Genomic DNA, 109970 nt, shown 5'->3' on the forward strand with positions numbered 1-109970 from the left:
GAGTTCCTCGGCCCGCTCGGTGAGTTCGGGGATGTCGGACTCCTGCAGTTCGCGCTTCCGGTCGTCGATGGCCTCCTCGCAGGCCTCGATGGCGTCCTTCTTCTCGGCGATCTCGGCCTCCAGTTCCTCCATCCGCGCCGAGACCTCCTCGCGCTCGGCCTCGATCTCCTCGAGGTCGGCCTCCAGCGAGGCGATCCGCTCCTCGCGCTCGCCCTTCGCGGCCTCCTTGCGCTCGATGGCGCTCTCGACCTCGCGGACCTTGTCCGCGGCGTCGGTCTGCCGGTCGCGCGCGTCGTCGAGGCGGCCCTCCACGTCGCGCAGGTCCTCGCGCACATCGCTCTTCTCGTCCTCGAGCTGGTGGATGCGTTCGGCGACCCGCTCCAGTCGGCCCTTGCCCGACTTGGAGAAGGAGTAGCGCGATCCGGACGAGGAGCCACCGGTCATCGCGCCGGACTTCTCGACGAGGTCACCGTCGAGCGTCACGAGCCGGACGTTGCCCATCAGGTCACGCGCGGTCTGCATGTCCTCGACGACGACGGTGTCCCCGAGTACGTAGCTGAACACGTCGGCGTACTGCGGGTCGAAGTCGACGAGTTCGTACGCGAAGTCCACCACGCCCTCGTGGCTCGGGAGTGAGGGTAGCGACCGCGAGTGCATCTTCGTGATGGGGAGGAAGGTCGCCCGCCCCGCGTTGCGCGACTTGAGGTACTCGATACCACGCTGGCCGACGCCGTCGTCGTCGACGACCACGTGCGCGAGGCGGCCACCGGCGGCCGTCTCACAGGCCGTCGCGTACTGCGCGTCGACGCCGCCGAGTTGGCCGACGGTGCCGTGGACACCCTCGAGTCCCGCGTTCAGGACGCTCGTCACCGCTCGTCCGTAGGACTGGTCGCCGTCCTCGCCCGCGCGAGCCTCGAGTTCGGCGTACTCCTGCTGTTTCGCGCTGATCTCGTCGTCGAGTTCGTCCAGCCGTTCCTGCAGCTCGCGTTTCTCGGCTTTCAGGTCCTCGACTACCTCTGTGATGGTCTCACGGTTCTTCCGGACCTTCTCCAACTCGGCTTCGAGGTCCGCGATCTCGGCCTCGATGTCCGGGATGTCCGCCTTCGCCGCCTCGATCGCCTCCTCCTTCTCGCGCCGGTCGTTGGTCCGGCGGCGTGCCTCGTCGAGCAGTCGGTCCTGCTCGCGCTGGAGGTCGTTTCGCTCGTCTTTCAGGTCGGCGAGCTCCTCGCGGCGCGCCTCGAGTGCGTCGCGGACCTCCTCGTACTCGGTGTCGACCGACTCGATCTCGGCCTCCACGTCGTCGAGCTCCGACTGCTTCGTCTGCAGGTCCGCCTTCAGGTCGGCCTTCCGGACCTTCGCGTCGCGTATCTCGGCCTCCTTCTCCTCGACGGTCTCCTGCTTGCGGTCGACCTGGACGAACGCCTGCCGGCGCTTGGACTCGGCCTCCGAGATGCGTTCCTCGGCAGCCTCGATCTTGTCCTCGAACCGGCCGATCTCGCCCTTGACCTCCTCTATCTCGCGTTTGATGGCGAGCTGTTCGTCCTCGCCCTTGCGTTCGATCTCGGCGTTGAGGTCCTCGAGGTCCTCCTCCAGTCGCGTCACCTTCCCCTGACGCTCATCGAGTTCGCGCTGGAGGTCCTCGAGCTCCGCCTCGTGTTCCTCGATGCCCTCGCGGGCCTCGGCGAGGTCCGCACGCTTGTCCTCGAGTTCGGCGGCCTTCAGGTAGCCCTCGTACTCCGCTTTCGTGTCCCGGAGCTCCTGGTACTGCAGGGCCGTCTCGCGCTCGTCTTCGAGCTGTTCGAGGCGCGTCTGCTTCTCCTCGATGCGGAGGTCGGCCTCGTCGATGCGCTCCTGAACGGTCTCGAGTTCCTCGAAGGCGTCCTCCTTCTTCGCGTCGAAGGCCGCGACGCCCGCGATCTCGTCGATGATCTCGCGGCGTCGGAGCGGCGTCTTCGTGATGATCTCGGTCACGTCGCCCTGCATCACGACGTTGTACCCCTCCGGGGTGACGCCGGCCTGCGAGAGCAGGTCACGGATGTCCGAGAGGTTGACCGAGCGCCCGTTGACGTAGTAGTACGAGTAGTAGGTGTCCTCGTCGGTCTGCTTGACCCGGCGCTTGATAGAGATCTCGTCCACGTCGCCGACCTTGTCGGTACCGGCGGCGCTCACCACCTGCGAGCGCTCGAGGGTCCGGTCGGCGTTGTCGAGGACGACCTCGACCTCGGCCTCCCGTTCGCCGCTGAACCCGGACTCGTCGTCGTCGTGGCCGGGGTTGTAGATGAGGTCGGTGAGTTTCTCCGCCCGGATGCCCGAGGTGCGGGCCAGACCGAGCGCGAACAGGACGGCGTCGATGATGTTGGACTTGCCGGAGCCGTTCGGGCCGCTGATGGTGGTGAAGTCGTCGTAGAACGGGATACGCGTCTTGCGGCCGAAGCTCTTGAAGTCGTCTAGTACGAGCTCTTTGATGTGCATGGGGCGCTCGTGGTGCGGCCCCTACGCGACGATGATGTCGTCGGTGGAGTCCGCCTCGTCGTTCTCCTCGCTCTCCTCCGTCTTGGCTCCGTCGGCCGCTTCGACGGCCTCGTCGACGGCGCGCTGGTTCTCGGGGGCGTCGGGCGACGGCGCGCTGCCGTTCCCGTTCGTCTGGGTCTCGGGAGTCTTCGTCGGGCGGCCCTCGATGATGTCCATGTTCAGGTCCGGGTCGACCTCCTCCTCGAGGACGTGGAGTCGCTCTTTCGTCTCCATCAGTTCGTCCGTGAGTCCGTCGACCGTCGCCTGGAGTTGCCGCACCTTGGCCTCGAGTTCTTCCACTCGGTTCCCACTCATACGGCGACAGGCGGCCTCGCCCCCCTTAAACCTGCGTCAGACATTGACACCGTGCGTGATAGGTGTCGGACGTGATTCTCGCCCCGTTCCTCTCCAGGAGCCGAGAGGTTCGCGGGGTGGCCCCGCGTCGACCGGTCCGTTACGTTTTAGCGCCAGCGTCCGAATCCTCGTGTAATGACCGCACAGACCGCCGAGGTCCGTGACCTCGCCACCGTCATCGGGCTGGAGGTCCACGTCCAGCTCGAGACGGACACGAAGATCTTCTGTGGCTGTACGACCGCGGCCGACGAGGACGAGGCGCCCAACACCCGCACCTGTCCCGTCTGTCTCGGCCTGCCGGGTGCGCTCCCCGTCCTGAACGAGGGGGCCGTCGAGGCCGCCGTCAAGGTCGGCAAGGCCATCGACGCCGACATCCCCGAGGAGACCACCTTCCACCGGAAGAACTACTACTACCCCGACCTGCCGAAGAACTTCCAGATCACGCAGTACGACGCGCCGCTCTGTGCCGACGGCGAACTGGAGTTCTCCGTCGCGGGCGAGCGCCACACCGTCCGCATCGAGCGCGCCCACCTCGAGGAGGACCCCGGCAGCCTCCAGCACGTCGGCGGCGGCATCGACACCGCGGACTACACGCTCGTCAACTACAACCGCGCGGGGACGCCGCTGATGGAGATCGTCACGGCGCCGGACTTCCGCTCGCCCGGCGAGGTCCGCTCTTTCCTCGCGAAACTGGAGGAGGTCCTCGAGTACCTCGGGGTGTTCGACGCCTCGCGCGACGGTTCGCTGCGCGTGGACGCGAACCTCTCCATCGTCCCGGCCGACGAGGTGGCCGACGACGGCTCCATCGCTATCGAGACGCTGGAGGAAGCCAACCGCACGGAGGTCAAGAACATCTCCAGTCACAAGGGGGCGGAGAAGGCGCTCGCCTACGAGCAGACCCGCCAGAAGAACGCCATCAAGCGCGGCCGCGTGGTCGAACAGGAGACGCGCCACTGGGACGAGTCCAAGGGCGTCACACTCTCGATGCGCTCGAAGGAAGAGGAGAAGGACTACCGCTACTTCCGCGAGGCCGACCTGCCGCCGCTGCGCGTCTCACACTGGAAGGAGGAGATCCCCATCCCCGAACTCCCCGATGCCCGGCGCGAGCGGTTCCGCGAGGAGTACGGCCTCAGCGAGGAGGCCGCCTCGAAACTCACCTCCACGAAGCAGGTGGCCGACTTCTTCGAGGACGTGGCCGACCGGTTCGACGCCGACGTGGCCGCCTCGTGGGTCGCCGACCGCCTCCTCGGTGAGCTCAACTACCGCGACATGGCCATCACGGACGTCGCCGACCGACTGGACGAGTTCACCCGCCTCGTCGAGATGGTCGAGGGCGACGAGATAACCACGAAGAACGCCGAGGAGGTCGTGCTGCGGGCGATGCTCGACGAGGGTGAGGACCCGGAGACGGTCGTCGAGCGCGAGGGGCTCGGCAAGACCGACGCGGGCGAGGTGGAGGCTGCGGTCCGCGAGGCCATCGAAGAGAACCCCGACGCGGTGGAGGACTACCACGCCGGCGAGGGTGGGGCCATCAACTTCCTCGTCGGGCAGGTGATGCAGAAGACCGGTGGGAGTGCCGACCCCGGTGACGTGAACGGGATGTTGCGGGCGGCACTGGACAGCTGAAGTTCACGCTCGACTGGTCGAACGAGTGGAAGCGCTCGTCCGACGCCGCCCGACAGTCGACGGACGGCCGGTCTCTTTCACGCAGGACACTCACGAACAATGTGACAACCGCTAATACGGTACCGGTGGGTCCAGTGCCGTGTTCGGACGCGTCCAGCGACCGACACGTGGAGGACCACCATGCACGACACGACACGCCGTGACCTGTTACGGACCGCTGGAACAGTGACGAGCGGACTCACGCTCGGGAGCCTCGCCGTGAGTGGGACGGCCCTCGCCGACCACGGCCGGACGGGAGGTCAGATGCTCGTCCTGAGCGAACCGGTTCGTGGCGTCCCGTTCGCGGCCGAACCGATGGCTGACGGGGACTTCGAGTTTCCCGCGAGTTGCTTCGCGTCCGAGTCGGCGCTGAAACAGTTCGAGGAGGTGGTCGTGACGTACGAGGGTGGCCAACAGACCCTCGCGGCCATCCGACGAAACAAGCGACACTTCGCCGTGGACGGCGAGACTGCCTACGCGTTCACCGCTTCACGAACCTGTCGGGACTCCGCGAGTCCGACCGGCGCGACCATCTGGCAAGCAGCGTTCAGACCGGTCTGAGTCCCGATCCGGCGCCGAGAGAGTACTGGAGGGTGCCGCTGACGGCCGGGCTCAGAAGTACCGCTCGGCCATCCGGTCCGCGATGCGGAGCGCGTTGGCCTGTCCGGTGTTCGTCGGGTTGGGACCGCCGCCGACCTGCGCGGCGCGGTGGTGACGGCCATCGTCCGCCGGACCGACCCGTCGCTCACGGCGTCGGCGGTCGTCGAGGCCTGCGAGGCGACGCTCGAGGAGTACGAGGTTCCACAGCGTGTCGGGGTCGTCGACGAACTCCCGACGACGGCGACCGGGAAGGTCGACCGCGTGACGCTACGCGAGCGGTTCGGGACCGACTGAGTCGGCCCGTTCACCCGCTCGCAGTCTGTCCTTAACTATTAATACTCCGTGGCCACTACGAACTGCAATGTCAGAGCTACTGCCGTCGGACGCGGACGTCACCGCCGAGCAGGACGGTGAACTCCAGACGCTCTGGCTCGACTCCGACGAGGCTGGCGACCTGCTCTCGTCGCTGGCCTCGGACACCGCCCGGAGCGTGCTGACCACGCTCCACGACGAACCCGCCACCGCGAGCGAGGTGGCCGAGCGCGTCGACACCTCGCTCCAGAACGCCCGGCACCACCTCTGCAACCTCCAGGACAGCGGCCTCGTCCGGGTGGCCGACACGCGCTACTCCTCGAAGGGCCGCGAGATGAACGTGTACGCGCCCGCTCGCGACCCGATGATCGTCTTCGTCGGCAACGAACGCTCGGAGTCTGGGCTGCTCGACTCGCTGAGACGCCTCCTCCCCGTCGCGGCCGTGCTCGCGCTCGCGAGTCTGCTCGTCCAGACGCTCCTCGCCACAGGATCGGACGGCCCCACGACCGGGATGGTCCGCGTCGGGCAGGACGTCGGCGCGACCGTCGGGAGCACCGGACTCGCCCCGGGACTCGTCTTCCTCGCGGGCGGCCTGTTCGTCCTCGCCGTGACGCTCGGGGTACGGTACACCACCACATAGGCGGGTGAAACCTTTTGCCGACCCGTCTAGAAACAGTATCGGAATGGTTCGTCGGCTGACACTCGTCGTGGCGGTAGCCTGTCTGCTGGCGCTCTCGCCAGTGGTGCCGTTCGTCGCCTCGTGGGTGGAGGCCGACGCCACCAGCACGCCCACCGGGCCGTCGTTCGAGGAGCGTCTCGGCGGCATCGTCGACGAGGACCCCCGACCCACCGCGCCCGTCGAGGAGGAGGTGCTCGTGCTCGTCCGACTGGAGCGTGGTGCGCGTCTCCCGGGCGAGTACGCGGTCGACGTCCGCGAGCGCTACACGCGCGAGGGCGCTCGCCACCTCCGGGGGTACGTGCCGCTGACCGCGGTGCACGACCTCTCGGTCGACCCGCGCATCGAGGCGGTCCGCATCGAGGGGTCGCGACTCGAGACGGGGCGCCACGTCGCCTCGGGGGTGCAGGCCATCGGCGCCGACACCCTCCACCGGGCCGGACTCACGGGCGAGAACGTCACCGTCGGCATCGTCGACGCCGACTTCCGGATGAGCGACCCCGAGATCGCCGGGCAGGTCGCCGCCTACCGCTCGTTCGGTGGCTCCGGCGGGAACTGGGAGCACGGCACGGCCGTCGCGAGCGTCGTCGCGGACACCGCCCCGGACGCGAAACTCTACCTCGCCTCGGTCGGCGACACCACCTCACCCGAGGCGTACCGCGAGGCCACGGACTGGCTCCGGGCATCCGGCGTCGATGTCGTGCTCGACGCGGGGTCGTACCTCGGGCAACCGAGCGACGGGACCGGCGAGGTCGCGGCCATCGCCGAGGAGACGGCCCGAGAGACCGTGTTCGTCGCCGCCGCGGGCAACTACGGCCGGAGCCACTGGCACGGCCGCGGCAGCACCGACGCCGAGGGCCACGTCCAGTTCGTGCCCGGCGTCCACACGAACGACCTCGCCGGCGGGGCGACGGTGGCCGGCCCCGTCCGCGTCACGGCCCGTTGGGAGGACGTGGGTGGCGAGGGCTACGACCTGTTGCTCTACCGGCGGACCGCCGGGCCGGACCCGGTCGTCGCTCGCGGCTCCGAGGTGGTCGGTCGACCGGTCGAGCACATCGCCACCACGGTCCGCGAGGGCCGGTACTACGTCGTCGTGCGGGCCCCGGACGGGCCGTCGGGGCGACTCGATGTCTACGCCAGCCGCCCGCTCTCCCAGCACTCCACGTCGGGGAGTCTGACCGCGCCCGCGACGGCCCGCGGCGTCCTCGCGGTGGGCGCCGTCGACAGGGAGGGGGAGGTGGCGGCGTTCTCCTCACGCGGGCCGGTCGGTGACCGACTGGGCGTCGACCTCGTGGCACCTGATACCGTCGCGGCCCCGGGCACGGACGCTGGACAGGGTACCTCCTACGCCGCGCCGTACGTCGCCGGGACGGCTGCCCTCCTCATCGAGGGCCACCCCTCGTTCACGCCGGCGCAGGTCCGCTCCGTGTTGCGCTACTCCGCCGTGGACACGGGTCTCGAGGGGCCGGACGCGGAGACCGGGTACGGCCGCCTCGACGCGGGTGCGGCCGCCGAGTTCGCGGTCGAGTTCGAGCGCTACGCGGCGCTCAACACGACGATGGCAGACACGTCCGTCGACACCGGGGACTGACCGGGCCGGTCAGTCAGCGTCGGAGTCGGCGTGGTCTGGGTCGTCCGCCTCCTCGGCGTCGAACCGGCGGAAGGGGTTGCGCTCGCCCTCGACCGCCGCGGCGGGGTCGACCCGCAACAGGAGACCGAGCAACGCCATCCCGACCAGTTCGAGCGAGATGGAGACGACGCCGAGCAAGACGCGGCCGGTGCCCGGCGTCCCCTCGGTGGACGCGGTGACGGCGGCGACGAGCGGGTCGACGTAGTGCGACTGCAGGGTCCCGAGGAGACCCTCGTGGTTGTGGGTGTCCGGGGTCGTGGGCGTGTCCCCACCGAGTGCGAGGCCGTGGTCGAGGACCGTGTGCCAGCCGACCCAGCTCAGCACGTAGACGCCGAGCACCAGCAGACCGAGCCGGTAGCCAGTGCGGTAGTCGACGTACCCACGGGCGACGGCGACGATGCCGGCGACGATGGCGAGCCCCGAGACGAGGAACAGGAGCGGTCGGGGGTCGGCGGTGACGAAGTTGGTGAGGTAGGGGCCGAGCAGGCCGGCGTTCGCGATACGCAGTAGCTCGGTGGCGCCGACGACGAGGTGGACGACGGCGGCAGCCCCGACGACCTGGAGCGCGACGAACCGGAGCTTCCGCACACGGGCCTCCTCCATGGAGACGCGTCGGGACTCCGCGGGCTTGAACGGCGTGGTTCGGCCGTCGAAACCCGCGGTCCGAGTCGCCCCGACTCAGCGACCGGTATCGTACTTGTAGGTCGCCGTGTCGGCGTCGATACCGAAGTCCTCGGCCGTCTCCTCGATCTCGGGTTCCGCGTCGGCCTCGGCCGCGGATTTGAACCGCTCGCGGAGCGCCTCGGGCATCCGGAACCGGTCGACGTCGACGGCCATCGCGATGGCGTCGGGGTCGAACGACTCGCGTTTCGCCTCGAGGCGCTCGACCAGCAGGTCGGGCAGGTCCTCGCGCTCGACGCCGTAGAAGCCGAACTGCGCGAGGTACTCGGTCTCGCTGGTGAGCGAGTAGACGCGGTCGAACCCCTCCATCTCGGCGGTGTCGACGAGTCGCTCGACGACGTGGGCGCCGACGCCCTGTCCGCGCCAGCCGTCGAGGACGCCGATGCTGGTGAGTTCGACACACTCGGGCTCCGCGGGCGTCGGGTGGAACCGCAGGCGGCCGAAGCCGGCGCGGGTGTCCGACTCGTCGTCGACCGCGACGACGTAGTCCCGCGAGCGGAAGGCGACGTCGTCGAGTCCCATCGCCTCGATGTGGTCGAGGAGCCACGCCTCGTCACGGTTTCGTGCGTCGCGGACGTACATAGCGGGGTGTTGGTGGCCGGCGTTGAAAAAGGGTGCGTCGGACGGACCGCGGGTCTCCAGTCACTCGTCTTCCTCGGCCCCGAACGTACTTGTCGGCCGGTCCACAGCACGGCGTATGGCGACCCTCCCAGCCGCCGAACGGTCCCCCTCCCTCCGACGCCTCGCCCGCTTCCGGCGACGGGTCGACGACTGGCGTATCCGCGAGCACCTGCGCCGGACGGAGTGGGCGCTCCGACGGGCAGACGTCGACGGTCTGACTGCCGACCAGCGAGCGGGCCGCGAGCGCAACCTTGACCGATTGCGCGAGTACCGAGCGCGTGGGCAGTTCCCCCGGAATCGTCACCACGAGAGACGGACGCCGGTGTTCGTGGACGACAGCGGGACCCACTGCGCGGTGGGCCACCTGCTGCGCGAGGACGAGCGGTCGGACCTCGTGCGTCCGGTGCGCGAGCGGAACAACACGCTCCGCGTCGAGGACCTGCCGGCCGACGACCCGGTGGTCGCGTGGGGCGCGGCGAACGGCTTCACCCGCGCGGAACTCGCCCGCATCCAGCCGGCCTACCCCGAGGCGGTCCAGTTCGCCACCGATTGCGGGCCGGTTCCGTGCTGGCTCGCGGGGGTGCTCGCCTCCGTCGTGGGGCTGGCAGCCGCCGGCGCCGTCGAGTGGGTGGGCTACCGACTCTGCGGCGAGTGGTTCCCCGACAACGCGCTCAAGCGTCGGGGGGCGCTGGCGTACCTGAGCGTGCTCGCGCTCCTGCTCGCCCCGCTCGTCGCACTGCTGACCTACGCCCTGTTCCCATGAGCGAGCGCGCCGACCGACGGTACCTCGCGTTCGCGCTCGGCCTGACGGCACTCGTCGGCCTGCTCGCGGGCGTCCTCTCGCAGGTGACGGTCTACTCGTTCCCGCTGTTTGGGCACGACTACCTCGACCTGACTCGCTCGGGCCTCGCGGCCGCGCTGGCGCTGCGGGCCGTGGACGCCGTGCTCGTGCTCGCGCCGCTGGCGTACCTCCTCGTCCCGGCACTGGTCGTCCTCGGAGCGCCCGACGGGGACGACCGACGCCACCTCGTCGCGGCCGCCTCGGCGCTGCTGGCCATCCCCGTGCTGGGGGTCGGCTTCCAGGTGGTCGCGGGCACCCGTCTCCGCGACACGTCCATCACCGTCGGCGTCGCGGTCGTCCTGCTCGTCGGCCTCCTCGGCCTCCGACGGCTCCGGGAGCGGGTCGACGGCACGCTGCCCGCGGGTGCGGCCCCACTCGGTATCCTCGTCGCCGTGCTCCTGCTGGTGAGCGCGTTCACGGGTGGGTTCGCCGGGGCGCGTGTCGCGGACGACCTCTCGTCGGCATACGCCGTCTCCCCGCCACAGGCCGCCTTCGAGTTCGAGTACGAGGCCGCTGACGGCGGGCAGGGCGTGCTCACCGTGAGGCACGGGGGCGGCCTCGAGATCGATGCCGGGCACCTCTCCCTCAGGCCTGAACCGAACGGCTCGTTCGTCGCCGTCGCGGGCGCGAACCAGACCGCGGCCGGCCGCTGGCGAGGGAGCACCACGGCCGGCGCGGACGGGCCGGTCGTCGCGCCGGGTGACGCGGTGGCCGTCGGGCTCGCTGCCGAGTGCGAGACCGTCCGTGTCGTCTGGGACGACGGTGACGTGGCCACGACCCTCGGCATCTCCGAGTGCCCCGACGCGGCCTGACCGCGGTGGGGTTGACGTGTGAACAAGATACTTCGTGGTGCCCCGAGGAGTCGTTCACGACATGTCCACCGAGGAGGCCGACCAGTTCGACGTGGTCCACGAACCCAGTCGGGAGTTCGTGGAGTCCACGAACGTCTACGAGTTCATGCAGGAGTACGGCATCGACGACTACGAGTCCCTCATCGAGCGGACGACGACCGAACTCGAGGGCGAATCCGACTCGGGCGTCGACTGGTTCTGGGACGAACTCGTCGACTACCTCGGCATCGAGTTCTACGCGGACTACGACACGGTCCGCGACGACAGCGAGGGGCCACAGTTCACCGACTGGTACCCCGGCGGCGAGGTCAACGTCGCGCACAACGTCGTCGACCGCCACGCTGCGGTCGACTCGCCCACCCGGAACAAGGTCGCCACCATCTGGGAGGGTGAGGACGGCGACGTCCGCGAGGTCACGTTCCACGAACTCCACCGGCAGGCGAACAAGGTGGCCAACGCGCTCGAGGAGCGCGGTATCGAGACGGGCGACCGGGTGGGGCTCTACATGCCGATGGTCCCCGAGGTCGTCTCCATCCTCTACGGCTGTTTCAAGGTCGGCGCCATCGCCGTCCCCATCTTCTCCGGGTTCGGTGTCGACGCCACCGCCACCCGACTGGAGGACCCCGAGTGCGACGTGCTGTTCACCGCCGACGGGTTCTACCGGCGCGGGAGCGAGGTCACCCTGAAGGGTGCTGCAGACGAGGCCATCGCCGAGGCCGACCACGACGTGGGCCATACCATCGTCTACGAGCGGTTCGACGGCACGGACTCGGACGTGGGCGTGCCGATGACCGAGGGGCGCGACGCCTTCTGGGACGACGCCGTCGAGGCGCAATCCGACGAGTACGACACCAAGCACCTGCCGTCCTCGCAGGAGTCGATGCTGCTCTACTCCTCGGGGACGACGGGAAAGCCGAAGGGTATCGTCCACACGCACGCGGGCGTGCAGGTCCAGACGGCGAAGGAGATCCACTTCGGCTTCGACCAACGGGACTCGGACCGCTTCTTCTGGGTCAGCGACATCGGCTGGATGATGGGGCCGTGGACGCTCATCGGGAACCACACGTTCGGCGGGACCATCTTCATGTACGAGGGGGCGCCGGACCACCCCGAGCCGGACCGGTTCTGGGAGATGATCGACCGCCACGGGCTCACCCAGTTCGGCATCTCGCCGACGGCCATCCGCGCGCTCCGCAAGCGGGGCGACGAGTGGCTGGAGGGCCACGACCTCTCCTCGCTGCGACTGCTCGGGTCGACGGGCGAGCCGTGGGACCCCGAGTCGTGGATGTGGTTCTACGAGAACGTCGGCGGGAGCGAGGCGCCCATCATCAACATCAGCGGGGGGACCGAGATATGCGGGTGTTTCCTGATGCCGCTCCCCACCGAGCCGCTCAAACCCTGCACGCTCGGTGGACCGGGGCTGGGGATGGACATCGACATCGTGAACTCGCAGGGGGAGTCCATCGCGGACACGCACGAGCGGGGGTTCCTCGTCGCGCGTGACTCCTGTCCGAGTATGACGAAGTCGCTCTGGGAGGGCGACGAGCGCTACCTGAACACCTACTGGTCGAGCTTCGAGGAGCCGCCGATGTGGGACCACGGCGACTGGGCGCAGAAGGACGAGGACGGCTTCTGGTTCCTCCACGGCCGCGCGGACGACGCGCTGAACGTCGCGGGCCGGAAGGTCGGCCCCGCCGAGGTCGAGGGTGCACTCATCGAACACGAGGCCGTCAACCAGGCCGCCGCCGTGGGTGTGCCCGACGACACGACCGGCACCGCAGTCGTGACCTACGTCATCCTCGAACCGGGCGTCGAGGAGAGCGGCGAGTTGCGCGAGGAACTCCGCGCGCAGGTGGGCGAGGAACTCGGCAAGCCGTTCCGCCCGCGCGAGGTGCTGTTCGTCGACGAGTTCCCGAAGACGCAGTCGGGGAAGATCATCCGCCGTGCCATCCAGGCGACCTACACGGGTGAGGACCTCGGGGACATGAGCAGCATCGAGAACCCCGACGCGCTGGAGGACCTCGAGGACGCGCGATAGGTCCGGTCACCACGCCGGGGTGGCACTTACAGTCCCAGAGCGTCAGACTCCTCGCCGTGTCCCGAGAAGAGCCACTGCGGACCGACGGCGGCGAAGCCGCAGAGACGGCGTTCTCGCTGGTCGGCAACGAGACGCGAGCCGAGATACTGCGCGTGCTCGGTGAAGACCCGTGGGAGCCGGCGTCGTTCTCCGACCTTCGGTCGGCAGTCGACCCGGACATCGACAGCGGTCAGTTCAACTACCACCTCCAGCAGCTCGTCGGCGTGTTCGTGGAGCGGACCGACGAGGGCTACCGGCTTCGGAGCCGTGGCGCGACGCTCTATCGGACACTCCGGGCGGGGACGTTCACTCGGTCGCCCGACGTGGCTGCGTTCGACGCGGGCTTCGACTGTCACTTCTGTGGCGGGCGCCCCGAGGCACGGTACGGCGACGGGACGTTCGACCTCGAGTGTCCCGACTGTGGACACCTCTACACCCACTCGATGGCGCCGCCGAGCACCTTCGAGGATGTACCGACGCCCGAGGACCTGCTCGACCGGGTGGATTCGTACACCCGCCATCAGGTCCTCGCGTACGCCCGCGGCGTGTGCCCCCACTGTGTGACCGGACTCGACGTCTCGCTGGTCGACGCCGAGGACGTCTGGACCGAGAGCGCCGGAGACCTGACGCTGTTCGCCCGGTATCACTGTCCCCACTGCGACAACCGGCACTTCGTGTCGCTGGGGATGGCACTGCTCTCGTATCCGGCGCTGGTCGCGTTCTGCTACGAACGGGGGCTGGACGTGACGAGTGTCCCACACTGGGAACTCGAGTTCGTGGCGACCGACCGGACGGTGACCGTCCACTCGCGCGACCCGTGGGAGGTGTCGCTCGCCGTCGCGCTGGAGGGCGACAGACTGGAACTGGTAGTGGACGACTCACTCGAGGTGGTGGAGACCCACCGCGAGTGACGCAATCCGGTCAGCGCAGGCCCCCCTCGAACGCCTCGATGTGGTCGTTGTCGTGCGTGACGTAGAGGTCGGCGTCCTCACGCTTCGCGCGGGCCTTCAGTTCCCGCATGGACGTGAGCGACTGGCCCAGGTCGTCGTTGAACGAGGCGGTGTGTTCCCGGTCGAGGCCGTCCTGCTGGTGGGCCACGTCGATCCCCAGTATCACCGTCTGGTCGCCCAGTTCGACCTGCACGGACTGGTGGCCGGGGGTGTGACCTGGCGTCGGGACCGTGACGACGCTCCCGTCGCCGAAGACGTCGTACTCGCCCTCGACGACGGTCACGTCGTAGTGGTTCGAGCGGAGCATCGAGAAGTCGCCGTCGAGGTAGAACACCTCCTGGACCGGGGCGGGCCACCAGCAGTAGCGCAGTTCCGACTGCTGGACGACGAACTCGGCGTCCGGGAAGACGTCGAGGTGGCCCGCGTGGTCCGAGTGGAGGTGACTCATCACGACGTAGTCCACGTCACCGGGCGAGTAGCCCGCGTCCGCGAGGTGCGCGCGCGGGTGCATCGAGGCGTCGTACTCGATGGCGGGCAGGAACGCCTCCATGAATCCCGCGCCCGAGCCGTACTCCTCGGGGTCGTCGAGCATGTCGTGGGAGATGCCCGTGTCGACCAGCGCGACCCCCTCGGGGTGGTCGATCAGGTAGAACGGACAGACCGCGTCGTACGCCTCACCGGGGCTCGTCAACTGGACGAGGAAGGAGTTGTCGAGGGACCACGTCGCGGTGTTGAACGCGTGGACGCTGTTGGCTGGCATGTGTCGTGCGCTACCGACTCCCACGACATAAACGTATCCGCGAGCCGGAACGTCGCCGCTCAGAACACGTCGGCCGGGTCGACCCGCTCGCGTTCCGGGCCCCCGTCGCCGACGGCGTAGTCGCCCTCGCCAGCGTCGCCGGGGAGGAGTATCGCCGCGCCTGCGAGTATCGGAGCGACGAGTCCCGCTGTCACCGTGCCGGGGTGGGTGAACGACGCCCGGACGGCCACCTCGTCGCCGGGTTCGAGGTCCCATCGGGCGGCGACGCGGCGGGCCGCGTCGAGCACCTCGGCGTGCGAGTAGGTCCGGTCGGCGTCCAGCAGGCCGCCGTCGGGCTCCACCCGGTCCGGGGGCTCGGTCGGGTTCTCCGACCACACGTCCCGCTCGAAGTAGCCCACGTCGGGGTCCTCGGGTTCCGTACCGTAGCCCACGCGCTTCGTGCTGGGACCGACGGTGTAGTCGTCCAGCTCGGCGGTGGGCGTGACGAGGACGCGCGCGTCGAGTTCGGTGTCGTGCGCCGGGCCGAAGCGGACGACGCCACCGAGCAGGGCAGCACCGTACGCCGAGAGCACGGCCTCGGGCGTCGGGTCGTCGGCGACGGCGACGCGGGCGTCCGTCCGGACCCCGAGCAGGCGGAGGTAGTTGCCCGCCTTCCACGTCGTCGTACAGAAGCGCCGGTAGTCGTACTCGCGGCCGGTGTCGGCCGCACGCAGCGCCGAGTCGTCGCTGCGTCGGTCGCGGACCACGAGATCACCGAGGACGTCCATCTCCATACTCGACGTTCGGCCGGGGCGCTCGAAAACGTGCCGTCTGCGGGCACCGCAGACGGGTACCTCGGGATGTGGGGCACACCGCTCTCCGCCAGTCCGGTCAGGCCGTGTAGACGCCGTGGCGGACGAGGAACTCGTTCACCGACTTGATCTCGACCGGGCTGCCGATGATGCGGGCCGGGTCGCCGTCGAGGACTGTGACGGTGAACTCCGACTCCAGGTCCTCGCGTACGACGTCGAGGGCCTCCGGGTGCAGGAGTATCTGCGTGCTGTCCCGGAAAGTGCTGGCGTCGGCCATTGCCGGCTAGTTCTTCCGGCTATCGTATTAAGATACTGAAATCTTCGCGCGGGGTCGGGTGCCGTGGGGGTCGGTGCTCGCGTTGCCCGTCAGGTGGGCCAATCAGTCCCCGTCCGAGGTGGGTTCGGCCTCGACCTCGGGGTCTGTCTCGCCATCCTCGTCCTCGGGTGGTGCGGGCATCCCGAAGTTCACCAGCAAGATGCCGACGAACGCGAGTCCGGCGATGAGGATGCCCACGTCGTCGAGGCCAGTGTCGAACGCGAACGTCGCCAGCACGAAGTGGACCACGCCCACGAACATCAGCCCGACGAGGATGAGCGTGTAGGCCAACTTCCGTTTCTGCATACGCGTGTCTATGGCTGGGAGCGGAATAGCGGTTCGCCTCGCGGCGACGCGGACACCGACGCCGTGCCGGGGTAGCCGAGTCGCACTGGGATGGACTCTGATGGATGGGCCCGGGACGAGACGGGACCCTTTTGGGTGCCGACGGCGCAGGGTCGGGTAATGGGGCTCGAAGAGGAGATCGAGGCGATCGAAGAAGAGATCGCCAACACCCCCTACAACAAGTCGACCGAGGGACACATCGGCCGGCTGAAGGCCAAGCTCTCCGAGAAGAAGGAGAAGCTAGAGCGCCAGCAGTCCGGCTCGGGCGGCGGTGGTGGCTACGCCGTCGAGAAGACGGGCGACGCCACGGTGGCGTTCGTCGGCTTCCCGTCGGTCGGCAAGTCCACGCTCCTGAACGCCCTGACCAACGCCGAGAGCGAGGTGGGCGAGTACGAGTTCACCACGCTGAACGTCCAGCCGGGGATGCTGAAGTACCGCGGTGCGAACATCCAGCTGCTGGACGTGCCCGGCCTCATCGAGGGGGCCGCGGGCGGGCGCGGCGGTGGGCGCGAGGTGCTCTCGGTCGTCCGGACCGCCGACCTCGTCCTGTTCGTCCTCTCGGTCTTCGAGCCCGACCAGTACTCGAAGCTCCGACAGGAACTCTACTACAACAAGGTCCGACTGGATACGGAGCCCAAGAGCGTCTCAGTCACCAAGCGCCACAAGGGCGGGCTGAAGGTGACGACCAACCGTGACATCGGGCTGGAGGAGGCGACGGTCAAGGAGATCCTGCGCGAGTACGGCTACGTCAACGCCGACGTGACCATCCGCGAGGAGATAACCATCGATCAACTGGTCGACGCGCTGCAGGCCAACCGCGTCTACCTCCCGAGCGCCGTCGCGGTGAACAAGGCCGACCTCATCCAGCCCGACTACAAGGAGACGGTCGACGAACAGCTGCGCGAGCTCGACATCGACCCCGAGGAGGCCGTCTTCATCAGTGCCGAGGAGGAGAAGGGGCTGGAGGCGCTCAAAGAGAAGATCTGGGAGAAACTCGGCCTCATCCGCATCTACATGGACAAGCCGGGCCGCGGCGTCGACTACGAGGAGCCGCTGGTCCTGATGGAGGGTGAACACACCGTCGACGACGCGCTCGACCGACTCGGCGGGAGCTTCGACGAGCGGTTCCGCTTCGCGCGCGTCACCGGCGAGTCCGCGAAACACGACGAGCAACAGGTGGGCCGGGACCACGAACTCGCCGACGAGGACGTCCTCCGCATCGTGGCACGGAAGTAAGCGCGGCCCCAACTCGGGGTGTGGCCCACTCGACGCCCCGCCGCCGACTGCTGGTACTCCTCGCGGTCGCCGTCGTCCCGTGGACGGTCGTCTTCATCGGGAACGAGGTGACCCTGCTGTTCCCGTTCGGAGCCTTCAACTCCAATCCTCCACAACTCACCGACCTCTACACGCTGCTCTCGTACGGATGGCGACTCCCACGCAACCCGGAACTCCTGCCCCTGAGTTACACCTTCTACGCGCTCGCGCTCGCGAGCGTGGGGGCGGGCGTCGTCCGGTCCGGTCTCGAACCGGAGCGACTCACGGCCGGGCTGCTGGTGCTCGCCGGCGTGACACACGTCGGGGTCGCCTACAGCGTCGCGTACAGACTCCAGTGGACGCCCGTGCCCGTGGGGTCGCTGTTGTTGCTCGCGGCCGCGTGGTGGTACTACTGGGAGGACCTCCGGACGCTCGTCGTCTCGCCGGAGCGGCAACTCGACTAGCACTCTATCGGGCCGTTCAGACCCACCCTCGTACGGGACAACTCCCCGACGAGCGTCCACCGATTCAGATGCTGTCGGCGTGCGGCGTGTAGATCTCCAAACTCCGATTAAACGCCGGACTGTGGGACACAGAGCGCCTCTGAGTCGAATAGGGGATATCCCAAACTCCGAATCGCTCCGGGAGGATAGGCGTGATATCGGCAGTGAGGATGCACCGTTAGTCGGTCTCTGGCCAGCAGATTCTGGGCAATCAACGCTCTCTAAGGGCCGTTTACGCCACCTCTGGATTCGACATCCCTCCCGTGGCACGGCCCGATTTACCAGCCTCTGAGTTCCAAACACCCTTGCCGTATGGCGGTTTTCGAGTCGATAGCCCATCCCTCTCCGGTCGACGCTCCAAACACGACCATTCCCCATTGTCCGACTGACGGGCAGTATGGCGCTGGAGACGGCTATTCAGCTGGCCTGTCGCTCCGGTTCGCTGGTGACGCCTTCGCGTCAGAATGACCTTTCCAAACACGGGTTTCGGACACAGTAGTCCCGGATTGAGACGGAGTTTGGAAGAAATTGGCTGAAAGTAACGCCACGGTGAAGCCACCCATCTTTATCGACCGTCCGCGAGTCGTTCGGCCTGTCATGGACGGCACGCTCGACCACGTGATGATGCGCGTGGAGGACCTGGAGGCGTCGCTCGACTGGTACACCGAGTACCTCGACTACGAGGAGAAGGGCCGCTGGGAGGCCGACACGTTCACGAACGTCTTTCTGGGCCCCGAGGACATGCACGAGGACGGTGGCCTGCTCGAACTGACGTACAACCACGACGGGCGCACCTACACGCACGGGGACGCGTGGGGTCACATCGCCGTGCGCGTCGAGGACGTCTACGAGGCCTACGAGGAACTGATGGACGCCGGTGTCGAGGACTACCGCGACCCGGACTCCTGTGGTGGGCAGTACGCGTTCGTGAAGGACCCCGACGGCCACGAGGTCGAGATCGTCGAGCGCGACCACGGGGCGCGCTGGAGTCTCGACCACACGATGATTCGCGTCGAGGACGGTGACGCCACGATTGGCTGGCTCACCCGAAAGCTCGAGTACGACCTGTTCCGTCGTGCCGAACTTGATACGTTCGCGCTCTACTTCATGAAGCCAGAGGACGCCCCGGACGAGGCGATGAGCCTCGAACTCACCGTCAACTACGACGACCGGACCTACGACGTGGGCGACGCGTGGGGCCATGTCGCCGCCCGGGTCGACGATTTAGAGGGCGACTGGGCGACGCTGATGGACCGCGAGGCCGAGGACTACCGCGACCCCGAGTCCTGTGGGTTCAACTACGCGTTCACGAAGCTTCCGGACGGGCAGGAAGTCGAGTTCGTCACCCGGTAAGGCGTCTTCGTTCTCTCTTCTGTCTGGTGTGGCCGCTGCTGGGTCGAGCCATCCGACGAGACCGTCGAAGGTCGGGACGGCATCCCCAACGTGTTCTTCGGCGAGTGCGACGACAGTCGCGTCGGTGAGACTCACCGACTGGTCCTCACATTGCTCGAACATCTCGACCGCTGATTCGAACGTCCCCTGGGTGATGTGGAGCAGCGAGAACAGGTCGGGGGAACGGTCCACGGCAGACGATGTGTCGCCCGGCAGTCAGTGCCTCCTCGAAGCTCCCGGTACACGTCTTGACGAGCGTGACCACCTCGTCATCAACGTAGTCGCTGGTGTACTGCGCTCCGTAGCGACCGTCGCCACCGCACGGAGGGCGTTCCTCGCTGTCTCGTGGCGGGTTGGACGTTCGTTCTGCAGCGCTTCGAACACTCCGGTGTCGACGAAGACGCTCACCCGTCTTCGTCTACCGATTCCTCGACGTACCGTACGTTGTTGATTTCCGCGTCGGTGGTATTGACGCCTCAGTCCGAGGCTCCGCTCAGTAACGCACGCATCTCGAACTCGTCCAGTGTGACGCCCTCGTCTCGGAACAAGTCGGCGAATGCAGCCTTCGACTCGAAGGCGTGCGAGGCGAGTCGGTCCAACAATTCCTGCTGTGTCGTTTTCCGACCAGCTTGCATCTTGATTTCGGCTTGGAGTGTCTCTATCCAGTTCTTTTTTGTCTCGTCTATCTCTACTGAGGTAATCGTAATCGCTGGTAGAACGGTTGCTGGGAATGTCTTCGGCGGTTTGCCGCGGTCTGCCCCGCGCCAACCCTCATGGCTCGTTACCTATCACGAGCGCGTTCTGTCAGTCGTCCGTACGACTCTCGTCTGACGTTTCCGGATGGTGTGTCACATTGTACCAATACGGCCGCTACCCGGTGATTTCCGGTACGTTAGGTGATGGCACTCAACGCGTTCTACCACAAAACATTTATAACGAGCGCAAGTTGTCTGGGGTGTACCCCTACCCATGGTGACAGTACGGAGTACCGTCCCTGCGTCTCCCGGTGGCCCGCGTGGGCCGCACGCAGGGTGCGCGAAACGGACGTCGCCGATGCGGTGCAGCTCAAACAAACTATGACAGGAACAAACGACAAACTTCGCGGCCTGCTCCTGGCCGTGCTGATGGTTACGTCCGTTTTCGCGGGCACCATCGCATTCGCTGGGACTGCAGCAGCTGCGACTAATGCCTCGGGTGGCGTACCCGCAGGCAGCGGCGCATCGTTCGCCGACTCGCCGGCTTCATCGCCGACGACGGTGCTCGAAGGAACCACTAACACCCACACGTTCACGTTTACCGTGGACGAAATCGCGGACGATGGCAACACAGACACGTTTAATGTCGACCTGCCGAACGCCATCGCGCAGAACGCCGACACTGGCTCGCTCAGTGTCTCCGTCGAGGACAAGAACGACGGCACGACCTACTCGATAGAGGGTGGCCCGTCGCTCGTCAGCGGAGACTCTGACGGTGTCAATGATCGGCTGACTTTCGATGTTAGCCCGGATACAGGCGCCGAAACCTACGACGCGGCTGTTCAGATTCAGGTCGATGTTGAGGCGCCCAGTGTCGATGATGACACGACGGTCAGCCTCGACGCGGAAGTTGTTGACTCCGATGGCCCGACGGCCACGGCCGACAACTTCGCGTCGGTGACGGTCCGTGCATCCGCGAGCGAGGATGCTGACGCCAACGTCGACAGCAACGAGAACGACCTGTTCTGGCAGGGTCAGGAACTCGCTATCAACGATCCGACTAACCTCGCTAACGAGCGTCTGGTCCTCCGAACCGTGACTCGTGACGCTGGCGACCCCATCCGTGGTACCATCGTCAGTGAGATCTCGACGAACGACCAGGGTCAGGCGACCATCGACACCAGCAACCTCGAAGGTGAGTACGCCATCTACCAGAATGGCGACCCCATCGTGATGGTTGACGGTGCGAGAGATGCAGCCAGTAACGCTGAACTGAACGAGGAAGACGTGTTCACCGTCACTCCGCAGACGCTGAGCGCGGAGTTCGACGACGACACTGTCGAGCAGGAGCCGACTGAACTCATGCTCGACTCCAACCGCGCGACGTACAACGTCGACATCAGCGCAAACAACATCAGCTACGACGACCTCGAGACCATCTTCGGTGAAGAGGCCGGCGAGTTCGATGGCGATGATGAAGACACGTACACGCTTGCGGTTGACAGCAACAACGCGAACATCGGTGCTGACTTCACCGACATCGACGCCGATGACTACGACTTCGATATCGAAGTCAATGACACCGGTGTCTCGGCCACGGCGCAGATCACGAACAACGAGGCTGGCGACATTGACGCCAATTTCGCTACCTCGGCGTACAGTGAAGCCCGTGGTGACATCGTTGAGTTCACGATCGACCTGACCCAGACGGATGTCGCGACGGTTGACGTCGGTTCGGACGACGTGAACTACCTTGCGACGTTCGAAATCGAGGACGACGACGACGACGGCGAAGTCGTCGTTGAGTGGAACACCTACACGAACGAGTTCAGCTCCGAGGACGACGTCGTCCGGAACGAGCAGTTCACCAACGGTGCTGGTGAGGACCTCGTTCGGGAGGACCGCTCCCCGCTCGACGAGGGTGACTACGACCTGAGCGTCTCGGTCAACGACGACGAGAAGGACGTCGCGACGCTCGCGCTGACGGAGACCACGATCACTGGCTTCGACATCGCGACGGCGCCGTCCGCTGAGTTCAGCGACCTCGACGACGCCGAAGCGGTCTCCGAAGCCCGTGCTGACGGCCTCATCACCACCACCGATGAAGTGGCGCTTGGTGACGTCGTCGTCCACGAACTCGACGGAAACGGCATCTTCGGTGCAGTCGAAGCCAACGGCGACGACTTCGGCGCACTCGAAGCTCTGAGCTCCGATCTTAACCCCGAGGACGATGACATCGGCCCGGGAATCGAGCTTCGGTTCGTTCAGGACAACCCTGGCCCGAACGTTGACGCGATCAACGTGACGCTTCAGGAGTCTCCCCTGACTGCGAGCGACGTTAACGTCGTCACTGACGACGAGAACGGCACGCTCTACGTCAACGTTGACTCCAGCGCGCTGGAGGCCAGCGACTTCTCGGATGAGGGTGGCTTTGAGGACGGCGACGTCCTGAACGTCACGCTTGAGATCTTCGAGGACAGCCAACTGGTTGAGGAGGACACCAAGCTGTTCACCACTGTCGACCTCGCCGACGCAGAGGCTGAGTTCGACTCGAACGCTGAGGACGAAGATGGCGACGAGATCGTCGAAGTCGAGGCCGCCGCGGATCAGGTGGTCTCCGGCACGACGAACCTCGCGCCTGGGACGGAGATGACCGTTCGCGCTCGCGCGACCGGTGACAGCCCGTTCCTCTTCAGCAACGACACGGTCGTCACGCAGAACGGCACGTTCAACAGCACGTTCGACTTCACGAACGTCTCGGCTGGGCAGGACTTCACGCTGAGTGTTGAAAGTCCGAGCTCGGTCAGTGACACGGAGATCGACGGTGTCATCGCGGCGGCCCCGTCGGCCAACGTCACGATCAGCAACCAGTCCGGCGCTGGTGACACGGTCCTCGTGGACTCGGTCACCATGTCGGAAGGTGGCTTCGTCACCATCCACGACAGCACGCTGAGCGACAGCGCGATTGAGTCTGTCCGTGGGACGTCTGAGTACCTCGAGTCCGGCACGACGGAGAACGTCTCCGTCACGCTCGACAGCCCGCTCAACGAGAGTGGCACTGTCATCGCGATGCCGCACCTCGACACCAACGAAAACGAGGAGTACGACTTCGTCTCCTCGGAAGGTGCCGACGACGGTCCGTACACGAACGCTGACGGCAGCATCGTGACGGACTCCGCCGAATACACGGTTGAGGACGCGGAGATCGCGACGGTCTCCATCGAGGCCCAGTCGGGCGACGGTTCGTCCGTCTCGGTCGCCTCGGCGTTCCTGCCGAACGGTGGCTTCGTCACCATCCACGACAGCACGGTCAGCGACGACCCGGTCGGCTCGGTCCTCGGTACGTCCGAGTACCTCGAGCCGGGTACGTCCGAGGACATCACGGTCGCCCTGGACGACCCGCTGACGGAGTCCCAGGCCGCGATCGCGATGCCGCACCGTGACACCAACGGCAACCAGGAGTACGACTTCGTCTCCAGCGAGGGGGCGGACGACGCGCCGTACCTGAACGCCGACGACCAGATCGTCATCGACTCGGCCGACTACACGGTCGAGACGCCGACGCCGACCCCGACGGAGGCGACTCCGACGGCTACGGCCACGGCGACCGCCACGGCTACGGCCACGGCGACCGAGACGATGGAGCCCGGTACTGAGCCGCCGACGACCACGTCGGGTGGCCAGGCTGGCTTCGGTGTCATCGTCGCGCTCATCGCGTTCCTCGCCGCTGCGCTCATCGCGGTCCGCCGCGACTAACGCACGCGAGTAAACCACCCCTCACGGGGTTACGCTGATACCCATTCTTTGACGCGCCACCGACGAAGTGGCGACACTGTGCTCCCCACGTGCCTCGACCGGTACCGACGCGAGCGTGCGCGCCGCGCACACCGGAGAGAAAGCACTTACGGGGTGGCATCGATAAACGAGATATGGAACTGCCCGACCGTCTCGTCTCGCGGTTTCGCCGGCTTCGGGGGACCGAAGTGACGGACGATGCGGGCGATGCGGACGTCGACCTCGAACGCCGTCGTGTCCTCCGTGCCGCCGCGGTCGGTGGCCTCGGCCTCGGCGGGGCGAAGGCCGTCGACAACGTCCTCGTCGGGTACGGCCCGCTCGTGGGCGAGAACCTCCACACGCAGTCGCTCGCGAGCGTCGCGAGCGAAGGCCTGTTTGCCGGCGAGCGGACCGTCGACGTGGACGGTCACCAGCTCTCGATGGTGAAGGGTATCATCACCGTCTCGGCGGACGAGGAACGACGCGAACGGTTCCGGGTAGCCAAGACCACGCCGGCCGAGGCGGCCGACCTCGACACGGAGCTCGGGCTCTCGTCCGGGCCGCTGGAGCGGGTCGTCCGCGACCTGCGCGAACTCCAGAGCGGGGTCGCGCCGTTCGCGTTCGGCGACCTCGCCGAGACGTTCGAGCGGGCGCGCGCGGCCGAGCCACGACCGCTCACGACGGCGCTGTTGCGTGGTGGCTCACACGGCGTGGCGGCCTCGCTCGTCGGCGAGTTCACCGGGGCGGACCCCACAGAGCCCGAAGCGGTGATCCGGGGGCTCGTGGGGGCGTTCCGCGAGAAGACCGACTACGACGTGCCGCGCTATCTCGCCGGCGCGGTCCAGTTCAACCTCGCGATGGACACGGTCGCCCTGCGCGAACCGTTCGCCGACGACGTGGACTGGGCATCGCTCACCGACGGCGAGCCGACCGGCCTGTTCTGCAACGAGTACGCCAAGCGGTCCGTGGAGGCGCTGCACGCCGCCGACTCCCGCGTCCAGACCCCGCCCGTCGCGGGCGCGCTCGTCTACGACACGCGTCACAGGCACGTCTACACGATGGCGGCGAGCGTGGTCCGCGAGGACGGCGAACTCGTGGTCCCCGCGACGTTCCTCGACTACATGCACTCGACGCTGTACGGAGACGGTCGGCTGACCGGCCTGCTCGGCGAGGGGTTGGAAGCGTACGACCGTCGGCACCGCGCGACCGAGGTGGGGTGGCGACATTGATTCAACGCCAGACGCCGACCCACCGTGGGCCGTCACATCTAACTTCGAGAACGACGGAGGAGGACTAACCACATGCCGCAAGGACCGACCGACCTCCTGGCGTGGCTCTCCATCGGCCTGTTCGTGGCCGGCGTCCTCCTCGAGCGTCGCGACCGCCGTGTCGGGCGTGCGCTCACCGCGGCCGGCTGGGTCACCTTCGGGGTGTTCTGGGGCGTTCTCGTGCCGCACTTCCTGCTCGTCGAGAAGAGCGCCATCGAGGGGATCGCCAGCCTCGCGGCCGTCCCCGCCTCCGTCTACACCGGCTACCTGCTCTGGAACGGTCGGGACTCGTTGTTCGTCCTCTCACGGGCCGTCGCGGTGATGGGCGTCATCTACCTCCCGGCGACGACAATCCAGCCGGCCTACGAGTTCCTCATCGAGGAGACGACCCGGCAGGTCGCACTCGGCATCGACCTGCTCGGCTACTCGCCGGAGGTGACGGCGAACGAAGAAGGCGTCCGCAACACGTTCGTGTTCACCACCGGCGGACGGACCTTCGAGACCTACATCATCCTCGCGTGTACGGGGCTGGGGAGCATGGCCATCTTCGCGGGCGTCATCGCGGCCGTGAAGGCACCGATCGACCGCAAGGTCGGGGCGTTCCTCGTCAGCATCCCCGTCATCTGGGTGCTGAACATCGCCCGGAACGTCTGGATCGCCATCGCCTTCGGCAAGCAGTGGCTGCAGGTGGGCGTCGACCCGGTCAGCGCCGTCTTCGGCGTCCCGGCCGGTGACGAGGGCCTCGTCTCGTTCTACCTCGCGGACAAGGTCATCGCGCAGTCGGCGTCGGTGGTGGCGCTGCTCGCCATCACGTTCTTCGTCGTCCGGCGACTCCCCGAGGTGACGACGGTCCTCGAGGACACCGTCTACGTGCTGACGCGGCGCGAACTCGACCTGCAGGCGGAACTCGGGCTGCGGCCGGGCGGGCCGCCGGCCACCGACGGCGGCCGGCCGGCGGAGCGCGACGGTGAGCAGTGATGGGACCCGTCGAGACGAGTCTCTCGGTCTACGACGCACTCGCCGAGCCGCTGGCGTGGCTCGTGGTGGGGACCTTCTTGTTGGGTGCGGCCGCGGAACTCCGCTCGCGTGCGCTCGCCCGTTACATCACCGTCGGGGCGTGGGGGCTGTTCGCCGTCTTCTGGCTCGTCCAGACGCCACACTTCGTCTTCGAGCAGAAGTCGGCTATCGAGGGGGTCGGCGCGCTCGCCGCCATCCCCATCTCGGTGTACGTCGGCCACCTCCTGTACGCCGGGCGTGACTCGCTGCTGGTCCTCTCGCGGGCCGTCGCCGCGATGGGTGTCGTGTTCATGCCGTTCGAGATGGTCGCGCCGCTCCGACAGGCACTCGTCGAGACGGTGACGGTCCACACCGAGGTGCTGATGGCACAGCTCGGTCAGGAGCCGGCAGTCATCTCCGGCCAGCAGGTCTGTCGCGAGTACGCCGCGAGCGGCGCCTGTCTCGAGCACTACCCGGACTACCGCTCGACGTTCTTCTTCGAGACGACGAACCCCTCCACCGGCGACCCGTACACCATCACCTACACCATCCTCATCGCCTGTACCGGCATCGGGAGCATGGCCATCTTCGCCGGGCTCGTCGCGGCCGTGCGCGCACCGCTCCGCCGGAAGGCCCGTGCGCTCGCCGTCTCCCTGCCGGTCATCTACGTCCTCAACCTCGGGCGAAACGTGTTCATCGGCCTCTCGTTCGGACAGATGCGCGCGCAGGTCGCCCCCGAACTGATCGCGAGCACGTTCGACTTCTCGCTCGCACAGGACCCCGCGCTCGTCTCGTACTACGTCGCCGACCGGATCCTCGCCCAGACGGGCTCGGTGCTGGCGCTCGTCGTCGTCACCTACCTCGTGGTCCGTGAGCTACCGGAGGTACTGGCCGTGGTCGAGGACGTGCTGTTCGTGGTCACCGGAAGCGAGTGGGACCTGCGCGCGGCGCTCGACGTCGACAGTGCGGCCGACGCCCCGCCGGTCCGGGCCGACGCCGACAGTAGGGGCGACTAGCCGGCCCTTTCGTCACCCAGCAGTCGCTCGGGCGCGCCCGCGAGTGCCGCCAGCGCCTCGCGCTCGACGTGGTGGAGGTCGCCCGGCAGAACGAGCATGTGGAGCGGGTCGCCGAACTCCCGCTCGGCCAGCGCGGGCAGCCCGTCGGCGACGACGACGGGCTCTGGACTCCCCGCACGGCACACCGCCACGCCGAGTCGGTCACCCAGTTCTTCAGCCAGCAGGCCGGCCGCGGTGCTCGCGGTCATGTAGCGGTCCTCGGCCCGCTTGATGTCGAGGAAGACGAGCGTATGGAGGCCGCGCTCGGCGTTGGCCTCGATGGTCTCCACGACGCTCCCGGGGACGCCCATCGACCCGTAGGGAAACGGGAGCGTGGTCGCCTTCCCGAAGCGGTAGTTCTGGAGGCCGGTCAACGAGGCGGCGGCCGCGGCCGCGGTGGTGCCGTGGACGATTCGCGTCTCGATACCACGCTCGTGTGCACGCAGGCGGAGGTCGACGTGCGTCGTCGAGATCATCGTGTCCCCGGCGGTGCAGAAGACGGCCTCTCCCGTCTCGGCCGCCTCAAGGATGGGTTCGGGGTCCTGCTCGACGCCCTCCCGGTCGCGGACCTCGATGGTCGTGTCGTGGAACTCCTCGACGTCCTCCACCGTGGTCCCGACGAGGCGGCTGGTGTAGAACTCCGCGAACACGCGGTCGGCCTCGGCGATAGCCTCGCGGCCCTCGACAGTGATAGAGCGTTCGTCGTAGAGACCGAGCCCGACGAAGGTGAGCATACCCGGCATCACGGGCGGGCAGGCATAAGCGGCGCGGGACGCGTGCGTGGCCACACCAGAGCGGCACGCTTACCCGAGGCGCCACCCCATCCCCATCGATGACCGTCCCGTGTGTGCGTGTCGCCCGCGAGGCTGGCGAGGAGACCAGACAGGCCCTCGCCGAACTCGACGTCCTCGACGAGTCCCACGACATCACCGTCGAGGACGGGTGGCTCTATGTGCCCGTCGCGGACCCGCCGGCGGTGCCCGAGACGTACGACGTGGTCGAGTTCGACGCGCCCGCCCGGGAGCGACAGACCAGACCCGTCGACCTGCTCGGCTACGAACCCTCCTACGAGCGACTGGGGGACATCGTCATCCTCGACGAGGACGACCCGGACCGCGCACGCGACATCGCCGACGCCGTGATGGCCTCGGACCTCCGGGCGAAGACCGTCGTCAACCGTGCCTCACCCATCGAGGGTGAACTCCGCGTGCGCGAGTGGGACGTCCTCGCCGGCGACGGGACCGAGACGGTCCACCGGGAGTACGGCTGTTCGTTCGCGCTCGACATCGCGACGGTCTACTTCTCGCCCAGACTCGCAACCGAGCGCCACCGCGTCACCGAGCAGGTCCGCGACGGGGAGCGGTTCTTCGACATGTTTGCCGGTGTTGGGCCGTTCGCCGTCCCCGCGGCCAAGCGTGGCGCCGAGGTGGTCGGCGTGGACCTCAACCCGGCCGCTGTCGCGTACCTCCGCGAGAACGCCGAACGCAACGGGGTGGCCGACCGCGTGACCGCCATCGAGGGAGACGTCCGCGACGTCGTCGCGGGCTCGTCGGGCGCGCGAGCGTCCGACGGCGTCGGGGGGACTGTCGAGGAGTACGACGGGTGGGCCGACCGTCTCGTCATGAACCTCCCGCACTCCGCTGGCGAGTTCCTCGACACCGCGGTGGCGCTGGCCGGCGACGAGTGTGTCCTCCATTACTACGACATCCAGCACGACTCGGACCCGTTCGGGCCGGGCGAGGCGGCCATCCGCGAAGCCGCCGGCGAGGCGTACGAGGTCGAGGTCCTGACTCGCCGGGTGGTCCGGTCGTACGCACCACACGAGGAGAACGTGTGTCTGGACGTGCGGCTGACGCGCTGAGTCTGTGACGCGACGTGGGCGGTCCACCGGTGACGGATGAGTCCGGAATCCTTATACTGCAAACCGACGGACCTTGTGGTAGCGCCGGTATAGCTCAGCTGGCAGAGCGATTCCTTCGTAAGGAATAGGCCGAGGGTTCAAATCCCTCTACCGGCTCTTTCTGGGCGAACGCAGTGGGCGTTACCCGAGTAGACCTTCTGAGCGAACACGGCGAGGCCGAGACAACCCGCCGTAGCACAGTCGACACAGCCACCGAGCGTCGGCCTCAGACCACCTCGACGTCCCGCACTTCGAAGCGGGCGCCCCCCTCGCGCCCCTCGTCGACGAGCACCGCCCAGTCGTGGGCGTCGGCGACGTGTTCGACACTCGTCAGGCCGAAGCCGTGGCCGTCGCCGCCCGAGGAGTGGCCGGGGTCGAACACCGCCTCCCGCTCGCTCGGCGGGATGCCCGCGCCGTCGTCCTCGACGTAGAAGCCATCCTCGTCGATGGAGCCGGCCCACACCGTCACGTCGGGGCCGGCGTGGTCGAGCGCGTTGGAGACGAGGTTCATCAGGAGCCGGTCGACAGCGTCCGGGTCCCCCCGGAACTCGAGTGTCCCTTCGACGAGGAGGTCGTCCCGGGGGGTGGCCAGGTCACGCCACACCGAGCGGACGAGCGCCTCGAAGTCGAGTCGCTCCCAGCGCGCCCGCTCCTCGGCGCGAAGTAGTGTCCGCCAGCGCTCCAGCATACCGCCCACGCGAGCGAGGGCGTCCGCGGCGGCCTCGAGGTGCTCATCGTCGTCGTCGGCCTCTCTCGCCAGTGCGATGCGGCCGGCCGCGACGCTCACGGGCGTCCGGATGTCGTGGACGAACACCTCCGAGCACTCGGTGAGGCGGTCGACTCGCCGCTGGAGTCGCTCGGCGCGACGGTGCGTCTGCTCGCACGTCTCCGTCTCGTCACCGGCGTCGGGAGGGGCGGCGCCGGGCAGGTGGGTGGGGGGAGTTGTCATGGGTATCGGAGCCGGGGGAGCCGCGTGTCGAAGATGCCGGACGACACGTATGGTCTGTGTGCTTTCTGTATAAAGCCGACGCCCGATATCACCTTCCGCACTGGGAGCGCGCTACGCTCCGAAATCCACAGTGAAACCGGTACGGGGTTACGGAATACATAAATCTGAGGCTGGCGAACGACGGCCCGTGAGAGACGGGGAACTCGACGCCGTGGACGAGCAGATCCTCGCGCTCCTGCAGCGCGACGGCCGGGCGACGATGACCGAACTGGCCGCGGGACTCGACGTCTCCGCGAGCACGGTCCGGAACCGCATCCGCGCGATGGAGCGAGCCGGGATCATCGAGGGGTACACCGCGGTCGTGGACTACCCCGCCGCCCAGTACCCGCTGCACTACCACTTCACGTGTACGGGGTCGGTACGGGAGCGGTCGCAACAGGCGGAGGCGGTCCTCGACATCCCGGGCGTGCTGGGCGTCAGGGAGCTGATGACTGGCCATCGCAACGTCCTCATTGAGGCGGTGGGCGAGGACCGGGACGACATCACGCGGATCGCCCACGAACTGGACGAACTCGGACTGGAGGTCGTCGAGGAGTCCCTCGTCAGGCGCGTTGCCCACCGCGTCTCCTCGCCGTTCGACGACCGCGTCGGCGGTGGGGACGCCGACGACCGTGGTGAGGAAGCCGCCGACGTGGACGCCGAGGAGTGAGGAGCGGTCGAACCGGCCGTCCTGCCCGGCCGGGGCGCAGCCGACGGAACCTTACTGCGTCCGATCGTCGCCCGTCGGTGACTCCTCCCCGGTGAAGAGGGCGCTGTTGAGGACGGAGTTCGTCGCTCGTCGGATTCGCTCCGAGACCGCCTGCGGGGTGACGCCCAGTTCCTCGGCGAGGTCGGTGGCGGTCACGCGCCGCGGCACCTCGAAGTAGCCCCGTCTGACCGCGGTCCGGAGCGTCTCGCGCTGGGTCTCGGTCAGGTCGAACCCGTCTGGCGTCTCGCTGTCCTCGGAGAGCGTGTACACCCGGTCGACCGACACGGTGATGCCGTGGTCGTCGAGGTACTCGTGGAACGCTCGCAAGCGGTCGTGATCCGGGAATCGGACGATGAACTCCCAGCGGCCGTGTGCCCCGCCGCCGCGCAGGATGGCTCCCTCGGACCTGACGACACCCTCGAAGAGGCTCTCGGGCGGACTCTCCCACTCGACGGCGTAGAGCGTCTCGTCGTCGACGCTGTCGAGACGGGCTAGCTGCCCCACGAGTGGGTCCTCGTTCACCACCCGTTCGAACGCGTCGAGCCGCTCGTCCTCGAGCCGTACCCAGACGTACGGCATCACCTCGGCACCCGTGGGGACGACTCGCTCGAGCCGGATGCGGACGTCGGGCGTGGTCTGCAGGAGGTCGCCGAGGAGGAACTCCTCGGCAGGGAGACTGAACTCGGCGATGACCGTCATGGTCGAGATACGCCCGACGAGTGTATCAACGTGCTGTCGGTTCCCAGTGGGTGACACTCTCCACCCACCTGATGCGATTCCTGCCACCTGGAAAGCGTATCTGGGCCGTCGGTTTCACATAGTTATTTACGGGGGACGCGAGTGTTGATTGGCAACGTGTCTCTCGGTAATCCGACTCGGGGGTGGCCGTTCGGGGCGGCGCTCCGTTCGAACATCCGGCACCTGCGCGAGGCTCGCCGGAACGGGGGGTGTGCAGTGGCCTGTGACCACGGTCGGACCGACGGGTCACGACTCCCGTGGAACACGGGTGGCCTCTACGGTGGATGGGGTGGGCACGCGTTCCACGGCACCGAGCCGGGGAGCGAACGGACCCCCGTGGTGTTCGTCCACGGCAACCAGCGCGACGCCTGCGACTGGGCGCCCCACGCCGAGTTCTTCCTCCAGCGGTCGTACCTCGGCGACGAACTCTGGGCAGTGAGCTTCCGCGACGGCAGCCCGAGTCACCCCGAGATGGCCACGACGCTGGAGGACTTCGTCCACCGGGTGTGCGAGCACGCCGGCGCCGACTCGGTGTCGCTCGTCGCCCACAGCCTCGGCGTGACGGGCGTCCGCTGGTGGATGTCGGAGTACGACCGGTACGAGATGGTCGACAGTTTCGTCGGTCTCGCCGGCGCGAATCACGGCACCGTCCTCACGAAGTGGGCCGACGAGGCCGGGATGCGCGACGGCACCTACAAGATGAGCACCTTCCTCCGCGCGGACTACGACCGCATCGAGGGCCACCCGCTCGCCCGACTCAACGAGGACGAGACGCCCGGTGACGTCGACTATTACACCATCCGCGGGACGGACGACCCGCTGTTCTGGGGCTGTCACGACAGTCCCGTACTCGAGGGCGCCACGAACCTCGTCCTCGAGACGGACCACGACGGCGTCCGGACCGAGCGACGGGCGCTCGAGCACTGCTACGAGTGGGTGGCAGACGAACACCCGTACGACCTGCAGAACCAGGTCGGCCTGCCTGACGCCGACGAGGAGACGGCGGACTGAGTCGCACGCTGTCCCCAGTGATATAAAATCAAGCGCATGCCCCCGGCTTCAGTCGGGGGTCGAGCGACCACCGAACTACCTTGTGCAAGGAGATACCGCGTCCCTCGGGACGCCGAATCCGCCACATCCTTCACGGGACTCACGCACGGCGCACGAACCGAGATGCCCCGGCTTTGCCGGGTGGATTTACCCCCGTCGGACGGACTGGAGCCCCACGCACCAAGCGGGGTGCGATGGCCAGCCCGACCCCGAGCGCGGATGGGGAACCCTCGCCGTTCACGGCGAGGAGGATGTCATTCGTGGCAGTACGCCGACCAGTACCTCCGAGTCTCGAACGCCATCCACAACGGGACGTTCTACGGCGTCCAGCGCTCGAACCTGACCTACGACTTCACGGGGCCGGACGTCCCACCGCGCGTCGTCGAGGGGGCGCGGTACCTGCAGGTGGCCGCGGTCGACTACAGCGGCAATCGCGGGCCCGTGACGCGGTACACCGTCCGCGTCGACGTGAGCGACCCCTATCCCGCCGACCCGGAGGCGATTGGCCCCGCTCAGGGAGGTAACGCCGTGTTCGACTACTGGACGAACGGCTCGAGCGTGACCGTGGCGTGGGACCCGATGGCGGACCGGGGCCACCCGGACTCGGGCGTGGAGACGTACGACTACCTGATTCGAGGAGAGAGTCCCGCCCTTCAGGGCGGGCGTGAATCCGACAACTGCGGAACAACCGCCGACGCCGCTCAGTTCGAGGTCTCTCTTCGCGTTCACTTTCACCCCGGATGGCAGATATATAGGTACAGCCACGCCCTCTGTCGGTTCGATGAAGCGGACCAACGCGTTCGAGGTAGTCCCTCAGTCCACGGAGGACGAGGAGTTGCTTCGCCGGCTGTTGGACGCTTCTGCCGCTCTCTGGAACGAAATCACCTACGAGCGTCGCGAGAACTACGCCGACCCAGACGCAGACGTGTGGGAGATCAGCGAGTATCGCGGTCGCTATGGCGGTGTTCTCGGCGCATCCACGGTTCAGCAAATCGAACGCAAGAACCGCGAAGCGTGGAAGTCGTTCTTTAGCCTCAAGAAGAAGGGCGAAGCCAACGGCAAACCCGGCTACTGGGGCAACGAAGACGATGGACGCGAACTCCGCACATTCATCCGGAACACGTCGTACACCGTCGAGTGGGGCGATTATTCCCGGCTCGAAATCCTCGTCGGCAAAGACCTGAAAGACGAGTACGGACTCGGCCAACTGGAACGTCTCCGACTCGAAGTCCGAGGCGACCTCAACTGGAGAGAGTACGACAAGCAGGGTCGGTTGGAGGTGTTTTACGACGAACACGCACAGACGTTCAGGGCCTTTCAGCCAGTCACCATCGACGATTCTCGACTGGCACACCCACTGGCTTCGGAAGAAGCCGCGCTGGACATCGGTGCGAACACGCTCGTCGCCTGTACGACCACAACCGGTGAGCAATACCTGTACGAAGGTCGCTCGCTGTTCGAGCGATTCCGCGAGACGACGCGAGAAATCGCCCGCCGCCAATCACTCTTGGAGGATGGTCGATACAGCAGTCACCGTATCCGACGCCTGTACGACCGGCGTACTAAGCGACGTGACCACGCCCGAGACGCACTTGCCCGTGACCTCATCGAACGGCTCTACGACGAGAGCGTCTCGACGGTGTACGCCGGGGCGTTGACGGACGTGCTGGACACGCACTGGTCGGTTGAGACGAACGCGAAGACGCACAATTTCTGGGCGTTCAGAGCGTTCGTGAACCGACTGTCGTGTACCGCCGAGGAATACGGTATCTCGGTGGAAGTACGGTCAGAGGCGTGGACGAGTCAGGAGTGTCCAAACTGCGGTTCGACAGAAGACACGACGCGCCACCGCGACACGCTGACGTGTCCGTGTGGATTTGAAGGGCACGCAGACCTCACGGCGTCAGAAACGTTCTTGAGACGGCAGACGACGGTACCACGGTCGATGGCACGGCCTGTATGCCTCAAGTGGGACAACCACGAATGGTTGGAGTCATCACGCTCTCCCCGTCCCAACGAGGAGCATACGAACCCACAAGTTGCCTCCGTGGGTCGGTAAGCGATACTCCCAGCGCGAGGAACCCCCGGCGTTCACGCCGGGGAGGATGTCATGCGTTCGGCCCCCGGACCGCCGAGCGGTCGTTCCGGACCGTCGAGACCTCTCGCCCCGGGTTCTACGATAGCGACCGACGGCAGTACACCCTCGAACTGAACGGCTCCGGACCGGGTGCACACGTCCTCACGCTGCGTCCCCGTGACGCCGCTGGCAACGCCAACGAGACGACCATCGTCGTCTGCATGGAGGCCTCCCGGGCGACGTGCGGGACCCGGCTCGGCGTCCCTCGCGCCCCCGACATCCCGACGCTCGAGGTGAATGGCAGCCTCGACCTGGAGCGCCCCGGCCTCGACCGACTGATCCACCGGAACCTCCAGCGGGTTCGCGACCGCCCGCTCCCGGTTCCGGGGTGGCTCGTCGGCGACCGCATCAACCTCGCGGTGAGCGAAGATGGGGCGACGAACCACTACCTCGTCCGGCTGGACGACGGCGAACTGGTCGAACTCCGGGCGGTCGACGGCCCGGGTGGTGGGAACCCCACCACCCGGGTGGTGACCGACCCAGGGACCGTCAGCGAGGTGGCGTCGGCAGACGCGCCTGCCACGGCACTCGACCGGGCCTACCGGGACGGCGACGTGTCGGTCCACGGTGTCGGCATCCTCAACGCCCTGAAACTCACTGCAGTGAAACTGGCGCTCGACCTGCGGAACCTCGTCGGGCTGCGGATCGGGCCGGCAGTGGCGCTGGGTCTGGTAGCGTTCGCCACCGTCGTCCCGAGGCGACGGCGAGACTGACGTCGGCGCCGGCACTGAGGCCTGTCGGCTGGCTTCGGGTCACGACGACGACGAAGGGCAATTTCTTTGTTCGATGCCGGGCGACCCTGAGGTATGTCCGATCAAGTCGTACTCGCCCTGACGGCCGTCACGGTGCTCGCTCTCCTCCTGTTCACCGTCGCGGCGTTCAAGTACGTCCCGGAAGCCCTGCGCGAGGAAGAGGAGGAGGAATCCGAGCCCGAACAACACCGCCCCGTCGCCTGACGGGTCAGTCGCGGTCGCCCCGGTGGGTGTCCGACTGCGGGGAGTCGACGAGTCCGGAGAGGAGCTTCGACTCGGCCTTCCTGAGGTGTTCGTCGACGGTCGAGGGTGCACACCCGAGCCTCTCCGCGAGCTCGCTCTGGTTCAGTCGGCGCGGTATCTCGTAGTAGCCGCTCTCGACGGCCTGCTCGAACACCTCGCGCTGGCGGGTCGTCAGCAGCGAGAGCATGTCGCGGTTCCCCGGCGAGTAGCGACCGACCTGCCGGATGGTCACGTGGACATCGTGGGGAACGCTCTCGAGCGCCCCGCGAAGCGTGTCGTGGGTGCCGACGAGTGTGACGAGCAGGCCGCCACGCTGCGTGAACCCGATGGGGGTGTCGACGATGAGCGCGAACTGGTCCGAGAGCGACAGCAGCGTCCCCGCGGGCTCGCCGGCGGCGACGTGGACGTAGAGGTGGAACGCGCCGCCGTCGGCGATGGGGAGGACGTCCCAGTCGAGGACGTCCTCGTGGCCGTCGACGCAGTCCCGTGCCGCCGCTGGGTCACCGTGGAGGCGGTAGAGCAACACGCCCGTCCCGTCGGCGAAGGCGTCGACGTGCAACAGCGCCTCCCGCTCGACTGCGGGCACCCCGGCTAACCGCGCGTCGGCAGGGTGGATGCCGCCACCGGTCGGCGTCAGCGTCAGGTCGAAGTAGCGCATCGTGATGCTCGTGAGGGGACCGTTCGGTCGTCGGTACTGACGAGGGTATCGGTGGATGCGTGATTAACACCTTCCATCACGGTGAATCGTGACACCTGGGTGGGGTCCGAGACCCGACGACTGAAGGGACCACGGTCCGTGCCGCGGCGTATGGAGAAGGTTTCCATCGACGACGTTCCGGTCCAGAACAGCCCGCTCGGCGTCCACAGCGTCCGCAAGCCGGTCTCCTCGGTCCTCGGGACCGAGCACTTCGCCATGAACTACTTCGAACTCGAGCCCGAGGAGTCGTTCTCGGGCGGCCTCCACACCCACCACGACCAGGAGGAGGTGTTCTACGTGGAGTCCGGCACCGCACGCTTCGAGGTCGGGCTCGACCACGAGGAGATCGTCGTCGACGAGGGTGAACTCGTCCGGTTCGCCCCCGGCGAGTTCCAGACGGGCTACAACGACGGCGAGGACACGCTCGTCGGGTGGGCGCTCGGTGCCCCCGACAGCAAGCACGACTGGGACGACATCGAGAGCGTGGTCGACTGTCGTGAGTGCGGCGAGGAGACACCGCACGGGCTCGACCTCACCGACGAGGGCCGGTTCGAGCTGACGTGTCTCGACTGCGGCACCTCGTTCACGGTCTGAGCGGCGAGGCCCCCGTGTCCCGAGCTGTCCTGCCCCGACCCGCCCTCCGCCGCCGCTACTCCTCCTTGTGCGTGAAGATGACCGTCGATCCCTCGTGGGTCGTCGGGCAGATGTCCATCCGTTCGGAGAGGTTCAGTCGCGTCAACTCCTTGCAGACGATGAGGTCGTCGAACGGCTCGTCACAGGCGGGACAGGCCAGTCCGACCGTGTTCTGGTAGATGTCGACCGTCGGCGACTTCTCGCGTGGGGTCACGGACCCGACGATGGTGTCGAACTCCTCCATACACCCTCTCAGTGGGCCCCACCCCTAAAGATTGACCGGCCGAGCGGCGTCAGCGGGTCTCAGTCGTCGGCGAGGACCGGCTCCTCTGACTCTCTCTCGGTCTCGGCCGCCCCCTCGCCCGGTGTGAGGGCGGCTCGACCCTGCTCCGTGATGGTGTAGATGGACTCGTTGGTGACCGGACGGACGAGCCCGCCGTCGACGAGTGTCTCGAACCGACGTTCCGCGTACCCGAGGTGGACGCCGAGCCGATTGGCCACCAGCGGGATGTACTCCGGCGGGTGGCGGTCGAGGTACTCGAGGATGCTGACGTCGACGCTGCGGAGCCCGTTCGGTTGCATGATGTCCGCGCAATATTCGCCGGGGAGGCGCTTATGTCTTGTGGTGAGTTAACATGCCTTGGTAGGGGCGCTGGTGAGGGCTACTTTCAACAGAGGTTCACCGTGGCATACGTATCACCAGAGTCGCCCATCACCACGCCGATGCCGACCTCGTCCGCGTTCTCTAGGACCAGCTTTTGACGCTCTTCGGTACGGTCAAACCACCGCGCTACAATTGCTTGAGCGACCTCTTCATCTGTTCGACTAAACTGCATCTCACCGTCGGGTCCTGTGAATTGCCGCCCAGCGATGGTCTTGCCAACGACTTCCAATTCTTGATCGTCTCTGATTCCAGTATTCGAATCGTCGGGGACTCGGCACCGCCGATCCAATTCGAACCGCTCGTAGCGTTCAGCAGAGGTGACCCCCGCAGCCGCATGTGAGACGTATCCTTGCTGAGCCATGTTCTCACTGTGGAACCGCGCCATCTCAACAAGCGGACCGTACGACCGAAGCGAGGTGAGCGACCGGTCTACACGACGCTCGTTCAACTCTGCCTGAATTATCCGCTCTATCTCGGATTCATTGAACTCGTCCGGCGCTACGGTCGGGACCGGTGTAGGCGTCGGTACAGGGGTCGGTGTAGCGGTGGGTGTCGGCGTCGGGGTGGCGGTCGGCGCCGCTGTGGGTGTGATGGTTGAACCTCCAGCGCCGTTCGTCGGCGTGGCTGTTGGCGTCGTAGAGGCTTCCCCCTCATCAGGGCTGTCTCCGCCATCCAGAGAACCGCCGCCACCCAACTGGAGCCCGACCAGTCCACCCACCGTCATCGCCGTGAGGACGATGACGGCGAGGATACCGAGCGCCACCTTGTTCACCATTGAATCGTGGTATACCGTCCTGGTAGATTAACCTACGGGGGAGAACGACACTGATTAAGCGACGACGGCCCGACAGACGAACGATGGACGACGACCGCGAGTGGAACGACCCGGAGCCGACGAGCGAGCGGGAACGGCGGACCCGCTACCGGCTCGCCGGCGGACTCGTCGGGCTCCTCGCGGGCGTCGTCTTCTTCAGCCCCACGCTCAGTAGCGTCGGCCCCCTCCTGTGGCCGCCGGGCGGTGCGCGGTGGTTCACCCTGCTGTTGACCGTGGGACTCTCGCTCATGCTCCCACTGATGATCGGCGCGGCGCTCGGGGAGTCCTACGCCCGCTACCGGTCGTGAGGTGCCACCGGTAGAGACAGTGCGGTTCGGAGGGGTGGAACTCGACGCCGTCCGAGCGAGCGCCGAAGGCGCGAACGAGGCCCACTCCCGGAGCGAAGTGCACGACGTGGCTAGTCGTCGTCGGCCTCGAGCCCCGGTGCGGGAACCGCGTGCTCCCGTTCCAGCGCCGTCACCGTCGGCGTCCCGGTCACCGGGTTCTCCGTCACCGCCGTCGGGACGCCGTAGGCGTCGGCCAGCCGCTCGCTCGTCAGCACCGCGTCGGGCGCCCCGACGGCCAGCAGCTCCCCGTCGGCCAGTAGCGCCATCCGGTCGCAGAAGCGGGCGGCGAGGTTCAGGTCGTGGATGGCCGCGACGGCCGTCTGCCCCTCGTCGGCGAGGTGGCGGACGAGCGAGAGCGTCGCCAGCTGGTGGTTGATGTCGAGACTGGCCGTGGGTTCGTCGAGCAACAGCGTCGGCGTCTCCTGCGCCAGCGCGCGGGCGAGGAGGACCCGCTGGCGCTCGCCGCCCGAGAGGTCGCCCACGGGCCGGTCGGCCAGCGCGGCGGTCTCGGTCCGTTCGAGCGCGCGCTCGACGGCGTCGCGGTCGCCCTCACTCGACCCGCCGAGCCGCGAGCGGTGGGGTGTCCGACCCATCTCGACGATGCTCCGCGCGTCGAAGTCGAACCCGAGGTGGGTCTCCTGCGGGACCGTCGCGACCCGGCGGGCGAGCTCGCGTGCCGAGAGCGACGCCACTGCGGCCCCGTCGATGGTGATGGACCCCGTGGTCGGCGCGACGAGACCGTTGACCGCCCGCAACAGCGTGGTCTTGCCGGCTCCGTTCGGCCCGACCAGCGCGAGGAACGAGCCCGCCTCGACCGAGAGCGACACGTCGCGCAGGACCGTCGAGTCGCCGAAGGCGACGGAGACGCCGTCCACCTCGATCACAGTTCGTGCACCTCGCGTTCACGGAGCAGGTAGAGGAAGAACGGCGCGCCGAGCGCGGCGGTGACGATGCCGACCGGGAGTTCGGCCGGGCCCATCCGCGCGACCGTGTCGGTGGCGACGAGGAACACAGCGCCAGCGAGCGCGGCGGTCGGCAACAGCACGCGGTGGTCCGGCCCGACGAGCAGGCGCATGACGTGCGGGACGACGAGGCCGACGAACCCGATGACGCCAGCGACGCTGACGGCGACGGCGGTGACAAGACTCGCCAGCGCGAGCAACACGACCTTCGTCCGCTCCACCTCGATACCGAGCGCGTGGGCGTCCTCCTCACCGAGCAGGAGGACGTTCAGGTCGCGCGCGTAGGCGAACAGGAGGACGAACGCGGGCAGCGAGACGGTGAGAACCACCCCGACCTTCCCCCAGCTGGCGTTGTGGAGGTGGCCCATCAGCCAGTAGACCGCCCGCTGCAGGCTGTCGCCAGCGAACAGCATCAGGAAGGAGATGGCCGCTCCGAGGAACGTCTGGACGGCGACACCCGCGAGCAGGAGGGTGGCGACGGGGGTGCGGCCACCCTGGTTCGCGATGAGGTAGACGCCGAAGCCGGCGACGAGTGCGCCGAGGAACGCGGCCCACTGCAGCGAGAACGGGATGGCGAAGGGAAAGACGATGACGGCGACGGCCCCCACCGCGGCACCCGTCGAGACGCCGATGATGGAGGGGTCGGCCATCGGGTTCCGGAAGAAGCCCTGCATCACCGTCCCAGCGGTGCCGAGGGCGAAGCCCACCCCGGCGCCGAGCGCGATGCGTGGCATCCGGAGCCGGCCGACGATGACCTGACTCGACTGGGCCACCTCGAAGGCGAACGGGTGGGCCCACCCGGAGAGCGTGGGGACGACGACGGTGTTGAGCATCGCCTTGGCGACGACGACCGGGTCGATGGCGACGCTACCCACGCTGGCCGCGAGCACCATCGTCGCGAACAGCGCGGAGCCGAGCCCACCGCTCCACGCCGCCGCCTTCGCCCTCGGGTACACGTTCATCAAGCACATTTGGATTAGGTAAATACTTATTGGATACGCGAAACGGCCGAGACGTGCATCAGAAGACAGTCGCGCTCGTCGCGGCGCTCGTGTTCGCCGCCGTCGTCCCGTTCGGGGCGGTCGGTGCGCCCGCGAGTGACGCGACGGAGACGGCCGTATCGCCGGCGAGCACCACGCTCGCCACGCAGGAGGACTGTGCGTTCCCGGTCACGCGGACCGACGGGACCGGGACCGAGGTGACGCTCGAGGAGCCCCCGGAGCGCATCGTCGCTATCGGCGGGTCGACGCCACAGGTCATGTGGGAACTCGGGGTCCAGGACCGCGTCGTCGGGATGCCGGTCCAGTCCTACACCGCGTACCTGAACGGCTCCGAGAACAAGACCGACGTCGTCACGCAGGACGGCGCCGTGGACCAGGAACAGGTGGTCGCGCTGCAGCCCGACCTCGTCGTGCTGGCGAACATCTACTCCAACGAGACGGCCCAGAGCCTCCGGGCGGCCGGGCTGACCGTCTACAAGGAGGACTTCCCGTCCACGCTCGCCGGTATCACACGAAGCGTCGACACGTACGGCGCGCTCACGGGCGCGTGCGACCAGGCCGAGCAGACCAACGAGCAGTTCGACGCCTCCATCGACGCCATCGACGCCGACGCCGAGACGTTCGACTCCCCGCGCGTCTTCTACTACTTCTTCAACTTCACCGCCGGGAGCGGGACGTTCACGGACGAACTCATCACCACCGCGGGCGGCACGAACGTCGCCGCCGAGGCCGGCGTGACGGGCTTCCGGCAGGTGAACCTCGAGATCGTCGCCGAGCAGGACCCCGAGGTGGTCGTGGTGCCAAGCGACTCGAGCGTGCCGACCGGCGAGCCGTGGAACTCCACGACGGCCTACCAGGAGGGGAATATCGTCCGCGTGGACACGAACCTCGCCCAACAGCCCGCGCCGCGCGTGATCGGGCCCATCCGGACGATGCAGGAGGCGTTCGCGGCGGCCGCGCAGTCGACGCCGACTCCGGAGCAGACGACCGTGGCGGCCACCACCGCGCCGCCCACCGACGCGACGTTCACGACGACAGCCCCGGCCGAGGACGACGACCAGCAGACGCCCGCGGCCGACTCCTCGGGTGACGGCGCCGGCTTCGGCCTCGCGAGTGCACTGGTCGCGCTCGCGGCGGCCGCGCTGCTGGCCACACGGCGGCGCTAACGCGGGGCACGCGAGGGCCCGAGCGGAAGTTTTACCCGGCCTACCGGCCCAGTATCAGGTAATGGCGTACGAGGACCTTCTGGAGGACCCCGTGATACAGAAGTACCTCCACGAACTCGTCGGACCGACGGGTATGCCGGTGGCCGCCTCCCCACCGGACGGAGAAGTGACCGACGAGGAACTGGCCGAGGAGATCGGCCTCGAACTGAACGACGTGCGCCGCGCGTTGTTCATCCTCTACGAGAACGACCTGGCCACCTACCGCCGGCTGCGCGACGAGGACAGCGGCTGGCTCACCTACCTCTGGACGTTCGAGTACGACAACATCCCCGAACGGCTGGAGGACGAGATGCACCGCCTGCTGGAGGCGCTACGAGCGCGCCGCGAGTACGAGCAGGACCACGAGTTCTACCTCTGTGAGACCGACTCCATCCGGTTCGAGTTCGGCGAGGCGATGGACTTCGGCTTCCAGTGCCCGCAGTGTGGTGGCGAACTCGTCTCGATGGGGAACCAGGGGCTGGTCGACGCCATCGATACGCGCATCGAGAGCCTCGAGGAGGAGCTGAACGTCCCCTCCGAGGCCGAGGCGTAGATGGTCGTCCTCGCGACGAAGTGCTACGTCGAAGGTGAGGCGCGCGAGCGGACGCTCCAGTCGCTCCGCTCGCAGGTCGCCGACGAACTGGGTGGCCTCGACGTCGACGTCGACGTGGGCCTGCGCGACGACGGATTCCCCTCGGTCACGGTCACTGGCGAGGACGCCCCGGTCGCCCGGAACCTCCTCGAAGAGGAGTGGGGTGCCGTGACGCCACACCGGGAGGCCGGCGAGGTGTACGTCGGCACGCTCGAACGCTGGGACGACGAGGGGTTCTACCTCGACGCGGGCGAGGAGGTGTTCGTCCCGAGTGACGGCCTCGGGCTGGGACAGGGGACCCCCTCCCAGATCCGCCAGCGGTTCGGCCTCGTCCAGCACCTCCCGATGCGGTTCGTCGAGGGCGAACCGGGCGAACCCGCCCGCCTCGCCGACGCGGAGCGTGACCGCCTGTACGACTGGACACGTGGTGAGGGGCGCGTGAACGTCAACTCCGCGACCCGTGCGGAGGTCCGCGCGACGGTCAACCGCGCCGGCCACGCGCAGGACATCGTCACGGTCGAGCGACTCGGCCTGCTCGAACAGAGCGTCGTCTGCAAGGAGGGGACGGACCCGCCCGGGCTGGTCGCGTCCATCGGGCAGTACCTCCCCGCCGAACTGCTCGCGGTGGTACCGTAGATGGGCCGCGCCCGGCGACTCCTCGGAGTGGCGATGCTCGTCGGCCTGCTCGTCCTCTCGGGCTGTTCGACCCTGCTCGGTCCCGGATCCGTCAATCAGGGCGCGCTCGCCGCCGACCCCGGCGTCGAGTACCAGTGGGACGCCGACGCCGACGCCCGCATCGAACTCTACCGGAACAACTACACCGCGGTCTACTCGGTCGGCAACCGTACCACCGGGAGTCTGGAGGAGCCGTACTCGATGGAGCTGTACAACCGGGACGCGCTGGGCACGGACCAGCCGCTGACGCCGGAGTCGTTCCAGTTGCGCTACGACAACGGCACGTTACTCCGGTTCGTCGAGGGTGACGACGGGGCGAACCTCGTGATGGTGAAGAACGGCACCCAGACCGACGTGGACGACTCGCTGCTGACGGTGAACCAGACCCGTCGCCGGACGCAGGTGTTCCTGCCCGTGAACGACTCCGCCCAGATAGCGTTCGTCGGGCCGAAGAACGGCAAGTCCGTCTCCACGCCACAGTTCGTCCGCGGGAGCTACGAAATGCGCCTGACCGACGGCGCCCGCGTCGGCCTGCCAATCCTCTCGGACGTGACCCCCGGTGGCGCCTCGACCGAGACGGTCGACGACCGCGTGGTCGTCCGCTGGGACAGCGTCGAGAACGCCCCGAGCGTCTCGGTCCGGTACTACCTCGAGCGTGACCTGCTCCTGTTCGGCGGGCTGGCCGCCATCGGCCTCGTCGTCGGCGTCGCCGGCGGCATCTACTACTACCTCGGCATCCGCGAGACGGTGCGACGCCGCGAGGAGGTCGGCCTCGACGTCGACACCGGCGACGACGACGGCCCGGGCCCCTTCTGAGACGGCGAGGGTCGCGGTCATCGCTTCGCTCGCCGTGCCTGCCCCTCGTTGCTGACGGCCAGTCGACCCCTCACGCATCGCGCCGGTTTTGACACCCCCGCCCCAACCGTGGGGCATGGAAGTCGCGCTGGTGACCGTCGGCGACGAACTGCTCTCCGGTGACACCCTCAACTCGAACGCCGCGTGGCTCGGCCGGCGACTGCACGAACGCGGCGTCACCGTCGAGCGCTCCACCACCGTCCCCGACCGGGTGGCCGACATCGCCCGCGTCGTCAACGAGTACCGCGCCGAGTACGACGCCGTCCTCGTCACCGGCGGCCTCGGGCCGACGCACGACGACCTGACGATGGAGGCGGTGGCCGCGGCCCTCGGCCGCCCCGTCGAGGAGAGTGCGGAGGCGCTCGCGTGGCTCGAGGAACACGGCGGCTACGCCAGCGACGACCTCGCGAAGGGGACCGCCGACCTCCCGGCCGGCGCGCGGGTCCTGCACAACACCGTCGGGGTGGCGCCGGGGTGTGTCGTCGACGACGTCTACGTCTTCCCCGGCGTCCCGGACGAGATGAAGGCGATGTTCGAAGGCGTCGCCGAGGAGTTCTCCGGGGAGATCCAGCACGTCAGCGTGGTGCCGGCGGCGGAACCCGAGTCCGCGCTGCTCGACCGTATCGAGACGCTCCGCGAGTCGTTCGACGTGAAGGTCGGCTCCTACCCGGGCGAGTTCGTCCGGGTCAGACTGGAGGGTGAGGAGGACGAGGTCGAGCGGGCGGCCGCGTGGCTCCGCGACCGGGTGGAAGCGCCGGAGGAGTAGGTCTCAGCGCGTGAGGTAGACGAGCCACGCGACGACGAACGCGAGACTGGCGACGAGGACGAGCCACCCGGCACCGTCGATGGCAGCGACGTTCACTCCTTCCTGCAGTGGTATCATGACTCTCGGTTCTGGGAGTGGGGACTTACCGATTGCGTTCTCCCGCGCGGGCGAGCACTCGCCCCGGCATCCGCGGCGCTTTTGACACCGGCCCCGTAACGCCGAACCATGCGTCGGATCGGCGTCGTCGTCAACCCCATCGCGGGCATGGGCGGCAGGGTCGGGCTGAAGGGCACCGACAACAAGGTCGAGGAGGCCCGCCGCCGGGGTGCGGAGCCACGCTCGCCGGAGCGGGCGGTACAGGCGCTCTCGCACATGGCCCAGCAGGGCGTCGACGTCGAACTGCTCGCCTACGGCGGCGAGATGGGCGAGGACGAGTGCCGCGCGGCCGGGTTCGACCCCGTCGTCGTCGGCTCTCCAGGCGACGAGGACACGAGCGCCGAGGACACGAAGCAGGCGGTCCGCGAGTTCGTCGGCTACGAGCCGCCGGAGGGGGGCGACCCGGGCGTGGACCTCGTCCTGTTCGTCGGCGGCGACGGGACCGCGGTGGACGTGGCGGAGACGCTCGTGGAACTCGGGGGTGACACGCCGATGCTCGGGGTCCCGGCGGGGGTGAAGGTCTACTCCTCGGTGTTCGCAGTGACCCCGCGGGCGGCGGGTCGCATCGCGGTGACGTTCGACCGCACCGAGCGCCGCGAAGTGAACGACATCGACGAGGACGCCTACCGCGGCGGTGACGTGAACACAGAGCTGAAGGCGCTCGCGTGGGTGCCCGTCGGCGAGGACGTGCAGTCCTCGAAGCAGGTCGGCGGGGGGACCGTCGAGCAACTCGCGCAGGCCGTCGCCAGCGAGATCAGCGAGGAGACGGGCGTCACGTACGTCCTCGGGCCGGGCTCGACCGTCGACGCCATCAAGACCGAGCTGGGGTTCGACGGGACGCCGCTCGGCGTGGACGTGTGGCGCGACGGCGAGGTGCTCGTCCGGGACACGACCGAGTCGGACATCCTCGACAATCTCGGCGAGAACAACGTCATCGTCGTCTCTCCCATCGGTGGCCAGGGGTTCATCTTCGGGCGGGGGAACCCACAGATCAGTCCGGCCGTCATCGAGCGCTCGGCGGTCGAGGTGGTCGCCTCACGCCAGAAACTCGACGACACGGGCGTCCTCCGGGTCGACACCGGCGAGCAGGAACTCGACGACGAACTCCGGGGCTGGCAACGGGTCCGGGTTGGGAAGTTCGAGCGCCGACTCCTGAAGGTCGTCTGATCACGCGGGCCGTCCCCGTGCGACCGCACGGGGCGAAGTGTGCCTATCCCTCATGGTCATCCATATTACTTCTGGCGGCTCCATATGGTGTGTATAGTGAAGACTAAGGTCACTGGGCGCGGACCCACCCGGCATGGAGACACGCAAGGTCCAGCGGCTCGGACCGTCCACGTTGGCGATGACGCTCCCGGCGGAGTGGGCGAAGGCCCAGAACGTCGAGAAGGGCGACGAGGTGTCGCTGCGCATCGGGTCGAAGGGGACGCTCACGGTGATGCCCGAGTCCGTCCAGCAGGAGGAGAGCGAGGCCATCATCCACGCGGGCGAACTGGACGCCGACGCCGTCGAGCGCGCCATCCTCGCCCAGTACGTCCTCGGCCGGCGCGTCATCGAGGTCAGCGCGGACGAGGGCGGCACCCTCGCCTCGACGACAATCAACGCCGTCTACAACGCCGAGACGCAATTGATGGGGCTGGGTGTCATCGAGGAGACGCCCGAACGCATCGCCATCCGCTGTAGCGTCGACCCGGAGGACTTCACGCTCGACAACCTCCTGATGCGTCTGGAGTCGACCGGGAGCACGATGCGTAACGAGGCGGTCAAGGCGCTCGCCCACGGTAACCCCGACCTCGCGCAGCGCGCGCTCAACCGCGAGCGGCAGGCGAACAAGATCTTCGTCCTCCTGCTCCGGCTCATCTTCACGGCCTACCAGAACCCCAACCTCGCCCGCGCGGTGGGGCTGGACGGCGGCTTCCCGCTCATCGGCTACCGCTCCATCGCGAAGAACCTCGAGCTCACCGCGGACAACGCCGAGGACATCGCCGAGATCGTCCTCGAGACCGAGGGCCACACGCTCAACGTCGACAGCGGGACGATGCGGAAGATCCGCGAGTTCACGGACAACGTGAACGAGATCACCGAGAAGGGCGTGCAGGCGGCCGTCGAGCGCGACTACGACATCGCCATCGAGGTCAAGCGGCTGTTCCGCGAGATAGAGAACCGCGAGCGCGAGATCCTGAACGAACTCGACGAGATGCCGAACGCCGACCTTCTCCGGGTCCGCGAGGTGCTCGTCAGCCTCCAGCAGACCGCCCAGTACGCCGTCCGGAACGCCGAGATCGCGACGAACCTCGCGCTGGACGAGGACAGCGAGTACGTCACCATCAGCTGAGCCGTCGGCCCGTCCGGTCTCCCGTCGTTCTTCCCGCGCTTCGTCAGTCGAGACCCAGGATGCCGCCGTCGTCCGTCGGCGTTGCGGTCGGTGAGTCGCTCGGCGTCGCCGTCGGCGCGGGGGTGCTCGTCGCCGCGTCCGTCGTCGGCGCGGCCGTGGGCGTCCCGCCGAGGACGCCGTCTGTGGGCGTGTCCGTGGCGTCTGTCGCCGTGTCCGTGGCGTCTGTCGCCGTGTCGAGCAGCCCGCCGTCGTCGGTGGGCGTCGGCGTGGGCGAGGCCGTCCCTGCCGGCCCCTCACCCTCGGTCGACGCGTCACCGGCGCCGGCGTCGGACGCGTCCGTCTCGTCCTTGGTGCCGAAGATGTCCGTCTCGATGGTCCGCTCGTAGGTCAGCGCGTCGAGCGGGATACGGATCTCGTCGCCGGTGGGCAGCTCTACCTTCGCGTAGAAGTCGATCTGGAGGTCCGTGACCTGGTCGTTCTGGAGGTGGCTCACCCACCACTCGTCGAGCCGCTCGTTCCGGATGGTCGGGACCGTCCGGATGGTCTCCGTGGTGCCACCGGGGACGACGTAGGACTCGTTCGTGCGCCCCTCGCCGACGGGGATGTCGTTCATCGTCACCTCGTAGCCCACCTCCGTCACGACGTAGGGCTGGGCCTTCGGGTTGTAGACGACGAAGTCCGTCACGATGGGTGTCTGTGCCTCGGTGACGGTCCCGTACTGCGCATCGGTCCGGTTGATGTAGAGGATGGGATCGGAGACGAGCGGTCGGGAGGCGTTGACCGGCCGGGTCTCGTCGGACTCGAACGCGCCGATGATGTCCGTCTCGATCTGCTGGCCCTGCTGGAAGTCGAACGTGCGGTCGCCGAGCAGCGAGGTCCGGACGTCAGCGTCGACGGTGACGTTCGTCACCTCGCCGTTCCGGAGGTGGGTGACCCACCAGTCCGGGATCTTCGTGTTCTGCATCCGGGTACTGAAGTCCAGCGTGGTGTTGCCCGGGTCCACGTCGAGGCCCTCCTTCGTCCCCTCGGCCATCGCCACGTCGTTCATGGCGACCGTGTAGTCGATGGTCGTCCCGCCGAGCTGGACGCCGACCGGGTTGGGGTTGTCCACGACGAGGTCCGTCTCCACGACGGTGGTCTGGTCGGTGACGTCTCCGAACCGGTTCTCGACGGCCTGCACGGACGGTGCGCCGACGACGCCGAGCGCGAACGCCCCACCGACGCTCGCGGCGACGAGACCGAGGGCGACCAGCACCACTCGAAGTGTGCCGAGTCCACGACGTGACTCTCGCGTGTCCATTCTCGAACTGGGGAACGTCCTGCCCCGACAAGTATCTCGTGGCCGAGTCCGTGCGTGAGACGCGCTCTCGATGCCCTCGAACGCCTGTTCAGGGTCGCGCCGGCATCGAGTGACCGACCGCGCCGGGAACGCGAGGATTAAGTGGGCGGTGACGGAAACTCCGGTCATGACGACTGAGTCCGCGTCGACGGACATGTCCATCGGCCTGAGCGCGGTGTTCGTCGCGCTCGCGCTCGCCGGGGCACTCGGGATGTACATCTTCGCCGTGGGCGGCGACACCGTCTCGTCCGGGTGGGCGTTCGCGGTGGCGATGCTCGGGGCTGCGGCCGTCGTGACGGCCGTCCACGTCTACTGACGCCACCCGTCGCTCGACCGACGGGGGACCGCCGACTGCCGGTGCGGTTGCCGGAACGAGGAACGGTTAAGCGTCCGGCGCACGTACCCGTGGGTATGGCAGAGATGAGCGAGGAAGACGAACGTATCCTGTCGTACCTCCGGGACAGCGTCTCGGCGGGTGACAGATACTTCCGCGCGAAGAACATCGCCAAGAGCGTCGGCCTCACCGCGAAACAGGTCGGTGCCCGCCTCCCGCGCCTCGCAGAGCAGTCGGACGACGTCGACATCGAGAAGTGGGGCCGCGCGAAGTCCACGACCTGGCGCGTCACCCCCCAGTGACGGTAACTACTTCCCACGCCCCCCCCGAGTTCCATACATGACCGTCAGGGTCGAACGGGTGTTCGAACTGCCCGTACCGCCCGAGGACGTCTGGTCGTTCATCGCCGACGCCGAACGGCGTGCCCGGCCCATCAGCGTCGTCGAGGAGTACGAGGTCACGGGCGAGCGCACCGCCATCTGGCACGTCAGTCTCCCCATCCCATACCTCGACGCCACCGTCAGCATCGAGACGGAGGACGTCCGCGTGGACGAACCCCGGTTCGTCGAGTTCGTCGGGAAGTCACGCGCCATGCGTGTGGTGGGAGAGCACGAACTCGAGTCCACGGAACAGGGGAGTCGCCTCACCAACCGCTTCACCGTCGAGGGACGCGTCCCCGGCGTCGAGAACTACTTCGCCGACAACCTCGACGCGGAGTTGACGAACCTCGAGAACGCCATCCGTGAGTCGTTCGGCCTCGACCGCATCCAGCGGGTCTCGAAGCCCGAAGCCGACGCGGACGACGGCGACGGGAAGAAGAAGTCCCGCTGGAACCCCTTCTGAATCCGATGCGACTGACCTGTGCCCAACAGCTCGTGGAGGGTGGTGACGTGCCCGGCAACGTCGACCGGGCGCGCACCGCCATCGTCGAGGCGGCCGACGAGGGGGCTGACCTCGTCGTGCTGCCGGAACTGTTCAACGTCGGCTACTTCGCGTTCGACGCCTACGCCCGCCGGGCGGAGTCGCTCGCCGGCGAGACGCTGTCCGACCTCTCGGCGCACGCCGCCGACCGCGGGGTGGCGCTGCTGGCCGGCAGCATCGTGGAGGACCTCGGCGCGACGGCCCGCGAGACAGACGTGTCGACGCCCGCCGACGAGGGGCTCGCGAACACCGCGGTGCTGTTCGACGCGACCGGCGAGCGCCGAGCCGTCTACCGCAAGCGGCACCTATTCGGCTACGACTCGGCCGAACCGGAGTTGCTGACGCCCGGTGAGTCACGGGGCGTGGCGACGCTCTCGCTCGGCGGCGACGACGTGACCGTCGGTGTGACCACCTGCTACGACGTCCGCTTTCCCGAGCAGTACCGCGACCTCGCCGAGGCCGGCTGTGACCTCGTCTGTGTCCCGTCGGCGTGGCCCTACCCTCGCGTGGAGCATTGGAACCTGCTCCCGCGGGCCCGGGCGGTCGAGAACCAGTTCTACGTGGCGACGGCCAACGGAGCGGGGACGTTCGACGGGTCGACACTGCTCGGACGCTCGACCGTGTACGACCCCGAGGGGCACGCGATGGCGTCGACGGGTGACGACCCGGCGCTCGTCACGGCGACGGTCGACCCCGGCCGCGTCGAGGCCGTCCGGGCGTCGTTCCCGGCGTGGCACGACCGGCGCTGAGGCCGCCCCCCGAGACCGTCGCCTGACCCCGTCGCGTCGGGCGGTCGGCGACCAGCCGGAAGGGAGGTTTTATCAGTGGTGACGGAGTATCGTTGAATGCCACTGACGACGCTTTTCTCGTCGCTGTGGCAACTCAAATCCGCGCCCGCCGACACGCTGACGCCGGGTCGCCCGGAACCCGGCCGACGCACCATCGACCGGCCCACTCACCCCCTCTCGCCTTCCACCTTACAGCGAGCGACGCTCACCGCTCGCGGCCGACTCGTACACCGCGTCCATGACCCGCAGGTCCGCGAGGCCGTCCTCGCCGTCCGGTTCCGGGCGCTCGCCGGTCAGCACGCAGTGGGCGAAGTAGTCGAACTCCTCGCGCACCTCGTTCGTCCCGGCTCCCTCGAGCGTCAGCGTCGCGCCACCGGCCTCCACGCGGAGGGTCCGGTCGCGCCGCGGGACGAACGCGTCCTCCAGTCGGGCCGTCCCGTCGGTGCCGTGGACGACGAAGGTGGAGTCGGCGGCCCCCGTGAACGACGCGGAGAACGACCCGAACACGCCCTCGGGGAACTCGACGGTGAACGCGACGCGCTCGTCGACGTCGCTGTACGGCCCCGAGGTGGCGGTCGTCCCCTCGACGGCCGTCGGCTCGGTGTCGAGGACGAACCGGGCGGTGTTGAGCGGGTAGACGCCCACGTCGTAGAGCGCGCCACCCCCGGCGAGGTCGGCGGCGAGACGCCAGTGGTCCGGACCGTAGCCCCCCGAGAGGACGGGGAAGGTGAAGTCACCGGACAGTTTCACCACGTCGCCGAGTCCCCCGCCCTGCACGAACGCACGCAGTCGACGGACGACCGGGTCGGTCTGCATCCGATAGGCGGTCATCAGGGTGACGCCCGCGTCCTCGCAGGCGGCGACCAGTCGCTCGGCCCGTTCGAGCGTCGCGTCCAGCGGCTTCTCGCAGAGGACGTGCTTGCCGTGGTCGGCCGCGGCCGCCACGTTCGGCAGGTGGAGGCGGTTCGGCACGACCACGTAGACGGCGTCGTACGCGTCGGCGCGGGTGCCGTCGCGGTAGGCCTCGTAGTCGATAGCCGTGGCGTCGTACTCCGTCGCGAGGTCGGCCCTCGCGTCGGGCGACCCGGTGACGAGTGTGGTCACCTCGCCGTAGTCGGCGGAGTCGATGGCCGGGAGCGCGAGGTGTCGGGCGAACCCGCCGGTGCCGACCACGGCGAACCGCACGGTGCCGTCCGGGTGCGTGTCCCAGTCGCGAGCGGCCACGTCGTCGAGGAAGGTGTCGAACATGGAATCCTCGTCGGGTCTCCTCGGCAAAAGTGGCGGGGGGTCGTCCGGTGTCCGATGGGGGGACCACTCACGACAGCCGGAGTATGTTGGTCGTCGGTACCACGGAACAGGGTCATACAACTTCAAGCAGAATACCTGCGCGCTTAAGCGCAGGATGAATCCGACAATACCCTACACAATCCACCGTCGATAGCAAGGCCGGATATTCCACGCCAACCGACGTTATTAACAAAACAGCATTCATAACCGGTTATGAAGCAAAATAATGAGTCGAACCATCCGAACCTTCGAGGCTACGATTACGAACCAGCGACAGGTTCGTGATGACCTTGACCAACTCGGATGGGCTGCCTCAAAACTCTGGAACGTCGGTCGCTACTACGCACAAAAACAGCGGGACGAAACGGGCGAGATTCCCGATGACGGGGAACTCAAAGCCGAACTCAAAGGTCACGAACGCTACACGGACTTGCATTCTCAATCCAGTCAGCGCGTTCTCGAAGAACTCGCGGAAGCGTTCACCAGCTGGTTCGGCAAGCGTCGGAACGGAGACGACCGCGCCCGACCGCCCGGCTACCGCAAAAATGGAGACTCCCACCCACGTTCAACTGTGTCGTTCAAAACGGCTGGCTTCAAGCACGACGCACAGTTCACCCGGATTCGCCTCTCGAAAGGCAGAAACCTCAAAGAACACCGTTCAGACTTCATCCTCTGTGAGTACCAGACTCGACCGGATGTTGACCTGACCGAGTGGGACATTCAACAGGTTCGAGCCGTCTACAAACGCGACGAGTGGCGGTTACAATTCGTCTGTCGCACCACCATCGACCCGGAACCGCCGGGCGACGAGGTGGCTGGTGTTGATCTCGGGATGTGCAATTTTGCCGCCGTCTCGTTCGGCGGTGAGTCGGTGTTGTATCCCGGTGGCGCACTCAAAGAGGACGAATACTACTTCACGAAGCAGAAAGCCAAGTGCGACGATTCCTCGTCCCGAGAGTCCACTCGCCTGGACCGGAAACGAACGGGTCGCCGGACACACTTCTTGCACGCACTCTCGAAAGCGATTGTCGAAGAATGTGTCGAACGCGATGTTGGCACGCTTGTCGTTGGCGACCTCGCTGGCATCCGAGAAGACGGCGAGAGTGGTGAGTCTCGTAACTGGGGCGACCACGGCAATCTCGACTTGCACGGGTGGGCGTTCGACCGCTTCACGACGCTTCTCGACTACAAGGCTGAAATCGAGGGTATCGACGTCGAGTTGGTATCGGAACGTGATACGTCGAAGTTGTGTTCGGCTTGTGGCCACACAGACGTCGATCAGCGAGTTGAACGTGGCTTGTACGTGTGTGAGAAGTGCAGTACGGTGGCGAACGCGGACGTGAACGGTGCGGAGAACATTCGACAAAAGGTACTCCCGAGTCTCGCCACGGACCGCGGCGATAGGGATAACGGCTGGTTGGCACAGCCAGCGGTTCACTTGTTCGACCGTAGTGTGGGCGTTTTCGCCCCACGAGAACAGGTTGCTAACCGCGAACCCTAATATCCCAACTCAGCGGCGCGGTGCCGTGGGGATTCCCGCGTCTTCAGGCGCGGGAGGATGTCAAGTTCACTGTCACCTAACGGTACACATGCAAGGGAGAGCGTCATCTGGTATCCGGGGCCTCGACGAGGTGCTCCGAGGGGGATTCCTCCGGAACCGTTCGTACCTCACCCGGGGGTCCCCGGGGGTGGGGAAGACGCTGTTGGGACTCCAGTTCCTCCAGGCTGGGGTCGAGAACGGCGAGACGTCGCTCTACATCAGCCTCGGCGTCAGGGAGCAGGAACTCCGGTCGGACGCGGCGGCCTTCGGGGTCGACCTCGACCACGACGCGTTCCACTTCCTCGACCTGAGTCCGCGCTCGGAGTTCTTCATGGAGAAGCAGGTCTACGACATCTTCGACGCGCCGGAGGTCGAGCGGGAGGAACTCGTGGACGCCATCGTCGCCGCCGTCGAGGAACGCCGACCGGACCGGGTCGTCGTGGACCCCATCACCGAGCTGCGGGCGCTCACCCCCACCCGCCAACAGTTCCGCGAGCAGGTCCGGTCGTTCCTGCTCTATCTCAAGGAACACGACTGCACGGTGGTCTTCACCCCGGAGTCCGGCCCGGAGGAACCGGACACGGACCTCCAGTACATCAGCGACGGGAACGTCGACCTCGCGTTCGGCCCGGAGTTCCACCAGCTGGAGGTGACGAAGTTCCGCGGGTCGGACTTCGAGCGCGGCCCACACTTCGTCTCGTTCACCGCGGACGGACTCGACGTGTTCTCCGTCGTCGTCCCCAACAAGCTCGTCCTCGACTTCGAACCGGAGCAGTTCGAATCCGGGGTCACGGCACTGGACGAGATGCTGTACGGCGGCATCGAGCGAGGGACCTCGACGCTCGTGAGCGGCCCGACCGGTGTGGGCAAGACCACGCTCGTCTCGCAGTTCGCCGCCGCCGCCGCCGCGGACGGGAACCGGGCCATCGTCTACCTGTTCGAGGAGACGGAGGCCACCTTCACCTACCGCCTGCGGAGCATCGGCGTCCCCATCGACGAGTACCTGGAGGCAGGACTCGTCGGCATCCAGCGTGTCGAACCGTACGAGCACACCCCCGAGCAGTTCAGCCGCATCGTCCGTCAGGCGGTCGAGCGCGACGGATTCGACGTCGTCGTCGTCGACGGACTGGAGGGATACCTCGCCTCCATCCACGGCGAGACGCCGATGCTCATCCGGCGGCTCCACGCACTCATCTCCTACCTCCGGAACGTGGGGGCGACGCCGTTCGTCACCGCCGAGGTCCACAGCATCACCGGCGAGTTCCAGGCCACGGAACACAAGGCGAGCTACCTCGCGGACAACATCGTCTACATCACCTACTACGAGTACGAGGGGGCACTCCACCGGGCACTCGGGGTCCTCAAGAAGCGTGCGACGGCGTGTGACAGTTCGCTCCACGCGTTCGGCATCGGTGACGACGGCATCGTGATCGGGGAGCGACTCACCGACCTGCGCGGGGTGCTCTGGGGGGCACCGAACACGGCCGAAGACCCGGTCCCCGGTGACGACTGATGCCTCGTATCGAACTCCCGAAGCAGGTCCGGGCGGGCGAGACGCGCGTGCTGATGCTGCTCCACCGCCGGAACCGCGAACTCCTCGAGCGCTGGCTGAACGACGCCGTCGTCACGCTCACGGCTGACGAGGGCTTCCCGGAGGCGTTCGACGTCTGCGTCCTCGATACGGCCGCGTTCGTACGCCACCGTGAGGAACTGCTCGCGCGGAAGGAGGAGGCCGGGTCGGAGTTCCTCCCGTACCTCCTGGTCGTCCGGGAGCGCAACCGACCGACGCTGAGCGCCGAGGTCCGGGAGGTGGCCGACGAGGTGCTGGTCATCCCGGCGAACCCGACCGAGTTCGCCATCCGGCTGAGCAGCCTGCTCCGGGCGCGCCGACAGTCGCTCGACCTGCGCGAGCAGAAAGAGCGGGAGATCGCGACCCTCGAACGACAGAACGAGCAACTGGAGCAGTTCGCCAGCATCGTGAGCCACGACCTCCGGAACCCGATGACCGTGCTCTCGGGGGCGCTCGAACTCGTCGAGCAGTCCGGGGACGTCCCGTCGGAGTACGTGTCGATGGCCCGTGACGCGCTCGACCGGATGGAGACGATGACCGACGGGCTGCTGGGGCTGGCTCGGCAGGGACAGTCCATCCGTGAGACGTCGCCCACTGACCTCGAGACCGCGGCAAGACAGGCGTGGGCGCTCGCCGGGAACGGCGAGGGAACGCTCGTCGTCGACGGTACCTGCACGCTCGAGGCCGACCCGGAGCGGCTGAGCGCCCTCCTCGAGAACCTCTTCCGGAACGCGAGGGAACACGGGACGACTGCGGACGCCGGGGGACCGGTCGTCCACGTCGGGGCCATCCACTCGCCGACCGGGTTCTACGTCGAGGACGACGGCCCCGGTATCCCACCCGAGGCCCGGGGGCAGGTCCTCGAGTACGGGTTCAGCACCTCGACGGACGGCACCGGATTCGGCCTCGCCATCGTCCGGTCCATCGCCGAGGCCCACGGCTGGGACGTGACCGTCACCGAGAGCGAGGACGGCGGTGCGCGGATCGAGTTCGACTGCCGGTAGGTCCGCCGCCACTGCTGGAACCCCACGCTTGATACGGCGGCCCAGTGTACGCGACGGTGTGACAGACGACCAGTCCCGGCGGCGGTTCCTCTCGCGGCGCGCCATCGCACTGGCCGGTGTGATGGCGCTGGCCGGGTGTACGAGCGGTGGGAACGGGAACGGTGGCGGTGACGACGGGCCCACCCCCAGCGACGAGCCGACGGCGACGGCCACCGACTCGGGTGGCTCGAACGCCGACCACACCGTGGTCGTCGGCCCGGCCGGGAGCCTCGTGTTCGACCCGGCCGAACTCGCCGTCGCCCCCGGCGACACCGTCCAGTTCTCGTGGGAGTCGAACTTCCACACCGTCACCGTCGAGTCGGCCCCCTCGGCGTCGGACTGGACGGGCACCGGCGAGGAGACGCAGGACGCGGGCTACACCCACACCCACACGTTCGAGGTGACGGGCACCTACGACTACTACTGCAACCCCCACCGCGGGTCGGGGATGGTCGGGTCCATCACGGTGGGTGACGCCGACGGTGGGTCGGGGGACAGCGGTGGCGGTGACGACCCGTACTGAGCGCCGGCCTCACCCGGTGTCCGAAGCGGCCTTCTCTATCTCGCCTTTGAGGGCACCCACGTCGAACTCCAGGTCGGGGCGGAGGCTGACGAAGTCGAGGAACTCTCCGGCCGCCAGCACCTCGACCGGGTCGTAGGCGCCGAGCGCCGCGGCGACGGCCACGTCCGCGCCCACGTGTGGCGTGAGCGACCCGAGTGCGCAGGCCACGTCGTAGCCCCGTGCGCTCTCGACGTTCGCCGGCGTCGCGTCGACGCTGGTCGCGTCGATGAAGTAGAGGGTGTCGTCGACGACGAGGACGTTCTCCTCGCGCAGGTCACCGTGGGCGAGGCCGGCGTCGTGCATCCGCGAGAGGGCGTCGAACAGGGCCGGTGCGAGGCGCTCGGCTTCCGCTGCCGACACCTCGTCCAGCGTCCGGAACCCGTCGAGGTACTCGAGGACGACGACGCCGTAGCCCTCGTACTCGAACACCTCGACGGGGGCGGGCGCGTCGACACCGATGTCGCGCATCCGCCGTGTCGCCTCGAGCTCGTGCCGGGCCATCGCGTAGGGGGTGCCGAAGTGCTGGAAGAAGCCGGGGACGCCCGCCGAGAACGCGCCGAGGTTCCGCCCCGCGGTGAACAGCGCGTGGAGCCGCGAGTGCTGCTCGCTGACGACCTTCACGAACCACTCGTCCTCGACGACCATCGGCACCGAGAGCCAGTTGTCCGCCTCGAGGAACTCGACGCGCAGGTGGTCGCGGCCGTACCGCTCGCACAGGGCGAGCGCGAGTCCCTCGAGGTCCGCCCACGGGACGGACGACCGGAGGATGCGACGGACGGCCATCGGAGAGACGAGGGTGTCGAGCGACATTAGGGTTCGCCCCCCGAACCGGCCGGCCCGACCGCTTATGGCGCCCGAGCGGGCAGGCTCGTACATGGAGTTCGAGGTGATCCGCGGCGACATCACCGCCCAGTCCGTCGACGCCATCGTGAACGCGGCCAACACCCACCTCCGGATGGGTGGTGGGGTCGCGGGTGCCATCCGCGAGGCCGCCGGCCCCGCGATACAGACCGAGGCGACGGAGCGCGGCCCAATCGGCCTCGGGGAGGCGATCCACACCGACGGTTACGACCTGCCCGCGGCGTACGTCGTCCACGCGGCGACGATGGAACCGGGTGGGCGGGCGACCGAACGGAGCATCCGGGACGCGACCCGGAACGCCCTCGCGGAGGCCGACGCCCTCGGCTGTTCGTCGGTCGTCTTGCCCGCGCTCGGCTGTGGCATCGCGGGTTTCGATCTCAAGCACGGGGCGAGGGTGCTGTTCGAGGAGCTGGCGGCGTACGAGCCGGCCACCCTCGAGTCGGTGGCGGTCGTCGGCTACGGGGAGTCGGCGTTCGAGACCCTGTCGCGGGTCGGGGCGTCGGTCCGCGACTGACCGTCTCAGGGGCGCGTGGCGGGTGCTCCCCGGTGGATTTATCGCCGCGTGCCCGTACACCCGGACATGGACTTCACGCTCCCCGACGAGCACCGGATGACCCGCGATTCGGTGCGCGAGTTCTGCGAGGAGGAGATCGAACCAATCGCCCAGGAGATCGAGGACGAACACCGGTTCCCCGAGGAGATATTCGAGGAACTCGGGAAACTGGACATGATGGGCGTCCCCATCACCGAGGAGTACGGGGGCCTCGGCGGTGACACCCTGCTCTACGCCGTCGTCGCGGAGGAACTCGGGCGCGTCTCGGGGAGCATCGCGCTCTCGTACGTCGCGCACACCTCGCTCGGGGCGAAACCCATCGAGGCGTTCGGCACCGAGGAACAGAAGGAGGAGTGGCTCCGACCGCTCGCCTCGGGCGAGGGCATCGGCGCGTGGGCGCTCACCGAACCCGGCAGTGGCTCCGACGCGAGCGACATGGACACCCACGCCGAGAAGGACGGCGACGAGTACGTCCTTGACGGGACGAAGCAGTTCATCACGAACGCGAACGTCGCCAACTCGGTGCTGGTGAAGGCCGTCACCGAACCCGGTGCGGGCTACGACGGCATCTCGACGTTCATCGTCGACCCGCAGAACGACGACGGGTTCGAGGTCTCCACGGTCTGGGACAAGATGGGGCTGAACGCCTCGCCCACCTGCGAACTCACCCTGAAGGACGTCCGCATCCCCGAGGACCGCCTGCTCGGCGAGGAGGGCGAGGGCTGGGACCAGACGAAGAAGACGCTCAACGGCGGTCGTATCTCCATCGCCGCCATCTCGACGGGGCTCGGACAGGGTGCGTTCGAGGCGGCGCGCGAGTACGCCACGGAGCGCGAGCAGTTCGGCCGTCCCATCTCGAAGTTCGACGCCATCCGCGACAAGCTCGTCTCCATGGACCGCAAGATCGAGCGCTCGCGGCTGCTCACTCACAAGTCCGCGTGGGAGTACGACCAGGGGATGGACGTGACCCGCTCGTCCTCGCTCGCCAAGCTCGACGCCTCGGAGACGGCCCGCGAGGTCGCCGAGGACGCCGTGCAGGTGCTCGGCGGCTACGGCTACACCGAGGACTTCGCGCCCCAGCGGTTCTACCGCGACGCGAAGTTGATGGAGATCGGCGAGGGCACGTCGGAGATCCAGCACCTCGTGCTCGGGCGCGAACTCGGACTCTGAGGGCGTCACCGGGACGCCCCGTCACCGGCTGACGGTCGGCCGTCACCTTCTTCTCCGGCGGCGTACTCTCCCTGTCGTGATGGTAGAGACCCTCCTCCCGCTGCAGTTCGGCGGGCTCGGCGGTCCGCCGCTGTTCTTCCGTCTTTTCGGGCTCCTGTTCGCCGCCGTCGGCGCCCTGAACCTCTGGAAGCCCCGTGAGATGGCGAGCTGGCAGTTCAGACGGCGCTACGGCGACGTGGAGGGGACCCTCGAGCCGTCGGACGCCCGCGTGATGCTGATGCGTGTGTTCGGCGGCTTCTTCGTCCTCGTCGGCCTGGGCATCTTCCTCGGGCTGTTCCCGTAACGGGCGCGGCGACCGCCACACGGGGTCACGCGTCGTCTCTGGCCGCCTGCTCGCGCCACTCCGGCGCGAGCAGTCCGTACCGGACCACGTCCACGCGGTCGCCGCGGACGAACGCGTGTTCGCGGCTCACGCCCTCCTCGAGGAACCCGTTGCGTCCCAGTGCCCGCCGCGCCGCCTCGTTGGTCGCCTGCGTCGTCGCGTGGAGCCGGTGGAGTCCGAGCGTGTCGAAGGCGTACGCACAGAGGAGGCCGAGCGTCTCCGTGGCGTAGCCCCGGTCCCAGTGATCGGGGGCGACGTACCCCCGCACCTCCGCGACGCCCCACTGCGGGAAGTAGTCGGCCAGTTCGGCGACGCCGACCCGTTCGTGCTCGCTGGCGGGTGCCGTCGGCGTCCCCGGCGTGTAGACGAGGAACGTGAAGTCCTCGGGACTGAGCGACTCGAACCACTCGGTCTGCTGGCGGTCGGTGTACGGGAGGACTGCCCCGAGCGGTTCGCGAACCACTGGGTCCTGTGACAGTCGCCGGACGAACGGCAGGTCGTCCGCCTCCAGCGGCCGGAGGTGGACGCGCTCACCACGGAGGAACGCGGGTGCGGTCATGCCGCCCGAGTGGTCGAGGAAGGGAATAACTCCCCGTTCGGCGGGTGCTCACTCGGCTGTGGCATCGGTCCGGCCGGCCCTCCCTTCGCGCCACTCCCGTGCCAGCAGGCCGTAGTGGAGCCGGTCGACGCGTTCCCCACCGACGAGCGTCGCCTCTCGGCTCGTCCCCTCGTGGGTGAACCCGAGTCGATCCAGCGTCGCCCGTGCGGACTCGTTGACGGCGAGGGTCTGCGCCCGGAGCCGGTGGAGTCGCCGCTCGTCGAACGCGTAGGCCACGACGAGTCCACACGCGGCTGTGGCGTAACCGTGCCCGCGAGCGTCCGGGACGAGCGCGGCACCCACCTCGGCGGTCCCGGCCCGGCCGTCGAGGTCGAAGAGGTTCACGAGCCCAACGGCGCGTTCCGGGTCGTCCGCCGGGCAGACGAGGAGCTGGACGTTCGACTCGTCCAGCGACTCCAGCCACTCGCGCTCCTGTCGCCGGGTGTGCGGGGTGTGGACGTCCATCCGCTGTCGGACCGCCGGGTCGGCGTACACGTCGTCGAACAGGCCGAGGTCCGCCTCCTCGAACGTGCGGAGTTCGACCCGGTCGCCCCGGAGGAAGACGGGGCCGGGCATCAGTGCTCACCTCCGTCGGATCCGGCGTCGAGCGCCGCTCTCGCCCGCTCGTGGGCCGGTTCCCACTCGTCGGCGAACGCGACGTACCGGTGGCAGTCGACGCGCTCGCCGTCGCGGAACGCCTCGCGTTCGAGCACCGCCTCCTCGTGCCACCCGGCCTTCTCGAGGACGCGCATCGAGGCGGGGTTGTGGGCGTAGACGCTCGCGTACAGTTTCGCCAGTCGTCGCTCCTCGAAGGCGTACCGGGTCAGGAGTGCGACCGCCTCGGTGGCGTAGCCGTTGCCCCAGTGCTCCGAGGCGACGCTGTAGCCGACCTCGGCGGTCCCCCACGTCGTGTCGAGGTCACCGAGGCCGGCGGTCCCCACGGGTTCACCGTCGGAGCGTGGTTCCGACGAGGCGTCACTCGCTCCGCTCGTGTCACCGCGCCCGGCGACGAGCAACAGCGTCTCGCCGTCCCGGTCGTGCAGCGAGTCCAGCCACTCGCGCTCCTGTTCGCGGTTCTTCGGCGTCGACGAGCGCAGCGTCGCCCGCACCCGCGGGTCGTTGATAGCTCGCTGGACGAACGCGAGGTCTGCCTCCTCGACCGGACAGAGGTCGATACGGTCGCCACGCAGGAAGGTAGGGTCGGGCATAGTCCACGGTTCTCGGCGGTCGCCCAAGAGTCCGTGGCTAGTGTGTGGTGTGCTAGCACTGTGTCGCGTCCCCCAGAAGGTGTTTACCGGCCGGGCCGGAGCACACGGGTACGGGTCCTCGGGTAGGGGCCTCTGGACCCGTGCTGGATTTATGTGTGGGTGGCCGACACCAGTACTGATTAGACCGTCCCACGCGCCTCGCGATGTATGGGCACGCCGCTCTCCTCCCGCGAGGAACAGGTCGACGAGGTGCTGACGCGACTCTACGACCGCTACCCCGAACCGGAGATCTCGCTCGACTTCTCGAACCGCCTCGAACTGCTCGTCGCCGTCGTCCTCTCGGCGCAGTGTACCGACGCACGGGTCAACGAGGTGACGACGGACCTGTTCGAGAAGTACCGCACGCCCGAGGACTACGCGAACGCGAGCGAGGAGCAACTCGCCGAGGACATCTACGGCATCACGTTCCACAACAACAAGGGCGGCTACCTGAAGGGCATCGGGGAGATACTGGTCGCCGAACACGGCGGCGAGGTGCCGGACACGATGAGTGCGCTCACCGACCTCCCCGGCGTGGGCCGCAAGACCGCGAACGTCGTCCTGCAGCACGGCCACGAGGTCGTGGAGGGCATCGTCGTCGACACGCACGTCCAGCGCATCTCCCGGCGTCTCGGGCTGACCGAGGAGGAGACGCCGGCGAAGATCGAGCAGGACCTGATGGGTGTCGTCCCCGAGGACGAGTGGAAGGAACTCACGCACCTGTTCATCAGCCACGGACGGGCGACCTGCTCGGCGCGGAACCCGGACTGCGGGGACTGCGTGCTGGCGGACATCTGCCCCTCTGAGAAGGGCGACGCGGACGTGGACCTCGCCAGCGGCGAGGCGTGGTAGGGACGGGGAGTTTTGTCGGTCGCCGGTGAGGTGGGGCCATGCTCGGACGGGCCGGCCGGTACGTGGCGGTGACGTACGGCGTCAGCTGGAGCGCGTGGGGCCTCCTCCTCGTCACCGACCTGCGACCGTTCGCGCTCCCGGGGCTCCTCGCGTTCTTCGTCGGCGGGCTCGGGCCGGCCGTGGCCGGCGTCGGACTCACCGTCTCGTCCGGAGCCGAGGCCCGGCGAGCGTACTGGCGTCGACTGGTCGACCCGTCGAGAGTCGGGCTGACGTGGGGTCTCTTCGTCCTCGCGCTCCCGCTGTTCGTCACGCTCGCCGGCGCCGTCGTCGCGGGAGTTGCCGGTGGGTCGTCGGGACTGCTGGCCGAGTCGGCACCCGACACCGTCCCGGCGTTCCTCGCCTTCCTCGTCGTGACGGTCCTGTTCGGGCCGCTCCCGGAGGAACTCGGCTGGCGTGGCTACCTCCTCGACCCGCTGCTCGACCGGTACGGGGCGCTCCGTGCCAGCCTCGGCGTCGGTGGCCTGTGGGCGGTCTGGCACCTGCCGCTGTTCTTCCTCGCCGGGACCTACTAGGCGGGGCTGGGCCTCGGGACGGCCGCGTTCTGGCTGTTCGGGTACTTCGTCCTGGCCTACTCGGTGCTGTTCACGTGGGTCCACGTCCACACCGGCCGGAGCATCCTCGCGGCCGTCCTCTTCCACTCGGCCATCAACGGGAGCGGGGAGCTGTTCGTCTCGACGCTCGGGGCGGACCTCGTCTCGGCGGGCCTGTTGCTGGTCGTCGTCGGGGCCGTCGTGGCCGTCGCCGGTCCGGAGGGGCTCAGGCGGGGCGGCGAGACGCCCACGTAGCGCGCCCACCTAGAGCACGTACATGACGACGAACCGGCCGAGACCGGTGAGCCACGCGCCAATCCAGAAGAACGTGTAGCCGAACACGCCGAGGCGGAGCCGTGAGCGCCAGTGGCTCATCCGCTCGCTCCCGATCTCCTCCAGCAGCACGTCCTCGTCGTAGTCGTGGTAGAGGTCGTGCTCCCACTTCGCCCGGAAGATGCGGACGATACCCGTGAACCCGAACAGGAGGAAGGCGTAGGCGGTCAGCCCGAGGAACGCGTGGACGGTGGCGAGCCCGCCGAACTGACCCGGATGGCCCGCCAGCCCGAACAGCCGCGGCACCATCCAGAACACCATCGGCACCGTCGTCAGCGTCAACCCCGTGAGGATGAACTTCAGGTGGTAGGTCAGCACGCCCCACGTGACGGCCTCGGCGTCGATCATGATCCACGCCCCGTAGAGGAACAGGGGGAGGGCGGCCGAGACGGCGATGGCAGTCAGCGCCGCGACGGTCGCGTCGGGGAGCATCACCCGGAGGTTGGACCGGACCGCGTTTGAGACTGCCGGAAGCGGCGCGCCCGGCCGCCGCCGTCGTCGGCCTCACCCGGCGGTCGGCGTCGGTGTCGCCGTGGCGTTCCCGACGGTCCGGACCACGTCCTGCTGGCCGCCGAGTTCGTAGGGGCCCGCGCCGGGGCCGGTCGACGTGCGGACGCCCACGCCCCAGATGTCGGGGCCGCTGTACTCGGTGAGCATCACGAACTCGTCGCGGTCGGGCAGATAGCGGACGACCGGGTCGCCGCCGCAGGCCGTCGTCACCCGACCGAGGGGCGTGAACGACGACAGGTTCTCCGAGGTGGCGACCTGCACGTGGTAGCGGGGGTGTTCGGTCGTCTCGTCGACGAACAGGTAGTAGGTGCCGTCGACCCGCACCACGTCGGGGTCGCCGGTCTGCCAGCCCTCGCCACGCACGTCGAGTGCGAGGCCCTGTCGGTCCCAGTGGAGCGCGTCCGTGGAGACGGCGTGCCCCAGCGCCTCGCCGTTCTCGCCGGGCGTGCCGAACTTCTGCTCGTAGTAGAGGTGCCACGTCTCCGTCTCGGGGTCGTAGAACCCCCCCGTGTCGCTCTCGTTCAGGACGACGCCGCGGTTCGTTAGGTCGGTCAGCGACCGGCCGGTCCAGAGTTCGGTACGCTCCTCCCCCACGGTCCGGAAGAGGTAGTAGACCCCGTCGACCTCCCGGCCCCAGTTGAAGTTCGAGGCGAACTCGGCGCCCTCTACGTCCGCGGCGACGCGACGGTACGACTCGAAGTCGCGACTCTCGTAGAGGTCCATCCGGCCGTCCCCGTCGTCGACGAGGAGGCGGTAGGGGAACTCGCGGTCGGGTTCGACGAAGAGGACGGGGTCGTAGACACCGACCAGTGGCTCCGGGTCGCTCCAGTCGGTCCACTCGGGGGCGAGGGCCGTCCCGCTGGGCGCACAGGTGTCGGGGGGACGCTCTCCCACCCCGAAGAGGGCGACCCCGGCGGACTGGACAGCCAGCGTGTAGAGCGAGGCGACCACCAGTAGGACTGCCACCAGCCACGCGAGGGCCCGTTCGGCGTCCATGTCGGTGGAGTCCGTCGGTTCGGTAATAAACTCTCACCCGGTGCTGCCGGTTCGGTCAACTGCCAGCGTGGGTTAACACTCCCACACGGGTCTGTTAATTCCGTCGTAACATTGTCCCTCTGGAGCATCACGATGCTTGTCATGACCTCACTCGGCCCCCGTCGGCGGCTCGTCGTCCGTCTCTGTCTCGCCCTCGGTCTCCTCGTCCCGGCCACGTTCGTCGGCGAAGCCTACGTGACCCGCGGGAGTGACACGGGCGCATTCGACGTCACGGCCAGCGTCGGGGACCGTATCGCCGCGCCCGCCAACGGGACCACCGTCATCACCACGCAGACGGTCGGCAAGGAGGTCGACTTCGTCCAGCGCTCGGGCGACTCCCCCGGTGAGCTCCTCGCCATCGACCCGAACGGGACGCTCTCCTACTACGACAACCGCTACTACTCCTACTGGGACGTCGACCCGGAACCGGGCACCTCGGCGACCGTCCTCTACGTCGCCAGCGAGTTCCGGACCCGGCCCCACTGCGGCGAGGCGAAGTCCTGCTTCGTCAACCACATCGAGACGGCGAACCTCTCGACCGGTGAGCGGACCACCCTCTACTCCCAGACGGTCCGGAGCGAACCGAGCATCCGGTGGCACGACGTCGACCGCGTCGGCCCCGACACGTTCCTCGTGGCCGACATCCACCTCGACCGTGTGTTCGTCATCAACGTGACCAGCGGCCTCGTCGAGTGGGGCTGGGAGGTGCAGTCGGACTACGACGTGAACGAGGGCGGGGAGTTCCCCACCGACTGGACACACCTGAACGACGTGGAACTGCTCGACGACGGCCGCGTGATGGTCGGCCTGCGGAACCAGGACACCGTCGCGTTCGTCGACCCGGAGACCGGTCTCGACGAATCGTGGTCGCTCGGGTCGAACGACGACTACGACGTGCTGAACGAGCAGCACAACCCCGACTACATCCCGGCCGAGCGCGGCGGGCCGGCGGTCCTCGTCTCGGACTCCGACAACCACCGCATCGTCGAGTACCAGCGCGTCGACGGCCAGTGGGAGCAGTCGTGGGTCTGGACCGGGAGCGGCGTGAACTGGCCGCGCGACGCCGACCGGCTGCCGAACGGCCACACGCTGGTGACGGACACGAACTCGAACCGAGTCGTGGAGGTGAACCGCGCGGGCGACGTGGTCTGGGAGGTGTCGCTGACCCGGCCGTACGAGGCCGAGCGCTTCGAGACGGGCGACGAGAGCGCCACCGGGAACAGCGCCGCGAGCCTCGGTCTCGAGTCGCGCGTCGACGGCGACGGCGGCCCTGCGGCTCCCGAGTCACTGACCGGGCGCCTCGCCGCCAGCCCCGTCTACCAGGCCGTGCTGTTCGTCCTCCCGTGGTGGATGGGCATCAGGCAGGTGCTCGCCCTGCTGGCGGCGGTGGCGTTCGCGCTCGTGTGGCTCGGTCTCGAGTTCTCGTGGTCCGACCGGCGCCTGCCGCGGCCCCCCTCGCTCGGCGGCGACCGGAGTCGTCAGTAGCACCCGCCCTTACCACGACGTTTACGGGGGACGCGACCGTACTCAGTGGTGATGGCCGACGCAACCGAGGAGACCGAGGCCGACCACGACGCGGAGGGAACGGACCCCGAGGCGTCGGCCACCGGGGCGGCCTCGTCGTCCTCGCACTCCCCGTCCGACGACCGCCCGGCGTCGACGACGGACGACGGGACGGACACCACCGAGGGCGACGACGAGGCACCGAGTCTCGAGGAACTCCGCGCGCAGGTGGAAGCAAAGTACGACTTCGAGAACTTCGGGCCCGATCAGATGGCGGAGATGACCGCCGAGGAGTGGGAGGCGGTGTTCGACCCGGAGACGTGGATAACTGGGTCGGAGCTACTCGACCGGCTGGAGGCCGACGTCAAGTCACGCGTGGTGACCCGCGACGTGTTCGCCCGCGTCGAGCGCCTCGACAACCCCGACCGCCTCGTCGCCTACTCGGACGAGGGGTACGTCGTCGTCTACCGGGACGGGAGCACCGAGGGCCGCGGGACCGTCCTCCGCGACGTCGAACCGCTCGTGGCGCTGAACTCGATGGAGGAGTACGACCCGCCGGCGATGCCGGAGGGGGACCTCCTGCCGGACCCAGTGGACGTGCCGCAGGGGAGCGGCGAGAAGGGGAACCTCCTCATCCAGATCGTCGCGGGCGTGCAGTTGCTCGCCGGGCTCGCCCTGTTCGGCGCGTGGCTGCTGGGGGTGTTGCGCGTCGGCCCGTTCACCGCGGACCCGATAATCCTCGTCGCCGGCCTGGGGTTCCTCGTCATCGGGTTCTTCCTGTTCTTGATGGTGGCGAACGCGAGGCTCTCCGACCGGTTCCGTGCCGAGGAGTACCGGAACCGCCTGCGCGCCATCGGCATCGACTCAGAGGAGCGCCCGGAGTGGCTCCCACCCGAGGTGGAGTGGCCCGCGGGCGAACTCGAGGAGGGGGCGAGCGAGGGGGCGAGTCAGAGCGTCGAAGAGCGCGGCGAGGAGTCGGTCTGAGCGCCCCGCTGGCGGGGCGGAGGACGGGGGTGTTCGTCGCCGGTCGCAAACCCGGCAAACACGGGGCACGGCGCGGCGTTCGGTGGGTTTATACGAATATAGTCCCGACAGTCGGTTGTCTATGAACAGACGGGAGTTCATGCGGACGGCGGGTGGCGCGACTGCCGCGACGGCCGCCGCCGCGAGCACCGCTGGGACCGCCGCCGCCCAGTCGAGCAAGGAGGTGATCGTCGGGCCGGGTGGCAGCCTCGTGTTCGAGCCCGCCGAGCTGTACGTGAAACCCGGGACGACGGTGAACTTCGTGTGGGAGTCGGACCTCCACAACATCGTCGTCGAGAGCCAGCCCGAGGGCGCCAACTGGGAGGGTACCGAGGGTGGCGCGGCCGACACGTACGACACGGGCCACGAGTACTCGTTCACCTTCGAGACGACGGGTACCTACGAGTACTACTGCGCCCCGCACCGGTCCTCCGGCATGGTCGGGACCGTCATCGTGAACGAGTCGGGCGAGGCGCCCGGCGGCGGCGGTGGCGCCAAGGAGGCAGACCCCGAGCACATGGGGGTCCCCATCCAGGCGCACTTCGTCGGTATCGCGACCATCCTCGCCATCCTGATGTCGCTGGTGTTCACGTTCTTCCAGCTGAAGTACGGCGAGTCGCCCCACGCGAAGGGTGGTGACTGATGAGCTCGGGCAACAACACCGTCGGCGCCATCCACCGCTACGAGCCGCCCCGCGAGTCCACGGCGGCGCTCATCGCCATCGTCCTCCTGACGGTGGTCGAGGTGGTGTTCGTCGGCCTGTTCACCTACGGGCTGGTGGCCGGCTGGGGGCTCTCCGAGTTCGGTAACATGTTCCTCGGCGGGCTGCTGGCGGCCATCTTCATCACCCTCTCGTTCATCCTCCTGCTCTACCGCAAGGAGTTCCTGCCGGACGTGATGATCGTCAAGAAGCGCCGGCGCAAGTGGGAGGACCTGTACATCCGCGAGGAGGACGTCGAGGGCGAGCAGTTCGGCGGCGACGCGTGGGAGAACGTGAAACGTGCGGTCTACCCCTACTACAAGAAATAATGCCAGCAGACGACGACAAGTATCCGACCGAATCGGGCCGCCGACGCTTCGTCAAGGGCGTCGTCGGCAGTGCATCGCTCGCCGCCGTCGGTACCGGCGCGGCCGCCTCCGTCGGCGTCGCCACCTCGGCCTCCGGGGCCGGTGGTGGGCTGACCCAGTTCGTCGGTATCGAGAACACCGACGGCCCGGCCCCGCGCGGGATGCCGCTCATCCCGGTCGAGGTCGGCTCGGACGGCACCCTCAGCGGCTCCTTCCCGGACACCGTCGAGGACGGCGTCGCCCAGACGGAGATCGGCGGGGTCAACTACTCCTCGGCGTGGTTCCAGTACTGCGGGGTCCAGACCTACCCCGGTGTCGACCCGAACGCGGACCAAGACAACACGTTCCGGGTCGCGAGCGGTGCCGGGAACACCTACGCCTGGATGAGCGACCTGAACGCGGGCGACCCGCTCACCGTCGACATGTTCGACGACTACGAGACGTGGGGCAACGGCATCGGCCGGAGCGGTCTCGGCAAGCCCGCGCTCGGCTCCTGGCGTTCCGTCGACGTCTCCCCGCAGGAGACGATGGTCGTCCAGGTGATGCGCTCGACCAAGATCCAGGAGCTCCGACAGAACCCACCGGAGGGAGTCGACGCGGAGTTCCTCCGCGCGGCCACCACCGAGGAGGGGTTCATCGCGTGGCTGAACAAGTGCACCCACTTCTGCTGCGTGCCGGGGTTCAAGCACCTCGCGGGGTCGGCCGCCTTCGGCGGGGAGAACGCGGTGTACTGTCAGTGCCACCAGTCGGTGTACGACCCGTTCAGCCCGGTCGAGACGTCGTTCGTGGCGCTGCCGCGCCCGGAGTAACTAAGATGCACGAACCCCTACACACAGGCGAGACACGCGGCCCACGAGGCAGACAATGAGTCTGGAACCAAAGGACGAACACGACCACAAGGGCTGGATGCAGGAGCGGGACCTGACGCCAGTCGAGACGACCTACCTGACGGTCCTGATGTGGCTCGACAAGCGCCTCCGCATCGTTGACTACCTCGAGATACTCGAGGACCTGTACTACAAGGTCAACATGCAGATGCCGAAGAGCCACACGGAACAGTACAACCTCGACAACAAGTTCTGGTACTGGTACCCCCTGTACGCGCTGGGGAGTTTCAGTACCATCGCGTACGTCGTGGCGGCCATCTCGGGCGCGTTGCTGGGGTTCTACTACAGCCCGGCGACGACCGGTGACCCGTCGACGGCCTACAACTCCATCACGTTCATCATGACGGAGCTGCGGTTCGGCTTCTTCCTGCGGAGCCTACACCGCTGGTCCGCGCAGGTGATGGTCGCGGCCGTGTTCCTGCACATGCTCCGTGTCTACTTCACGGGCGCGTACAAGGAGCCGCGCGAGCTGAACTGGATCATCGGCATCGTCCTCATCTCGCTGACGATGGTGTTCGGGTACACGGGCTACCTGCTCCCGTGGGACCAGCTGGCCTTCTGGGCCGGCCAGATCGGCGTCGAGATGAGCCTCTCCATCCCACTCGCAGGGGAGTGGGTCGCACAGCTACTGTTCGGCGGGTTCACCCTGAGCCAGAGCACGTTGCAGCGGATGTACATCCTGCACGTGTTCTTCCTGCCGTTCATCACGACCGCGCTCATCGCCATCCACATCGGTATCGTGTGGATGCAGGGCATCGCGGAGCCGCACTGATACCATGACAGAGGAAAACAACACAACCGAGAACGAGGCTGTCACGGATGGTGGCGAGGACGTCGCCACGGACGGCGGCGGCACCGGCATCGTCGCACCGGACGACGAGACGCCCACGTGGCGCGAGCGCAAGGAGCGCTCGCAGGGGCTCTCCCGGCTGACCTACGAGTACTTCGAGCGGGCTCGCCGCGAGGACCAGGACCTGCGGATGGAGTCCGACTACGTGGAACGCGACGTGCTCGCGTTCCCGGCGTGGCCCCACGAGATGGTCCGTAACCTCGCGCTCACGAGCTTCTTCGTGGGGATGATCATCTTCCTGTCGGCCGCGCTCCCGCCCCACATCGGGGCGCCCGCGAACCCGTCTCAGACCCCGGCGGTCATCCTGCCGGACTGGTACCTCTACTGGTCGTTCGGCCTGCTGAAGCTCGGGCCGCTCAACCCCGACCTCGCCCTGCTGGGCGGTGACAAACTGCTGGCCGACCGGACGTACGGTGTGCTGGCGAACCTCGTCGTCGTCGGCTTCATCGCCATCGTCCCCTTCCTCAACAAGGGGGCGGCCCGTCGACCCGTCGAGCAGCCGTTCTGGGCGGCCGTCGGCGTCTTCGGCGTCGTCTTCGCGTTCACCGTCAGCGCGCTCTCGGTCAAGAACCTGCTGCCCATGGACGCGCACCTGCTGTTCGACCTGACGTTCCTCCTGCCGTTCGTGGCGGGGTTCATCGGCTACGCCGTGCTGAAGTCGATGCGCGAGGGGTACATGTTCGAGCTGAACCGGCGGTACTACCGCCTGCGGCCGCCGAAGTAACGCGGCCCGACCCGACCCGCGGAACTCCCGTCTTCTCACCCGTCTTCGACGCTCGCCAGGCGCCGCCTCGTCCCACGGAGCACCGCAAGCGGCGGAGTCAAGTCGGCCGCGGCCGTACGGTACAATAATGAGCGACGGCGACGCAGCCACCGCCACGGATGCGGAGGCCGAGACGACCGACCGGGAGGGTCCCGGTGGCCGGGACGTCGAGGTACCGCTCGAGATATACAAGATCGTGACGGTGTTCTCGACGCTGTTCGCCGTCGGGATGGTCGTCCTCGGGTTCGTCCTGCTCGACTGGGGGACACAGCGCGCGACCGCCGACCTCTCCGACGTGAACGTCCTCATCACCGTCTCGGGGCTCCTCGCCATCGCGCTCGGGGCGGGCACGTACGCCTTCTCCACCCGATTCCGGGCCACGGAGATGGGAAGGTCTAAGGACGACGCTGACTGACTGACGAGCAATGGCAGACGAGTTCATGAAGGGGTTCGCGATCCTCGTCACGGCCGGCCTGGGCTGGATGACCCTCGCGGGGTGGTACCGCACGCCGGGGTTCGAGGACACGCAGCTCATCGCGCCGCCGGAGATCGCCGACCCGACCATCTACGACCAGCTGGCGCTCGTGGCGATGGACGGGCTGTTCTGGTTCGCCATCTTCGGCTTCCTCACGTTCGTCGTCGTCATCCCCGGCCTCCGTGAGGTCCGGAAGGCGATGAGCGAGAGCGAGGCCTGACCGGCCGAATCGACCGGAGCAGCGAACCGAGCGAACTGGATCGAATCGAAGCGTGACCGAGCCGACGCGCGTGTCGGTCAGTTCTGCTGACTGTAGATGAGGTTCCGCTGGACCTCGTTGGCCCCCTCGTAGATGACGGGGACGCGACAGTCGCGGTAGACGCGAGCGATGCGGTTGTCGGTGAGGATGGAGCGTCCGCCGTGGAGCTGCATCCCGTTCTCGGCACACATCGTGGCCGCCTCGGTGCCTTTGACCTTCGCCATCGACGCCCAGAGGCCGGCTTCGTCACGCTCTGCGACGTGGTCGGCGGCGCGCCAGACCAGCCCTCGTGCGGACTCGAACTCCAGTCGCATGTCGGCGAGGCGGTGCTGGACCGACTGGAAGTCAGCGATGCCGCGGCCGAACGCCTCCCGGTCGTGGACGAACTCCCACGCCTCCTCCAGGGCGGCCGCCGCGAGGCCGATGCCGTGACCACCGACGACGACGCGGCCGAAGTTGAAGAAGTCCGCGAGCATGTAGAAGCCCGCGCCCTCCGGCCCGATGCGGTTCTCGGCCGGAACGCGCGCTCCGTCGAGGTGGATGTGTGCCTGCTTCGAGGCACGCATCGCCATCTTCTCGGGGATGTGCTCGGCGTCGTACCCGTCCGTGTCGGTGGGGACGGCGAACAGCGAGTAGTTGCCGTAACGGTCGTCTGGGTCGTCGCCCGTCTTCGCGTACAGCGTGACCCAGTCGGCCTCAACGCCGTTGCCGACCCAGTACTTCTCGCCGTCGAGGACGTACTCGTCGCCCGCCCGCTCGGCCGTGGTGGTCATCCCCGCGAGGTCAGAGCCGGTGTCGGGTTCGGAGACGGCGAGGCCGGTGATCTGCTCGTTCTCGGCGACGGGCCGGAGGAACCGTTCTTTCTGCTCCTCCGAGCCGTGCTCCTCCAGCATCTCCGCGCCGAAGGAGGCGAGCATGATGGTGAGACCAATGCCGGCGTCAGCCCGGTAGAGCTCCTCCGCCATCGCGAGGAGTTCGTGGAGGTCGTAGCCCGACCCCCCGTACTCCTCGGAGATGTCCTGGGCGACGATGCCCGCGTCCATCCCCGCCTCGAGAACGTCCCACGGGTACTCGCCAGTGCGGTAGTACTCGGCAGCGACCGGCCGGATGTGCTCGTCGGCGAACTCGCGAGTCCGTCGCTTGACATCGCGTGCGTGCTCGGGGACCAGCGACTCCTCTAGCAGTTCCATACCTCTCTACGTAGGGCTTCCAGCGTCAAAAGGGGGCGGAATCAGGGGGCGGCTGCCGGTTCACAGGGGTCGGATAGGACCCCTACAGACCGTTCGGGTGTCGTCTCAGTCGTCGCTCTCGGGCGCGGCGTCCTCCGGGACCTGCCCTTCGACGAGCGACCCGTCACTGTACTGCTCGCGCAGGTCCTTCTTCGAGAACTTCCCGGTCGCCGTCTTGGGAACCTCCTCGATGAAGACGATGTCGTCCGGGAGCCACCACTTGGGGTACTCGTCGGCGAGCATGGCCATGACCTCCTCGCTCACGGCGTCCTCGTCGACACCGGCCGCCGGGACGACGAACGCGACCGGCCGCTCCTGCCACTTCTCGTGGGGGACGCCGATGACGGTCGCCTCGTTCACGTCGTCGTGCGCCATGATGGCGTTCTCCAGTTCGACCGACGAGATCCACTCGCCGCCGGACTTGATGACGTCCTTCGCGCGGTCGACGATTTTGATGTAGCCCGAGGGGTCGACACTCACGATGTCACCGGTCTTGAGCCAGCCGTCCTCGAAGTCCTGCTCGTTCGCGTCGGGGCGCTGGAAGTACTCCGTCGTGACCGAGGGGCCACGGACGTAGAGTTCGCCGAACGCCTCGCCGTCCCACTCGATCTCCTCACCGTCGTCGTCGACGACCTTGAACTCGAGGCCGGGGACGATGAGGCCCTGCTTCTTGCGGTGTTCGATCTGGGTATCGTAGTCCTCGTCCTCGAGGTCGGCCTTGAGGTGCGAGACGGTACCCAGCGGGGACATCTCGGACATCCCCCACGCGTGGAGCAGTTCGACGTCTCGCTCGTCGAACCAGCGGATCATCGACTCGGGGGCCGCGGAGCCACCGACGATGACCGTATCGAGTTCCGAGAGGTCGACGTCGTGGTCCTTGCAGTAGTCCATCAGGCCCAGCCACACGGTCGGGACACCGGCCGTGATGGTGACGCCCTCGTTCTCGAGGAGGTTGGCGATGTCCTCCGGGTCAGGCGAGGGACCGGGGTAGACGTGTTTGGCGCCGGCCGCGGTCGCCGTGAACGGCATCCCCCACGCGTTGACGTGGAACATCGGGACGACCGGCATGACGACGTCGTCGTCGGCCATCGCGATGCCCTGCGGGGTGAGCGACTCCATCGTGTGTGCCCAGAGCATCTTGTGGGTGTACTCGACGCCCTTGGGGCGGCCCGTGGTGCCCGAGGTGTAACACATCCCGGCGGGGGCCTCCTCGTCGAGGTCGGGCCAGTCGTAGTCGGTGTCGTGGCCCGCGATGAACTCCTCGTAGGGGGTCGCGTCGAGGCCCTCTACCTCCTCGCTCCCCATGACGACGAAGTCGACGTCGTCGAACTCGACGGCGTCCTCGGCGGCTCCCGCGAGCTTCGGTGCGAGCGACGGGTCGACGAAGACGATCTCGTCCTCCGCGTTACCGACGATGTACTGGATGTGCTCGTCCGGCAGGAGGGGGTTGATAGTGTGGAGCTGCGCACCGATGGTCGGGACTGCGAAGTACGTCTCGAAGTGTCGGCTGTGGTTCCAGCAGAACGTCGCGACGCGGTCGCCGTCCTCGATGCCGTACTCGTCCAGCGCGTTCGCGAGCTGGGCCGTCCGGTCGGCGTACTCGCTGTAGGTGTACCGCTCCATCCCGTCGTGGTTCCGGGAGACGATCTCCTGGTCCGGGTAGAGCTTCTCTGCGCGCCACAGGAACGGTCGAAGGGTCATGTCACTGCCGCCTGGCATAGCGTTCGTAGCGTTCGCTTTCGCCTCCCTTGGTTCTTCCTACAGAGGTCAGTACGGCGCCAGCAGCTGTCGGGTCAGTCGAGACCGGTGCTACCGGGTGCGCCGGCTCACCGCGACCCCCTCGCCCACCGGGAGGAGAACCGTCTCGAACGCCGGGTCCGCACGAACCGTCCGGAGGTACTCGGCGATGCCTCTCGTCGCCTCCGTCGTCTCACGCGCCTCGCCACGGAGGAGCGGCTCGAGCGCCTCGAACTCGATGGAACCGGCAGTGACGGCGTTGTCGGCGAACACGAGCCCGCCGGGGCTGACCTTCTCGCGAACCGCCGCGAACGCCTCCGTGTAGCGATGTTTCTCGTTGTCCACCAGCACGCAGTCGAACGGGCCGTCGTAGCGCTCGACGGTCTCGATGGCGTCCCCGAGTTCGAAGGCGGCGCGGTCGGCGTAGCCGGCGCTGGCGAGGAACTCGCGGGCCTCGTCCAGTTCCTCCTCGTCGACTTCGGTGAGGACGACGAGGCCGTCCGCGGGGAGCGCACCGGCGAACCAGACGGCGGAGTAGCCGAATCCCGACCCGAACTCGAAGACGCGTTCTGCGTCGACGGTCCCGGCGAGGAAGCGGAGCCAGCCCCCGACGGCGGGCCCGACCGTCGGGAACCCCTCACGCTCGGCCTTCGCGTCCATCTCGGCCAGCACGGGTCCGGGGTCGGGACCGACGAGGCTGGCGAACGATTCGACGGCGTCGGGGATGGGGTCGGCCATACGGGCGTCACGCGGCGCTGGGGCTTAGAAGTGGGCGGACAGGCAGCCCGCGCGGAACCGGGCGTCGAGCGGTTCCGTCGTGTACCGCTCGGGGGCTCTGCGCCCGCGAGTCGCTCCACGGGACAGTGGCTGCACGACCGCGAACGCCCCGTGGCCTCGGTCAGGTCACGGGGGGCTGGTCCCCCCTTCACGTATGAACCTCCGGCCACCGGTCGTCCACCTCCAGCCGGCGGTGTCCCGGCCCCCACGGCTAAGCCGTCCGCGGCCGAACACCGCACATGGCACTCCCGGACGCGGTCCACGCCCTGCCGGTCACGGTTCCGCGTGGCGACACCGAGCAGACGTTCACGCTCGCGGCCGTCGAGACGGCCGACGGACTGCTGCTGTTCGACGTGGGCTTACCCGGCACCCTCGACCTGCTCGAGTCGGCGCTCGCCGACGCCGGCTTCGCCCTCGCGGACGTCGAGACCATCCTCCTGACCCACCAGGACGGCGACCACTGCGGGGCCCTCGCCGAGTTGCGCGACCGGACGGACGTGTTCGTCGTGGCGCACGAGCCGACCGCCCGCATCGTCGACGGGCGCGAAGACCCCCGCTCCGGGCCGGACCGCTACCCGCCCGCTCGGGTCGACCTCGCGTTCGAGGGGTCCGTCACCCTCGCCACCGAGGCGGGGCCCGCTCGCGTACTCCCGACGCCCGGCCACACGCCCGACCACGTCTCCGTGTTCTTCCCGGACTCGGGGTTCCTGCTGGCGGGCGACGCGCTCACCGCGGACGAGCGCGGACTCCAGCCACCGAACGAGGGGTTCACGGAGGACCTGGACCGGGCGCTGGAGTCGGTGTCGACCCTCGCGGCGCTGGGTGTCGAATCGACGCTCTGCTTCCACGGCGGCTACGTCGAGGCGGGGAGCGACCGTCTCGACGACATCGCGACGCGGCCGTGAGTGGCGTCGGGCTCGCCCCTCGCGCACCCGGCCTCAGCCGAGCCGACGAGCGAACAGCCACACCAGGCCGAGTACGAGGACGAGCGCCCCCAGTACGGAGGTCACTGGCTCGGGGACGACGAACAGGACGATACCGATGCCGACGATCAGTGCGGGACTGACCCCGCCGATTGAGTCCGTGAGGGACACGGTCACCCACAGCGCCGGCAGGGTGAAGGGCTCGCTGCCGGCGCGTGCAAGCCAGCAGTCGGGGGAGGTGCTGCTCAGCGGTTCCACTCGTAGGCGAGCCACGCGAGCCCGAGCAACAGGAGACCAGCCCCGAACGCCGAGGTCGCGGGCTCCGGGAACACCACGAGCGCGATACCGACCAGTATCATCAGTCCGGGACTCACCTCGTCGAAGTACTTCGTGAGGTCCATACCGCCCGGCGAACGCCGGCGGACAAAACGCTACCGGGGGTGGAGACTCAGTCCCGCCACTTGATCGAACAGCCGCGCGAGGGGCGGAACTCCTCGTCCACCTTGCCCCCCGCGAGGACGGTGTCGATGACCTCGCGCATCTCGAAGCCCGGTTCACCCGAGGGCTCGGCGTCGGGGTTCAGCGCGTCGTCGAGTCGGCCGTGGTACTTCAGGTGCCACTCGGTACCCTCGGCGCCCGCGTGGTTCACGAACAGGAACGGGTCGGGCGTACACTCCGCGCCGTACGCGCGGGCCACGTCCTGACGCTCGTCGCGGAGGTAGGCGTCGTACTGGATGCGCCCCGACTCGACGTACTCCCGCATCTTCTCGAAGGAGTCGTCGGGGTACTGTTCGGCGTCGTTGGGGTTGACGCCGACGACGGCCACCTCGTCGTAGTCGGCGGCGATGGCGTTCAGTGCGGGTTCCTTTGCCTCCGCGTACGGGCAGTGGTTGCAGGTGAACACGAGCAGGAGCGCGTCGTGGTCGGCGAAGCGCTCGAGTGTGTACGTCTCGCCGTCGGTGCCGGGCAGGGAGAAGGCCGGTGCCTCGTCGCCGCGTTCGAGTGTCTGCGTGGATTCGGCTGCGACCATACCGGACGTTGGGCCGGCGGCCGAAAGTCTCTGTCGGCGTCACTCCACGGTGACGAGGTAGACGGCGACGACGGCGAGCAGGATGCCGGCGGCCTTGCGGCCGGTGAACGACTCGCCGAGGAACGCCACCCCGACGAGCGAGGAGGTGACGAGGAACATCCCGAAGACGGGGACGACGACGCTCACCGGGCCGAGCGCGAGCGCCCGGTAGTACGCGAGGATGCCGACCGCGAGGCAGACGCCCGCGGCGAGCATGTACTTCGCGTCTGGGTGGGTCACCGCCTCGGTGAGCGACCGGTCGGTGGCGAGGACCACGCCGAGGGCGGCGAGGACGAGCATCCCGTTGGTGACGAGCGCCACCACGTCGCTGGAGAGGTCGCGCGTGGCGAGTTTCGTCAGCGGTGCGACGAGCGTGTACGAGACGAGCGCGAGGACGGCGTAGGCGAGATAGCCGAGGTTCACGAGCGACGAGAGTGGCGGAGACCGCTTGAAAACCCCGATATCGACGGCGTTCTCCGGTCGAGACGGCCACCACGTTTTACCCGCCGTAGTGGGTAGGGGTGCCCGATACACGTGACCGAACGCAGTCTCGGCGTGAAGGCAGTCGGGGCGCTCCTCGTCGTCGGCCTCCTCGTCGCCGGCGGGCTGTTCCTCTTCACGGGTGGTGACCTGGACTACCAGACGCCGACGGTCGAGTCGATAGAGAGCGAGTTCGGCGAGGCCTCGCCCGAGTCGACGGCCGTGCGGACCGACGTGGTCGTCGACAACCCCAACGAGCGACCGCTCCCGGCCGCCGCGAGCGTCCGGTACGAGGCGCACCTGAACGGCGTCCGCGTCGCCTCCGGCAGTCGGTCCGGTGTGAGTGTGCCGCCCGGCCGGAGTACCATCGAGGTCGAGGGCACCTTCGACAACGGACAGGTGCCTGCGTGGTGGGTCACGCACGTCAACGGGGGCGAACGCTCGGAACTCGTCGTCAGTCCGCGCGTCAGCGTCGCGGGCGTCGTCGACCGGCAGTACCCGAATCGGACGACAGTCGTCGAGACGGACCTGCTGGGCGCACTCGCACGGGGCGACGAGAGCACCGTCACGCTCGCCGACCGGGATGTCCTGGTCGTGTCGAACCGCACGGCCTCGTGGGGGACGGCGGACGCCGAGCGGACCCCCGTGACGTTCGCCGTCGACCTGCGGAACGTCCACGACCGACCGGTCCGCCTCGACGGCACGGCGTACCGCGTCGTGATGAACGGGGTCGTGGTCGGCGAGGGGACGACCGAGGAGGGCATCGAACTCGCGCCGGGCGAGTCGGGCACCGTCCGCGCGGACGCGGCGCTCGACACGCCGAAGATGCAGGCGTGGTGGGTCACGCACGTCCGGCAGAACGAGACGACGAACCTGAGCGTCGAGGTGTACGGCGTCGTCGAGAAGGACGGCGAGCGTCGGCGGCTGCCGTTGAACGTGTTCGACCGGCGGCTCCGGTTCGAGACGCGCATCCTCGGCGACGGGGAGACGACGGCGACGCCCGTGCCGAGCGACGGGACGGGCGCGCAGTACGCCACGCCCGAGGTCCTCGGGACGGACTCGCGGTGGGGTGCGGTGCGCGAGGACACCACCGAGGTGGTGACGACGGTCAGCATCGACAACCCGAACGGCGAGGCGTACACGGACCTCCTGACGCTGACCGTCGACCAGCGGACCCGCATCGGCGAGGTGGTGGTCGCCGAGAACACGAGTCGCGTCGACGAGCTGCCCACGGGTGTCGGGAACGTCACCGTCACGGCCCCGAAGCAGCACTCGACCGTCCCCCGGTGGTGGGCGAGCCACGTGAACAACGGGGAGCGCTCGCGGGTCCGGACGACCGTCACGGGCGTCGCGGACGTGGGCCTGACCACGCTGCCCGTGGCCCTCCCGGACCGGAACGGCACGGTGGAGACGGACGTGGCCGCACAGCTGTCGAGCGACGAGCCCTCGGCCGTCGAACAGGACGGGCGGACCGTCGCCACGGTCGTCGAGACGGACGCGGAGTGGGCGAGCGCCACGCCCGAACGCGGCGAGATCACGATGCGGGTGACCGTGCGCAACGAGCAGACGCTCTCGTCGCTGACCATCCGGGACGTGAACTATACGGTGGCGCTGAACGAGGTCCGACTGGCCGACCGCCGGGAACTGGACCGGACGTTCGAGATTCCGCCCGGCACCACGCGCACGCTCGAGTTCACGGTCGTCCTCGACCACACGAAGATGGCCGAGTGGTGGCCGACGCACGTCCGGAACGGCGAGCGGTCACGGCTGGACACGCGGGCACACGCCACCGTGGAGGCCGGCGGACGGAGCGAACGGGTGGCGTTCGACTTCCTGGGGAGCAACGAGGTGATCGAGACCGACGTACTGGCCGACGACGGCGAGAGCGGACGCGAGAACGGGAACGGCGAGTAGCGCCGCTCGTCGCGACGAGACGAACGCAGGATGGACGGCGGTCGGGTGTGGATCAGTCCGCGGCGACGCGGACGGTCTCTCGGGTCTCCGCGGTGGCCGGTGTGGGCAAGCCGGCCCGTTGGACGAACCGTTCCATCTGCGTAGGCGTGACGCCCGCCTGCTTCGCCGCCGCGTCCAGTGCCAGGCTTCCCTCGCTGTACAGCGTCGCCGCCGTCCGGACCGCGTGCTGGTGCATACTCCGACACGCGACCCATAGCATAATAAGAATATCGTGAGATAATATATCAACACATGACCTAATATGCCGGAGAAGGTCGTGAACTATCGTTATACAATGGGGTGTGTGGGGTCGTCCCGTGGGGGGAGTTCCACCGGTGTCGCAAGTCTTTAGCCCGCGTCGGGGGTGCGTTCGGTATGGACGAGCGCGCCGAGATACTCGAACTGCTCCGTGAGAACGCGCGCTACTCGGTCGCTGACCTCGCACGGATGACCGGCCTCGACGAGGAGGAGGCCGCGGCGACGGTCGAGGAACTGGAGGCCGATGGCGTCGTCCGCGGCTATCAGGCCGTCGTCGACTGGAGCCAGTGGACCGCGGAACCGGTCCAGGCCCACGTCGAACTGAACGTCACGCTGGACCGGGAGACCTCCTACCGGGACATCGCGGACCGCATCGCGAAGTTCTCGGAGGTCCGCTCGCTGCGACTGGTGAGCGGCGACTACGACTTCGCGCTCGAGGTGGAGGCCGACACGATGGGCGAGGTCTCCCGGTTCGTCTCCGAGAAGGTCGCGCCGGTGCCCGAGATCACCCAGACCGTGACCCACTACATCATGGACACGTACAAGGACGACGGCATCGTCTTCGACGACGAGGACGACGACGAACGGCTGTCGGTGACCCCATGAGTCGTGGTGAGGAGCGCGGCGAGGAACGCGGGGACGAACGCGAGGCGCGCTCGCCCCTCCAGCCGTCCGACCGGGTCACGAGCGTCCCACCGTCGGGCATCCGCCGCTTCTTCGAACTCGCCGAGGAGATGGACGACGTCATCTCGCTCGGCGTCGGCGAACCCGACTTCTCGGCGCCGTGGGCCGCCCGCGAGGCGGCTATCGCCTCACTCGAACAGGGCCGGACCTCCTACACCGCGAACCGCGGGACCCGTGAGCTGCGCGAGGAGATCGCCGCGCACGTCACGAAGTACGGGCAGGAGTACGACCCCGACGAGGAGATACTGGTCACGGCGGGCGCGAGCGAGGCCATCGACGCCGCGTTCCGCGCACTGGTGAACCCCGGGGACACCGTCGCCATCGCCGAACCCGCCTACGTCTCCTACGAACCGGGCGTCCGGTTCGCCGGCGGCGACCCGCTCTCGGTGCCCACCCGCGCCGAGGACGAGTTCGTGCTCACGCCCGAGGTGCTGTACGAGCACGGCGCCGACGAAGCGGACCTGCTGGTCTACTGCTACCCGAACAACCCCACCGGGGCGACGATGGACCGCGAGGAGATAACCGCTGTCGCGGAGTTCTGCATCGAGAACGACGTGGGCGTCCTCGCCGACGAGATCTACGCCGCGCTGACCTACTCGGGCGACCACGCCTCCATCGCCACCGTCGACGGGATGCGCGAGCGCACCGTCGTGTTCAACGGCTTCTCGAAGGCCTACGCGATGACCGGTCTGCGACTCGGCTACGCGATGGCTCCAGCGGAGGTCATCAAGGCGATGAACCGCGTCCACCAGTACACGATGCTGTCGGCGCCGACGACGGCCCAGTACGCGGCCGTCGAGGCCCTGCGCTCGTGTGACGACGAGGTCGCGGAGATGAGACGCCAGTACGACCGGCGTCGGAACTTCGTCCTCTCGCGGTTCGAGGAGATGGGCATCGACTGCTTCGAGGCGACGGGCGCGTTCTACGTCTTCCCGGAGTCGCCGTGGCCCGACGCCGGCGAGTTCGCCGAGGCACTCCTCCAGGAGGAGGGCGTCGCGGTGGTGCCGGGCGACGCGTTCGGGGCCGGTGGGGCGGGCCACCTCCGCGCGTCGTACGCGACGGGACTGGGTGAACTCCGCGAGGCGATGGCCCGCATCGAGCGGTTCGTGGACTGAGCCGCCGAGAAGCCGGAATATCGTCGGACAGGCGTCTTGCTCCCGGCATCCGGAAAGTAAGTCGACCTAAACCTTTTTCCTTACATCCTGCTACCGGGCACACAATGGCAATCGACGACGCGGAGGGTGGCGAGTCGACGACGCCGACCCCAACCGACCCGCCCGCCGACGGCGTCGAGGCGGCCGACGGTGGCGCCACCGTCGGCGACTACAACTGGGAGGACTTCAAGCACGAGTACTACTACGACGAGAACGGTGACCCGCCACGCGACAGCGAGGGCAACGTCATCGACTTCGACCGGCAGGAGTACCTCGGCTTCGACCCGAAGCACACGGAACACCTGTTCGCCGCGCACGGTGACACGGCCGACCGGCTGCAGGACCTCGTCGACGACCGGACCGTCGACGTCAACGAACAGCTGGACGAGGACACCTTCTTCTCCAACGTGGACGGGAGCGAAACCGTCGTGGACCGCTACGACCTCGAGAAGGCGGTCCCCCTCGAGAAGAAACTCCACTTCCGCGAGGTCGACCGGTACTGGGTGAACAAGCCGTTCGCGTTCGTCATCATCTTCCACTCCGAGAAGGAGAACGAGAAGAAGTACTACCTGATAGAGCCGTACCTCACGAGCATCGAGGCGGACCTGCGCGAGTTCGTCGCCAGGAAACTCAAGACCGCCATCAAGTACTCCTCGGACGAGGTCATCGTCGAGGGGGACGACGACGCCCGGGCGGGCGTCATCGAGCGTGAGACGCACAACCTGCTCGAGCGGTACGACCTCTACGCGGACGACGCGACCCCCGACGGACCGGGTACGGTCGACCGACTGAAGGGGATGCTCGGGATGGACGCGCCGGCACTCGAGTCCGGCGAGTCGACCGCCCCCACCGGTCGGTCGGCCCGTCCCGAACCCGCCCTGATCGAGGAGGACGCGGACACCCTCTCCTCCTACCAGATCGAGAAACTGCTCTACCTCCTGAAGCGGGACTTCATCGGCTTCGAGCGCATCGACGGCATCAAACACGACATCAACGTCGAGGACATCTCCTGTGACGGGTACAACTCACCCGTCTTCGTCTACCACTCCGACTACGAGCAGATAATCTCGAACGTCTACCACGGGAAGGAGGAACTCGACGACTTCGTCGTCAAGATGGCCCAGCGCTCGGGCAAGGGTATCTCCAAGCGGAACCCGCAGGTCGACGCCACCCTGCCCGACGGGTCGCGTTCACAGCTCACGCTGGGCAAGGAGGTGTCGGACCACGGGACCAACTACACCATCCGGCAGTTCAAGGACGTCCCGTTTACGCCCATCGACCTCATCAACTGGAACACGTTCAGCCTCGACGAGATGGCGTTCCTGTGGCTCTGTATCGAGAACCACAAGTCGCTCATCTTCGCGGGCGGCACGGCGTCGGGGAAGACGACCTCGCTGAACGCGGTGTCGCTGTTCATCCCGTCGAAGGCGAAGATCGTCTCCATCGAGGACACGCGGGAGGTCGAACTCCCGCAGCGCAACTGGATCGCCTCCGTCACGCGCCCGTCGTTCTCCGAGGACGACAAGGGTGACGTCGACGAGTTCGACCTGCTGGAGGCCGCGCTCCGACAGCGCCCCGAGTACATCGTCATGGGTGAGATCCGTGGTGAGGAGGGTCGGACGCTGTTCCAGGTCATGTCGACCGGGCACACCACGCTCACGACGTTCCACGCCGACTCCGTCGGCGAGGTCATCAAGCGGTTCACGACGGAACCCATCAACGTCTCGAAGACGATGTTCACGGCGCTGGACCTCGTGAGCATCCAGACCCAGACGCGGGTGCAGGGCCGGAAGGTGCGCCGGAACAAGTCGCTCACCGAGATCAACCACTACGACCCGGAGAACGACGAGATCAACGTCCAGGACGTCTATCAGTGGCAGGCGGAGACCGACGAGTACCTGCAGATGGGCGAGTCGAACACGCTCGAGGAGATCATGTTCGACCGTGGCTGGTCGGTCGACGAACTGAACCGGGAGATGTTCGAGCGGAAACTGGTGCTCGCGTACCTCATCGACCAGCACCTCAACACGTACACGCAGGTGGCGGCGACGCTGCAGGCGTTCATGAACGACCCGGAGACCATCCTCTCGCTCATCGCGGCGGACGAACTGGAGCAGTCGCTCGAGGACCTCCGCGAGATGGAGTCGGTCTCCATCGACATCGACCCGAAGAAAGAGGAGATGGTGCCCCGCCCGGACCCGCCGGAGGAGCGCCGCGACGAGGCCGCGAAGGTGCTCTCGGACGGCGAGGCGCTGTTGCGTGAGTACCTCGACAGCGACAGCGCGATGGTCGAAGCGCTCGGCTCGGGGAGTCAGGGTGCCGCCGCCGACGGTGGGGACGTGTTCGACTTCGGCGGGTTCTCCTTCGAGGGAGGGAGTGAATGAGCCTCGAGTCGGGGAGCGGTGTCGGGAGCGTCGACTCCCTCTCTGACACCTTCTACCCGCTCTATCGACGACTGTTCGACGACGACTCGGACTTCGTCGCGAACCTCGAGACGAAGCTCGCGGAGGCGCGGATGCCCCAGACCGTCGAGATATACCTCTCGCGGTCGCTCGCGGTGGGGGTGCTCGTCGGCGGGGCGCTCTGGCTGGTCGGCCTGCTGCTCGGGTGGCTGCTGGTCCAGATCCTGTTCGCGGACGGCGCGCCGCTGTTCCTGAACCTCCCGGTCGGCGAGCAGACGGCCCAGCTCCTGAACACGCTGAAGATCCCGTTCATCGTCATCGTCACGGGGCTCGTGTTCGGCTCCATCGGCTTCGGGATGGGGTTCGGGTCGATGGTGGCCCGGCCGTACCTGACCGCGGACGCCCGGAAACGCGAGATCAACGTCCTGCTGTCGGACTCGGTCTCGTTCATGTACGCGCTCTCTGTGGGCGGACTGAACCAGCTCGAGATCCTCGAGGCGATGGCGAAGGCGGAGGACACCTACGGCGAGGTTGCCCGCGAGTTCCAGTCCATCGTGCTGGAGACGCAGTACTTCGACACGGACTACCGGACGGCGGTCCGGAATCAGGCGCTCCAGACGCCCTCGGACGAACTGAGTCAGTTCCTCACCGACATGCTCTCCATCATCAACTCCGGTGGTGACATGGAGGGGTTCCTCGAGGACCAGAAGGAGAAGCAGATGCGGACCTCCAAGCAGGAACAGGAGATGGTCCTCGAGACCCTCGAACTGTTCGGCGAGATGTTCATGACGCTCTCGCTGTTCCCGCTGTTGCTCATCATCATCCTCGTCATCATGTCGATGCTGGGTGAGGCCCAGACGATGCTGCTCTACGGCACCGTCTACGGGCTCATCCCGCTCATCGGCGCCGGGTTCCTGGTCCTGGTCTCCACCGTCGTGCAGGACGAGGTCGGTGACGGCTACCTCGAGGCCGGCGACGGTGAGCTCCAGAGTGCCGCCGAGTCCTCCCGGATGTTCGACCTCGGACTCGTCGAGAACTACACCGGTCGGGGCAGCATCTTCGACCGCATCAAGGACCGCGAGGGGACCTACGAGACGATGGAGTTGCTCCGCCAGCCCCACCTCTTCTTCCGGGACCACCCGCTCGCGGTGCTGGCCGTGACGGTGCCCGCGACCGTCGTCCTGCTGGGGTTCTCGGTGGCCGCGAACTTCGCGCCCCTCTCGCTCGACGGGATGATCGCCAACCCCGTGCGCGGGACGTTCTTCTGGTTCTACGTCCCGCTGTACGTCAACTTCCTGCCGCTGATGATCTTCCGGGAGTGGAACGTCCGCTCGCGCAACGGCATCACGAACAAGCTGTCGGACAACCTCCGGAAGCTCTCCTCGGCCAACGACACCGGGATGACGCTGCTCGAGTCCATCAAGGTCGTCTCGGAGACCTCCTCGGGCAAACTGGCGGACGAGTTCGAGACGATGTACGCGAAGGTGAACTACGGTACCTCGCTGCGGACGGCGCTCAGGGAGTTCAACAACAAGTACCACATCCCACGGCTCGCCCGCACGGTCAAACTCATCTCCAAAGCGCAGGAGGCCTCCTCGCAGATCACGTCGGTCCTCACGACCGCGGCGCAGGCCTCCGAGAACCAGGACGACATCCTCCGGGACCGCAAGTCGCGGACCCGGATGCAGGTGGTCATCATCATCATGACCTACATGACGCTGCTGGGCGTGATGGCCATCCTCAAGATCAAGTTCCTCGACGTGATGGCCGGACTGGCCTCGCAGGCCTCCGGCAGCGGCGGCGGTGGCGGCGCGGGCGGCGGGCAGTTCGGTGGCAACGTCGACACCGACCTGCTCACCCTGCTGTTCTTCCACGCCGTCACGTTGCAGGCGGTCATCTCGGGGTTCATCGCGGGCTACATCCGCGACGTCTCCATCATGGCCGGCGTGAAGTTCGCCGTCGTGTTGCCGACGTTCGCGCTCGTGGTGTTCCTGTTCATCTGAACCGTCTGACGTTCGTCACGCTCGCCGACACTCCTATGTTCCAGCCCACAAAGAGTCGTATCAACGACCCTTGATGCGAGGCCAAACCACGCTCGACTTCGCGGTCGGTGTCAGCATCTTCCTCGTCGTCGTGGCGTTCGTCGTGGGCTTCGTCCCGACGATGCTCGAGCCGTTCGACGGGGGAACCCAGGAGGAGACGGCCGCTTCGGACCGGCTGGCGGACCAGCTGGTGACGGACCTCCTCGTGGCGGACGCCGACACCCCCTACGTCCTCGACCGCGGCTGTGTCGTCGCGTTCTTCGCACTGGAGAACAGCGACGGCGACCCGGCCGACGACGAGGACGCCTACCGCGACAACGACGACGTGGTCAGGAGCGACCTCTACGACGTGACCGGGTCGGACATCGACACCGGCGCGTGCAACTTCGACGTCGACGATGGGGTGTTCGAGCGGATGGCGGTGGCCGACGCCGGCTACGACGTGCGGGTGACCCTCCGCGGGCAGGCAGACGCCGACGCGGACGGTGGTATCCTCTGTGTCGACGCGAACGAGGACGGCGTGAACACCGTCCCCGACCGTGACGACCCGATAATCGACACGGACGACCCGTACGACAGCGGGACCCGCTGTGACATGACCGGCGACGACCACGACGTGGCGTTCGTCACCGGCGATGCCCCGCCGACCGGGACGGGCTCGGTGGTGACCGCCCGACGCGTCGTCTCCATCGAGGGAGGCTTCGAGAACGGGGCGTCGGACGCGACGCTCGTGGTGGAGGTGTGGTGATGCAGGGTGGGGACTCCAGCCGCCGGGCGCGCGGGCAGGCCCACACGCTCGAGGCGCTCGCCGGGTCGCTGTTGCTCGTGGGCGCGCTCGTGTTCGCCCTGCAGGTGACGGCGGTGACGCCGCTGTCGGCCTCGACGTCGAGCCAGCACATCGAGAACCAGCAACAGGCCACCGCCGCGGGGGTGCTCTCGGCTGCCGTCGAGGAGGGCACGCTCCGCGACGCGGTGCTCTACTGGAACGACGGGAGCGACCCCCAGCGGTTCCACGACGCGGTCGGACAGCGCTACTACGTCGACCGGGCGCCGCCCAACGGCCTGGGGACCCTGCTGGATCGGGCGTTCGCCAGCCGCGCCATCGTCTACAACGTCTACGTCCACTACGAGGAGGACGGCCGCCGGAAACCCCAGCGGATGGTCTACCGCGGCGAACCGAGCGACAACGCCGTCTCCACCTCGGTGACGCTCACGCTCTACGACGACGACGTGCTCAGGAACGACGACGGGGACCCGACGACCACGTCGCTCTCCTCGGCCGACTTCTACGCGCCCGACGCCCACGCCGGTGGCGTCTACAACGTCCTCGAGGTGGAGGTGGTGGCGTGGCGGCAGTGAGCGACCGCCTCGTCGCGGCCGAGGACGGGGACCGAGCGCAGCTGCTGCTGGTCGGCGCCCTCTCGCTGGCCATCGCGCTCGTCGCGGTGGCGCTGGTGTTGAACTCCGCCATCTACACGCACAACCTCGCCAGCCGACAGGACACCCCCTCCGACGACGTGGTGACGTTCACCCGCGACGTGCGCGCGAGCGCCGGTGGGTACCTGGACAGCGCGAACCGGAACGAGGGGGTGAACGGGTACGGCGCCGTCGGTAACACCTACGCTGGCGGCCTCGACGGTGTGGCGGGGACGGTCGACGACAGGGCCGCCGTCGACGTGGCAGCCACGCGCGTGGGGCACGTCGCCAACAGCCAGGTCCGTGGCGTGCGGGTGGTCGACGCGGGCGGAGGAACGTTCCAGCCGCGGACCGGTCCGTCGGAATTCCCCGCCGACACCTGGGTGGTCGCCCACGCCGTCCGGGTGCGCTCGTTCCGCGTCGACGTCGAGCCCTCGGACCTGGGCCTGCTGGATCAGCTCGGTCTGGGCGACGCCGAGGACGCGCTGCAGGACCCCACCTCGGACGACGTGTTCGTCGTCGAGTTCACCGACGACGTGGCGACCCCGAGTGCCGGCGAGACGTGGCGCGTCGCCGTCTACGAGGACGGGGACGGGGACCCCACGGTGGGCGTCCTCGAACTGGGGTCCGGCATCACGCGCACCTGCTCGGTCGACGACTCGTCGGTGCCGGACCCGCTCACGCTCGACCTGACCGGGGCCCGGTTCGGCGGGCAGGCGTGTGCGCCGCTCAGTTTCGTCGACGACCTCCCGGACAAGTACTCGGTGAAGTACTACGAGGCCGACGAGATCGAGGGGTCGTACGAACTGTTCGCCGACCTCTCGGTCGACGGGGCGGGCGACGAGGCGGGCGTGTTCACCGACGGGGTCGACGCCCTGAACTACGGTGAGCACTGCGACGGCCCGACCTACTGGGCGGGGACCAGCGGTGACTACCCACGGGTCGTGCCGGCGTACTACGCGACCGACCTGTCGTTCCGGTACGAGTCGCCCGACGTGACGTTCGTCGGGACGCAGCGCGTGGCGCTGGCCGAGCCCGGCCCGGCGCCCACGAGCCCGCGGGTGCAGTCCGTCGACGTCACCGACTCCTCAGGGGCGAGTTCCGACCTCGAGTTCGAGGTGGACGTGACCGTGTCGGACCCGAACGGCGACCTCGACTCGCTGACCGTCGAGGTGATCGACGACGACGGCGACGTGGTCGACGACGCCGACTACGACGACAGCGACCCCGAGTTGGACGGTGACTCGGCCGACGTCTCGCCGTCTCTCACCGACGACGAGGACGACGAGGGGCCGTACACCGTACGGGTGACGGTGGGGGACGACGCGGGTGACGAGCACGTCGTGAACCAGACTCACGACGCGGACGGCGACACGTCGGGGTGTCCGGCGTGATGGACGACCGCGCGGTCAACACGACGGTCGGCTACGTGCTGACCCTCGGCATCAGTTCGTTGCTCATCGTCGGCTTGCTGGTGACCGCGGGCGGGTTCGTCGAGGACCAGCGCCAGACGACGGTGCGACAGGAACTCTCCGTGGTGGGCCAGCAGGTCGCGAGCGACCTGAGCGGGGCCGACCGCCTCGTGCGGGTCGGAGGGAGTGAGGTGACGGTCCGGAGTTCGCTCCCGGGCGAGGTGACCGGCATCCGCTACCGCGTCGAGGTCGACCCGGCGCCGACCCCGTCCGGCCCGACGACACTCAGGCTCAGCACGAGCGAGCCCAACGTGGTCGTCGAGGTGGCGGTCCGGACGGCGAGCGAGGTCGCCCCGGCGTCGTTCGACGGCGGCGACCTCGTGGTGACCTGGACCGGGAGCGAACTGGAGGTGCGCCGTGCGTAGTCGCGCCGTCGAGAGCGTGGTCGGGTTCGTCCTCGTCTTCTCGCTCGTGGCGAGTTCGGTCGGCGTCGTCTACGTCTTCGGGTACGGGGGGCTGCAGGACACGCGCGACGCCGAACAGCTCTCGAACGTCGAGAGCGCGTTCGACGTCCTCGCGGACAACGTGGAGGACGTCCAGCGCGAGGACGCTCCCCACCGCGCGACGGAGTTCAAACTCTACCGGGCCGACCTGCGGACCGGTGACCCGGTCGAGTTCACCGTGACTGTCCAGAACTGGAACGACGACGGTGACCCAGACACAGCCGAACCGCTGAACAGCACGGTCACCGTCGACGCGGTCCCGGTCGTCTACTCCCCGACGGGGTCAGAGACGTCCATCAGGTACGTCGGCGGGGCCGTCCTGCGCACCGACCGGAACGGGGCGGTGATGCTCCACGAACCGCCACTCGTGTTGCGTGAGGCGGACGGCGAGCGGGGTGCCGTCTTCCCGTTCGTCGAGACGCGCACGAGGGGGACCACGGCCGTCTCCGGATCGACGACGGTGCTCGTCCGGGCCGACGAGGTACTGGCCGAGTCGCTCACGGCGGCCACCGACCCGGCCGCGGACACCACGGACACGACTGGCGACGTCTACGACGTACTGTTGACCGTCGAGACGGACCCCGCACGCACCTCGACGTGGGCCGAGCACCTGAACGGGGAGTTCGAGGCGGCCTACGGCGTCCGGCCGTGTACGACGGCGGGCGGGACGGTCACCTGCGACTTCGAGACGGACCGTCTGTTCGTCTCGGTGACGCGCATCGACGTGAGCATCGACGACTGAACGGCACCGAGACCGGCGGGGTCAGTCCAGCTCGACCTCGACCTCGTTCTCGGTGACGTGGATGTACGTGACGTAGCGGTCGCTCCCGCCAGTGAACAGCCGGCCGCTCGACCCGCCTTCGTTGATCGTGTCCGAACTCTTGTCGTCGACGACGAGGTCGAACTCGTCGGGGAACTCGGCGAAGTAGTGGTTGACGAGGCGGTCGACTGTCTCGGAATCGCCGCTGCCCGGGTCGTACGACTCGGACTCCCAGGCCGCGCCGTGCCCCCCGAGGGTGACCGGGTCCACGACGCCCCCGTTGGGTTTGAAGTAGACGAGGTCGCTCTGGCTGAGCGAGACGTACTCGAGTGAGACGTCGGTCTCGCCGACGTTCTCGGGGTTCCCGTCGCCGTCGTCGTCGTCGACGAACGTGGCCTCCATGTATATCTCGTCGTCGCCGTCGCCGTTCAGGTCGGCACACTTCGTCACGAAGGCGTCGTCCTCCTTCCAGCCGTGGTAGGTCGTCCCGCCGTCCTCGGAGTAGTAGACGGTCAGGTCCGCGGTGATGCCTGGGGTGGGACAACCACCACTCCCGGACTTCCGGAGGTGTAGCTCGAGCCGCTGGTCACCGGTCTCGGCGTACATCGACCACTGGAGGTTGTTGAAGTTCGCCGAGTCGGTGTCGTCGGGGCGGAGGCGGATGGAGAACTCCTCGACCGAGTGGCCGGCCGAGGCGCCGGAGACCGGCACTGCGCCGCCCTCGCCCGGCATCTCGAACGCGCCCACCTGCGCCAGCGAGACGAGCTCGACGCGGACCACGTCGTCGGTGGGGTAGGTCACCTCGCCCTCGGTGCGCCGCTCGAAGTACTCGCCCCACGCCTGGGCGTAGTCACTCTCGACCTGGACGTAGACGCTCCCGTCCTCCACGGGGTTGCTGAACGGTTCGGCGATGCCGTCCTCCCAGCACCGGTCGGGGTAGTCCGCGCCGCGGGGGAAGACCTGCGTCGGCTCGCCGGCGTCGGTGACCGTCGCCCGGGTGCCCGCCCCGGACCCGCCGCCGCTCCCGCGGGTCAGGATGATCGGGAGCGTCAGCGTCGCGCCACGGTAGTGGAACTCCGGCGGGGAGATCATCTGCGTCTCACCCCGACGGTCCTGTCGCCAGACGCCGCCTCCCTCGTAGGCGAGCGTCGTCGACCCGGTGGTGTAGGTCATCCGCCCGAGTGGGACCGGGTCCATCAGGTAGGCGTCGTCCTCGACGGTGAGGTTGTTGGTCGGGGTCCCCGACACGGTGTCGTCGCCGTCGTCGTCGACCCCGTCGTCGTCACAGTCCAGCTGGACGATGGACATCGACCCGGCGGTGGGGTCGACCGAGTAGGTCCCCTGCGTGCCACCGAGGCCGACGGTGTGGACGTCCGAGTCGCCCAGTGCGACCTGTGAGGTCTGCGAGTCGAACAGGGTCATGGTCTGTTCGGCGCGCGCGACGGCGGACTGGTCTTGTGCGTCGGTCAGCGCCGCCGCCCCGAGCGCGACGGTGGTGACGACGGCGACCACCACCACGCCCAGCACGAGTGCGTAGCCGACGGGCGAGGACTGGCCCCGGTCGGGAACGGCTGGCGGCATCATCTAATTACCGGTATCGTCCCATCCACATAAAACTGGAGTGGCCCGCACGGGACGAATCAGATGCTGAGTCGGACGATAGCCGAAAGCCACCCCATCACTCAGATTCTGGAGAGAGTATGCGGGCACAGACGACCCTGGACTTCGCCATCGGGATGAGCGTGTTCCTGCTGGCGGTGGTGTTCGTCTTCACGTTCGTCCCCGGTATCCTCGAACCGTTCGAGGCCGGGCCGCAGGAGGAGACGGCCGTGGCCGACCGGGTGGCCTCGCAACTCGTCCAGTCGTCGATGGCCGACCCCGCGGAACCGTACGTCCTCGGCCTGCCGTGCACGAACGGCTTCTTCAACGCCACGGCGGCCGGGGACGTGGCCTGTGGGTTCGACACGAGCGCCGACCTGACCGCGGGCGACAGACTGTCCGACCGGGTCGGGGTCACCGACCGCCAGCGGTTGCAGGTCACTGTCGAGGGAGACGTGGACGGCGACGGCGACGTCCACGCGCTGTGTTTCGACAACGACGACAAGAAGATCGTCGAGGTGACCGACAGCGAGTGTGGCGAGGCGGTCGCCGACGACCGGACCACGAACACGGACGTGCTCTACACGCTAGGTGACACTCCGAGCGACACGCAGGCGGTGGTGACCGCACAGCGGACCGTGGAGGTCGATGGGTACACGGCGACCGTGGTGGTGGAGGTGTGGTGATGCGTGGGGCCGACGCGGGCCGACGGGGACGCGGACAGGCCCACACGCTGGAGGGGGTCGTCGCCGCGCTCCTCCTGCTGGCCAGTCTGGTGTTCGCATTGCAGTCGACGGCCGTGACGCCGCTGTCGGCCTCGACGTCGAGTCAGCACATAGAGAACCAGGAGCAGTCGATGGCCGACGGAGTGCTCTCCATCGCCGAGGACGACGGCGACCTGCTGGCGGCCGTGGTCTACTGGGACGAGACCACCGAGTCCCTCCACGGGATCGGGGGTGGTGGCTACGCGAACGACGGCGACTATCCGGCCGGGTTCGTCCTCGGTGACCTGCTGACCGAGTCGTTCTCCGAGCGCGGCATCGCGTACAACGTGTTCGTCCAGTACCGGACGGCCGACGGCGCCCAGCGCGAACGCCGTCTGGTCTACCGGGGCGTCCCGAGCGACAACGCCGTCACCGCCTCGCGCGTGTTGACCGTCTACGACGATACACCGCTCGCGGAGGCCGATGGCAGCGACGACACCCTGACGGTGAGCGACCCGGGCGCGAACTTCTACATGCCCGACGCCTCGCCGTCGACTGGCACCTACAACACCGTGCGTGTCGAACTGACCGTCTGGCGGATGTGACGGTCACGACTCCCCGAATATATACTCTCGCCCGACTCAGCGCCCGTTTCCGCCTCGAGTATTAATTACCGAGTTCGCCAAGCGGGTACAAGAGCCGGCTACGGCCGGTATCCGAGGTCCATGACACCGTTCCCTCGACGACCATTCGCCGACGACGAGCGCGACCGCGCACAGCTGATACTCGTGAGTGCACTCGTGCTCGCGACGACGCTCGTGGCGCTCTCGCTGGTGGTCAACTCCGTCATCTACACGGAGAACCTGGCGACGCGGCGCGACGCCGACACCGGGCAGGCGCTGAACTTCCGCGAGGCGACCCACGACGGCGCCCTCCGGGGGCTGGAGACGGCGAACTTCGAGCCGGCCGACGCCACGTACCTGCAGCGCAAGGCGGCCCTCCGCGACACGCTGGCGAGCTGGCAGACCGACAGCAGTCGGTACTTCGCCAGTCAGGGTCTCGAGGTCGCGACGAGCGCCGCCTCGTTCGTCGAGGGGACACGGGTGAGTCAGGACACCGTGGGACCGTTCGTCCCGGCGGATTCGAACGTCGTGTACGACAGTAACACGCTGGACCTGCTCGGGCTGGGCGAGGCCGAGACGTGGGTGGCTGCGAACGCCACCTCCGTCAGACGGCTCCGACTGAGCGTTGAGCGGAACGACCGGCTCTACGAGACGAGCCAGAGCCTGCTCGCCGAGGGCATCGACACCATCCTGACCGGTAACGAGGTGTACGCCCTGTACGTCGAGGATTCGAACGGTGACGACTACCGGATCTACGTCTACGAGAACACCACCGTCTCCCCGAACGAGGTGTCGGTCGCCGTCTACGACGAACAGGCGACCGACCTCGTGGGTGAGGCCTGTCGGGTGCCGGGTGACACCGTCGACATCGACGTGACCGGCGGGACGCTCACCGGGAGTGCCGGCACCGAGTCCTGCGAGGCCCTCTCGTTCTGGCAGGACACCGACGGGCCGTACGACCTCTATCACCTGAACGGGAACAGCGTGGAGGGCACCTACTCGTTCGTCACCGACCGCCCGGAGGTTGAGTTCCGGGAGGCCGTCGAAGACCAGAACCAGGGCCTCTACGACGACCTCGTGGACCTGCTCGGGATGATGTCGGTGACGAAGACGGACCCCGTCGACGACGAGACCTACGCCACCAGCGACGGCTCGACGGTGTACACGACGCCTGCCATCTACGCCACCGACGTGACCGTCGAGTACCGGACCGGTGGGCTCGTCTACGAGTCCTCGGTTCGCGTGGCGCCGGGTGAACCCGGCGAACCGACGGTACCGGCCGGCGGGGCTGGCGGTGGCGACAGCGGGAGCGACTCGAACACGGCACCGGACGCCCAGTTCTCCGTCTCGGACACCAGCGTGACCGTCGGGAACGCGGTCAGTTTCGACGCCTCGGCCAGCAGCGACTCGGACGGCTCGGTCGACAGCTACGAGTGGGCCTTCGGCGACGGGAACGTCGACACCGGCACCACGCCGAGTCACGCGTTCGGCTCGACCGGGTCGTACGACGTGACGCTGACCGTCACCGACGACGACGGGGCCACTGACAGTCGGACCCGGACCGTCGAGGTGGTCTCCTCGTCAGCCGACGCGCCGACCATCGACTCGCTCTCGGTCACCGACGGGAGTACCGCTGGGCCGGGGAACTCGCCCGACGACGTCTCGTTCACGGCCGACTGGACTGTCTCCGACGCCGACGACAACCTGCTCCAGGTACGGGTCGAACTCGTCGAGGACCCCGACGGTGCGGCGGGGACGCTCGATACCGACTCGGCGTCTATCTCCGGCGGGAGCGCGGCTAGCGCGCTCAACGTCGGTGGTACCCTCAGGGGCGGCTGTGGCGACCCGTACGACGTCGTCGTCACCGTCGAGGATGGGGACGGACAGACCGACTCCCGCACCGAACGGGTGTCCGCGTCGTGCTGAGTCCCGACCTCCGGCGCCGCGACGAACGCGGCGCCGCGACGACGCTCGGGTACGCACTCAGCCTCGGCATCACCTCGCTGCTCGTCACCGGCCTGCTGTTCACGGGCGGGACGTTCGTCGAGGACCAGCGCGACCGGGCGGTCCGCTCGGAACTCCGCGTCGTCGGCCAGCAGGTGGCCGACGGCGTCGGGTCCGCCGACCGGCTGGCGGCCACCACGCGGGAGGGTGGGGCCGTCGAGTTGCGACGGTCACTCCCGGACGACGTGGCGGGGGCGGGCTACCGCCTCTCGCTGTCCCGACTGGGCGCCGACGACGTGCGGCCGGTCTACGAACTCACGCTGCGCTCGTTCGACCCCGACATCTCCACGCGTGTCCGGGCGTTCTCCGGCGCCGCGGTCTACGCCCCGCGAGACGTGGACGGCGGGGAGGTCGTCGTCCAGTCGAACGACGCACTCGTCCCCAAGTTGTTCCTGACCGCCCCCGACGCCGCCCCCGTCTTCGTCGAGGCGGACGGCGTGGTGGCGCTGGAGGCCGAGGGGCCGACCGGGACGCTCGCGGGGTCGAGCGACGAGGCGGACCACTACTGGGAACCGTTCGACGACGCCGACGCCTCGGGCGGGACGGCCGTCGTCACGCGGCCGAACGTGAGCGTGAACCCCGGCGACCCCGGGAACGCGGGTGAGACCACGACCGGTCCCGCGCTCACCTACGACGTCGAGTTCGACAGTGCCGGGACCTACTACGTGTTCGTCAGGATGAAGGCACCCGACGGTGAGAGCGACTCGGTGCACGTCGCCCTGAACGACGACGCGCCGGTCACCTACGACGACGACGGGTCTCCAGCGTTCGGTCTGAGTGAGGGCGCGGGCTCCTCGTGGTCGTGGGTCCACGGCCTCGCCAACGACGGTGACGGCGGCGACTACGTGACTCTCTCACCGGACTCGCCGGGCGTTCACACCCTGCGGCTCTACATGCGCGAGGACGGGACGCAGGTCGACAAGATCGTCCTGATACGGGCGTCGTCGCCCCCCGCCGACCCGAGCGGCACTGGACCGTCTGCCTTCTGACCATGTTCCGAGACACCTCCACCCGGCGGGCCGTGAGTCAGGTCGTGAGTTTCGTCCTCGTCTTCTCGCTGGTCGCGACGACCGTCGGTGTGGTGTCGGTCGTCGGGTTCGACGGCCTCTCGGACAGACGGGACGCCGAACGGGTCGACAACGCCGAGCGTGCGTTCGACGTCCTCGCGGACAACGTCGAGGACGTCTACCGCGACGGGGCACCGAGTCGGGCGACCGAGATAAAACTCGACGATGCGGCGCTCGAGACGGGCAGTGCGACGACCGTGAAGGTGGACTTCCCGGACGACTCGCTCGGCCCGTTCGACACGAGCCTGCGGCCCATCGTCTTCGAGCCGCAGGGGCGCAACTCGAGTATCGTCTACGAGGCCGGGGCGGTCATCCGCGTCGACGACGGCAACGCCGTGATGCTCCGCGAGCCGCCGCTCCGGTTCGACGAGGACCGGAGCACGGCCTCGCTCGTCGTCACGGGCGGCGAGGGTGCGGTCGGCGGGTCCACGACCGTACTCGTCCGGACCGACGAGACCACCACGGCCGTGCTGCACCCCGCCGGGACGGAGACGGCGGCGACCCCGAACTCGCGGTTCGTCTTCCAGCTCGAGACGGCGCCCGAGCGCGCCCCGGCGTGGGAGACGTTCCTCGAGGCCGAGTTCTCGTGGGTGAGCGACGCCTGCACGCGCGACGGGGGGCGCGTCACCTGCGAAGTCCCCGCCGGGTCCTCGCCGGACGAGCTGTACCTCTCGGAGACGGTCATCGAGGTCACGTTCGAGTGAGGGTGGTCGGGCTGGAGGCAGCCCCACCACTCGGTGGGGCGGGTCACTGGACACCGTGGGTCGTGGGCGGGTGTCTCAGTCGAACTCGACTTCGAGGCCGTTCTCCGTGACGTGGAGGTAGGTGACGACCTTCCCGCTGCCCGGATAGTCGATGTACCCGGCGGAGGCCTCGCAGTCCGGGTTCTTGTTACCGGTCGCGTAACACTGCCCCGCGTTGTTCCCCTCGTTGATGGTCAGCGGGAGGTCGGTCCCGAACTCGGAGAAGTAGTGGGGCACGACGAACGCCATCGACCGGGTCTCCCCGGGTGAGAGGTCGATGTCGCCGTGGTCGTCGTCGCTGGGGAGGACGCCGCTGGAGCCGAGGAACGTCCCCTCGTCGTTCTCGGTCTCCGAGGAGTAGAGTTTCCCGTCGCGACCGGAGAGCGACTCGTAGGTGGCGGTGGTCCCGCTGTCGGTGAAGTCGACGTCGACCCAGATGTCGTCGCCGCTACACTGGACCGTGTAGGGGGCGGTCCAGCCCTCGTAGGTGGCGGTCCCGTCGTCGGAGTAGTAGACGGCGGCGGTGACGGTCTCACCGCACTTCGCGCCGTTGCCGTTGACGGCGAGTTCGAGGTGTCGCTGGCCGTCGTCGCTCGTCGCCGACATCGACCACATCAGGTTGTTGAAGTTCGAGGACTGGCCGGAGTCGGGTCGGAGCCTGATCTGGAAGTCGTTCAGCGAGTGCCCGTCGGTCGGGAAGCCGCGGACCGGGATGGTGTCCCCGACGCTCTGCATCGTGAAGTCCCCGATGGTCCCGATGGTGATGAGGTCGAGTCGAGCGGTCTCGTTGGTGTCGAACGAGCTCACCTTCCCGTCGGTGCGACTCCGGAAGTACTCGGCCCACCCCTCGTAGTACTCGCTCTCGACCTCGATGCGGATGAACCCCTGCTGGACCGGGTTGTCGTAGACACGCGAGGGTGCGGTCGAGTAGGTCTGGCCCTCGTCGGGGTACTCGCGCTCGAAGGAGTTCGGCACCTCGCGCAGGGTGACCCTGGAGGCACCTCCGCCACCCGCCCCGCCACTCCCGCGGGCGACGACGACGGGGAGCGTGAGCGTGGCCGAGCGGTAGTGGAACTCCGGCGGCGAGACCATCCGGGCCGCTCCCTCGCCCTTTCGCCAGACGCCCCCGGCCTGGTAGGCGACCTCCGTGTCGCCACTGGTGTAGACCACCTGACCGAGCGTCCCCGAGTAGAGGGTCTCGTCGTTGCTGTCGTCGTTCGGACTCACGTTGCCGTCGTAGTCGACGTGGATCACCCGGAGTTCGCCCGACCCCTCGTCGACCCTGAAGTCCCCGCCGCCGCGGCCGAACGAGACGGTCTGGGTCCCCGAGCCGCCCAGCGCGACCATCGCGGCCCGCGAGTCGAACAGCGTCATGCTGTGTTCGGCGTTCTCGAGGCGCGAACTGCTCTGGGTCTGGTCGAGCGCCGTCCCGCCCAGTGCGAGGACGGCGGTGGTGCCGAGGACGAGCAGTCCGAGCAACAGCGCGAGGCCGAGGACCTCGGCCTGACCGCTGGCGGGGCGGGGGAGACGCATCTGCGTGCAGTGAGTCACTGGTACACATAAACGACTGTCCGGTATCCGAGCGTGAGCCTCGACCGCCCGACGGGACGGGTGGGGTGGCGGGATGTCCACGCGACCGAGTCGTCCCCATGCGAGTATCCTCGTATCGCCGCTGGAACTGCAGATCGCGGCCAGCGTCGCCGCCACAGTGTGACGTCCGTAGATAATTAATACGGTTATAGGTCTGGAATGCTGTTATAAACAATCGTTAAGGCCCTGTTCGGTGGTACACAGTATCACGATGAGCGCAAACCCGTCGCGAACGATGAAAGACGTCAGCCACACACCGCCGAGCGGCGAACCGGTCTCCGGGGTCTGGGAGCGCGGCCGCGAAGCCACGACCGAGGAGTGAACCGTCTCCTACCCGACGCGATCTCTCCCCGAGCGGCTGCACCGGTCCGCTCGAGTGTCGTCAGCACCGCCGCCGACGGTCGTCTCCGCCCGATTACGACTCGTCTTCGTCTCCGTCGTCGCTCTCGCCCACGCTCTCGTCCTCGAGCCGTCGGTCGGGGTCGGTGAACGTGACCAGCACGCCACGCTGGGTCTGTGTCCGTTCGATGTCGCCCGTGGCGACGAGTCCGTCGAGCACCCGCCGCGTGTGAGCCGGCGACCAGTCCAGCTCCTCCTCGAGCACGTCCTCGAACACGCGCCCGTTGTTCCGGTGGAGGAGGGAGACGACCTCCTCGGCGTCGCTCCGCGGCACCTCTGCCGGCGCTGAGTCGTGCACCTCCGCCGGTACCGGGTCGGGCCGGTTCCGCCCGCGGAGGATGCCCGCCGCCGCGAACCCCACGACGAAGACGAGCAGCAGCCCAAGCCACGGGAGCAGGCTGTTCGACTCTCCGGCACCGCCCCCGGCGCTCTCGTTGCCGTCACCAGCCTCGGTCGCCGGAGGGTCGGTCTCTGCGGGCGGATCGGTCGCTGGTGGCTCGGTCTTCGCAGGTGCTTCTGTGGCTGGTGGCTCGGTCTCAGCGGGTGCCTCGGTCGGCTCCGGCGTCGTCGGGGCCTCGGTGACCTGTGGCGGGGCGCCGCCGTTTCCGCCACCGGGCAGGTCCTCGAACCCAGAACAACCGGCGAGCACCACCATCAGGACGGCGACGAGAACAGTCAGTGATGTTCGACGCTTCGAGCGGCCAGCGCGTCTCGGCTCCATGGGACCGAATGCGTGTGCATCACGATTACCGATACGTTGCCCCACATCTGCCCCGAGAGAACGTCGTCGTGGGGGGACCGTCCCGAACGCGGTCCACCTCCCACGGCTCGCAGAGGCTGGGTTCGTCGCGTACGACCCGGAGACCTGCTCGGTGACGCCGACCCGGTGCCCGTCGCACTCGACGTCCGAGTGAGGGTCGATATCCTCGCAGGCCGCCCGGTCACGCCGCCCGGTACTGCCGTCGGGACCACGACCCTCCCACCGGGTGGCTGGGCGACGTCGGCCTCGGGCCGGGACCCGTGGGGCCGGATTCGTCCGTCGTCGTGGACGTGGACCGAGCACGACGTATCCAGCGAACTGTAACGGGATGCTCGGCTACCGGAGGAACACGAGCATCATCGAAGCGAACAGCACGACGGGGGAGCCGAAGGATGCCACGACGACGTCGGTCGCGAGGACCACCCCGGCCTGCCGGTGTAGCGTTCCCGGCCGGTTCGTCCGTCTCTCGCGCCGCGGCCGGGAGCCAGCGGGTCGACAGCCGTCTCGTCGGTGCTCACCCGAGTCGAACTGTTTCCGGGACTCGTCGGGACTGAGCGAACCGAGGGCTCGCGAGGTTCGGTGAGGGAACGAGTCGAACGAAGTGAGACGAGTGGACTCGCCGGGACTCGCTTCCACGCACGATACCTGCCGCCGTCTGTCGATTATTCTGCATCGTCGAAATCCTCCGTTTCGTCGAGTCGAAGTCGGTCGACCCAGTCCGCCCGGCGCTCGCGATACTGCTCGTCGAGCGTCGGGAAGTCGTAGTGTCGCTTGATGCGCTCCGGTGAGGTGTTGACCCGCTCGGCGACTTCGTCGAGCGGCCAGCCCTTGTTCCGGAGGTTGCTGATCGCGCCGGTCCGCACCGCGTGTGGTGACCGTGAGGACGGGCACCCGCGCGCTTCCCGCAGCGAGAAGAACTCACAGCTGTCCTGCTCGAACTCGTGGGGGCACGGCCCCGCACGGCAGGGCACGGTCGCGAAGTTCGAGTACCGTCGCGCGGTGGACTCCGCGAGTCGTCCGTGTGGTGTCGTCAACAGCGGTTCGCGACCGTACTCGTCGACGATCTGCGGCTCGCGAATCTCGCGGATGTAGTCCGCGAGGACGTCCATCACCTCGCTGGGCATCCCGATTTTCCGCTCCGGGTTGTACGCCTGCTTGATGGGCGTGCCAGTGTCGGGACGGTGGTGGAACTCGAGAGTCTCCTCCTCGAGGTCGACGTCGCCACGGTCGAGGCCACGGATAGCGCCGATTCGGGCGCCGGACCACCACATCAACTCCAGGAGCGTGTGTATCAGGGTCGCCCGGTGCGCTCCGACCGGCTGGGACCGATAGTCTCGGATGATGCTCTCTGCGAGGCCCGGTTCCAGCCGCTCGGTACTGACCTCCTCCTTCTTGGTGGTCTTCGGCGGCTCGAGGACCTTGTCGAGACCCTCCTGAGCGACACCAATGTTGACCGCCCACTCGAGCCAGTTGTTGATGGTCCGGTACTCCTTCGAGATGGAGATCTTCTTCGGCCCTCGGCCGCGGAACTGCGCGTCGAGTTCGTCGAGCTCCCACGCCGAGAGGTCCTGCATCCGGTCGATGCCGTTCTCCTCGCAGAAGTTGACCACGCGCTTGATGCGGTACCAGTAGGTCGAGAGGGTCGAGTCGGTCTTCTCGACACGCTGCTTGGCGAGCCAGCGCTCGGCCACGTCGCGGGGCGAGAGGTCGTCGGGCGGTCCGCTCATCGGTCGCCCTCCAGCATCCGCTCGCGCGCTCGCTTCACGCGCTTGAACTCCTCACTCGACCCGCCGGTGTCCGCGTGGGTCTCCTTCGCTCGCTCGCGGAACGCCTCGATCACCTCGCGCTCGCCGGCGTCGGGGTCGACCCCGAGGACGATGTGGGCGGGTGGCTCGGCTTCCAGGGCGTCCTCACCGCTCGGGAGCGCCTGCGTGGCGAACTCCGAGGAGATGGTGGAGACGCCGTAGCGGTCGAGCGCACGCTTGGCGTCGAGGTACTTCGCGATGGCCTGCGCGTTGTCGCGGACGTTGTTCCAGCGGTCACACGGCGCCGCGAAGGACTCGCCGTCGACGGTCCAGCGGACGACCACACCGGGGTCGGCGGGCTGGTTCGGCGCGTTCTTGTAGGGAAGCCAGGGCCGGTCTTGGAGGTGGTCGGTCCCCGACTCGACGCGAAAGTCGTCGACGTCCATGCGCTCCAGCTGCGTCTTGATGTTCCGGAACGCGCGGCGCATGTCGACGCGAAAGCCGTGGGGGTAGCTTCGGCGGTCCCCGTCCGGTGTTCGCTCGAAGCCCTCGGGCCAGTCGAGCTCACTCATCGACGAGGTCCTCCTCCTTCGGTGGGCAGTCCCAGACGACCGGGTCTGCCTCGAGGTCGTGGACGCGTGAGTCGTGGATTTTCACCCCGCGCTCGGACATCGGGCCGGCACCACAGCGCCCGCACCAGTGCTGGTCGACCTCGTGGACCGGCGCCGTGTCGACACCGCCGTCGGTCATCGCGAGCGGCGCGCCGGCGTTCGGGTCCGGATCGTCGAAGTGGCTCGCGCAGCACTCCATCGCGGGGCCACGAGAGCGGTAACGTGCGCCGCAGAGTCCGCAGTCGTACCACTCCGGTTCGGGGGAGAGTGGGACGTCGCTCACGCCGGCTCCTCCGTCTCGGGTCGGTCGAAGAAGCAGCTCGGGCAGAGGACGTCATCGTCGACCGTCGGCACGGTGAACGAGTCGCCACAACTCTCGCACTCTCGTTCCTCCGTCTCCCCACGCAGGGCACGCTCGTCTTGGAGCGACCGGATGTGGTCGAGCTGCTCCTCGACGGCACGCATCAGACCGAGAAGCTCTCCGTCTGGTTCGAGATCCTTCGCCTCTTTGACTTCGCTAAGTGCGTAGTCGATGTGGAGGTCGGCTTTGAACGCGTCAGGTGACTTTCGCACCAGCTCGCCACCGTCGGCGGCGACGTCGAGGTACTCGCGGCGCAGCGCTGATCGAATCGCCGCCGACCGGGAGTTGTAGATGCCGTCTTCGACGAGCTGGTCGAGCGCGTCGACGATGACCTGCGGGACGGACGCCTCCACGCGAGGCATCCCACCGGCCGTGTCGTCGGGGTTTTCAGTAGTCGATACGTCTTGGTCGGTGCGGGTGTTCGAAGCACCCGCGTTGGGTTCGGACATCTCGGAACCTCACGGACCCGTTTTCCCCGGTTCGCGCTGGAACGCGGGCCGGGGCATCCAATCGTCACATAGCCTGTGGTCCTTCGGAACGGGCTCGTGAATTCACCCTAGAACGCTGTGTTCAAAAATGCAACGCATAACCTCTGGTGGTTGTTATAATCATAATTGTGAAATTAGGCGGTGTTAGAGGGTTGTATTGCAAATTTGAACTCAATGAGACACTCTGCCAGCTGGCAGAATCTGTGGGATGACCGCATCTTGGAGATCGCTTCTCTGGACGACGACGGTGTAGTCTCCGTTGGTGACCTGTCTAACCACGATTTAATCCGGACTTCCCGTTCGACGGTTTCTCGAAGATGCAAGAAGCTCGCCGAGCACGGCCTGTTCCGGAGAGTGGCGGAAGGGGTCTACGTCATCACCGACGAGGGACGTGGCTATCTCGAAGGTGAGTACGATGTCGATCAGGGGATATGGCTCGACCAAAATCAGGCCGAAGATGGTCCAACAGGGCCAGATGCAGGGACCGAGGAGGCGAACGGCGCGTGAGAGACCTGGAACTGAGACAAAACACGATACAAACCTAACCCGAATACCATGCCAGTCCGTCGCCACGCCGATTTCATGCAGCCCGTCGACGAGCGCCTCTTGGAGACCCTCGACGAGGACGGCGGCTGGAATCCGGTCGAGTGGGTCGCCGGGCAGGTCGACCGGCATCCCCTGTTCGTCGACGAGCGATTACGGATGCTCGCGGACGCCGATCTCGTCGCGTTTGACTCCACGCGGTACCAGTGGGTCCACATCAGCTCCGGTGGGCAGCTCTATTTGCGGGGCGAGCGGCGGCAGGAGCTCTATCCGCACCCGTTCGACGTGGGTAGGGCTACGAGGGGGATTCGGGGATAAGCAATTAATTCAACCTCTTGACTTACTGACCTCTATACTGTGTTTTGTCTCCCATCAACAATTTAATCATACACTGCGCCTTCTTGCGGTTATATGCCTACGCTGGAGTTCCTCTCACGGCAAGAGGAGGCAGCAATCCGTCCACCCATCACTAAGAGGGGTTTCGAATCTGAATTCTTTAGAGATATTGATTTACTCTTTCGAGAGATGGGGAAGGACGATGAAGAGATCAGCATTGACAGCCAAAACAAAATCAAATCCAAACTACTGAGAACAGGACCATGCCCAGGAAATGCCCGAGTCTATTATAAGCTGACTGCAGCCCCCATGATTCCGGGGAGTTCTGAATACATACCCACGGCCTTAGGTGAAAAAGTAGATACCGATCGTCGAGATCTCGGACAACTGTTTGAGCAGTGGGTTGACGACCTTAATCAGGCTGTGAATGAGTGGCTAGATACTCGAGATGACTCCGTAATTGAGTCTGTTGACGCACCTGAGAGACTGAAAGAATTCTATCTTAATCGCCTTTCTGAGATTAGTGACAAAGTCTCTGAAACTGATATCGAGTCCTCTGAGTTGAAAATGGATGTTCAGCACGATATCTCCAGTCGATACTTTCACCCTGCCGAGCCAGACGGTGTTTGGCTCCCGACCAGCATATCTGGGGGAGTGTTTGAGTCAAAGCTGAGCCTTCCACCGACGCCTGTAGACAAATACGAACTGGCCGGATATGCGGCGTATCTTGAACGCGCGGAAAACATTCCTGTAGATTATGGGGTCTATCTAAGGCTGGACGAGGATTTAGACCATCCTGTACTGGATTCATTCCACATTGACGACGTATTCAGAGGCAAAATAAAGGAGAATGTGGAAATTTTCTCGAGCCTAGTATTCATCAGCAAAGCGGAGGGGGAGTGGGACGACTCGATTCCAGTAAAAAACCGACTTGTGGAGCCTGAAGAGCCAAAATATTCGAGAGTTTGCAGCGACTGCCTATATCTTGGCAACTGCCACAAGTCTGGGAAATATCATGAGCTTGTTGAAGAGATCTATAATGATGTTTCGAATCTGAAACTCAGCGGGAACCACATCTTACCCGTGGTCAAAGCAGTGGCTAATGGGGAGCCCAATCGTGAAGACGTGGTTAACGAGGTTATGGAACTCTTCCCAGGAAAAGAAGAAAAGAGCGTATTCCGTGGCATGGCAGTCCCAACCAACCGCCGGCTACAATTGATTCGCGTAGGTTCGGAGGGCCAGAAGATTGCGCTATCACCAAATGGAAAGCTGATTGCGCAGAGTTCAAGCCCAGAAGCGGCTCTAAATCGGGTCGTCACTGATTATGCGGTCTTGGGGCTAGGGTTAACGAGCAATGCATTAAATTACATATTCCAGCAGACTGACGCGTTTTCCTCTGATACCTACCCTGAACTTAAGAAGAACTTCAAACGTCTCCAAAGACAGTATCTAGACTATTTCGAGGTTGAGCTGCCTCAAGAAGACGACAAGGGTGGCGATCTTATACTGGCGATCTATAATCAAGAGGAAGCCGCCTATCTAACCGACGGAAGTATGCGGAAAGAGTTGCTAGATGAAGCTCTACCGGACAACCAGCAGTTACAATATGACTACGCTCGGTGGAGAATAATTAAACAAATGCAAGAAGATGGAATGAATGTCTCCACGTGGTTCGTTGACGAGGTTGTCTGGAGAGAGTGGAACGGTGATGAGGCAGTAATTGACTTGTACGAGGGGTCCACATTGAGTGATATTAGACTTATGAGAGCTGGAACTCCCTACGACGGTATCGAAAAAGTGGGGCAGAATTCATGAGTGACCCGAAGGTCCGAGATCTCTTTCCACAAACACCGTTCGAGATTGGCGGAGGACTCAATCGTGAGACCGGCAGGGAGTTGTTCACTCCACTGGAGATGCATGAGAAATTCCGAGACGAGGTAATCAAAAACCGTCGACGAGGTACCTGTATTTGGGCTCTATCGGGTCCCGTCGGAATCGGTAGGACGTGGACACTCTGCTGGACGGCTCGCCAAGCTGTGGAGCAGAATATGGGGACCGACGAGCGATGGGAGGCTGCTCTCGTTCCTGGCCTAGGAAGTGGGCAAATTCGTGACCTGTACGAGTCGGTCTTCCAATCTACTGATTACCTCCGAGAGGAGGCTGCGGAAAACTTGGACCAGGGCTTCGACCACATCAGTGGCCAAGGCAGAGAAGGAATTCTTAACCACGCACTCACCAACCAATCCAGCTGGTCAGTGTTTACCGGTGATCGGGGGAGGTTCCCCAATATCGACGGGATTGACCAGAAACCTAAGTGGACCAAACGAGAGACACAAGTCCAATTCCTGATTCTCTGGCTGAAGAAACTGAAGGAGATCGGGGTTGATAATCTTCTAATACTCGTTGACGAATTCGAAACAACGGTCACGCGGCTTAGCTCAAGCAAAATGACTGACTTTAGTGATGGGTTGAGGCGGTTCTACGACGTCATTGAGGAGAATAAGGATGATATTCCGAACGTTGAGATAATACTGAGCGCAACTACCGAAGCTGCTAACAAAATAGATCCGTCTGCATCTTCCAGCCAACTGCAGGGTTGGCTAACTGCACTTCAGTCTCGAATGACTCGAGGGTTCAGACTAGGTAAAATAAGCGAGGACGAAGCAAAGAAGATCGCTATCAATTGCATTGACTACCGGCGGACTGTCGACTCAGAGGATGAATACTATCCATACACTGTGGAAGCGATAGAAACCGCATACGATGGCTCTGACGGGCTCACCAGACGGCTGGGTGAAATCATCAATGAGATGTACTTCACCGCCTTCGACAAGACTCTGATTGAAGAAGAAGACGCACAAGAAGCGGTCGAAATTCTGGGATATGACTTCAAACAAATAAACTGAATACCTACTCAAGCCCGGGCCTCCGTCGTGCAACACTTTTTATAACCGCCCTTAACACATTAGCTTGATGAGTAGCGACGACAGGAACGGCTCTGCGGATGATCTGTATCTTCAGCGTTCTGGGACTCACGGTATGCGGATTGAAGACGGTAAGCTGTATCCAGATTTCCAACTTTCAACGAACCCTGCATCAAATATTGAGCAAGAGTCCCCAGGATATGCAATAAAAGAATTTGATATATTCGGGGGAGACAAAGAGAAAGTTCTTATCCCCGAGATGGATTTTCGCAAGCTCTCAAATATTAGCAGCACGACATACATCACCCACGGAATCCATAAACACCCTGCCGTCTTCATACCACAGATACCGGACTATCTGATTAACACATTTACCTCTGAGCAAAATCGCGATGGTAACCGGCCACTCGTCCTCGACCCATTCAACGGGAGTGGAACGAGTGGAATCGAATCGAAAGTGGCGGGTCGAGATTATCTGGGTATTGAAATCAACCCTCTCTCCAAACTTGTAAGTGAAGTCTCTACCACCCCTATTCCTCCAAGTGTCCTTCGAGACGTTGAATATGAAATTGTGGACCGTCTCGCGAAGACAGAGGATCGAGTCTATACCGAATACGATGTCACGTTCCCAGGTCGAACCCAGAAGGAACATTGGTTCGAACAACGGGCTGTAAGGGACCTAACACGGATACGGAAGGTCGTTAGTGAATACATTGACGAGGACCGAATACACTTTGACTCCCTTACTGAGACAGAGGATTCTATCCTTAGAGATCTCGCGACTAAGGAGGCGGACCTCGCTGGGATGGTGAATCGTTGGTTGGTACTGATGATAGCAAATACTGTTTTCGGCGTGTCCAATGCGGACCCAAAGGTATCGAAAGCTCACAAGTCGTCAACAATGCGAGAAAAAATCGACGCAGGGGAGCACCCCGAAAAAAGAATTCTTCAACTGTATGCGACCCACCTTCACCAAAGTCGCGAGAAGCTACTTGATCTCTGGGAAAAAATCTATGACAAACGGGAATACGCCGACTCTACAGACGGGGCAGTGTCTCAATCCATCTTACGGGAAAATCGTGCTCATAAGGCAGAGGTAGACATCCGGTTGGGGGATGCGCGTACCTTTGATGTCCGTGATGAGAAACGACTGGCAGATTTGGCACTCACGTCTCCCCCCTATATTAACGCAATAAATTACTATCGGGGTACTAAACTCCGGCTTTTCTGGATATCTGACCTCTTGGAGGATTACTTTGATGCTACTCAGCTGCGTCAATCGATGGTAGGCACGAACTCCGCCCAAATAAGTAACACAAATCGGGAATTGCCAGCTTCAATCCGTGACATCTGGACTGGGACAACTGAAGAATATGAGAAAACCTCTCTAACCACTCTCGACGAGGATATCAGAGCGATTCACGAAGGGGCTTTGAGTGAGGCTAAGCGCCGTGCTTTCACTACTTGGAGATTCTTTGCGGAGGATATGCTGCAATCAATCTGCCGAACCTACGAGCACCTCAAACCTGGAGCATACTTTTTCCTAATAATTGGTGAGAACACAATCGGCGGACGACATATCCAGAGCCATAAGTTCGTAGCAGATATTGCTAAAAATCTGGGCCGGTTTGACTCGGATATCAGCGGCGCTGAGTTGGATAATCCTGAGGGATTTCGGGTCGTGGGTATCGCTATTGACGAAATCAGCACCCGTGACTTATTCGAGCACCGAAACCATCGTAGCGGGGTTATCGAACATGAGTGGGTTGTGATGTTACAGAAACCCAGCTCCAGTGGATGAGTGTGGACGTGCAGAATACTACAGCCACTCCACCTTCCCACGCTCCCGCCGCTGCGCCTCCGGACTGAACGTCCCCCGATAGTGCTCGAGGAACGTCTCTAAGTCCGACCAGCCGCCCCAGTCACAGACCAGCAGCGGGTCGACGTCCTCGCTCGCGAGCGCGGTCGCCCATGTCCGGCGGAGATCGTGGAACGACAGCCACCGCCACCCGCCGTCGCCGGTCGCCTCCTGGAGCTCGAGGCCGGCGCGGTCCATCCACCGCCGCAGCGTCCGGGTGGTCACGTCGACGAGCGGGTCGTCGGAGTCCTGGTCGCGAACGTCGTCGACGGTGCGGATGGTGGTCGCGAGGTCGGCCGGGACGGGTGTCTCCCGATACTTGTCGCCCTTCCCGTGATAGACGCGGAGCATCGTCCCCGCGTCGGTGTCGACGACGTGCTCGGGAGCGACGTCGAGGACCTCCGCCGACCGGAGGCCACACCGGACGCCGAGGGCGGTCGCGATGCGTTGCTCGGTCCCGTCGACGACATCGAGGAGCTGGTCGACCTCCCGCTGCGAGAGCCAGACCTTCATGTCGTCGCGGTCGTCGTGCTCGCGAAGGTTCATCGTGTCCGGACCCCCGGCTTCGCGGACGTTTTCCCGTGGGTTCGAGGGGTAGGAGTGGGGGTCGAGCGGGGTGGAAGGGGTGGTTTCTGTCCGAGACTCCCCCAGTTCCCGGACATGGTCACGCGAGGTCAAACAGCGGGGTGGTCGAGAAGATGAACGTGTTCGTCTCGGCGTGGTAGGCGCGGTAGACGGTCGAGCCCTGGTCGAGGTCCAGCGCGATGGCCGGGTCGAGCGGCAGGGCGACGTAGCGGGTGGGGCTGTTCCCAGACTCTTGGACGCCGACGTCTCCGAACGGAGTTAGTGGTCCGTCCTCCATCACCGCCTGCATCGCCCGACTGGCGGCCTGTGTCTGGCTCATTCTGTCTCTCTTTCGGGATTGTTCGTACTTAAATTGCCCATCCAGTTACAACTCGAATACCCTCCAGCGGGCCGACTGATTGGCGCCCGTCCCCGCAGGCGAGGCGTGATGCGAGTGATACGAATTCCGATGGAGGAAGTGCTGCTACTCGTCGGGCTGCTCGGCGCAGCGCTGGCGTACGACAGCTACCACGAGAGCCGGCGGACCAACCGAAACGTTCGCGAGCTCCGGATGGACCTCGTCGACGCGGAGGTGATCGACGGGCCCGAACCGGTGGCCGCACTCGAGGACGTCCACGAGCAGGGGGACGATGGGGAGGACGGGGAGTGATGCACGCCGACGGGAACGGCGAGGACCGCGTCGTACTCCAGCCGGAGGACCGTCGCGAGGAACGCATCCTCGACCGCGTGTTCTCGCTCGTCGAGCCGACCC

The 109970-nt window shown here is 67.0% G+C and carries 119 protein-coding genes, 1 tRNA gene and 2 pseudogenes (2 of these 122 only partly in view); 79 read left to right on the plus strand and 43 right to left on the minus strand.

Translation table 11 applies throughout. From position 1 onward, the window contains the following. Both smc and N0B31_RS02115 read right to left on the minus strand, forming a co-directional pair. Positions 1-2472 carry the 5' portion of a chromosome segregation protein SMC gene (smc, locus tag N0B31_RS02110; protein ID WP_260594137.1) on the minus strand. The gene continues 1107 nt to the left of window position 1, outside the view, so the window shows 2472 of its 3579 coding nt (coding positions 1-2472); it begins with the start codon at positions 2470-2472; its stop codon lies beyond the left edge, outside the window. Between the two features lie 21 nt (positions 2473-2493). Then, on the minus strand, positions 2494-2826 hold the full coding sequence (locus tag N0B31_RS02115; protein ID WP_260594138.1) for a DUF7518 family protein: 333 nt from the start codon (positions 2824-2826) through the stop codon (positions 2494-2496). A 174-nt stretch (positions 2827-3000) separates the two neighbouring features. On the opposite strand from N0B31_RS02115, the gene gatB reads away from it, so the two are divergent. The 5 genes from gatB (at position 3001) to N0B31_RS02140 (ending at position 7709) form a co-directional block, all read left to right on the plus strand. Continuing rightward, complete coding sequence (gatB, locus tag N0B31_RS02120; RefSeq protein ID WP_260594139.1) at positions 3001-4491, plus strand: Asp-tRNA(Asn)/Glu-tRNA(Gln) amidotransferase subunit GatB; 1491 nt, start codon at positions 3001-3003, stop codon at positions 4489-4491. Positions 4492-4671: 180 nt separating this feature from the next. Next, positions 4672-5091, plus strand: coding sequence for a hypothetical protein (locus N0B31_RS02125; RefSeq protein ID WP_260594140.1), 420 nt, complete (start codon positions 4672-4674; stop codon positions 5089-5091). Between the two features lie 150 nt (positions 5092-5241). Further along, entirely contained in the window at positions 5242-5424 is a 183-nt protein-coding gene (locus N0B31_RS02130; RefSeq protein WP_380626902.1) for an AMP-binding enzyme, read from the plus strand. Positions 5425-5491: 67 nt separating this feature from the next. After that, positions 5492-6082, plus strand: coding sequence for an ArsR/SmtB family transcription factor (locus tag N0B31_RS02135; protein WP_260594141.1), 591 nt, complete (start codon positions 5492-5494; stop codon positions 6080-6082). Positions 6083-6125: 43 nt separating this feature from the next. Then, entirely contained in the window at positions 6126-7709 is a 1584-nt protein-coding gene (locus N0B31_RS02140) for a S8 family peptidase (protein ID WP_260594142.1), read from the plus strand. A gap of 9 nt (positions 7710-7718) precedes the next feature. Here N0B31_RS02140 and N0B31_RS02145 read toward each other — a convergent pair whose 3' ends face one another. Together N0B31_RS02145 and N0B31_RS02150 are read right to left on the minus strand one after the other, a co-directional pair. Further along, positions 7719-8351, minus strand: a complete 633-nt coding sequence (locus tag N0B31_RS02145; RefSeq protein ID WP_260594143.1) for a hypothetical protein — start codon at positions 8349-8351, stop codon at positions 7719-7721. Between the two features lie 75 nt (positions 8352-8426). Further along, positions 8427-9011 carry a GNAT family N-acetyltransferase gene (locus tag N0B31_RS02150; protein ID WP_260594144.1) on the minus strand — a complete coding sequence of 195 codons (585 nt, stop codon included), beginning with the start codon at positions 9009-9011 and terminating at the stop codon, positions 8427-8429. 115 nt (positions 9012-9126) lie between these two features. Between N0B31_RS02150 and N0B31_RS02155 the strand changes: the two genes are divergently transcribed. The 4 genes from N0B31_RS02155 to N0B31_RS02170 all read left to right on the plus strand — a co-directional run bounded on the left by N0B31_RS02155 (position 9127) and on the right by N0B31_RS02170 (position 13730). Then, positions 9127-9813: a hypothetical protein gene (locus N0B31_RS02155; protein WP_260594145.1), complete on the plus strand. Its 687-nt coding sequence runs from the start codon at positions 9127-9129 to the stop codon at positions 9811-9813. Beyond that, positions 9810-10703 (plus strand): hypothetical protein, encoded by an 894-nt coding sequence (locus tag N0B31_RS02160; protein WP_260594146.1) that lies wholly within the window; start codon positions 9810-9812, stop codon positions 10701-10703. The genes N0B31_RS02155 and N0B31_RS02160 overlap by 4 nt, the downstream gene beginning before the upstream one ends. A 61-nt stretch (positions 10704-10764) precedes the next feature. Continuing rightward, entirely contained in the window at positions 10765-12780 is a 2016-nt protein-coding gene (locus N0B31_RS02165; protein WP_260594147.1) for an AMP-binding protein, read from the plus strand. A 56-nt stretch (positions 12781-12836) separates the two neighbouring features. Beyond that, positions 12837-13730 carry a winged helix-turn-helix domain-containing protein gene (locus tag N0B31_RS02170; RefSeq protein ID WP_260594148.1) on the plus strand — a complete coding sequence of 298 codons (894 nt, stop codon included), beginning with the start codon at positions 12837-12839 and terminating at the stop codon, positions 13728-13730. 10 nt (positions 13731-13740) lie between these two features. Here the strand turns inward: N0B31_RS02170 and N0B31_RS02175 are convergent, their stop codons facing one another. The 4 genes from N0B31_RS02175 to N0B31_RS02190 form a co-directional block, all read right to left on the minus strand. After that, complete coding sequence (locus N0B31_RS02175) at positions 13741-14529, minus strand: N-acyl homoserine lactonase family protein (RefSeq protein ID WP_260594149.1); 789 nt, start codon at positions 14527-14529, stop codon at positions 13741-13743. Between the two features lie 59 nt (positions 14530-14588). Further along, entirely contained in the window at positions 14589-15302 is a 714-nt protein-coding gene (locus N0B31_RS02180; protein ID WP_260594150.1) for an acyl-CoA synthetase family protein, read from the minus strand. Between the two features lie 97 nt (positions 15303-15399). Next, positions 15400-15597, minus strand: coding sequence for a VNG_1110C family protein (locus N0B31_RS02185; RefSeq protein ID WP_260594151.1), 198 nt, complete (start codon positions 15595-15597; stop codon positions 15400-15402). A 102-nt stretch (positions 15598-15699) separates the two neighbouring features. Beyond that, complete coding sequence (locus tag N0B31_RS02190; protein WP_260594152.1) at positions 15700-15942, minus strand: hypothetical protein; 243 nt, start codon at positions 15940-15942, stop codon at positions 15700-15702. A 159-nt stretch (positions 15943-16101) separates the two neighbouring features. Between N0B31_RS02190 and N0B31_RS02195 the strand changes: the two genes are divergently transcribed. From N0B31_RS02195 to N0B31_RS02205, 3 genes and pseudogenes are all read left to right on the plus strand, one after another. Further along, a complete protein-coding gene (locus N0B31_RS02195; protein ID WP_260594153.1) occupies positions 16102-17217 on the plus strand; it encodes an OBG GTPase family GTP-binding protein in 1116 nt (371 codons plus the stop codon). A gap of 11 nt (positions 17218-17228) precedes the next feature. After that, positions 17229-17699 (plus strand): annotated as a pseudogene (locus N0B31_RS02200) (TIGR04206 family protein); the annotation flags it as partial. 636 nt (positions 17700-18335) lie between these two features. Continuing rightward, entirely contained in the window at positions 18336-19091 is a 756-nt protein-coding gene (locus tag N0B31_RS02205; RefSeq protein WP_260594155.1) for a VOC family protein, read from the plus strand. A gap of 515 nt (positions 19092-19606) precedes the next feature. Here N0B31_RS02205 and N0B31_RS02210 read toward each other — a convergent pair. After that, the gene (locus N0B31_RS02210; protein ID WP_260594156.1) at positions 19607-19729 is read right to left on the minus strand and encodes a hypothetical protein; all 123 of its coding nucleotides are present in this window, start codon (positions 19727-19729) and stop codon (positions 19607-19609) included. Positions 19730-20161: 432 nt separating this feature from the next. Between N0B31_RS02210 and N0B31_RS02215 the strand changes: the two genes are divergently transcribed. The 4 genes from N0B31_RS02215 to artA (N0B31_RS02230) all read left to right on the plus strand — a co-directional run bounded on the left by N0B31_RS02215 (position 20162) and on the right by artA (N0B31_RS02230) (position 26879). Continuing rightward, positions 20162-23581: a DUF7282 domain-containing protein gene (locus tag N0B31_RS02215; protein WP_260594157.1), complete on the plus strand. Its 3420-nt coding sequence runs from the start codon at positions 20162-20164 to the stop codon at positions 23579-23581. A gap of 173 nt (positions 23582-23754) precedes the next feature. Continuing rightward, on the plus strand, positions 23755-24828 hold the full coding sequence (locus tag N0B31_RS02220) for a hypothetical protein (protein WP_260594158.1): 1074 nt from the start codon (positions 23755-23757) through the stop codon (positions 24826-24828). Positions 24829-24900: 72 nt separating this feature from the next. Beyond that, a complete protein-coding gene (artA, locus tag N0B31_RS02225) occupies positions 24901-25845 on the plus strand; it encodes an archaeosortase A (protein WP_260594159.1) in 945 nt (314 codons plus the stop codon). Then, positions 25845-26879 carry an archaeosortase A gene (artA, locus tag N0B31_RS02230; protein ID WP_260594160.1) on the plus strand — a complete coding sequence of 345 codons (1035 nt, stop codon included), beginning with the start codon at positions 25845-25847 and terminating at the stop codon, positions 26877-26879. Before artA (N0B31_RS02225) ends, artA (N0B31_RS02230) begins: the two co-directional genes overlap by 1 nt. On the opposite strand, the gene dph5 is transcribed toward artA (N0B31_RS02230), so the two are convergent. Further along, positions 26876-27652, minus strand: coding sequence for a diphthine synthase (gene dph5 / locus N0B31_RS02235; RefSeq protein WP_260594161.1), 777 nt, complete (start codon positions 27650-27652; stop codon positions 26876-26878). The genes artA (N0B31_RS02230) and dph5 overlap by 4 nt on opposite strands. A 98-nt stretch (positions 27653-27750) precedes the next feature. Here dph5 and N0B31_RS02240 point away from each other — a divergent pair, with 98 nt between their 5' ends. Next, positions 27751-28779, plus strand: a complete 1029-nt coding sequence (locus N0B31_RS02240; RefSeq protein WP_260594162.1) for a class I SAM-dependent methyltransferase — start codon at positions 27751-27753, stop codon at positions 28777-28779. An 83-nt stretch (positions 28780-28862) separates the two neighbouring features. Continuing rightward, a tRNA-Thr gene (locus N0B31_RS02245) sits at positions 28863-28935 on the plus strand. A 109-nt stretch (positions 28936-29044) separates the two neighbouring features. On the opposite strand, the gene N0B31_RS02250 is transcribed toward N0B31_RS02245, so the two are convergent. Next, positions 29045-29767 carry a sensor histidine kinase gene (locus N0B31_RS02250; protein ID WP_260594163.1) on the minus strand — a complete coding sequence of 241 codons (723 nt, stop codon included), beginning with the start codon at positions 29765-29767 and terminating at the stop codon, positions 29045-29047. 187 nt (positions 29768-29954) lie between these two features. On the opposite strand from N0B31_RS02250, the gene N0B31_RS02255 reads away from it, so the two are divergent. Then, positions 29955-30476 carry an Lrp/AsnC family transcriptional regulator gene (locus N0B31_RS02255; protein ID WP_260594164.1) on the plus strand — a complete coding sequence of 174 codons (522 nt, stop codon included), beginning with the start codon at positions 29955-29957 and terminating at the stop codon, positions 30474-30476. Between the two features lie 51 nt (positions 30477-30527). On the opposite strand, the gene N0B31_RS02260 is transcribed toward N0B31_RS02255, so the two are convergent. Continuing rightward, the gene (locus N0B31_RS02260) at positions 30528-31214 is read right to left on the minus strand and encodes a helix-turn-helix domain-containing protein (RefSeq protein ID WP_260594165.1); all 687 of its coding nucleotides are present in this window, start codon (positions 31212-31214) and stop codon (positions 30528-30530) included. Positions 31215-31469: 255 nt separating this feature from the next. Between N0B31_RS02260 and N0B31_RS02265 the strand changes: the two genes are divergently transcribed. The 4 genes from N0B31_RS02265 to N0B31_RS02280 all read left to right on the plus strand — a co-directional run bounded on the left by N0B31_RS02265 (position 31470) and on the right by N0B31_RS02280 (position 35396). Then, complete coding sequence (locus N0B31_RS02265) at positions 31470-32264, plus strand: esterase/lipase family protein (RefSeq protein ID WP_260594166.1); 795 nt, start codon at positions 31470-31472, stop codon at positions 32262-32264. 820 nt (positions 32265-33084) lie between these two features. Then, positions 33085-34362, plus strand: a complete 1278-nt coding sequence (locus N0B31_RS02270; RefSeq protein WP_260594167.1) for an RNA-guided endonuclease InsQ/TnpB family protein — start codon at positions 33085-33087, stop codon at positions 34360-34362. Positions 34363-34601: 239 nt separating this feature from the next. After that, positions 34602-35153, plus strand: a complete 552-nt coding sequence (locus tag N0B31_RS02275; protein WP_260594168.1) for a hypothetical protein — start codon at positions 34602-34604, stop codon at positions 35151-35153. Positions 35154-35246: 93 nt separating this feature from the next. Then, positions 35247-35396 (plus strand): hypothetical protein, encoded by a 150-nt coding sequence (locus tag N0B31_RS02280; protein ID WP_260594169.1) that lies wholly within the window; start codon positions 35247-35249, stop codon positions 35394-35396. A gap of 4 nt (positions 35397-35400) precedes the next feature. Here N0B31_RS02280 and N0B31_RS02285 read toward each other — a convergent pair whose 3' ends face one another. Further along, positions 35401-36093 (minus strand): helix-turn-helix domain-containing protein, encoded by a 693-nt coding sequence (locus tag N0B31_RS02285; protein WP_260594170.1) that lies wholly within the window; start codon positions 36091-36093, stop codon positions 35401-35403. 150 nt (positions 36094-36243) lie between these two features. Between N0B31_RS02285 and N0B31_RS02290 the strand changes: the two genes are divergently transcribed. After that, complete coding sequence (locus tag N0B31_RS02290) at positions 36244-36726, plus strand: cupin domain-containing protein (protein ID WP_260594171.1); 483 nt, start codon at positions 36244-36246, stop codon at positions 36724-36726. A gap of 55 nt (positions 36727-36781) precedes the next feature. Here the strand turns inward: N0B31_RS02290 and N0B31_RS02295 are convergent, their stop codons facing one another. The 3 genes from N0B31_RS02295 to N0B31_RS02305 all read right to left on the minus strand — a co-directional run bounded on the left by N0B31_RS02295 (position 36782) and on the right by N0B31_RS02305 (position 38204). Beyond that, positions 36782-37009, minus strand: coding sequence for a DUF7385 family protein (locus N0B31_RS02295; protein WP_260594172.1), 228 nt, complete (start codon positions 37007-37009; stop codon positions 36782-36784). A 59-nt stretch (positions 37010-37068) separates the two neighbouring features. Then, entirely contained in the window at positions 37069-37347 is a 279-nt protein-coding gene (locus N0B31_RS02300; protein WP_260594173.1) for a hypothetical protein, read from the minus strand. 86 nt (positions 37348-37433) lie between these two features. Continuing rightward, positions 37434-38204, minus strand: coding sequence for a CAP domain-containing protein (locus N0B31_RS02305; RefSeq protein ID WP_260594174.1), 771 nt, complete (start codon positions 38202-38204; stop codon positions 37434-37436). Positions 38205-38287: 83 nt separating this feature from the next. On the opposite strand from N0B31_RS02305, the gene N0B31_RS02310 reads away from it, so the two are divergent. After that, positions 38288-38551, plus strand: a complete 264-nt coding sequence (locus tag N0B31_RS02310) for a hypothetical protein (RefSeq protein WP_260594175.1) — start codon at positions 38288-38290, stop codon at positions 38549-38551. 110 nt (positions 38552-38661) lie between these two features. Here the strand turns inward: N0B31_RS02310 and N0B31_RS02315 are convergent, their stop codons facing one another. Continuing rightward, the gene (locus N0B31_RS02315) at positions 38662-39474 is read right to left on the minus strand and encodes a heme ABC transporter ATP-binding protein (RefSeq protein ID WP_260594176.1); all 813 of its coding nucleotides are present in this window, start codon (positions 39472-39474) and stop codon (positions 38662-38664) included. Continuing rightward, positions 39471-40514: a vitamin B12 ABC transporter permease BtuC gene (gene btuC, locus N0B31_RS02320; RefSeq protein ID WP_260594177.1), complete on the minus strand. Its 1044-nt coding sequence runs from the start codon at positions 40512-40514 to the stop codon at positions 39471-39473. Before btuC ends, N0B31_RS02315 begins: the two co-directional genes overlap by 4 nt. A gap of 53 nt (positions 40515-40567) precedes the next feature. On the opposite strand from btuC, the gene N0B31_RS02325 reads away from it, so the two are divergent. From N0B31_RS02325 to N0B31_RS02355, 7 genes are all read left to right on the plus strand, one after another. Then, positions 40568-41719 (plus strand): PGF-CTERM-anchored ABC transporter substrate-binding protein, encoded by a 1152-nt coding sequence (locus N0B31_RS02325; protein ID WP_260594178.1) that lies wholly within the window; start codon positions 40568-40570, stop codon positions 41717-41719. Positions 41720-41780: 61 nt separating this feature from the next. Then, entirely contained in the window at positions 41781-42311 is a 531-nt protein-coding gene (locus tag N0B31_RS02330) for a transcription factor (RefSeq protein WP_260594179.1), read from the plus strand. Beyond that, on the plus strand, positions 42312-42986 hold the full coding sequence (locus tag N0B31_RS02335; RefSeq protein WP_260594180.1) for a DUF2110 family protein: 675 nt from the start codon (positions 42312-42314) through the stop codon (positions 42984-42986). Continuing rightward, entirely contained in the window at positions 42987-43841 is an 855-nt protein-coding gene (locus tag N0B31_RS02340) for a DUF5803 family protein (RefSeq protein WP_260594181.1), read from the plus strand. It begins immediately after the preceding gene. Between the two features lie 115 nt (positions 43842-43956). Further along, positions 43957-44646, plus strand: a complete 690-nt coding sequence (locus N0B31_RS02345) for a competence/damage-inducible protein A (RefSeq protein WP_260594182.1) — start codon at positions 43957-43959, stop codon at positions 44644-44646. Positions 44647-44871: 225 nt separating this feature from the next. Then, the gene (locus N0B31_RS02350) at positions 44872-45969 is read left to right on the plus strand and encodes an ATP-NAD kinase family protein (protein ID WP_260594183.1); all 1098 of its coding nucleotides are present in this window, start codon (positions 44872-44874) and stop codon (positions 45967-45969) included. A 133-nt stretch (positions 45970-46102) separates the two neighbouring features. Then, entirely contained in the window at positions 46103-47137 is a 1035-nt protein-coding gene (locus N0B31_RS02355) for a phosphate uptake regulator PhoU (protein ID WP_260594184.1), read from the plus strand. A 43-nt stretch (positions 47138-47180) separates the two neighbouring features. On the opposite strand, the gene N0B31_RS02360 is transcribed toward N0B31_RS02355, so the two are convergent. Then, positions 47181-48437 (minus strand): LEA/WHy family protein, encoded by a 1257-nt coding sequence (locus N0B31_RS02360; RefSeq protein WP_260594185.1) that lies wholly within the window; start codon positions 48435-48437, stop codon positions 47181-47183. A 166-nt stretch (positions 48438-48603) separates the two neighbouring features. Between N0B31_RS02360 and N0B31_RS02365 the strand changes: the two genes are divergently transcribed. The 4 genes and pseudogenes from N0B31_RS02365 to N0B31_RS02380 all read left to right on the plus strand — a co-directional run bounded on the left by N0B31_RS02365 (position 48604) and on the right by N0B31_RS02380 (position 50480). After that, positions 48604-48792, plus strand: a complete 189-nt coding sequence (locus N0B31_RS02365) for a DUF7525 family protein (RefSeq protein WP_260594186.1) — start codon at positions 48604-48606, stop codon at positions 48790-48792. Between the two features lie 95 nt (positions 48793-48887). Then, positions 48888-49112: a DUF7123 family protein gene (locus N0B31_RS02370; RefSeq protein WP_260594187.1), complete on the plus strand. Its 225-nt coding sequence runs from the start codon at positions 48888-48890 to the stop codon at positions 49110-49112. Between the two features lie 37 nt (positions 49113-49149). Then, a pseudogene (locus N0B31_RS02375) lies at positions 49150-49560 on the plus strand (SRPBCC family protein); the annotation flags it as partial. A gap of 98 nt (positions 49561-49658) precedes the next feature. Next, complete coding sequence (locus tag N0B31_RS02380; protein WP_260594188.1) at positions 49659-50480, plus strand: carbon-nitrogen family hydrolase; 822 nt, start codon at positions 49659-49661, stop codon at positions 50478-50480. 228 nt (positions 50481-50708) lie between these two features. Here the strand turns inward: N0B31_RS02380 and gfo6 are convergent, their stop codons facing one another. Beyond that, positions 50709-51767, minus strand: a complete 1059-nt coding sequence (gene gfo6 / locus N0B31_RS02385; protein WP_260594189.1) for a D-xylose 1-dehydrogenase Gfo6 — start codon at positions 51765-51767, stop codon at positions 50709-50711. Positions 51768-52032: 265 nt separating this feature from the next. On the opposite strand from gfo6, the gene N0B31_RS02390 reads away from it, so the two are divergent. The 4 genes from N0B31_RS02390 to N0B31_RS02405 all read left to right on the plus strand — a co-directional run bounded on the left by N0B31_RS02390 (position 52033) and on the right by N0B31_RS02405 (position 56482). Continuing rightward, the gene (locus N0B31_RS02390; protein WP_260594190.1) at positions 52033-53307 is read left to right on the plus strand and encodes an RNA-guided endonuclease InsQ/TnpB family protein; all 1275 of its coding nucleotides are present in this window, start codon (positions 52033-52035) and stop codon (positions 53305-53307) included. A gap of 88 nt (positions 53308-53395) precedes the next feature. After that, positions 53396-54859 carry an ATPase domain-containing protein gene (locus tag N0B31_RS02395; RefSeq protein WP_260594191.1) on the plus strand — a complete coding sequence of 488 codons (1464 nt, stop codon included), beginning with the start codon at positions 53396-53398 and terminating at the stop codon, positions 54857-54859. Continuing rightward, entirely contained in the window at positions 54859-55920 is a 1062-nt protein-coding gene (locus tag N0B31_RS02400; RefSeq protein WP_260594192.1) for a sensor histidine kinase, read from the plus strand. Before N0B31_RS02395 ends, N0B31_RS02400 begins: the two co-directional genes overlap by 1 nt. A 58-nt stretch (positions 55921-55978) precedes the next feature. After that, positions 55979-56482: a plastocyanin/azurin family copper-binding protein gene (locus N0B31_RS02405; protein ID WP_260594193.1), complete on the plus strand. Its 504-nt coding sequence runs from the start codon at positions 55979-55981 to the stop codon at positions 56480-56482. Positions 56483-56491: 9 nt separating this feature from the next. On the opposite strand, the gene N0B31_RS02410 is transcribed toward N0B31_RS02405, so the two are convergent. Further along, complete coding sequence (locus N0B31_RS02410; protein ID WP_260594194.1) at positions 56492-57304, minus strand: RIO1 family regulatory kinase/ATPase domain-containing protein; 813 nt, start codon at positions 57302-57304, stop codon at positions 56492-56494. A gap of 91 nt (positions 57305-57395) precedes the next feature. Here N0B31_RS02410 and N0B31_RS02415 point away from each other — a divergent pair, with 91 nt between their 5' ends. From N0B31_RS02415 to N0B31_RS02425, 3 genes are all read left to right on the plus strand, one after another. Next, complete coding sequence (locus N0B31_RS02415) at positions 57396-57896, plus strand: macro domain-containing protein (protein ID WP_260594195.1); 501 nt, start codon at positions 57396-57398, stop codon at positions 57894-57896. A gap of 66 nt (positions 57897-57962) precedes the next feature. Further along, entirely contained in the window at positions 57963-59105 is a 1143-nt protein-coding gene (locus N0B31_RS02420) for an acyl-CoA dehydrogenase family protein (RefSeq protein ID WP_260594196.1), read from the plus strand. Positions 59106-59184: 79 nt separating this feature from the next. Further along, complete coding sequence (locus tag N0B31_RS02425) at positions 59185-59448, plus strand: DUF6199 family natural product biosynthesis protein (RefSeq protein WP_260594197.1); 264 nt, start codon at positions 59185-59187, stop codon at positions 59446-59448. A 25-nt stretch (positions 59449-59473) separates the two neighbouring features. On the opposite strand, the gene N0B31_RS02430 is transcribed toward N0B31_RS02425, so the two are convergent. Genes N0B31_RS02430 through N0B31_RS02440 form a run of 3 tightly spaced genes read right to left on the minus strand, consistent with a single transcriptional unit; the run spans position 59474 to position 61293 of the window. Beyond that, the gene (locus N0B31_RS02430; RefSeq protein WP_260594198.1) at positions 59474-60046 is read right to left on the minus strand and encodes a GNAT family N-acetyltransferase; all 573 of its coding nucleotides are present in this window, start codon (positions 60044-60046) and stop codon (positions 59474-59476) included. 48 nt (positions 60047-60094) lie between these two features. Then, a complete protein-coding gene (locus N0B31_RS02435) occupies positions 60095-60661 on the minus strand; it encodes a GNAT family N-acetyltransferase (RefSeq protein WP_260594199.1) in 567 nt (188 codons plus the stop codon). After that, complete coding sequence (locus N0B31_RS02440; protein WP_260594200.1) at positions 60661-61293, minus strand: GNAT family N-acetyltransferase; 633 nt, start codon at positions 61291-61293, stop codon at positions 60661-60663. The genes N0B31_RS02435 and N0B31_RS02440 overlap by 1 nt, the downstream gene beginning before the upstream one ends. A 207-nt stretch (positions 61294-61500) precedes the next feature. Between N0B31_RS02440 and nth the strand changes: the two genes are divergently transcribed. From nth to N0B31_RS02455, 3 genes are all read left to right on the plus strand, one after another. Continuing rightward, a complete protein-coding gene (nth, locus tag N0B31_RS02445) occupies positions 61501-62184 on the plus strand; it encodes an endonuclease III (RefSeq protein ID WP_260594201.1) in 684 nt (227 codons plus the stop codon). Positions 62185-62222: 38 nt separating this feature from the next. Continuing rightward, on the plus strand, positions 62223-62756 hold the full coding sequence (locus tag N0B31_RS02450) for a CPBP family intramembrane glutamic endopeptidase (RefSeq protein WP_260594202.1): 534 nt from the start codon (positions 62223-62225) through the stop codon (positions 62754-62756). Between the two features lie 63 nt (positions 62757-62819). After that, positions 62820-63029, plus strand: a complete 210-nt coding sequence (locus tag N0B31_RS02455; protein WP_260594203.1) for a hypothetical protein — start codon at positions 62820-62822, stop codon at positions 63027-63029. Positions 63030-63038: 9 nt separating this feature from the next. On the opposite strand, the gene N0B31_RS02460 is transcribed toward N0B31_RS02455, so the two are convergent. Beyond that, positions 63039-63539 (minus strand): DUF7321 family protein, encoded by a 501-nt coding sequence (locus N0B31_RS02460; protein WP_260594204.1) that lies wholly within the window; start codon positions 63537-63539, stop codon positions 63039-63041. A gap of 72 nt (positions 63540-63611) precedes the next feature. Further along, a complete protein-coding gene (locus N0B31_RS02465) occupies positions 63612-64613 on the minus strand; it encodes a glycoside hydrolase family protein (RefSeq protein WP_260594205.1) in 1002 nt (333 codons plus the stop codon). A 141-nt stretch (positions 64614-64754) separates the two neighbouring features. Here N0B31_RS02465 and N0B31_RS02470 point away from each other — a divergent pair, with 141 nt between their 5' ends. From N0B31_RS02470 to N0B31_RS02510, 9 genes are all read left to right on the plus strand, one after another. Next, entirely contained in the window at positions 64755-66137 is a 1383-nt protein-coding gene (locus N0B31_RS02470) for an aryl-sulfate sulfotransferase (RefSeq protein ID WP_260594206.1), read from the plus strand. 51 nt (positions 66138-66188) lie between these two features. Then, the gene (locus N0B31_RS02475; RefSeq protein WP_260594207.1) at positions 66189-67139 is read left to right on the plus strand and encodes a DUF7319 domain-containing protein; all 951 of its coding nucleotides are present in this window, start codon (positions 66189-66191) and stop codon (positions 67137-67139) included. A 121-nt stretch (positions 67140-67260) separates the two neighbouring features. Then, positions 67261-67821 carry a plastocyanin/azurin family copper-binding protein gene (locus tag N0B31_RS02480; protein WP_260594208.1) on the plus strand — a complete coding sequence of 187 codons (561 nt, stop codon included), beginning with the start codon at positions 67261-67263 and terminating at the stop codon, positions 67819-67821. Further along, positions 67821-68207 (plus strand): DUF7318 family protein, encoded by a 387-nt coding sequence (locus tag N0B31_RS02485; protein WP_260594209.1) that lies wholly within the window; start codon positions 67821-67823, stop codon positions 68205-68207. The genes N0B31_RS02480 and N0B31_RS02485 overlap by 1 nt, the downstream gene beginning before the upstream one ends. Beyond that, positions 68207-69055 carry a Rieske (2Fe-2S) protein gene (locus N0B31_RS02490; protein WP_260594210.1) on the plus strand — a complete coding sequence of 283 codons (849 nt, stop codon included), beginning with the start codon at positions 68207-68209 and terminating at the stop codon, positions 69053-69055. Before N0B31_RS02485 ends, N0B31_RS02490 begins: the two co-directional genes overlap by 1 nt. 55 nt (positions 69056-69110) lie before the next feature. Beyond that, a complete protein-coding gene (locus N0B31_RS02495) occupies positions 69111-69905 on the plus strand; it encodes a cytochrome b (RefSeq protein ID WP_260594211.1) in 795 nt (264 codons plus the stop codon). A gap of 4 nt (positions 69906-69909) precedes the next feature. Next, complete coding sequence (locus N0B31_RS02500; RefSeq protein WP_260594212.1) at positions 69910-70707, plus strand: cytochrome b family protein; 798 nt, start codon at positions 69910-69912, stop codon at positions 70705-70707. A gap of 127 nt (positions 70708-70834) precedes the next feature. Continuing rightward, a complete protein-coding gene (locus N0B31_RS02505; RefSeq protein WP_260594213.1) occupies positions 70835-71161 on the plus strand; it encodes a DUF7315 family membrane protein in 327 nt (108 codons plus the stop codon). 10 nt (positions 71162-71171) lie between these two features. Then, positions 71172-71441, plus strand: a complete 270-nt coding sequence (locus N0B31_RS02510) for a DUF7314 family protein (protein ID WP_260594214.1) — start codon at positions 71172-71174, stop codon at positions 71439-71441. A gap of 77 nt (positions 71442-71518) precedes the next feature. On the opposite strand, the gene N0B31_RS02515 is transcribed toward N0B31_RS02510, so the two are convergent. From N0B31_RS02515 to N0B31_RS02525, 3 genes are all read right to left on the minus strand, one after another. Next, on the minus strand, positions 71519-72670 hold the full coding sequence (locus N0B31_RS02515; RefSeq protein WP_260594215.1) for an acyl-CoA dehydrogenase family protein: 1152 nt from the start codon (positions 72668-72670) through the stop codon (positions 71519-71521). A gap of 105 nt (positions 72671-72775) precedes the next feature. Next, positions 72776-74428, minus strand: a complete 1653-nt coding sequence (locus N0B31_RS02520; RefSeq protein ID WP_260594216.1) for a long-chain fatty acid--CoA ligase — start codon at positions 74426-74428, stop codon at positions 72776-72778. Between the two features lie 90 nt (positions 74429-74518). Continuing rightward, positions 74519-75184, minus strand: a complete 666-nt coding sequence (locus N0B31_RS02525) for an O-methyltransferase (RefSeq protein WP_260594217.1) — start codon at positions 75182-75184, stop codon at positions 74519-74521. Between the two features lie 278 nt (positions 75185-75462). Here N0B31_RS02525 and N0B31_RS02530 point away from each other — a divergent pair, with 278 nt between their 5' ends. Continuing rightward, entirely contained in the window at positions 75463-76128 is a 666-nt protein-coding gene (locus N0B31_RS02530; RefSeq protein WP_260594218.1) for an MBL fold metallo-hydrolase, read from the plus strand. A 33-nt stretch (positions 76129-76161) separates the two neighbouring features. On the opposite strand, the gene N0B31_RS02535 is transcribed toward N0B31_RS02530, so the two are convergent. The 4 genes from N0B31_RS02535 to N0B31_RS02550 all read right to left on the minus strand — a co-directional run bounded on the left by N0B31_RS02535 (position 76162) and on the right by N0B31_RS02550 (position 77638). Next, complete coding sequence (locus N0B31_RS02535) at positions 76162-76317, minus strand: hypothetical protein (protein WP_260594219.1); 156 nt, start codon at positions 76315-76317, stop codon at positions 76162-76164. 74 nt (positions 76318-76391) lie between these two features. After that, positions 76392-76547: a hypothetical protein gene (locus N0B31_RS02540; RefSeq protein ID WP_260594220.1), complete on the minus strand. Its 156-nt coding sequence runs from the start codon at positions 76545-76547 to the stop codon at positions 76392-76394. Positions 76548-76594: 47 nt separating this feature from the next. Beyond that, positions 76595-77176 (minus strand): thioredoxin family protein, encoded by a 582-nt coding sequence (locus N0B31_RS02545; protein WP_260594221.1) that lies wholly within the window; start codon positions 77174-77176, stop codon positions 76595-76597. Between the two features lie 39 nt (positions 77177-77215). Further along, positions 77216-77638 carry an EamA family transporter gene (locus N0B31_RS02550; RefSeq protein WP_260594222.1) on the minus strand — a complete coding sequence of 141 codons (423 nt, stop codon included), beginning with the start codon at positions 77636-77638 and terminating at the stop codon, positions 77216-77218. A 111-nt stretch (positions 77639-77749) separates the two neighbouring features. On the opposite strand from N0B31_RS02550, the gene N0B31_RS02555 reads away from it, so the two are divergent. Continuing rightward, complete coding sequence (locus N0B31_RS02555; protein ID WP_260594223.1) at positions 77750-79609, plus strand: LEA/WHy family protein; 1860 nt, start codon at positions 77750-77752, stop codon at positions 79607-79609. Positions 79610-79661: 52 nt separating this feature from the next. Here N0B31_RS02555 and N0B31_RS02560 read toward each other — a convergent pair whose 3' ends face one another. Beyond that, entirely contained in the window at positions 79662-79844 is a 183-nt protein-coding gene (locus N0B31_RS02560) for a DUF7317 family protein (RefSeq protein WP_260594224.1), read from the minus strand. A 179-nt stretch (positions 79845-80023) separates the two neighbouring features. Here N0B31_RS02560 and N0B31_RS02565 point away from each other — a divergent pair, with 179 nt between their 5' ends. The 9 genes from N0B31_RS02565 to N0B31_RS02605 all read left to right on the plus strand — a co-directional run bounded on the left by N0B31_RS02565 (position 80024) and on the right by N0B31_RS02605 (position 90261). Next, complete coding sequence (locus tag N0B31_RS02565; protein ID WP_260594225.1) at positions 80024-80512, plus strand: Lrp/AsnC family transcriptional regulator; 489 nt, start codon at positions 80024-80026, stop codon at positions 80510-80512. Further along, entirely contained in the window at positions 80509-81705 is a 1197-nt protein-coding gene (locus tag N0B31_RS02570) for a pyridoxal phosphate-dependent aminotransferase (protein ID WP_260594226.1), read from the plus strand. The genes N0B31_RS02565 and N0B31_RS02570 overlap by 4 nt, the downstream gene beginning before the upstream one ends. 104 nt (positions 81706-81809) lie before the next feature. Further along, positions 81810-84128, plus strand: a complete 2319-nt coding sequence (locus N0B31_RS02575; protein WP_260594227.1) for a type II/IV secretion system ATPase subunit — start codon at positions 81810-81812, stop codon at positions 84126-84128. Next, positions 84125-86149: a type II secretion system F family protein gene (locus N0B31_RS02580; RefSeq protein WP_260594228.1), complete on the plus strand. Its 2025-nt coding sequence runs from the start codon at positions 84125-84127 to the stop codon at positions 86147-86149. Before N0B31_RS02575 ends, N0B31_RS02580 begins: the two co-directional genes overlap by 4 nt. A 73-nt stretch (positions 86150-86222) precedes the next feature. Beyond that, entirely contained in the window at positions 86223-86936 is a 714-nt protein-coding gene (locus N0B31_RS02585; protein WP_260594229.1) for a DUF7287 family protein, read from the plus strand. Next, positions 86936-87547, plus strand: a complete 612-nt coding sequence (locus tag N0B31_RS02590; RefSeq protein ID WP_260594230.1) for a DUF7288 family protein — start codon at positions 86936-86938, stop codon at positions 87545-87547. Before N0B31_RS02585 ends, N0B31_RS02590 begins: the two co-directional genes overlap by 1 nt. Beyond that, on the plus strand, positions 87544-88998 hold the full coding sequence (locus tag N0B31_RS02595; protein ID WP_260594231.1) for a DUF7261 family protein: 1455 nt from the start codon (positions 87544-87546) through the stop codon (positions 88996-88998). The genes N0B31_RS02590 and N0B31_RS02595 overlap by 4 nt, the downstream gene beginning before the upstream one ends. Further along, entirely contained in the window at positions 88998-89441 is a 444-nt protein-coding gene (locus N0B31_RS02600) for a DUF7266 family protein (RefSeq protein ID WP_260594232.1), read from the plus strand. Before N0B31_RS02595 ends, N0B31_RS02600 begins: the two co-directional genes overlap by 1 nt. Further along, entirely contained in the window at positions 89434-90261 is an 828-nt protein-coding gene (locus N0B31_RS02605) for a DUF7289 family protein (protein WP_260594233.1), read from the plus strand. The genes N0B31_RS02600 and N0B31_RS02605 overlap by 8 nt, the downstream gene beginning before the upstream one ends. Before the next feature lie 21 nt (positions 90262-90282). Here N0B31_RS02605 and N0B31_RS02610 read toward each other — a convergent pair whose 3' ends face one another. Beyond that, complete coding sequence (locus N0B31_RS02610; protein WP_260594234.1) at positions 90283-91863, minus strand: DUF7289 family protein; 1581 nt, start codon at positions 91861-91863, stop codon at positions 90283-90285. Between the two features lie 116 nt (positions 91864-91979). Here N0B31_RS02610 and N0B31_RS02615 point away from each other — a divergent pair, with 116 nt between their 5' ends. The 5 genes from N0B31_RS02615 (at position 91980) to N0B31_RS02635 (ending at position 96980) form a co-directional block, all read left to right on the plus strand. Continuing rightward, positions 91980-92564 carry a DUF7287 family protein gene (locus tag N0B31_RS02615; protein WP_260594235.1) on the plus strand — a complete coding sequence of 195 codons (585 nt, stop codon included), beginning with the start codon at positions 91980-91982 and terminating at the stop codon, positions 92562-92564. After that, on the plus strand, positions 92564-93187 hold the full coding sequence (locus tag N0B31_RS02620) for a DUF7288 family protein (protein ID WP_260594236.1): 624 nt from the start codon (positions 92564-92566) through the stop codon (positions 93185-93187). Before N0B31_RS02615 ends, N0B31_RS02620 begins: the two co-directional genes overlap by 1 nt. A 120-nt stretch (positions 93188-93307) precedes the next feature. Continuing rightward, a complete protein-coding gene (locus tag N0B31_RS02625; RefSeq protein WP_260594237.1) occupies positions 93308-95131 on the plus strand; it encodes a PKD domain-containing protein in 1824 nt (607 codons plus the stop codon). After that, positions 95125-96198 carry a DUF7266 family protein gene (locus N0B31_RS02630; protein WP_260594238.1) on the plus strand — a complete coding sequence of 358 codons (1074 nt, stop codon included), beginning with the start codon at positions 95125-95127 and terminating at the stop codon, positions 96196-96198. Before N0B31_RS02625 ends, N0B31_RS02630 begins: the two co-directional genes overlap by 7 nt. Before the next feature lie 32 nt (positions 96199-96230). Then, positions 96231-96980: a DUF7289 family protein gene (locus N0B31_RS02635; RefSeq protein WP_260594239.1), complete on the plus strand. Its 750-nt coding sequence runs from the start codon at positions 96231-96233 to the stop codon at positions 96978-96980. A gap of 75 nt (positions 96981-97055) precedes the next feature. On the opposite strand, the gene N0B31_RS02640 is transcribed toward N0B31_RS02635, so the two are convergent. Continuing rightward, complete coding sequence (locus N0B31_RS02640) at positions 97056-98552, minus strand: DUF7289 family protein (RefSeq protein WP_260594240.1); 1497 nt, start codon at positions 98550-98552, stop codon at positions 97056-97058. Between the two features lie 268 nt (positions 98553-98820). On the opposite strand from N0B31_RS02640, the gene N0B31_RS22715 reads away from it, so the two are divergent. Next, positions 98821-98931 carry a DUF7989 family protein gene (locus tag N0B31_RS22715; protein WP_465270153.1) on the plus strand — a complete coding sequence of 37 codons (111 nt, stop codon included), beginning with the start codon at positions 98821-98823 and terminating at the stop codon, positions 98929-98931. Positions 98932-99024: 93 nt separating this feature from the next. Here the strand turns inward: N0B31_RS22715 and N0B31_RS02645 are convergent, their stop codons facing one another. The 5 genes from N0B31_RS02645 to N0B31_RS02665 form a co-directional block, all read right to left on the minus strand. Continuing rightward, positions 99025-99729 (minus strand): helix-turn-helix transcriptional regulator, encoded by a 705-nt coding sequence (locus N0B31_RS02645; RefSeq protein WP_260594241.1) that lies wholly within the window; start codon positions 99727-99729, stop codon positions 99025-99027. A gap of 701 nt (positions 99730-100430) precedes the next feature. Then, complete coding sequence (locus N0B31_RS02650; RefSeq protein ID WP_260594242.1) at positions 100431-101495, minus strand: tyrosine-type recombinase/integrase; 1065 nt, start codon at positions 101493-101495, stop codon at positions 100431-100433. Further along, on the minus strand, positions 101492-102085 hold the full coding sequence (locus N0B31_RS02655; RefSeq protein ID WP_260594243.1) for a J domain-containing protein: 594 nt from the start codon (positions 102083-102085) through the stop codon (positions 101492-101494). Before N0B31_RS02655 ends, N0B31_RS02650 begins: the two co-directional genes overlap by 4 nt. Further along, positions 102078-102407 carry a hypothetical protein gene (locus N0B31_RS02660; RefSeq protein WP_260594244.1) on the minus strand — a complete coding sequence of 110 codons (330 nt, stop codon included), beginning with the start codon at positions 102405-102407 and terminating at the stop codon, positions 102078-102080. Before N0B31_RS02660 ends, N0B31_RS02655 begins: the two co-directional genes overlap by 8 nt. Further along, on the minus strand, positions 102404-102838 hold the full coding sequence (locus tag N0B31_RS02665) for a ribbon-helix-helix domain-containing protein (RefSeq protein ID WP_260594245.1): 435 nt from the start codon (positions 102836-102838) through the stop codon (positions 102404-102406). The genes N0B31_RS02660 and N0B31_RS02665 overlap by 4 nt, the downstream gene beginning before the upstream one ends. 309 nt (positions 102839-103147) lie before the next feature. Between N0B31_RS02665 and N0B31_RS02670 the strand changes: the two genes are divergently transcribed. From N0B31_RS02670 to N0B31_RS02690, 5 genes are all read left to right on the plus strand, one after another. Continuing rightward, on the plus strand, positions 103148-103480 hold the full coding sequence (locus N0B31_RS02670; protein WP_260594246.1) for a winged helix-turn-helix domain-containing protein: 333 nt from the start codon (positions 103148-103150) through the stop codon (positions 103478-103480). Between the two features lie 75 nt (positions 103481-103555). Next, a complete protein-coding gene (locus tag N0B31_RS02675; RefSeq protein ID WP_260594247.1) occupies positions 103556-103834 on the plus strand; it encodes a hypothetical protein in 279 nt (92 codons plus the stop codon). 93 nt (positions 103835-103927) lie between these two features. After that, entirely contained in the window at positions 103928-105667 is a 1740-nt protein-coding gene (locus N0B31_RS02680) for a PD-(D/E)XK nuclease family protein (RefSeq protein ID WP_260594248.1), read from the plus strand. Then, positions 105664-106758, plus strand: coding sequence for a hypothetical protein (locus N0B31_RS02685; RefSeq protein ID WP_260594249.1), 1095 nt, complete (start codon positions 105664-105666; stop codon positions 106756-106758). Before N0B31_RS02680 ends, N0B31_RS02685 begins: the two co-directional genes overlap by 4 nt. A gap of 67 nt (positions 106759-106825) precedes the next feature. After that, positions 106826-108577 (plus strand): DNA methyltransferase, encoded by a 1752-nt coding sequence (locus N0B31_RS02690; RefSeq protein ID WP_260594250.1) that lies wholly within the window; start codon positions 106826-106828, stop codon positions 108575-108577. An 18-nt stretch (positions 108578-108595) separates the two neighbouring features. Here the strand turns inward: N0B31_RS02690 and N0B31_RS02695 are convergent, their stop codons facing one another. After that, entirely contained in the window at positions 108596-109180 is a 585-nt protein-coding gene (locus N0B31_RS02695) for a tyrosine-type recombinase/integrase (RefSeq protein ID WP_260594251.1), read from the minus strand. Between the two features lie 118 nt (positions 109181-109298). After that, a complete protein-coding gene (locus N0B31_RS02700) occupies positions 109299-109538 on the minus strand; it encodes a hypothetical protein (RefSeq protein ID WP_260594252.1) in 240 nt (79 codons plus the stop codon). 108 nt (positions 109539-109646) lie between these two features. On the opposite strand from N0B31_RS02700, the gene N0B31_RS02705 reads away from it, so the two are divergent. Then, on the plus strand, positions 109647-109868 hold the full coding sequence (locus tag N0B31_RS02705) for a hypothetical protein (RefSeq protein WP_260594253.1): 222 nt from the start codon (positions 109647-109649) through the stop codon (positions 109866-109868). Beyond that, positions 109868-109970 carry the 5' end (the start) of a hypothetical protein gene (locus N0B31_RS02710; RefSeq protein WP_260594254.1) on the plus strand. The gene runs 158 nt beyond the window's last position, so 103 of the gene's 261 nt are visible here — the first part of the coding sequence; it begins with the start codon at positions 109868-109870; the stop codon falls past the right edge of the window. The genes N0B31_RS02705 and N0B31_RS02710 overlap by 1 nt, the downstream gene beginning before the upstream one ends.

Origin of the sequence: Salinirubellus salinus, assembly GCF_025231485.1 — an archaeon.
Classification (GTDB): Archaea; Halobacteriota; Halobacteria; order Halobacteriales; family Haloarculaceae; genus Salinirubellus; species Salinirubellus salinus.

Bases quoted from the DNA above. Each gene is read 5' to 3' on its own strand.
- N0B31_RS02115 (WP_260594138.1), bottom strand. From the start codon at position 2,826: ATGAGTGGGAACCGAGTGGAAGAACTCGAGGCCAAGGTGCGGCAACTC.
- gatB (WP_260594139.1), top strand. From the start codon at position 3,001: ATGACCGCACAGACCGCCGAGGTCCGTGACCTCGCCACCGTCATCGGG.
- N0B31_RS02125 (WP_260594140.1), top strand. From the start codon at position 4,672: ATGCACGACACGACACGCCGTGACCTGTTACGGACCGCTGGAACAGTG.
- N0B31_RS02135 (WP_260594141.1), top strand. From the start codon at position 5,492: ATGTCAGAGCTACTGCCGTCGGACGCGGACGTCACCGCCGAGCAGGAC.
- N0B31_RS02140 (WP_260594142.1), top strand. From the start codon at position 6,126: ATGGTTCGTCGGCTGACACTCGTCGTGGCGGTAGCCTGTCTGCTGGCG.
- N0B31_RS02145 (WP_260594143.1), bottom strand. From the start codon at position 8,351: ATGGAGGAGGCCCGTGTGCGGAAGCTCCGGTTCGTCGCGCTCCAGGTC.
- N0B31_RS02150 (WP_260594144.1), bottom strand. From the start codon at position 9,011: ATGTACGTCCGCGACGCACGAAACCGTGACGAGGCGTGGCTCCTCGAC.
- N0B31_RS02155 (WP_260594145.1), top strand. From the start codon at position 9,127: ATGGCGACCCTCCCAGCCGCCGAACGGTCCCCCTCCCTCCGACGCCTC.
- N0B31_RS02160 (WP_260594146.1), top strand. From the start codon at position 9,810: ATGAGCGAGCGCGCCGACCGACGGTACCTCGCGTTCGCGCTCGGCCTG.
- N0B31_RS02165 (WP_260594147.1), top strand. From the start codon at position 10,765: ATGTCCACCGAGGAGGCCGACCAGTTCGACGTGGTCCACGAACCCAGT.
- N0B31_RS02175 (WP_260594149.1), bottom strand. From the start codon at position 14,529: ATGCCAGCCAACAGCGTCCACGCGTTCAACACCGCGACGTGGTCCCTC.
- N0B31_RS02180 (WP_260594150.1), bottom strand. From the start codon at position 15,302: ATGGAGATGGACGTCCTCGGTGATCTCGTGGTCCGCGACCGACGCAGC.
- N0B31_RS02185 (WP_260594151.1), bottom strand. From the start codon at position 15,597: ATGGCCGACGCCAGCACTTTCCGGGACAGCACGCAGATACTCCTGCAC.
- N0B31_RS02190 (WP_260594152.1), bottom strand. From the start codon at position 15,942: ATGCAGAAACGGAAGTTGGCCTACACGCTCATCCTCGTCGGGCTGATG.
- N0B31_RS02195 (WP_260594153.1), top strand. From the start codon at position 16,102: ATGGGGCTCGAAGAGGAGATCGAGGCGATCGAAGAAGAGATCGCCAAC.
- N0B31_RS02205 (WP_260594155.1), top strand. From the start codon at position 18,336: ATGGACGGCACGCTCGACCACGTGATGATGCGCGTGGAGGACCTGGAG.
- N0B31_RS02220 (WP_260594158.1), top strand. From the start codon at position 23,755: ATGGAACTGCCCGACCGTCTCGTCTCGCGGTTTCGCCGGCTTCGGGGG.
- artA (WP_260594159.1), top strand. From the start codon at position 24,901: ATGCCGCAAGGACCGACCGACCTCCTGGCGTGGCTCTCCATCGGCCTG.
- artA (WP_260594160.1), top strand. From the start codon at position 25,845: ATGGGACCCGTCGAGACGAGTCTCTCGGTCTACGACGCACTCGCCGAG.
- dph5 (WP_260594161.1), bottom strand. From the start codon at position 27,652: ATGCTCACCTTCGTCGGGCTCGGTCTCTACGACGAACGCTCTATCACT.
- N0B31_RS02240 (WP_260594162.1), top strand. From the start codon at position 27,751: ATGACCGTCCCGTGTGTGCGTGTCGCCCGCGAGGCTGGCGAGGAGACC.
- N0B31_RS02250 (WP_260594163.1), bottom strand. From the start codon at position 29,767: ATGACAACTCCCCCCACCCACCTGCCCGGCGCCGCCCCTCCCGACGCC.
- N0B31_RS02260 (WP_260594165.1), bottom strand. From the start codon at position 31,214: ATGACGGTCATCGCCGAGTTCAGTCTCCCTGCCGAGGAGTTCCTCCTC.
- N0B31_RS02270 (WP_260594167.1), top strand. From the start codon at position 33,085: ATGAAGCGGACCAACGCGTTCGAGGTAGTCCCTCAGTCCACGGAGGAC.
- N0B31_RS02275 (WP_260594168.1), top strand. From the start codon at position 34,602: ATGGAGGCCTCCCGGGCGACGTGCGGGACCCGGCTCGGCGTCCCTCGC.
- N0B31_RS02280 (WP_260594169.1), top strand. From the start codon at position 35,247: ATGTCCGATCAAGTCGTACTCGCCCTGACGGCCGTCACGGTGCTCGCT.
- N0B31_RS02285 (WP_260594170.1), bottom strand. From the start codon at position 36,093: ATGCGCTACTTCGACCTGACGCTGACGCCGACCGGTGGCGGCATCCAC.
- N0B31_RS02290 (WP_260594171.1), top strand. From the start codon at position 36,244: ATGGAGAAGGTTTCCATCGACGACGTTCCGGTCCAGAACAGCCCGCTC.
- N0B31_RS02295 (WP_260594172.1), bottom strand. From the start codon at position 37,009: ATGGAGGAGTTCGACACCATCGTCGGGTCCGTGACCCCACGCGAGAAG.
- N0B31_RS02300 (WP_260594173.1), bottom strand. From the start codon at position 37,347: ATGCAACCGAACGGGCTCCGCAGCGTCGACGTCAGCATCCTCGAGTAC.
- N0B31_RS02305 (WP_260594174.1), bottom strand. From the start codon at position 38,204: ATGGTGAACAAGGTGGCGCTCGGTATCCTCGCCGTCATCGTCCTCACG.
- N0B31_RS02310 (WP_260594175.1), top strand. From the start codon at position 38,288: ATGGACGACGACCGCGAGTGGAACGACCCGGAGCCGACGAGCGAGCGG.
- btuC (WP_260594177.1), bottom strand. From the start codon at position 40,514: ATGAACGTGTACCCGAGGGCGAAGGCGGCGGCGTGGAGCGGTGGGCTC.
- N0B31_RS02330 (WP_260594179.1), top strand. From the start codon at position 41,781: ATGGCGTACGAGGACCTTCTGGAGGACCCCGTGATACAGAAGTACCTC.
- N0B31_RS02335 (WP_260594180.1), top strand. From the start codon at position 42,312: ATGGTCGTCCTCGCGACGAAGTGCTACGTCGAAGGTGAGGCGCGCGAG.
- N0B31_RS02340 (WP_260594181.1), top strand. From the start codon at position 42,987: ATGGGCCGCGCCCGGCGACTCCTCGGAGTGGCGATGCTCGTCGGCCTG.
- N0B31_RS02345 (WP_260594182.1), top strand. From the start codon at position 43,957: ATGGAAGTCGCGCTGGTGACCGTCGGCGACGAACTGCTCTCCGGTGAC.
- N0B31_RS02350 (WP_260594183.1), top strand. From the start codon at position 44,872: ATGCGTCGGATCGGCGTCGTCGTCAACCCCATCGCGGGCATGGGCGGC.
- N0B31_RS02355 (WP_260594184.1), top strand. From the start codon at position 46,103: ATGGAGACACGCAAGGTCCAGCGGCTCGGACCGTCCACGTTGGCGATG.
- N0B31_RS02360 (WP_260594185.1), bottom strand. From the start codon at position 48,437: ATGGACACGCGAGAGTCACGTCGTGGACTCGGCACACTTCGAGTGGTG.
- N0B31_RS02365 (WP_260594186.1), top strand. From the start codon at position 48,604: ATGACGACTGAGTCCGCGTCGACGGACATGTCCATCGGCCTGAGCGCG.
- N0B31_RS02370 (WP_260594187.1), top strand. From the start codon at position 48,888: ATGGCAGAGATGAGCGAGGAAGACGAACGTATCCTGTCGTACCTCCGG.
- N0B31_RS02380 (WP_260594188.1), top strand. From the start codon at position 49,659: ATGCGACTGACCTGTGCCCAACAGCTCGTGGAGGGTGGTGACGTGCCC.
- gfo6 (WP_260594189.1), bottom strand. From the start codon at position 51,767: ATGTTCGACACCTTCCTCGACGACGTGGCCGCTCGCGACTGGGACACG.
- N0B31_RS02390 (WP_260594190.1), top strand. From the start codon at position 52,033: ATGAGTCGAACCATCCGAACCTTCGAGGCTACGATTACGAACCAGCGA.
- N0B31_RS02395 (WP_260594191.1), top strand. From the start codon at position 53,396: ATGCAAGGGAGAGCGTCATCTGGTATCCGGGGCCTCGACGAGGTGCTC.
- N0B31_RS02400 (WP_260594192.1), top strand. From the start codon at position 54,859: ATGCCTCGTATCGAACTCCCGAAGCAGGTCCGGGCGGGCGAGACGCGC.
- N0B31_RS02410 (WP_260594194.1), bottom strand. From the start codon at position 57,304: ATGGCCGTCCGTCGCATCCTCCGGTCGTCCGTCCCGTGGGCGGACCTC.
- N0B31_RS02415 (WP_260594195.1), top strand. From the start codon at position 57,396: ATGGAGTTCGAGGTGATCCGCGGCGACATCACCGCCCAGTCCGTCGAC.
- N0B31_RS02420 (WP_260594196.1), top strand. From the start codon at position 57,963: ATGGACTTCACGCTCCCCGACGAGCACCGGATGACCCGCGATTCGGTG.
- N0B31_RS02425 (WP_260594197.1), top strand. From the start codon at position 59,185: ATGGTAGAGACCCTCCTCCCGCTGCAGTTCGGCGGGCTCGGCGGTCCG.
- N0B31_RS02430 (WP_260594198.1), bottom strand. From the start codon at position 60,046: ATGACCGCACCCGCGTTCCTCCGTGGTGAGCGCGTCCACCTCCGGCCG.
- N0B31_RS02435 (WP_260594199.1), bottom strand. From the start codon at position 60,661: ATGCCCGGCCCCGTCTTCCTCCGGGGCGACCGGGTCGAACTCCGCACG.
- N0B31_RS02440 (WP_260594200.1), bottom strand. From the start codon at position 61,293: ATGCCCGACCCTACCTTCCTGCGTGGCGACCGTATCGACCTCTGTCCG.
- nth (WP_260594201.1), top strand. From the start codon at position 61,501: ATGGGCACGCCGCTCTCCTCCCGCGAGGAACAGGTCGACGAGGTGCTG.
- N0B31_RS02450 (WP_260594202.1), top strand. From the start codon at position 62,223: ATGCTCGGACGGGCCGGCCGGTACGTGGCGGTGACGTACGGCGTCAGC.
- N0B31_RS02460 (WP_260594204.1), bottom strand. From the start codon at position 63,539: ATGCTCCCCGACGCGACCGTCGCGGCGCTGACTGCCATCGCCGTCTCG.
- N0B31_RS02465 (WP_260594205.1), bottom strand. From the start codon at position 64,613: ATGGACGCCGAACGGGCCCTCGCGTGGCTGGTGGCAGTCCTACTGGTG.
- N0B31_RS02470 (WP_260594206.1), top strand. From the start codon at position 64,755: ATGACCTCACTCGGCCCCCGTCGGCGGCTCGTCGTCCGTCTCTGTCTC.
- N0B31_RS02475 (WP_260594207.1), top strand. From the start codon at position 66,189: ATGGCCGACGCAACCGAGGAGACCGAGGCCGACCACGACGCGGAGGGA.
- N0B31_RS02480 (WP_260594208.1), top strand. From the start codon at position 67,261: ATGAACAGACGGGAGTTCATGCGGACGGCGGGTGGCGCGACTGCCGCG.
- N0B31_RS02485 (WP_260594209.1), top strand. From the start codon at position 67,821: ATGAGCTCGGGCAACAACACCGTCGGCGCCATCCACCGCTACGAGCCG.
- N0B31_RS02490 (WP_260594210.1), top strand. From the start codon at position 68,207: ATGCCAGCAGACGACGACAAGTATCCGACCGAATCGGGCCGCCGACGC.
- N0B31_RS02495 (WP_260594211.1), top strand. From the start codon at position 69,111: ATGAGTCTGGAACCAAAGGACGAACACGACCACAAGGGCTGGATGCAG.
- N0B31_RS02500 (WP_260594212.1), top strand. From the start codon at position 69,910: ATGACAGAGGAAAACAACACAACCGAGAACGAGGCTGTCACGGATGGT.
- N0B31_RS02505 (WP_260594213.1), top strand. From the start codon at position 70,835: ATGAGCGACGGCGACGCAGCCACCGCCACGGATGCGGAGGCCGAGACG.
- N0B31_RS02510 (WP_260594214.1), top strand. From the start codon at position 71,172: ATGGCAGACGAGTTCATGAAGGGGTTCGCGATCCTCGTCACGGCCGGC.
- N0B31_RS02515 (WP_260594215.1), bottom strand. From the start codon at position 72,670: ATGGAACTGCTAGAGGAGTCGCTGGTCCCCGAGCACGCACGCGATGTC.
- N0B31_RS02520 (WP_260594216.1), bottom strand. From the start codon at position 74,428: ATGCCAGGCGGCAGTGACATGACCCTTCGACCGTTCCTGTGGCGCGCA.
- N0B31_RS02525 (WP_260594217.1), bottom strand. From the start codon at position 75,184: ATGGCCGACCCCATCCCCGACGCCGTCGAATCGTTCGCCAGCCTCGTC.
- N0B31_RS02530 (WP_260594218.1), top strand. From the start codon at position 75,463: ATGGCACTCCCGGACGCGGTCCACGCCCTGCCGGTCACGGTTCCGCGT.
- N0B31_RS02540 (WP_260594220.1), bottom strand. From the start codon at position 76,547: ATGGACCTCACGAAGTACTTCGACGAGGTGAGTCCCGGACTGATGATA.
- N0B31_RS02545 (WP_260594221.1), bottom strand. From the start codon at position 77,176: ATGGTCGCAGCCGAATCCACGCAGACACTCGAACGCGGCGACGAGGCA.
- N0B31_RS02560 (WP_260594224.1), bottom strand. From the start codon at position 79,844: ATGCACCAGCACGCGGTCCGGACGGCGGCGACGCTGTACAGCGAGGGA.
- N0B31_RS02565 (WP_260594225.1), top strand. From the start codon at position 80,024: ATGGACGAGCGCGCCGAGATACTCGAACTGCTCCGTGAGAACGCGCGC.
- N0B31_RS02570 (WP_260594226.1), top strand. From the start codon at position 80,509: ATGAGTCGTGGTGAGGAGCGCGGCGAGGAACGCGGGGACGAACGCGAG.
- N0B31_RS02575 (WP_260594227.1), top strand. From the start codon at position 81,810: ATGGCAATCGACGACGCGGAGGGTGGCGAGTCGACGACGCCGACCCCA.
- N0B31_RS02580 (WP_260594228.1), top strand. From the start codon at position 84,125: ATGAGCCTCGAGTCGGGGAGCGGTGTCGGGAGCGTCGACTCCCTCTCT.
- N0B31_RS02585 (WP_260594229.1), top strand. From the start codon at position 86,223: ATGCGAGGCCAAACCACGCTCGACTTCGCGGTCGGTGTCAGCATCTTC.
- N0B31_RS02590 (WP_260594230.1), top strand. From the start codon at position 86,936: ATGCAGGGTGGGGACTCCAGCCGCCGGGCGCGCGGGCAGGCCCACACG.
- N0B31_RS02600 (WP_260594232.1), top strand. From the start codon at position 88,998: ATGGACGACCGCGCGGTCAACACGACGGTCGGCTACGTGCTGACCCTC.
- N0B31_RS02610 (WP_260594234.1), bottom strand. From the start codon at position 91,863: ATGATGCCGCCAGCCGTTCCCGACCGGGGCCAGTCCTCGCCCGTCGGC.
- N0B31_RS02615 (WP_260594235.1), top strand. From the start codon at position 91,980: ATGCGGGCACAGACGACCCTGGACTTCGCCATCGGGATGAGCGTGTTC.
- N0B31_RS02620 (WP_260594236.1), top strand. From the start codon at position 92,564: ATGCGTGGGGCCGACGCGGGCCGACGGGGACGCGGACAGGCCCACACG.
- N0B31_RS02625 (WP_260594237.1), top strand. From the start codon at position 93,308: ATGACACCGTTCCCTCGACGACCATTCGCCGACGACGAGCGCGACCGC.
- N0B31_RS02640 (WP_260594240.1), bottom strand. From the start codon at position 98,552: ATGCGTCTCCCCCGCCCCGCCAGCGGTCAGGCCGAGGTCCTCGGCCTC.
- N0B31_RS22715 (WP_465270153.1), top strand. From the start codon at position 98,821: ATGAGCGCAAACCCGTCGCGAACGATGAAAGACGTCAGCCACACACCG.
- N0B31_RS02645 (WP_260594241.1), bottom strand. From the start codon at position 99,729: ATGGAGCCGAGACGCGCTGGCCGCTCGAAGCGTCGAACATCACTGACT.
- N0B31_RS02650 (WP_260594242.1), bottom strand. From the start codon at position 101,495: ATGAGCGGACCGCCCGACGACCTCTCGCCCCGCGACGTGGCCGAGCGC.
- N0B31_RS02655 (WP_260594243.1), bottom strand. From the start codon at position 102,085: ATGAGTGAGCTCGACTGGCCCGAGGGCTTCGAGCGAACACCGGACGGG.
- N0B31_RS02670 (WP_260594246.1), top strand. From the start codon at position 103,148: ATGAGACACTCTGCCAGCTGGCAGAATCTGTGGGATGACCGCATCTTG.
- N0B31_RS02675 (WP_260594247.1), top strand. From the start codon at position 103,556: ATGCAGCCCGTCGACGAGCGCCTCTTGGAGACCCTCGACGAGGACGGC.
- N0B31_RS02680 (WP_260594248.1), top strand. From the start codon at position 103,928: ATGCCTACGCTGGAGTTCCTCTCACGGCAAGAGGAGGCAGCAATCCGT.
- N0B31_RS02685 (WP_260594249.1), top strand. From the start codon at position 105,664: ATGAGTGACCCGAAGGTCCGAGATCTCTTTCCACAAACACCGTTCGAG.
- N0B31_RS02690 (WP_260594250.1), top strand. From the start codon at position 106,826: ATGAGTAGCGACGACAGGAACGGCTCTGCGGATGATCTGTATCTTCAG.
- N0B31_RS02695 (WP_260594251.1), bottom strand. From the start codon at position 109,180: ATGAACCTTCGCGAGCACGACGACCGCGACGACATGAAGGTCTGGCTC.
- N0B31_RS02700 (WP_260594252.1), bottom strand. From the start codon at position 109,538: ATGAGCCAGACACAGGCCGCCAGTCGGGCGATGCAGGCGGTGATGGAG.
- N0B31_RS02705 (WP_260594253.1), top strand. From the start codon at position 109,647: ATGCGAGTGATACGAATTCCGATGGAGGAAGTGCTGCTACTCGTCGGG.